This is a genomic window from Rhodococcus sp. 05-2254-5 (genome assembly GCF_002258575.1).
Taxonomy (GTDB): Bacteria; Actinomycetota; Actinomycetes; order Mycobacteriales; family Mycobacteriaceae; genus Rhodococcoides; species Rhodococcoides fascians.
Map to the genome: position 1 here is coordinate 57,672 of NZ_NOZG01000026.1, position 114,696 is coordinate 172,367.

Annotated in this window: 112 protein-coding genes, 2 tRNA genes, 1 other RNA gene and 1 pseudogene (2 of these 116 running past the window's edge); 73 read left to right on the forward strand and 43 right to left on the reverse strand. The window is 65.1% G+C overall.

Features of this window, described 5'->3' with window-relative positions; all coding sequences use genetic code 11:
• Positions 1 to 214: the 3' end of a fatty acid desaturase family protein gene (locus tag CH278_RS16075; protein WP_032370715.1), read on the forward strand. Its footprint begins 1,037 nt before the window's first position; only the last 214 of its 1,251 coding nucleotides appear in the window; its start codon lies off the left edge, out of view; its stop codon occupies positions 212 to 214.
• 48 nt (positions 215 to 262) lie between these two features.
• Here the strand turns inward: CH278_RS16075 and rsgA are convergent, their stop codons facing one another.
• From rsgA to ybaK, 3 genes are read right to left on the reverse strand one after another with little or no spacing between them, the layout of a single operon-like run.
• Positions 263 to 1,297 (reverse strand): ribosome small subunit-dependent GTPase A, encoded by a 1,035-nt coding sequence (gene rsgA / locus CH278_RS16080; protein ID WP_027496518.1) that lies wholly within the window; start codon positions 1,295 to 1,297, stop codon positions 263 to 265.
• Positions 1,249 to 2,565, reverse strand: a complete 1,317-nt coding sequence (aroA, locus tag CH278_RS16085; protein ID WP_094622380.1) for a 3-phosphoshikimate 1-carboxyvinyltransferase — start codon at positions 2,563 to 2,565, stop codon at positions 1,249 to 1,251. Before aroA ends, rsgA begins: the two co-directional genes overlap by 49 nt.
• 6 nt (positions 2,566 to 2,571) lie before the next feature.
• A complete protein-coding gene (gene ybaK / locus CH278_RS16090) occupies positions 2,572 to 3,063 on the reverse strand; it encodes a Cys-tRNA(Pro) deacylase (RefSeq protein WP_094622381.1) in 492 nt (163 codons plus the stop codon).
• 91 nt (positions 3,064 to 3,154) lie between these two features.
• Between ybaK and CH278_RS16095 the strand changes: the two genes are divergently transcribed.
• Together CH278_RS16095 and rsrA are read left to right on the forward strand one after the other, a co-directional pair.
• Entirely contained in the window at positions 3,155 to 3,931 is a 777-nt protein-coding gene (locus tag CH278_RS16095) for a sigma-70 family RNA polymerase sigma factor (RefSeq protein WP_256991856.1), read from the forward strand.
• Between the two features lie 44 nt (positions 3,932 to 3,975).
• Entirely contained in the window at positions 3,976 to 4,263 is a 288-nt protein-coding gene (rsrA, locus tag CH278_RS16100) for a mycothiol system anti-sigma-R factor (protein ID WP_179274452.1), read from the forward strand.
• 69 nt (positions 4,264 to 4,332) lie between these two features.
• Here the strand turns inward: rsrA and CH278_RS28250 are convergent, their stop codons facing one another.
• Positions 4,333 to 4,407 (reverse strand): 50S ribosomal protein bL37, encoded by a 75-nt coding sequence (locus CH278_RS28250; RefSeq protein ID WP_370878772.1) that lies wholly within the window; start codon positions 4,405 to 4,407, stop codon positions 4,333 to 4,335.
• 119 nt (positions 4,408 to 4,526) lie between these two features.
• Between CH278_RS28250 and CH278_RS16105 the strand changes: the two genes are divergently transcribed.
• Both CH278_RS16105 and CH278_RS16110 read left to right on the forward strand, forming a co-directional pair.
• Positions 4,527 to 4,742 carry a biotin/lipoyl-binding carrier protein gene (locus CH278_RS16105; RefSeq protein WP_027496523.1) on the forward strand — a complete coding sequence of 72 codons (216 nt, stop codon included), beginning with the start codon at positions 4,527 to 4,529 and terminating at the stop codon, positions 4,740 to 4,742.
• A gap of 21 nt (positions 4,743 to 4,763) precedes the next feature.
• Positions 4,764 to 6,242, forward strand: coding sequence for a sensor histidine kinase (locus CH278_RS16110; RefSeq protein ID WP_094622382.1), 1,479 nt, complete (start codon positions 4,764 to 4,766; stop codon positions 6,240 to 6,242).
• Positions 6,243 to 6,394: 152 nt separating this feature from the next.
• Here CH278_RS16110 and CH278_RS16115 read toward each other — a convergent pair whose 3' ends face one another.
• Together CH278_RS16115 and CH278_RS16120 are read right to left on the reverse strand one after the other, a co-directional pair.
• The gene (locus tag CH278_RS16115; RefSeq protein ID WP_032366305.1) at positions 6,395 to 6,649 is read right to left on the reverse strand and encodes a WhiB family transcriptional regulator; all 255 of its coding nucleotides are present in this window, start codon (positions 6,647 to 6,649) and stop codon (positions 6,395 to 6,397) included.
• Positions 6,650 to 6,915: 266 nt separating this feature from the next.
• Positions 6,916 to 7,869: a diacylglycerol/lipid kinase family protein gene (locus CH278_RS16120; RefSeq protein WP_032366306.1), complete on the reverse strand. Its 954-nt coding sequence runs from the start codon at positions 7,867 to 7,869 to the stop codon at positions 6,916 to 6,918.
• Between the two features lie 125 nt (positions 7,870 to 7,994).
• Here CH278_RS16120 and CH278_RS16125 point away from each other — a divergent pair, with 125 nt between their 5' ends.
• Positions 7,995 to 8,426, forward strand: coding sequence for a hypothetical protein (locus CH278_RS16125; RefSeq protein ID WP_032366307.1), 432 nt, complete (start codon positions 7,995 to 7,997; stop codon positions 8,424 to 8,426).
• On the opposite strand, the gene CH278_RS16130 is transcribed toward CH278_RS16125, so the two are convergent.
• Together CH278_RS16130 and CH278_RS16135 are read right to left on the reverse strand one after the other, a co-directional pair.
• Positions 8,423 to 8,899, reverse strand: a complete 477-nt coding sequence (locus CH278_RS16130; protein WP_094622383.1) for a GNAT family N-acetyltransferase — start codon at positions 8,897 to 8,899, stop codon at positions 8,423 to 8,425. The two genes, CH278_RS16125 and CH278_RS16130, sit on opposite strands and share 4 nt — an antisense overlap.
• Positions 8,896 to 9,555 carry an acid phosphatase gene (locus CH278_RS16135; protein WP_052053376.1) on the reverse strand — a complete coding sequence of 220 codons (660 nt, stop codon included), beginning with the start codon at positions 9,553 to 9,555 and terminating at the stop codon, positions 8,896 to 8,898. Before CH278_RS16135 ends, CH278_RS16130 begins: the two co-directional genes overlap by 4 nt.
• Positions 9,556 to 9,751: 196 nt before the next feature.
• On the opposite strand from CH278_RS16135, the gene CH278_RS16140 reads away from it, so the two are divergent.
• Positions 9,752 to 11,218: a DHA2 family efflux MFS transporter permease subunit gene (locus CH278_RS16140; RefSeq protein ID WP_032370720.1), complete on the forward strand. Its 1,467-nt coding sequence runs from the start codon at positions 9,752 to 9,754 to the stop codon at positions 11,216 to 11,218.
• 56 nt (positions 11,219 to 11,274) lie between these two features.
• Positions 11,275 to 12,069, forward strand: a complete 795-nt coding sequence (locus CH278_RS16145; protein WP_027496529.1) for a ParA family protein — start codon at positions 11,275 to 11,277, stop codon at positions 12,067 to 12,069.
• Between the two features lie 23 nt (positions 12,070 to 12,092).
• Here the strand turns inward: CH278_RS16145 and CH278_RS16150 are convergent, their stop codons facing one another.
• Together CH278_RS16150 and CH278_RS16155 are read right to left on the reverse strand one after the other, a co-directional pair.
• Positions 12,093 to 13,346 carry an Rv3212 family protein gene (locus tag CH278_RS16150; protein WP_094622384.1) on the reverse strand — a complete coding sequence of 418 codons (1,254 nt, stop codon included), beginning with the start codon at positions 13,344 to 13,346 and terminating at the stop codon, positions 12,093 to 12,095.
• A gap of 9 nt (positions 13,347 to 13,355) precedes the next feature.
• Positions 13,356 to 15,023 carry a DEAD/DEAH box helicase gene (locus tag CH278_RS16155; protein WP_027496531.1) on the reverse strand — a complete coding sequence of 556 codons (1,668 nt, stop codon included), beginning with the start codon at positions 15,021 to 15,023 and terminating at the stop codon, positions 13,356 to 13,358.
• A gap of 302 nt (positions 15,024 to 15,325) precedes the next feature.
• On the opposite strand from CH278_RS16155, the gene CH278_RS16160 reads away from it, so the two are divergent.
• Together CH278_RS16160 and CH278_RS16165 are read left to right on the forward strand one after the other, a co-directional pair.
• Positions 15,326 to 16,060, forward strand: coding sequence for a ferritin-like domain-containing protein (locus tag CH278_RS16160; RefSeq protein ID WP_256991857.1), 735 nt, complete (start codon positions 15,326 to 15,328; stop codon positions 16,058 to 16,060).
• Positions 16,061 to 16,197: 137 nt separating this feature from the next.
• Positions 16,198 to 16,425, forward strand: coding sequence for a DUF3107 domain-containing protein (locus CH278_RS16165; protein WP_027496533.1), 228 nt, complete (start codon positions 16,198 to 16,200; stop codon positions 16,423 to 16,425).
• Between the two features lie 83 nt (positions 16,426 to 16,508).
• Here the strand turns inward: CH278_RS16165 and CH278_RS16170 are convergent, their stop codons facing one another.
• On the reverse strand, positions 16,509 to 17,162 hold the full coding sequence (locus tag CH278_RS16170) for a TetR/AcrR family transcriptional regulator (protein ID WP_027496534.1): 654 nt from the start codon (positions 17,160 to 17,162) through the stop codon (positions 16,509 to 16,511).
• A 336-nt stretch (positions 17,163 to 17,498) separates the two neighbouring features.
• Here CH278_RS16170 and CH278_RS16175 point away from each other — a divergent pair, with 336 nt between their 5' ends.
• From CH278_RS16175 to CH278_RS16185, 3 genes are all read left to right on the forward strand, one after another.
• Entirely contained in the window at positions 17,499 to 18,527 is a 1,029-nt protein-coding gene (locus tag CH278_RS16175; RefSeq protein WP_370878773.1) for a DUF3152 domain-containing protein, read from the forward strand.
• A gap of 76 nt (positions 18,528 to 18,603) precedes the next feature.
• The gene (moeZ, locus tag CH278_RS16180; protein WP_027496536.1) at positions 18,604 to 19,770 is read left to right on the forward strand and encodes an adenylyltransferase/sulfurtransferase MoeZ; all 1,167 of its coding nucleotides are present in this window, start codon (positions 18,604 to 18,606) and stop codon (positions 19,768 to 19,770) included.
• Positions 19,771 to 19,838: 68 nt separating this feature from the next.
• The gene (locus CH278_RS16185; RefSeq protein ID WP_027496537.1) at positions 19,839 to 20,693 is read left to right on the forward strand and encodes a TIGR02569 family protein; all 855 of its coding nucleotides are present in this window, start codon (positions 19,839 to 19,841) and stop codon (positions 20,691 to 20,693) included.
• On the opposite strand, the gene CH278_RS16190 is transcribed toward CH278_RS16185, so the two are convergent.
• Positions 20,683 to 21,375 (reverse strand): FadR/GntR family transcriptional regulator, encoded by a 693-nt coding sequence (locus CH278_RS16190; protein ID WP_027496538.1) that lies wholly within the window; start codon positions 21,373 to 21,375, stop codon positions 20,683 to 20,685. The two genes, CH278_RS16185 and CH278_RS16190, sit on opposite strands and share 11 nt — an antisense overlap.
• A 98-nt stretch (positions 21,376 to 21,473) precedes the next feature.
• On the opposite strand from CH278_RS16190, the gene CH278_RS16195 reads away from it, so the two are divergent.
• The 6 genes from CH278_RS16195 to CH278_RS16220 all read left to right on the forward strand — a co-directional run bounded on the left by CH278_RS16195 (position 21,474) and on the right by CH278_RS16220 (position 29,337).
• Positions 21,474 to 22,715, forward strand: coding sequence for an MFS transporter (locus CH278_RS16195; protein ID WP_230074289.1), 1,242 nt, complete (start codon positions 21,474 to 21,476; stop codon positions 22,713 to 22,715).
• Positions 22,716 to 22,939: 224 nt separating this feature from the next.
• A complete protein-coding gene (locus tag CH278_RS16200; RefSeq protein WP_032391663.1) occupies positions 22,940 to 24,343 on the forward strand; it encodes a nitrate/nitrite transporter in 1,404 nt (467 codons plus the stop codon).
• A gap of 59 nt (positions 24,344 to 24,402) precedes the next feature.
• Entirely contained in the window at positions 24,403 to 26,898 is a 2,496-nt protein-coding gene (gene nirB / locus CH278_RS16205; protein WP_094622385.1) for a nitrite reductase large subunit NirB, read from the forward strand.
• Between the two features lie 128 nt (positions 26,899 to 27,026).
• Positions 27,027 to 27,404: a nitrite reductase small subunit NirD gene (gene nirD, locus CH278_RS16210; protein WP_027496542.1), complete on the forward strand. Its 378-nt coding sequence runs from the start codon at positions 27,027 to 27,029 to the stop codon at positions 27,402 to 27,404.
• 20 nt (positions 27,405 to 27,424) lie between these two features.
• The gene (locus tag CH278_RS16215; protein WP_094622502.1) at positions 27,425 to 28,606 is read left to right on the forward strand and encodes a uroporphyrinogen-III synthase; all 1,182 of its coding nucleotides are present in this window, start codon (positions 27,425 to 27,427) and stop codon (positions 28,604 to 28,606) included.
• Positions 28,603 to 29,337 (forward strand): sirohydrochlorin chelatase, encoded by a 735-nt coding sequence (locus tag CH278_RS16220; RefSeq protein WP_080729270.1) that lies wholly within the window; start codon positions 28,603 to 28,605, stop codon positions 29,335 to 29,337. The genes CH278_RS16215 and CH278_RS16220 overlap by 4 nt, the downstream gene beginning before the upstream one ends.
• Here the strand turns inward: CH278_RS16220 and CH278_RS16225 are convergent.
• From CH278_RS16225 to CH278_RS16240, 4 genes are read right to left on the reverse strand one after another with little or no spacing between them, the layout of a single operon-like run.
• Positions 29,294 to 31,075 (reverse strand): NTP transferase domain-containing protein, encoded by a 1,782-nt coding sequence (locus tag CH278_RS16225; RefSeq protein ID WP_256991858.1) that lies wholly within the window; start codon positions 31,073 to 31,075, stop codon positions 29,294 to 29,296. The two genes, CH278_RS16220 and CH278_RS16225, sit on opposite strands and share 44 nt — an antisense overlap.
• Before the next feature lie 13 nt (positions 31,076 to 31,088).
• On the reverse strand, positions 31,089 to 31,535 hold the full coding sequence (locus CH278_RS16230) for a PaaI family thioesterase (RefSeq protein ID WP_228139195.1): 447 nt from the start codon (positions 31,533 to 31,535) through the stop codon (positions 31,089 to 31,091).
• On the reverse strand, positions 31,532 to 31,873 hold the full coding sequence (locus CH278_RS16235; RefSeq protein WP_027496546.1) for an MGMT family protein: 342 nt from the start codon (positions 31,871 to 31,873) through the stop codon (positions 31,532 to 31,534). Before CH278_RS16235 ends, CH278_RS16230 begins: the two co-directional genes overlap by 4 nt.
• Positions 31,874 to 32,650, reverse strand: coding sequence for an alpha/beta hydrolase (locus CH278_RS16240; protein WP_032370927.1), 777 nt, complete (start codon positions 32,648 to 32,650; stop codon positions 31,874 to 31,876).
• 111 nt (positions 32,651 to 32,761) lie between these two features.
• Here CH278_RS16240 and CH278_RS16245 point away from each other — a divergent pair, with 111 nt between their 5' ends.
• Both CH278_RS16245 and CH278_RS16250 read left to right on the forward strand, forming a co-directional pair.
• On the forward strand, positions 32,762 to 36,088 hold the full coding sequence (locus CH278_RS16245; RefSeq protein ID WP_094622386.1) for an ATP-dependent helicase: 3,327 nt from the start codon (positions 32,762 to 32,764) through the stop codon (positions 36,086 to 36,088).
• Positions 36,085 to 39,492 (forward strand): ATP-dependent helicase, encoded by a 3,408-nt coding sequence (locus tag CH278_RS16250; protein ID WP_094622387.1) that lies wholly within the window; start codon positions 36,085 to 36,087, stop codon positions 39,490 to 39,492. The genes CH278_RS16245 and CH278_RS16250 overlap by 4 nt, the downstream gene beginning before the upstream one ends.
• On the opposite strand, the gene CH278_RS16255 is transcribed toward CH278_RS16250, so the two are convergent.
• Complete coding sequence (locus CH278_RS16255) at positions 39,455 to 39,841, reverse strand: DoxX family protein (protein WP_094622503.1); 387 nt, start codon at positions 39,839 to 39,841, stop codon at positions 39,455 to 39,457. The two genes, CH278_RS16250 and CH278_RS16255, sit on opposite strands and share 38 nt — an antisense overlap.
• A gap of 139 nt (positions 39,842 to 39,980) precedes the next feature.
• Here CH278_RS16255 and CH278_RS16260 point away from each other — a divergent pair, with 139 nt between their 5' ends.
• Together CH278_RS16260 and nudC are read left to right on the forward strand one after the other, a co-directional pair.
• The gene (locus CH278_RS16260; protein WP_027496550.1) at positions 39,981 to 41,048 is read left to right on the forward strand and encodes a potassium channel family protein; all 1,068 of its coding nucleotides are present in this window, start codon (positions 39,981 to 39,983) and stop codon (positions 41,046 to 41,048) included.
• 23 nt (positions 41,049 to 41,071) lie between these two features.
• Positions 41,072 to 41,974, forward strand: coding sequence for an NAD(+) diphosphatase (gene nudC, locus CH278_RS16265; protein ID WP_094622504.1), 903 nt, complete (start codon positions 41,072 to 41,074; stop codon positions 41,972 to 41,974).
• A 7-nt stretch (positions 41,975 to 41,981) separates the two neighbouring features.
• On the opposite strand, the gene CH278_RS16270 is transcribed toward nudC, so the two are convergent.
• Positions 41,982 to 42,251 (reverse strand): mycoredoxin, encoded by a 270-nt coding sequence (locus tag CH278_RS16270; RefSeq protein ID WP_032366324.1) that lies wholly within the window; start codon positions 42,249 to 42,251, stop codon positions 41,982 to 41,984.
• 112 nt (positions 42,252 to 42,363) lie between these two features.
• On the opposite strand from CH278_RS16270, the gene CH278_RS16275 reads away from it, so the two are divergent.
• The 3 genes from CH278_RS16275 (at position 42,364) to CH278_RS27635 (ending at position 45,407) form a co-directional block, all read left to right on the forward strand.
• Positions 42,364 to 44,478 carry an ATP-dependent DNA helicase UvrD2 gene (locus CH278_RS16275; protein WP_094622388.1) on the forward strand — a complete coding sequence of 705 codons (2,115 nt, stop codon included), beginning with the start codon at positions 42,364 to 42,366 and terminating at the stop codon, positions 44,476 to 44,478.
• Between the two features lie 143 nt (positions 44,479 to 44,621).
• Positions 44,622 to 44,933, forward strand: a complete 312-nt coding sequence (locus CH278_RS16280) for a hypothetical protein (RefSeq protein WP_094622389.1) — start codon at positions 44,622 to 44,624, stop codon at positions 44,931 to 44,933.
• Positions 44,934 to 45,086: 153 nt separating this feature from the next.
• Complete coding sequence (locus CH278_RS27635; protein WP_027496555.1) at positions 45,087 to 45,407, forward strand: WhiB family transcriptional regulator; 321 nt, start codon at positions 45,087 to 45,089, stop codon at positions 45,405 to 45,407.
• Positions 45,408 to 45,441: 34 nt separating this feature from the next.
• Here CH278_RS27635 and CH278_RS16290 read toward each other — a convergent pair whose 3' ends face one another.
• From CH278_RS16290 to CH278_RS16300, 3 genes are all read right to left on the reverse strand, one after another.
• Positions 45,442 to 46,752, reverse strand: coding sequence for an ABC1 kinase family protein (locus CH278_RS16290; protein ID WP_032366327.1), 1,311 nt, complete (start codon positions 46,750 to 46,752; stop codon positions 45,442 to 45,444).
• Positions 46,753 to 46,847: 95 nt separating this feature from the next.
• Positions 46,848 to 47,735, reverse strand: a complete 888-nt coding sequence (locus tag CH278_RS16295; RefSeq protein ID WP_032366558.1) for a hypothetical protein — start codon at positions 47,733 to 47,735, stop codon at positions 46,848 to 46,850.
• 123 nt (positions 47,736 to 47,858) lie between these two features.
• Positions 47,859 to 49,262: a zinc-dependent metalloprotease gene (locus tag CH278_RS16300; RefSeq protein ID WP_094622390.1), complete on the reverse strand. Its 1,404-nt coding sequence runs from the start codon at positions 49,260 to 49,262 to the stop codon at positions 47,859 to 47,861.
• A gap of 144 nt (positions 49,263 to 49,406) precedes the next feature.
• Between CH278_RS16300 and CH278_RS16305 the strand changes: the two genes are divergently transcribed.
• Entirely contained in the window at positions 49,407 to 50,432 is a 1,026-nt protein-coding gene (locus CH278_RS16305) for a YlbL family protein (RefSeq protein WP_032387460.1), read from the forward strand.
• Between the two features lie 15 nt (positions 50,433 to 50,447).
• Here the strand turns inward: CH278_RS16305 and CH278_RS16310 are convergent, their stop codons facing one another.
• Positions 50,448 to 51,014 carry a PPA1309 family protein gene (locus tag CH278_RS16310; protein WP_094622505.1) on the reverse strand — a complete coding sequence of 189 codons (567 nt, stop codon included), beginning with the start codon at positions 51,012 to 51,014 and terminating at the stop codon, positions 50,448 to 50,450.
• Positions 51,015 to 51,302: 288 nt separating this feature from the next.
• On the opposite strand from CH278_RS16310, the gene CH278_RS16315 reads away from it, so the two are divergent.
• On the forward strand, positions 51,303 to 54,263 hold the full coding sequence (locus CH278_RS16315) for a UPF0182 family protein (RefSeq protein WP_176457866.1): 2,961 nt from the start codon (positions 51,303 to 51,305) through the stop codon (positions 54,261 to 54,263).
• A gap of 142 nt (positions 54,264 to 54,405) precedes the next feature.
• On the opposite strand, the gene CH278_RS16320 is transcribed toward CH278_RS16315, so the two are convergent.
• Positions 54,406 to 54,975, reverse strand: coding sequence for a transglycosylase family protein (locus CH278_RS16320; protein ID WP_032366329.1), 570 nt, complete (start codon positions 54,973 to 54,975; stop codon positions 54,406 to 54,408).
• Between the two features lie 501 nt (positions 54,976 to 55,476).
• On the opposite strand from CH278_RS16320, the gene CH278_RS16325 reads away from it, so the two are divergent.
• Together CH278_RS16325 and CH278_RS16330 are read left to right on the forward strand one after the other, a co-directional pair.
• Positions 55,477 to 55,553 (forward strand) — tRNA-Met (locus CH278_RS16325).
• Positions 55,554 to 55,659: 106 nt separating this feature from the next.
• Positions 55,660 to 56,172 (forward strand): putative immunity protein, encoded by a 513-nt coding sequence (locus tag CH278_RS16330; RefSeq protein ID WP_027496562.1) that lies wholly within the window; start codon positions 55,660 to 55,662, stop codon positions 56,170 to 56,172.
• Between the two features lie 2 nt (positions 56,173 to 56,174).
• On the opposite strand, the gene CH278_RS16335 is transcribed toward CH278_RS16330, so the two are convergent.
• Positions 56,175 to 56,795 carry a hypothetical protein gene (locus CH278_RS16335; RefSeq protein WP_218828718.1) on the reverse strand — a complete coding sequence of 207 codons (621 nt, stop codon included), beginning with the start codon at positions 56,793 to 56,795 and terminating at the stop codon, positions 56,175 to 56,177.
• Between the two features lie 5 nt (positions 56,796 to 56,800).
• Positions 56,801 to 56,989 (reverse strand): hypothetical protein, encoded by a 189-nt coding sequence (locus CH278_RS16340; RefSeq protein ID WP_032366331.1) that lies wholly within the window; start codon positions 56,987 to 56,989, stop codon positions 56,801 to 56,803.
• 73 nt (positions 56,990 to 57,062) lie between these two features.
• On the opposite strand from CH278_RS16340, the gene CH278_RS16345 reads away from it, so the two are divergent.
• On the forward strand, positions 57,063 to 57,602 hold the full coding sequence (locus CH278_RS16345) for a GNAT family N-acetyltransferase (RefSeq protein ID WP_032366563.1): 540 nt from the start codon (positions 57,063 to 57,065) through the stop codon (positions 57,600 to 57,602).
• Here CH278_RS16345 and CH278_RS16350 read toward each other — a convergent pair.
• The 4 genes from CH278_RS16350 to CH278_RS16365 all read right to left on the reverse strand — a co-directional run bounded on the left by CH278_RS16350 (position 57,575) and on the right by CH278_RS16365 (position 62,075).
• Positions 57,575 to 58,855: an RNA polymerase sigma factor gene (locus CH278_RS16350; protein ID WP_256991859.1), complete on the reverse strand. Its 1,281-nt coding sequence runs from the start codon at positions 58,853 to 58,855 to the stop codon at positions 57,575 to 57,577. The genes CH278_RS16345 and CH278_RS16350 overlap by 28 nt on opposite strands.
• 16 nt (positions 58,856 to 58,871) lie before the next feature.
• Entirely contained in the window at positions 58,872 to 59,216 is a 345-nt protein-coding gene (locus CH278_RS16355) for a YciI family protein (protein ID WP_032370934.1), read from the reverse strand.
• A gap of 184 nt (positions 59,217 to 59,400) precedes the next feature.
• Positions 59,401 to 60,621, reverse strand: a complete 1,221-nt coding sequence (locus CH278_RS16360; protein ID WP_032366333.1) for an acyl-CoA dehydrogenase family protein — start codon at positions 60,619 to 60,621, stop codon at positions 59,401 to 59,403.
• 44 nt (positions 60,622 to 60,665) lie between these two features.
• Positions 60,666 to 62,075: an acyl-CoA dehydrogenase family protein gene (locus CH278_RS16365; RefSeq protein WP_032366564.1), complete on the reverse strand. Its 1,410-nt coding sequence runs from the start codon at positions 62,073 to 62,075 to the stop codon at positions 60,666 to 60,668.
• A gap of 144 nt (positions 62,076 to 62,219) precedes the next feature.
• On the opposite strand from CH278_RS16365, the gene CH278_RS16370 reads away from it, so the two are divergent.
• Positions 62,220 to 62,588 carry a DUF1304 domain-containing protein gene (locus CH278_RS16370; protein WP_027496568.1) on the forward strand — a complete coding sequence of 123 codons (369 nt, stop codon included), beginning with the start codon at positions 62,220 to 62,222 and terminating at the stop codon, positions 62,586 to 62,588.
• A gap of 45 nt (positions 62,589 to 62,633) precedes the next feature.
• Here the strand turns inward: CH278_RS16370 and CH278_RS16375 are convergent, their stop codons facing one another.
• Together CH278_RS16375 and CH278_RS16380 are read right to left on the reverse strand one after the other, a co-directional pair.
• A complete protein-coding gene (locus tag CH278_RS16375; protein ID WP_094622392.1) occupies positions 62,634 to 63,425 on the reverse strand; it encodes an inositol monophosphatase family protein in 792 nt (263 codons plus the stop codon).
• 59 nt (positions 63,426 to 63,484) lie between these two features.
• Positions 63,485 to 63,976, reverse strand: a complete 492-nt coding sequence (locus tag CH278_RS16380; protein WP_027496570.1) for a beta-class carbonic anhydrase — start codon at positions 63,974 to 63,976, stop codon at positions 63,485 to 63,487.
• 202 nt (positions 63,977 to 64,178) lie between these two features.
• Here CH278_RS16380 and prfB point away from each other — a divergent pair, with 202 nt between their 5' ends.
• The 19 genes from prfB (at position 64,179) to CH278_RS16475 (ending at position 81,922) form a co-directional block, all read left to right on the forward strand.
• The gene (gene prfB, locus CH278_RS16385; RefSeq protein ID WP_027496571.1) at positions 64,179 to 65,291 is read left to right on the forward strand and encodes a peptide chain release factor 2; all 1,113 of its coding nucleotides are present in this window, start codon (positions 64,179 to 64,181) and stop codon (positions 65,289 to 65,291) included.
• Between the two features lie 3 nt (positions 65,292 to 65,294).
• Positions 65,295 to 66,194 carry a mechanosensitive ion channel family protein gene (locus CH278_RS16390; protein WP_027496572.1) on the forward strand — a complete coding sequence of 300 codons (900 nt, stop codon included), beginning with the start codon at positions 65,295 to 65,297 and terminating at the stop codon, positions 66,192 to 66,194.
• The gene (locus tag CH278_RS16395; protein ID WP_027496573.1) at positions 66,191 to 66,640 is read left to right on the forward strand and encodes a hypothetical protein; all 450 of its coding nucleotides are present in this window, start codon (positions 66,191 to 66,193) and stop codon (positions 66,638 to 66,640) included. The genes CH278_RS16390 and CH278_RS16395 overlap by 4 nt, the downstream gene beginning before the upstream one ends.
• Before the next feature lie 86 nt (positions 66,641 to 66,726).
• On the forward strand, positions 66,727 to 67,416 hold the full coding sequence (ftsE, locus tag CH278_RS16400; protein ID WP_027496574.1) for a cell division ATP-binding protein FtsE: 690 nt from the start codon (positions 66,727 to 66,729) through the stop codon (positions 67,414 to 67,416).
• A gap of 64 nt (positions 67,417 to 67,480) precedes the next feature.
• Complete coding sequence (ftsX, locus tag CH278_RS16405) at positions 67,481 to 68,386, forward strand: permease-like cell division protein FtsX (RefSeq protein WP_032366335.1); 906 nt, start codon at positions 67,481 to 67,483, stop codon at positions 68,384 to 68,386.
• An 83-nt stretch (positions 68,387 to 68,469) separates the two neighbouring features.
• The gene (gene smpB, locus CH278_RS16410; protein WP_027496576.1) at positions 68,470 to 68,943 is read left to right on the forward strand and encodes an SsrA-binding protein SmpB; all 474 of its coding nucleotides are present in this window, start codon (positions 68,470 to 68,472) and stop codon (positions 68,941 to 68,943) included.
• An 8-nt stretch (positions 68,944 to 68,951) separates the two neighbouring features.
• Positions 68,952 to 69,806, forward strand: a complete 855-nt coding sequence (locus CH278_RS16415; RefSeq protein WP_072692108.1) for a DMT family transporter — start codon at positions 68,952 to 68,954, stop codon at positions 69,804 to 69,806.
• Positions 69,807 to 69,837: 31 nt separating this feature from the next.
• Positions 69,838 to 71,298 carry an SDR family NAD(P)-dependent oxidoreductase gene (locus tag CH278_RS16420; protein ID WP_094622393.1) on the forward strand — a complete coding sequence of 487 codons (1,461 nt, stop codon included), beginning with the start codon at positions 69,838 to 69,840 and terminating at the stop codon, positions 71,296 to 71,298.
• 65 nt (positions 71,299 to 71,363) lie between these two features.
• Positions 71,364 to 71,734, forward strand: a transfer-messenger RNA (tmRNA) gene (ssrA, locus tag CH278_RS16425).
• 173 nt (positions 71,735 to 71,907) lie between these two features.
• Positions 71,908 to 72,543, forward strand: a complete 636-nt coding sequence (locus CH278_RS16430) for an alpha/beta fold hydrolase (protein ID WP_052053373.1) — start codon at positions 71,908 to 71,910, stop codon at positions 72,541 to 72,543.
• Complete coding sequence (locus tag CH278_RS16435) at positions 72,522 to 73,808, forward strand: NAD(P)/FAD-dependent oxidoreductase (RefSeq protein WP_218828721.1); 1,287 nt, start codon at positions 72,522 to 72,524, stop codon at positions 73,806 to 73,808. Before CH278_RS16430 ends, CH278_RS16435 begins: the two co-directional genes overlap by 22 nt.
• On the forward strand, positions 73,799 to 74,578 hold the full coding sequence (locus CH278_RS16440) for a DUF1365 domain-containing protein (RefSeq protein ID WP_094622394.1): 780 nt from the start codon (positions 73,799 to 73,801) through the stop codon (positions 74,576 to 74,578). The genes CH278_RS16435 and CH278_RS16440 overlap by 10 nt, the downstream gene beginning before the upstream one ends.
• The gene (locus CH278_RS16445; RefSeq protein WP_094622395.1) at positions 74,575 to 75,876 is read left to right on the forward strand and encodes an SAM-dependent methyltransferase; all 1,302 of its coding nucleotides are present in this window, start codon (positions 74,575 to 74,577) and stop codon (positions 75,874 to 75,876) included. Before CH278_RS16440 ends, CH278_RS16445 begins: the two co-directional genes overlap by 4 nt.
• Positions 75,873 to 77,198 (forward strand): SAM-dependent methyltransferase, encoded by a 1,326-nt coding sequence (locus CH278_RS16450; protein ID WP_094622396.1) that lies wholly within the window; start codon positions 75,873 to 75,875, stop codon positions 77,196 to 77,198. The genes CH278_RS16445 and CH278_RS16450 overlap by 4 nt, the downstream gene beginning before the upstream one ends.
• Before the next feature lie 56 nt (positions 77,199 to 77,254).
• Positions 77,255 to 77,986, forward strand: a complete 732-nt coding sequence (locus tag CH278_RS16455) for a DUF1295 domain-containing protein (RefSeq protein ID WP_094622506.1) — start codon at positions 77,255 to 77,257, stop codon at positions 77,984 to 77,986.
• Positions 77,987 to 78,075: 89 nt separating this feature from the next.
• Positions 78,076 to 79,716, forward strand: a complete 1,641-nt coding sequence (gene pgm / locus CH278_RS16460; RefSeq protein ID WP_027496584.1) for a phosphoglucomutase (alpha-D-glucose-1,6-bisphosphate-dependent) — start codon at positions 78,076 to 78,078, stop codon at positions 79,714 to 79,716.
• A 77-nt stretch (positions 79,717 to 79,793) separates the two neighbouring features.
• Positions 79,794 to 80,951 (forward strand): MFS transporter, encoded by a 1,158-nt coding sequence (locus CH278_RS16465; RefSeq protein ID WP_045841964.1) that lies wholly within the window; start codon positions 79,794 to 79,796, stop codon positions 80,949 to 80,951.
• Between the two features lie 25 nt (positions 80,952 to 80,976).
• Positions 80,977 to 81,723 carry a DsbA family protein gene (locus tag CH278_RS16470; RefSeq protein ID WP_179274439.1) on the forward strand — a complete coding sequence of 249 codons (747 nt, stop codon included), beginning with the start codon at positions 80,977 to 80,979 and terminating at the stop codon, positions 81,721 to 81,723.
• A 126-nt stretch (positions 81,724 to 81,849) separates the two neighbouring features.
• Positions 81,850 to 81,922: transfer RNA gene (locus tag CH278_RS16475), tRNA-Ala, on the forward strand.
• Positions 81,923 to 82,036: 114 nt separating this feature from the next.
• Here the strand turns inward: CH278_RS16475 and CH278_RS16480 are convergent.
• Positions 82,037 to 82,381 carry a histone-like nucleoid-structuring protein Lsr2 gene (locus CH278_RS16480; RefSeq protein WP_032370939.1) on the reverse strand — a complete coding sequence of 115 codons (345 nt, stop codon included), beginning with the start codon at positions 82,379 to 82,381 and terminating at the stop codon, positions 82,037 to 82,039.
• A 549-nt stretch (positions 82,382 to 82,930) separates the two neighbouring features.
• Here CH278_RS16480 and CH278_RS16485 point away from each other — a divergent pair.
• The gene (locus CH278_RS16485) at positions 82,931 to 84,016 is read left to right on the forward strand and encodes an N-acetylmuramoyl-L-alanine amidase (protein ID WP_048320200.1); all 1,086 of its coding nucleotides are present in this window, start codon (positions 82,931 to 82,933) and stop codon (positions 84,014 to 84,016) included.
• 11 nt (positions 84,017 to 84,027) lie between these two features.
• Positions 84,028 to 85,086 carry a CobW family GTP-binding protein gene (locus tag CH278_RS16490; RefSeq protein ID WP_094622397.1) on the forward strand — a complete coding sequence of 353 codons (1,059 nt, stop codon included), beginning with the start codon at positions 84,028 to 84,030 and terminating at the stop codon, positions 85,084 to 85,086.
• Positions 85,087 to 85,091: 5 nt separating this feature from the next.
• Here CH278_RS16490 and CH278_RS16495 read toward each other — a convergent pair whose 3' ends face one another.
• Genes CH278_RS16495 through CH278_RS16505 form a run of 3 tightly spaced genes read right to left on the reverse strand, consistent with a single transcriptional unit; the run spans position 85,092 to position 87,692 of the window.
• Complete coding sequence (locus CH278_RS16495) at positions 85,092 to 85,505, reverse strand: molybdenum cofactor biosynthesis protein MoaE (RefSeq protein ID WP_027496591.1); 414 nt, start codon at positions 85,503 to 85,505, stop codon at positions 85,092 to 85,094.
• Positions 85,498 to 86,505, reverse strand: a complete 1,008-nt coding sequence (gene moaCB / locus CH278_RS16500; RefSeq protein WP_255175889.1) for a bifunctional molybdenum cofactor biosynthesis protein MoaC/MoaB — start codon at positions 86,503 to 86,505, stop codon at positions 85,498 to 85,500. The genes CH278_RS16495 and moaCB overlap by 8 nt, the downstream gene beginning before the upstream one ends.
• A complete protein-coding gene (locus CH278_RS16505; protein WP_094622399.1) occupies positions 86,502 to 87,692 on the reverse strand; it encodes a molybdopterin molybdotransferase MoeA in 1,191 nt (396 codons plus the stop codon). The genes moaCB and CH278_RS16505 overlap by 4 nt, the downstream gene beginning before the upstream one ends.
• Before the next feature lie 149 nt (positions 87,693 to 87,841).
• Between CH278_RS16505 and moaA the strand changes: the two genes are divergently transcribed.
• On the forward strand, positions 87,842 to 88,924 hold the full coding sequence (gene moaA / locus CH278_RS16510; protein ID WP_371832011.1) for a GTP 3',8-cyclase MoaA: 1,083 nt from the start codon (positions 87,842 to 87,844) through the stop codon (positions 88,922 to 88,924).
• Positions 88,925 to 88,955: 31 nt separating this feature from the next.
• Complete coding sequence (locus CH278_RS16515) at positions 88,956 to 89,201, forward strand: MoaD/ThiS family protein (RefSeq protein WP_027496595.1); 246 nt, start codon at positions 88,956 to 88,958, stop codon at positions 89,199 to 89,201.
• Between the two features lie 30 nt (positions 89,202 to 89,231).
• Here CH278_RS16515 and nadE read toward each other — a convergent pair whose 3' ends face one another.
• Positions 89,232 to 90,077, reverse strand: a complete 846-nt coding sequence (nadE, locus tag CH278_RS16520; RefSeq protein ID WP_027496596.1) for an ammonia-dependent NAD(+) synthetase — start codon at positions 90,075 to 90,077, stop codon at positions 89,232 to 89,234.
• Positions 90,078 to 90,089: 12 nt separating this feature from the next.
• Between nadE and CH278_RS16525 the strand changes: the two genes are divergently transcribed.
• The gene (locus CH278_RS16525) at positions 90,090 to 90,926 is read left to right on the forward strand and encodes a fructosamine kinase family protein (RefSeq protein ID WP_080966374.1); all 837 of its coding nucleotides are present in this window, start codon (positions 90,090 to 90,092) and stop codon (positions 90,924 to 90,926) included.
• 10 nt (positions 90,927 to 90,936) lie between these two features.
• Here CH278_RS16525 and CH278_RS16530 read toward each other — a convergent pair whose 3' ends face one another.
• Positions 90,937 to 91,536: a TetR/AcrR family transcriptional regulator gene (locus tag CH278_RS16530; protein ID WP_027496598.1), complete on the reverse strand. Its 600-nt coding sequence runs from the start codon at positions 91,534 to 91,536 to the stop codon at positions 90,937 to 90,939.
• Between the two features lie 104 nt (positions 91,537 to 91,640).
• Here CH278_RS16530 and CH278_RS16535 point away from each other — a divergent pair, with 104 nt between their 5' ends.
• The 7 genes from CH278_RS16535 (at position 91,641) to nrdF (ending at position 97,917) form a co-directional block, all read left to right on the forward strand.
• Positions 91,641 to 92,207 carry an NAD(P)H-dependent oxidoreductase gene (locus tag CH278_RS16535; RefSeq protein WP_027496599.1) on the forward strand — a complete coding sequence of 189 codons (567 nt, stop codon included), beginning with the start codon at positions 91,641 to 91,643 and terminating at the stop codon, positions 92,205 to 92,207.
• Positions 92,208 to 92,250: 43 nt separating this feature from the next.
• Positions 92,251 to 92,373: a type B 50S ribosomal protein L36 gene (ykgO, locus tag CH278_RS16540; protein ID WP_027496600.1), complete on the forward strand. Its 123-nt coding sequence runs from the start codon at positions 92,251 to 92,253 to the stop codon at positions 92,371 to 92,373.
• 401 nt (positions 92,374 to 92,774) lie between these two features.
• Positions 92,775 to 93,008, forward strand: coding sequence for a redoxin NrdH (locus CH278_RS16545; RefSeq protein WP_027496601.1), 234 nt, complete (start codon positions 92,775 to 92,777; stop codon positions 93,006 to 93,008).
• A 24-nt stretch (positions 93,009 to 93,032) separates the two neighbouring features.
• Positions 93,033 to 93,494, forward strand: a complete 462-nt coding sequence (gene nrdI / locus CH278_RS16550; RefSeq protein WP_027496602.1) for a class Ib ribonucleoside-diphosphate reductase assembly flavoprotein NrdI — start codon at positions 93,033 to 93,035, stop codon at positions 93,492 to 93,494.
• A 34-nt stretch (positions 93,495 to 93,528) separates the two neighbouring features.
• Positions 93,529 to 95,694 (forward strand): class 1b ribonucleoside-diphosphate reductase subunit alpha, encoded by a 2,166-nt coding sequence (gene nrdE, locus CH278_RS16555; RefSeq protein WP_032370748.1) that lies wholly within the window; start codon positions 93,529 to 93,531, stop codon positions 95,692 to 95,694.
• A 98-nt stretch (positions 95,695 to 95,792) separates the two neighbouring features.
• Positions 95,793 to 96,881 carry a type IV toxin-antitoxin system AbiEi family antitoxin domain-containing protein gene (locus CH278_RS16560; protein ID WP_256991860.1) on the forward strand — a complete coding sequence of 363 codons (1,089 nt, stop codon included), beginning with the start codon at positions 95,793 to 95,795 and terminating at the stop codon, positions 96,879 to 96,881.
• Positions 96,882 to 96,951: 70 nt separating this feature from the next.
• Positions 96,952 to 97,917, forward strand: a complete 966-nt coding sequence (gene nrdF, locus CH278_RS16565; RefSeq protein WP_057477537.1) for a class 1b ribonucleoside-diphosphate reductase subunit beta — start codon at positions 96,952 to 96,954, stop codon at positions 97,915 to 97,917.
• A 24-nt stretch (positions 97,918 to 97,941) separates the two neighbouring features.
• Here the strand turns inward: nrdF and CH278_RS16570 are convergent, their stop codons facing one another.
• The 4 genes from CH278_RS16570 to CH278_RS16585 form a co-directional block, all read right to left on the reverse strand.
• On the reverse strand, positions 97,942 to 98,139 hold the full coding sequence (locus CH278_RS16570) for a hypothetical protein (protein WP_032370750.1): 198 nt from the start codon (positions 98,137 to 98,139) through the stop codon (positions 97,942 to 97,944).
• Between the two features lie 3 nt (positions 98,140 to 98,142).
• Positions 98,143 to 99,060 carry an SPFH domain-containing protein gene (locus CH278_RS16575; protein WP_179274440.1) on the reverse strand — a complete coding sequence of 306 codons (918 nt, stop codon included), beginning with the start codon at positions 99,058 to 99,060 and terminating at the stop codon, positions 98,143 to 98,145.
• A 98-nt stretch (positions 99,061 to 99,158) separates the two neighbouring features.
• A complete protein-coding gene (locus CH278_RS16580; protein ID WP_094622401.1) occupies positions 99,159 to 99,632 on the reverse strand; it encodes an NUDIX hydrolase in 474 nt (157 codons plus the stop codon).
• 4 nt (positions 99,633 to 99,636) lie between these two features.
• A complete protein-coding gene (locus tag CH278_RS16585; protein WP_052067034.1) occupies positions 99,637 to 100,650 on the reverse strand; it encodes an iron-siderophore ABC transporter substrate-binding protein in 1,014 nt (337 codons plus the stop codon).
• A 373-nt stretch (positions 100,651 to 101,023) separates the two neighbouring features.
• On the opposite strand from CH278_RS16585, the gene ctaD reads away from it, so the two are divergent.
• From ctaD to yczE, 4 genes and pseudogenes are all read left to right on the forward strand, one after another.
• Positions 101,024 to 102,814, forward strand: a complete 1,791-nt coding sequence (ctaD, locus tag CH278_RS16590) for an aa3-type cytochrome oxidase subunit I (RefSeq protein WP_027496609.1) — start codon at positions 101,024 to 101,026, stop codon at positions 102,812 to 102,814.
• A 149-nt stretch (positions 102,815 to 102,963) separates the two neighbouring features.
• Positions 102,964 to 104,190: a phosphoserine phosphatase SerB gene (gene serB / locus CH278_RS16595; protein ID WP_027496610.1), complete on the forward strand. Its 1,227-nt coding sequence runs from the start codon at positions 102,964 to 102,966 to the stop codon at positions 104,188 to 104,190.
• Positions 104,187 to 104,996 carry an aminoacyl-tRNA hydrolase gene (locus CH278_RS16600; RefSeq protein WP_094622402.1) on the forward strand — a complete coding sequence of 270 codons (810 nt, stop codon included), beginning with the start codon at positions 104,187 to 104,189 and terminating at the stop codon, positions 104,994 to 104,996. The genes serB and CH278_RS16600 overlap by 4 nt, the downstream gene beginning before the upstream one ends.
• Before the next feature lie 76 nt (positions 104,997 to 105,072).
• Positions 105,073 to 105,651 (forward strand): annotated as a pseudogene (gene yczE / locus CH278_RS28300) (membrane protein YczE); the annotation flags it as partial.
• An 11-nt stretch (positions 105,652 to 105,662) separates the two neighbouring features.
• Here yczE and glgX read toward each other — a convergent pair.
• On the reverse strand, positions 105,663 to 107,819 hold the full coding sequence (gene glgX, locus CH278_RS16610) for a glycogen debranching protein GlgX (RefSeq protein ID WP_094622509.1): 2,157 nt from the start codon (positions 107,817 to 107,819) through the stop codon (positions 105,663 to 105,665).
• A 61-nt stretch (positions 107,820 to 107,880) separates the two neighbouring features.
• On the opposite strand from glgX, the gene CH278_RS16615 reads away from it, so the two are divergent.
• From CH278_RS16615 to CH278_RS16635, 5 genes are read left to right on the forward strand one after another with little or no spacing between them, the layout of a single operon-like run.
• Positions 107,881 to 108,702, forward strand: a complete 822-nt coding sequence (locus CH278_RS16615; protein ID WP_027496614.1) for an ABC transporter ATP-binding protein — start codon at positions 107,881 to 107,883, stop codon at positions 108,700 to 108,702.
• A 47-nt stretch (positions 108,703 to 108,749) separates the two neighbouring features.
• On the forward strand, positions 108,750 to 109,565 hold the full coding sequence (locus CH278_RS16620; protein ID WP_094622403.1) for an NUDIX hydrolase: 816 nt from the start codon (positions 108,750 to 108,752) through the stop codon (positions 109,563 to 109,565).
• A gap of 24 nt (positions 109,566 to 109,589) precedes the next feature.
• Positions 109,590 to 110,369, forward strand: coding sequence for an enoyl-CoA hydratase/isomerase family protein (locus CH278_RS16625; protein ID WP_094622404.1), 780 nt, complete (start codon positions 109,590 to 109,592; stop codon positions 110,367 to 110,369).
• A gap of 56 nt (positions 110,370 to 110,425) precedes the next feature.
• Positions 110,426 to 111,484 carry a class I SAM-dependent methyltransferase gene (locus tag CH278_RS16630; protein WP_094622405.1) on the forward strand — a complete coding sequence of 353 codons (1,059 nt, stop codon included), beginning with the start codon at positions 110,426 to 110,428 and terminating at the stop codon, positions 111,482 to 111,484.
• Positions 111,485 to 111,538: 54 nt separating this feature from the next.
• A complete protein-coding gene (locus CH278_RS16635; protein WP_094622406.1) occupies positions 111,539 to 112,711 on the forward strand; it encodes a THUMP-like domain-containing protein in 1,173 nt (390 codons plus the stop codon).
• On the opposite strand, the gene CH278_RS16640 is transcribed toward CH278_RS16635, so the two are convergent.
• Positions 112,699 to 114,027, reverse strand: coding sequence for an outer membrane protein assembly factor BamB family protein (locus tag CH278_RS16640; RefSeq protein ID WP_094622407.1), 1,329 nt, complete (start codon positions 114,025 to 114,027; stop codon positions 112,699 to 112,701). The two genes, CH278_RS16635 and CH278_RS16640, sit on opposite strands and share 13 nt — an antisense overlap.
• 151 nt (positions 114,028 to 114,178) lie before the next feature.
• Here CH278_RS16640 and CH278_RS16645 point away from each other — a divergent pair, with 151 nt between their 5' ends.
• Positions 114,179 to 114,696: the 5' portion of an acyltransferase gene (locus CH278_RS16645; RefSeq protein ID WP_027496620.1), read on the forward strand. The gene runs 244 nt beyond the window's last position; only the first 518 of its 762 coding nucleotides appear in the window; the start codon lies at positions 114,179 to 114,181; its stop codon lies beyond the right edge, outside the window.

Consider the following 114,696-nt stretch of genomic DNA (forward strand, 5'->3'; position numbering starts at 1 on the left):
GCGAACCATCGCCAAGCTGTCGCTTCCGAACAAGTACTTGAAGGCGACCAGCGACGACGCGCCGGAAACCGCGTCCGAGCGTAAATGGGAACAGGCGCCTGCAGGTCTGTTCGCCGTCGATCCCGACACCGGAAAGCGGCGTGGCCTTCGGACCGCGATCGCAGAAACCAAGAAGCGCAAGGGAATTCGCAGACTGGTCGGCAAAGCAGCCTGACCGCCTCCGATTCCGAGCAGCGAAGCCTGGTACAGACCCCGTGGGTCTCTACCAGGCTTCGTTCGTTCGAACCGCTTCCAGCAGGAGCCGTACGGCAGCCACCCGTCGTGCTGCATCCCCGGTGAGCGTGTCGAGAGCGCACTCGGGATCTGCCGGCGGACCCAGGTGAGTGCAGCCGCGGGGGCAGTCCTCGATGGTCTCGGCAAGGTCGGAGAATGCGGCCACGACGTTCTCCGGCGAGATGTGCGCCAATCCGAACGATCGGATGCCGGGAGTGTCGACCACCCATCCGCCGCCCGGTAGCGGCAGCGCCACCGACTGCGTCGACGTATGGCGGCCCTTGCCGACGCCCGAGACCACCCCGGTCGCGCGATAGGCGTCGGGCACCAGTCTGTTGACAAGCGTCGACTTGCCGACACCGGAGTGTCCGATGAGCGCGGTGACCTTGTTCGTCAGCATGGCGGTCAGTTCGGTCAGGTCCTCGGACTGGCCCGCCAGTACCACCGGGACGTCCAGATCGGCGAACGACGCGGTGAACTCGTCGGGTGCAGCGAGATCGCTCTTGGTCAGGCACAGCACCGGTTCGAGTCCGCCGACGTACGCCGCGACGAGAGCGCGCTCGACGAAGCCGGTGCGGGGAGGTGGATCGGCAAGCGCTGCGACGATGAGCAGTCGGTCGGCGTTGGCCACCACGACGCGTTCGAACGGGTCGGTGTCGTCCGCGGTGCGGCGCAGCACCGTTCGCCGCTCGGCCACGCGCACGATTCGGGCCAGAGTGTCGACCTTGCCCGACAGATCTCCGACGATGCCGACCTCGTCGCCCACCACGATCGGAGTTCGCCCCAGCTCGCGGGCCCGCATCGTCACGACCGGCCGAGACGGGTCACCGTCGAGTACGCAACCCCAGCGGCCGCGGTCCACGGACACCACCATGCCGGCTTCGGCGTCGTTGTGTTCGGGTCGAGTCTTGGTGCGCGGACGAGAACTCTTGCCCGGCCGGATGCGGACGTCGGACTCGTCGTAGCGGCGCGCGGTCAGGATCCGACCCCGCTGGGTGTGGAAGCGGACAACATCGTGTCCCACAGGTTCTCGAAGCCGGGGAGAGTCTTGGCGGTGGTGCCGATGTCGTCGACCTCGACGCCCGGGACGCGAAGCCCGACGATCGCGCCGGCAGTGGCCATGCGGTGGTCGGCGTAGGAGTGCCAGGTGCCGCCGTGCAGCGGCGCGGGATCGATGCGAATGCCGTCGTCGGTTTCGACCGCTCGCCCGCCGAGGCGCACTATCTCGGTCGTCAGTGCGGCCAGTCGGTCGGTCTCGTGACCGCGTAGGTGGGCGATGCCGCGCAGGATGGACGGCCCCTCGGCCAGAGTGGCGAGCGCTGCGACGGTGGGGGTCAGCTCGCCGACGTCGTGCAGATCGAAGTCGATGCCGCGTAACGTGTTCGGACCTTCTACGGTCAGCACCCCTGCGTGTAGTTCGACCACCGCGCCCATCTGCGTGAGGATCTCGCGGAACACATCACCGGGTTGAGTCGTAGACTCGGGCCAATTCGGTACTCGCACAACACCTTCGGTGACAGCGGCCGCAGCCAGGAACGGGGTGGCGTTCGAGAGATCCGGCTCGATGCTCCAATCGACGGGGGTGACCGAACCGGGATGCACGCGCCAGGTGTTCGCGTCTCCGCTCGATTCCGGGGTGTCGACTCGGACGCCCGCACGGCGCAGCATCTCCACGGTCATGTCGATGTGCGGCATGGACGGGACGGGCTTACCGATGTGATGGATCTCGATTCCCTCGTCGAACGCCGCGGCCGAGAGCATCAGACCCGAGACGAACTGCGACGACCCCGAGGCATCAGTCTCGACGGATCCACCACGCAGCGAACCGGTACCGCGCATCGTGAACGGCAGCGCGCTGCCATCGACGTCGGCGCCCACAGCGCGCAGTGCGTCGAGGATGGTGTCGAGCGGCCGTACGCGAGCCTGCTCGTCTCCGTCGAAGGACACCACGCCGTCGGCGAGCGCGGCCAGGGGCGGGACGAAACGCATGACCGTTCCGGCCAGGCCGCACTCGACGGCTCCACCGTGCAGCGTTCCCGGCGTCACACGGAGAGACGTCGGATCGTTGCGGTCGGCGGCCACCTGCACGCCCAGTGTCTCCAGAGCGTGGATCATCAAGTCGGTGTCGCGGCTGCGAAGCGCGCCGGTGACGGTTGACGGGCCGGATGCGAGCGAGGCGATGATCAGCGCGCGATTGGTGATCGACTTCGATCCGGGCAGAGTGACTGTCGCGTCGATGGGTCCATCGGCGGCGGGGGCTGTCCAAGTGCTCACCGGTCCATCTTCGCTCATCGGCGGTCAGTGTGCGGCGATGGGCGCGGTGACGGCGCGCGTGAGGCGAATCAGATCGGCCGGAGCGAGTTCGATCTCCAGGCCACGGCGACCCCCGCTGCACAGCACACGGTCGAACTCGAGTGCCGAGTCGTCGATGACGGTGGGCAGGGATCTTCGTTGGCCGAGCGGAGAAATTCCACCGAACACGTAGCCCGACGACCGTTCGGCGGCAGCTCTGTCGGCCATCGCGACCTTCCGCGTGTCCAGAGCGGCTGCTGCCGCTTTCAACGAGAGCAATCCGGTGACGGGTACCACCGCGACGGCCAGCGAACGATCGGCGCGTTCGACGACCAGGGTCTTGAACACCTGCTTCGGGTGCACGCCGAGGCGCTCGCCCAGAATCTCGGCGGCCTCGCTGCCGAACGACTGCGTGCGCGGATCGTGCTCGTAGGTGTGCACGATATGCGCCACCTTCCGTGCGGTGAGCAGCGCAAGAGCGGGAGTCGACGCAGCCATTCGTCGGACTCTATCGACTGCGGCGGGAACACCGCGGCGCGCGGCAGTGTTGTGACAGCGCAGATACGGATGCAGGCGGAAGGAATGACGAATGGCAGTGCTGACCGCGGGACGTCCCTTGGCGATCAAGGGGGTGATCTCGGCGCAGAAGCCGACTTCGGGCGCGGTAGCCTGGGTGGTGGAAGCTACCGAAGGGATCAGCGTGACAGAAGCCAGGACTCCCACCGAAGCGGACGAGAAGGCGATCGCCGAGCAGCGGGCAGCCGAGACCGGGGCCCAGCTGACCGAACGCTTCGAGCGTGACGCGCTGCCGATGCTCGACCAGCTGTACGGTGCCGCGCTGCGGATGACGCGCAATCCCGCAGATGCCGAGGACCTGGTGCAGGAGACGTTCGTGAAGGCCTACTCGGCGTTCCGGTCGTTCCGTGAGGGCACGAACCTCAAGGCGTGGCTCTACCGAATCCTGACCAACACCTACATCAACTCCTACCGCAAGAAGCAGCGTCAGCCTGCGCAGTACCCGACCGACGAGATCAGTGACTGGCAGCTCGCCGCGACCGCTGAACACACGTCCACCGGACTGCGCTCGGCCGAGGTCGAGGCGCTGGACGCACTGCCGGACGACGACATCAAGGCCGCTCTGCAGTCGTTGCCCGAGGAATTCCGGATGGCGGTGTATTACGCCGATGTCGAGGGTTTCCCGTACAAGGAAATCGCGGAGATCATGGGAACGCCCATCGGAACGGTGATGTCGCGCTTGCATCGTGGGCGTAAGCAACTTCGAGGTTTGCTGGCGGGTGTGGCCCGCGACCGTGGATTCAACCGGGACGGCGCAGTCGACCGGCACGAGCAGGAGGTAGTCCAGTGACGCGCACCGATGATTCCGGCGATGACATCATCGGCGGCGGTTCTGTGGGCGACGGCGGAGCCGACGCCGAATTCGAGCGACTGGATTGCTCGGCCGTGATCGCGGACGTATGGATCATGTTGGACAACGAGTGCGACGAGGCCAGCAGGCAACGGTTGCAGAAGCACATCGACGAGTGCGGATCGTGCTTCGAGGCGTACGGCATCGAGGAGAAGGTCAAGCGGCTGATCTCCCGTAAATGTGGCGGAGATCAAGCGCCCGCCGGGCTTCGCGAGCGACTCAGCCTGGAAATCCGACGCACGGTGCTGACCCGTAGCGTCGACTCCGAATAACCTGATCGTACCGACGACGAAGGGCCGAGAAGCAGTGCTTCTCGGCCCTTCGTGGCTGGTGGCAGAACGTCAGCTGTTGGGACGTTTGCCGTGGTTGGCCTTGTTGCCCTTACGAGCACGCTTCTTACGTCCACGCTTTCCCATGATGGGCTCCTCTCGTTTGTTCACTACAGTCTCCCACGTGTGATTGGCTTACTGTGACGGGCATGGTCTCCGGTGTGTGCCCGCCGCGGTTCGAGGTGTCGTGAGAGAGGGGTTCGCCGGTGTCCGAGGATGTTCGTGCGGAGATGGTGTCGACGGTGTTTCAGGTGGTCGTGGCCCGCGGTGATGCCGTCGAGGTCGGTGACACGTTGGTCGTGCTGGAGTCGATGAAGATGGAGATTCCCGTGCTCGCCGAGACCGCAGGCACCGTCACGTCCGTGGACGTCGCAGTGGGGGATGTCATTCAACAGGGCGATCTCATCGCTGTGGTGTCCTGACCGACGGCTGCGTGAGAACCTGTGTCGACCCTCAGTGACCTGCTGGCCGAACACACCGATCTGCCCGGTGCCGCGGTGGACCATCTGCAGCGCGTCGTAGGGGAGTGGCAGCTCCTGGCCGACCTGTCGTTCGCGGACGTATTGCTCTGGGTCGGTACCGACGATGTCTCGGACGGGTCGGCGGACGTGCTGTGTGTCGCCCAGTGCAGACCCACCACTGCGCCGACGGTGTTCACCCACGACATCGTGGGGACGACCATCTCCGAGTCCGAGCACCCCGAAGTGCTCGTCGCGTTGCAACAGCGAAAGATCGTGCAGGGTGGTGTTCTGACCCGCAGCGAGAGCATTCCCGTGCGGTGTGGAGAGCACGTCATCGCCGTGCTGACCCGCGACACCAATCCGGCCCAGCTTCGTCCGCCGAGTGCGCTCGAGGTCGCGTATCGGGAATGTGCGGACGATCTGTGCCTGATGATCAGCGAGGGAATGTTTCCGACGCCGGAAGAGCGAACCGACGTCAACTCGTCGCCGCGGGCCGGCGACGGCTTCATCCGCATCGATACCGAGGGACGGGTGGATTACGCGAGCCCCAATGCGCTGTCGGCGTACCACCGGATGGGTTTGACGACGGAACTGTCGGGCCGCGACCTCGCATCGGTGACGCGGTCTCTGGTGACCGACCCGTTCGATTCGCAAGAAGTGGCCGACCATATCCGGTCGTCACTGTCCGGCAACGTCGGACACCGAATGGAAGTGGACGCCCGCGGCGCGACGGTACTGGTGCGCACGTTGGCACTGCAGCCGCACGGTCGATCCGCGGGCGCAGCCGTACTCGTCCGAGACGTCACCGAGGTGAAGCGACGCGACCGTGCGCTGCTCAGCAAGGACGCGACCATTCGCGAAATCCATCATCGAGTGAAGAACAATCTGCAGACCGTGGCGGCTCTGCTGAGGCTGCAGTCGCGTCGGCTCGAGAACGAGGAAGCTCGTACCGCGTTGTCCGAATCCGTTCGCCGCGTGACGTCCATCGCGCTGGTGCACGAGATGCTGTCGATGTCGGTCGACGAAGAAGTGGACCTCGACGAGATAGTCGACAGGTTGGTGCCGATCATGCTCGACATCGCCACCGTCAACCCTCGGGTGCGGGTGGTCCGAGACGGCCAACTCGGTGTCTTCTCCGCCGAGCGGGCGACGCCGCTGGTGATGGTGTTGGCCGAGCTGGTGCAGAACGCGATGGAGCACGGGTTCGACGCCGGATCGGTCGGCGTGGTGCGCATCGGCGCCGATCGTTCGTCGAAATGGCTCGACGTCGTCATCCACGACGACGGCCGCGGATTGCCCGCAGGGTTCTCGTTGGAGCGTTCGGACGGACTGGGGCTGCAGATCGTACGCACTCTGGTGTCGGTCGAACTGAACGGTTCTCTGGGCCTGCATCCGGCTCCTGGAGGTGGCACCGACGCCATGCTGCGTGTGCCACTGGGCCGTCGGGTGCCGCGAGCCTGACGGGCCGCTCGTGAACAGTGCGTTACGAACGGGCCGCACTGTGACGTGAGAACGCCCGATCCGTGGAAGCGCCCGCTATGCAGTCCGACATGCAGAAGGCCCGGTATCCGCTGAGCGGATACCGGGCCTACCGAGTGTTGTGTGTCTGCGTCCTAGACGGAGCTACGTGCGCGCGTACGTGCGTTGCGTCGCTTGAGTGCACGGCGCTCGTCTTCGCTCATTGCGCCCCATACTCCTGCGTCCTGGCCGGATTCGAGTGCCCAGGACAGGCATTCTGCGGTGACGGGGCACCGAGTACAGACGACTTTGGCATCGGCGATCTGCGCGAGCGCCGGACCACTGTTTCCCACCGGGAAAAATAGTTCCGGATCTTCATCGCGACAAATTGCCTTGTGGCGCCAGTCCATCCTCTGCTCCTTACCGGGCGCCGAAGCGCCGTTTCGTTTCTCTTCTGTTTCACGAGTGGGTAACCAATGTTTCCGCACTGTTGCTTGTGAATGCTTTCACGAACTCAGGTGAAGTCAAGGGATACGCGCGTGACCGTGGTCAAGCTCACTCTGTTAGGCTCGCTTTAGCCTTCTGCGCTCCTTTGTACCCCGACTCGGCGGATATTGCTCGTGATTTCGCAGGAAATTGCCCATCGAGCATCTTCGCGCGCAGGTCACAGTGGGTCTCACGTGACGGGCGCGACAACATCCAATGCGTCGGGAGTCGAGAAGAACTCCGCCTCGGTGCGTTCACCCAGGTAGTCCCCGTCCATCTGCAGCCCCATCGGTTCTGTAGACGTAATTCGAACACTCGGGACGTCGTCGACTCGAATCAACTTGCGAGACTTCGGTTCTGCACCTTTGGCCAACAGCTGACGCGACACCCGCAGCGTGGGGAACAGTGCCGTCGAGCGCATCGCGAACACACCGAGACCCGAATCGAAAGCGGTCCCGGGATTGGTATGGACCGGACGATCGTTCAAGAAGGTCCACGGACTCGAGTTCGACACGAACGCATAGTGCACGTTCTCGAACGGATCCCGCCCGGGAACCTCCACCGTCAACTGCGCCGGACGACGCTTGTGCTTGAAGAACTCCTGCACCGAGAACCGGAGATAACGCGTCGCCGACACCGGCGTACCGTCCTTCCGGCTCGCATCGATGGCCCGACACACTTCCGCGTCCAAACCCATCCCGGCATTGAACGTGAACCACCGGTTGTCGCAATGCCCCAGACCGACCGTCCGCCGCGCCCGCGCGTCCAGTAGACCGATCAACTGATTCGTGGCCGCTACCGGATCCGCCTCGATTCCGAGAGAGCGGGCGAACACATTCGCACTACCACCGGGAACGACCGCAATAGGCGGAATCGCGCCGATCGTCACCGCCTGCATCGACGTCGGCAACGGAACCCCGAGCAGACCGTTGATGACCTCGTTCACCGTGCCGTCACCCCCGTGAACGATCACCAGGCCCACCCCGTCCTCACGGGCACCCCGAGCCAACTCCGACGCATGATCACGATGCGTCGTCTGCGCCACCGTCACGCGCAACCGACTCGACAATGCATGAGCCAACAGATCCCGAGCTGCAGCCGTCGTAGAAGTCGCATTGGGATTGACGATCAGCAGCGCACGCACAGGAACAAACACTAACCGGGTGGCTCGGCGGACTCCACCGGCACCACCCGGCTCGTTCCGCAGGCTCCATTCCCGCCACCCGGGTCGTTCCGCAGGCTCCACTCCCGGTTGCCTAGGCTGGTCCCGTGTCCACCCAACCCGAGAACCTCACCCCACCGGTCACTTTTCGATCCGCCGGGGTCCTCGTCGCAGCACAAGGTGCCGTCTCGCTGGTCGCGGCCTTCGTTCTCGTCGTGCGCGCGGTCTCCGGAGAGGGCGACAACGCTGTCGCGAACGGGTACGGCACGGCCGGGTGGTTCGGCGTGCTGGGCCTCGGCGTCGGGGCTGCAGGCGTCGCCCTGATTCTCGGCAAACGGTGGGGGAGGGCACTGGCAACCGTCGTACAGCTACTGCTGCTTCCCGTCGTGTGGTCGCTGCTCACCGGTTCACATCAGACCGTCTACGGCATCGTTCTGGGAATCGTCGTGGTTGCCGTGCTGGTGCTGCTGTTCAGTCCACCCTCGTCGCAGTGGATGGCGGCCGAGTACAGCGACGTCGACGACGAACCGCGTCTCTAGGACGCTGTCGCTGCCAGGTCCCTCAGGGCACCGTCGGTCAATCGGAATGTGGTCCACTCGTCCTGAGCCTGCGCGCCCAACGCTCGGTAGAACCCGATCGACGGGGTGTTCCAGTCCAACACCGACCAGGTCAGCCGCGTGTAGCCGTTGGCTTCGCACTCGGCCGCCAACGCTGCCAGCAGTGCGGTTCCGAACCCATGGCCGCGTGCGTCCGGCTGCACGTAGAGGTCCTCCAGATAGATTCCCTTGACCCCGTCCCAGGTGGAGAAGTTCAAGAACCACAGCGCGCACCCCACCACCACGCCGTCGTGCTCGGCGACGTGCGCGAATACCGACGGATTCTCACCGAACAGAGCCGACCGAAGGTGGTCGTCTCGGACCGTGCACAACGAGGACGCCTTCTCGTACTCCGCCAGTTCGTGGACCAACCCGCAGATGGCGGATACATCGTCTTCGGTGGCGCGGCGGATCATCGTGGACCTCCGGCCGGGTCGGTGCCGATCGAGCGATCGGTGGCTGCAGAGAGAATCGAGGGGTGAACATTGTGGGCGATGAGCTGTCGAAAGGAGTGCTCGAAACCGAGCAGTGAGTAGGCGGCCGGGGACAATGCGAAGCGCTTCCCTTCGGTGATGGACGCTTCCGTCCAGCCGGCGATCAGTGCTCTCGAGAAATGGCCGTGTCCCACCAGCACCACGTCCCGGCCTTCGAGCAGTGGAAGAACAACGGACAACACCAGTTCGACGCGAACAGCGATGTCACCGATCGACTCTCCGCCCGGGCACGGGTGCGTCCAGACGGTCCAGTGCGGCACTGTCTCGTGGATCTCCGACGACGTGATGCCCTCGTAGTCGCCGTAGTCCCACTCCGACAGCGCATCCCATGTTCGATCGACCTGGAGCCCCGCGAGATCGGCTGTTCGACGGGCCCGTTCGCGCGGGCTGCTGATGACCACCGGGTCGCGCAAATTCAGCAGAGTCAGCAGTGAGCCGGCCTCGACTGCCTGCTGCTCACCGTGCGCGGTGAGTGGAACATCGGTGTTTCCGGTGTGCTTACCCGCGAGGGCCCATTCGGTTTCCCCGTGACGGAGTAGAACGACTCGGCCGGCCTCGACGGCTCCGTGGTTGGTCATGCACACGATCATGCCTGCCGGTCGGGTGTGGGCTTCGTCATACCGAACCGGTGGATGTGTCCGAAAACGCGATTGAGTCCAGACCTACCGGACGGTTATTCTCTTCTGGATCTTCACCGTCGCAGGCAACGCAGTCCTGCCCGTCAGTGTGCTCACTGCATTGACCTCGTAGCTCTTCTCATCGATCTGGAGAACAATGACCGACTTGCAGAAGCCCGCGCCCTCCGGTGCCCCGGAGAAGCTCGACGGAGCGTTGCTGAAGATCGCCGGTGTCGTCGTTCTCGGCGCGATCATGTCGATTCTCGACGTCACCGTCGTCAGCGTGGCCCTGAGGACGTTCACTGACGTGTTCGAGACCACCTATGCCAACGCGGCCTGGACGATGACCGGTTACACCCTCGCCTTGGCCACCGTCATCCCGTTGACGGGCTGGGCAGCGGACCGTTTCGGCACCAAGCGTCTCTACATCACGGCACTGGTGCTGTTCGTACTCGGTTCGGTGCTGTGCAGTTTCGCCTGGGACATCACCTCGTTGATCGTGTTCCGCGTACTGCAGGGCCTCGGCGGAGGCATGTTGATGCCCCTGGGCATGACGATCATGACGCGTGCCGCCGGCCCCGAACGGATCGGCCGGGTGATGGCCGTGCTCGGTGTGCCGATGCTGATCGGGCCCATCGCCGGCCCCATCCTCGGCGGGTGGCTGATCGAGGCCGCGAGCTGGCATTGGATCTTCCTCATCAACTTGCCGATCGGCATTCTTGCGCTGATCGCCGCAATCGTGATCTTTCCGCGAGACAATCCGACCCCGTCGGAATCGTTCGACTTCCGCGGGATGCTGATGCTCTCGCCCGGTCTGGCCCTGTTTCTCTACGGTGCGTCGTCGGTCGTCGAAACCGAGACCGTGTTGGCCGTCAAGGTGCTGGTTCCGGTCATCGTGGGCCTGGTGCTGATCGTGTTGTTCGTCTTCCACGCTCTGCGCGTCGAGCATCCGTTGATCGACCTGAGGCTCTTCCGGAACCGCTCACTCACCGTCGCGGTCATCACGACCACCTTCTTCATGGTCGCGTTCATGGGCGCAGGGTTGCTGTTTCCCAGCTACTTCCTGCTCCGCGGCGAGTCCACACTGTCGGCCGGGCTGCTTCTCGCACCGCAGGGTATCGGCGCGATGATAGCCATGCCGATCGCCGGAGTGATCGCGGACAAGACCGGTCCAGGACGAATCGTGCTGATGGGCATGGTCCTGATCACCGCAGGCATGGCGGTGTTCACCCAGGTCGGCACCAGCACGTCGTACACGTTGTTGATCGGAGCCTTGTTCGTCATGGGGCTGGGGCTCGGCTCGACGATGATGCCCATCATGACTGCTGCGCTGCAGACGTTGACGAACGAAACAGTCGCTCGCGGTTCGACATTGATGAACATCGTCCAGCAGGCGGCCGGATCGATCGGAACCGCGCTGATGTCGGTGGTGTTGACCGCGCAGCAGAAGCCGGCGCTGACGGCCTCGAGCCAGCTCGAAGCATTCGACATCTCGGCGCGCGCGTTCGGGACCACCTTCATGGTCGCGTTGGTGCTCATCGTCATCACGTTCGTGCCCGCGTTCTTCCTGCCCCGAACCAAGCACGTTTCTCCGGAATCCGCGCCGCCGATCGTGATGCACTGACGCGCCCGGAACCGACAAACCTCGCTCGAGCGGCGAATCTAGGCAAGGATCAGGGCGTGACGACAATTCTTGCGGTAGCGAATCAGAAGGGCGGCGTGGCCAAGACCACTACGGTCGCCTCGCTGGCAGCCGCGCTGCACGCACTCGACCGACGCGTTCTGGTGGTCGATCTCGACCCGCAGGGATGCCTGACGTTCTCGCTCGGTCACAACCCGGACAAGCTCGACTCGTCGGTGCACGAGGTATTGACCGGGGACGCACAGGTCGAGGACGTACTGATCGAGACGGCGGAGGGGATCGTGCTGTTGCCCGCCACGATCGACCTCGCGGGTGCGGAGGCGCTGCTGCTCATGCGCGCCGGTCGCGAGTTCGCACTCAAGCGTGCTCTGGCACCGATTCTGCAGGATTTCGACGTGGTCGTCATCGATTGCCCACCCTCGCTCGGTGTTCTCACGCTCAACGGTCTCACTGCCGCGCAATCGGTTCTGGTCCCGCTCCAGTGTGAGACGCTCGCTCACCGCGGCGTCGGACAACTACTGCGGACGGTGTCCGAGGTGCAGCAGATCACCAACCCCGACCTCGCACTGCTGGGTGCACTGCCCACCCTGTTCGATGCCCGTACCACCCACAGCCGTGACGTGCTCGGCGATGTTTCTGACCGGTACTCGCTGCCGGTCCTCGCTCCGCCGATCCCCAGGACGGTGCGTTTCGCGGAGGCGAGTGCATCCGGCGCAACGGTGCTGTCGGGGCGAAAGAACAAGGGCGCGCAGGCGTATCGCGAGCTGGCCGAGAACTTGTTGGCCCACTGGGAGGGCACAGCAGAACTGAAGACGTACGACCCTGCGGAGTAGCTCCTCCGATCGGCCGTCCTCGATCAACCCAGCGCGACCAGGTCGGAACCGCGCTGCTCGACGACGACATCGCCGATCACGGAGGTCTGCACCGGTCCGTCGTAGTCGCCGCGATCGATCGGAATCTCGGCAATCACCGTGCCGGTGGCGAGCTCGACCACCGCGATCGCGTCGGGCACGGGAACCAGTAGCCTGCCGGCCATGACGGCACCGCTGCCGAGGGCCCCGGGCATGGACCACGCCGGAGTCAGGTCGGTGGAGTTCAGTGCCTGCACTCCGGAGCCGGTGAACCAGGTGAACACCGAACCCTGTTTCGCTGCCGGCGAGGCGGGCGGTGCGGATGTTGGGCCGAGGCCCGCGGGGAGAGCGAACTCGGAGACGGCCGTGGCGGTGTCGTCGTAGAGCGCGATGCGCGCAGGGGCACCGTTTGCGGACGGAACATACAGCGCGACAAGGCTTCCCGTCAGAGCCAGGACGCGTCCGGATGTCGGCTCCTGCTCCGAGGTGACGAGATCCGGGACCACCGAGGATCCGTACTCCTCGGGTTCGCTCGCATCCTTGGGGGCAGGGTTGAGCAGAGACAGTCGTGCGGCCGGCTCACCCGGGCACTGTTCGAGTACCGCCGTCCGCGAATTGGACGACGTGGTGGACAGGAGCGTGCATCCGGTTCTCGGCTGAGTACCCGGGTTGACCGGAGCATCGACGCGCCCGTATTCGAGTGTGCGCACCATGTCCGAGCGCCACAGTTCCATCCGAGTGTCACCTCGCGAGGTCACGTAGGTGCCGTCGGACGAGAGGTACACCGAGTCGTCTGCGTCGGACGTGCGCTGTGCTGTGCGGACGCCGGTCGATCCGTCGAGCGTGGTCACCTGCGAGCAACCGCGGTCGTCGCGGTAGACCGAGACGGCAGTGTTCCAGGAGGCGATCACCGAGCACAGGGGTAGGTCTCGCGAGTACGACCACGCCGGGTCGCCGGAACGGGGGTCGTGGCCGACGACCGAACCGCCATCGGCGGTCACGACTGCCGAACCGGTCACAACCGGAACCGGCGTATGCGCCGAATCCGTCGCCGAACTCGGTGCCCGCCACAACTCGGACAGGGCGGCGGGCACGGAGGCGGCCGCCTCGGACGGCGCGAGTGGATTGTCGGCCGTGACAGAGGTGGTGCCCCGAGCGTCACCCGTGAGCCAGGCGACGCTCGCGGCCACGACCACCGTCACCGCGATGACTGCCGCGACGACGAGATCGGTTCTCGACCTACGTTCTGGAGCCAGCACGGCTGGAGACTACTCCGACGCGCTCGCCGTCGACGGTCCGGTCTCGGCGGACGATCCGCTCGTGCGGCGACGGCGTCGGCGACGAGGAGCGGTCTTGGTCGACGCTTCCGGTGTCGACGAATCGGTCGAATCCGACTGTGCTGCAACAGGGTTCGCGGTCGATGCAGAGGCGTTGGCCGAGTCGGTCGAGGTCGAGGCCTGGTCCCCGTCCTGTCCCGCGCGGGTGCGACGGCGGCTGCGTGAGCGGCGCGGTTTGCTCGGTGCGGACGCCTCTGCCGACGGTGCTGCGGACTCGGTGTCGGGGGCCTTGTCAGCGGCCTGCTCTGCGGCTCGCGCGGGTGCCGCCTTGCGTACGGTGCCGGTCGCATCGGTGGGGATATCGAGCTCGGCGAACAGATGCGGCGAGCTCGAGTAGGTCTCGACCGGATCCGGCATACCCAGATTCAGGGCCTTGTCGATCAGCTGCCAGCGCGGGATATCGTCCCAGTCGACGAGGGTGACGGCGATACCGGTGCGCCCTGCACGGCCGGTACGGCCGATGCGGTGGACGTAGGTCTTCTCGTCCTCGGGGCACTGGTAGTTGATGACGTGGGTGACGTCGTCGATGTCGATACCTCGGGCCGCGACGTCGGTGGCGATCAGCACGTCGATCTTGCCGGTGCGGAACGCCTTGAGAGCCTTCTCGCGTTGGACCTGCCCGAGATCTCCGTGGACCGCGCCGACCGAGTAGCCACGCTCGGCGAGCTCGTCGGAGACCTTCTGCGCGGTGCGCTTGGTGCGGGTGAACACCATCGTCGCGCCGCGGCCTTCCGCCTTGAGCACCTTGGCGACCATCTCGACCTTGTCGAGTGCGTGCGCCCGGTAGACGTGCTGGGCGGTGCGATCGTGCACGGCGGAGGACTCAGCCTCTTCGGCCCGGATGTGCGTCGGCTGCGTCAGGAACGTGCGCGCCAGCGTGATGATCGGGCCGGGCATCGTCGCGGAGAACAGCATCGTCTGACGCTTGTCGGGGACCATGCCCAGGATGCGTTCGATGTCGGGAAGGAACCCGAGGTCGAGCATCTCGTCGGCCTCGTCGAGAACCAGGACGCCGACCTTGCCGAGGATCAGGTGGTTCTGCTTGGCGAGGTCGAGTAGACGGCCGGGGGTGCCGACGACGACGTCGACGCCGTTCTGGAGCGCGCTGATCTGAGCTTCGTACGGGCGGCCGCCGTAGATGGAAAGAACCTTCACCGGGCCGTTCGCGCCGCTGAGGTACTTCGATGCATTCTCGAGGTCGGAGCTGACCTGAACACACAGCTCACGGGTCGGCACGATGATCAGCGCGCGTGGCGTGCCGTCGAGCGGGGTCGTTCCGGAATTCTCCGTGGCGAGACGATGCAGAAGAGGCACACCGAAACCGAAGGTCTTGCCCATTCCGGTCCTGGCCTGCCCGATGAGGTCGTCGCCCGCGATGGCCAGCGGAAGAGTGAGCTCCTGGATGGCGAAGGTGCGCTCGATACCCATGTCGGCGAGTGCACGAACGATGTCGGCGTCGACGTTCAACTCGGCGAACGTCGGTGGCACATGCGTGTCGTCCAGTTGGGCCGACAGGGTGGTGTCGCCGGTCTCGGATTCTTGGTCTACGACTATCTTGCTCAGGGGACTGGCCTTCCTCGTGGTCGAACGTACGCACAAGGAAGGGCACAGGCCTATTGCCGGCCGAAGTCGATGCCCTCAATCCGATGTGATGTCGCCGTCAGCCTCAGCGCGGCCGCGAACTGTGACGTTCGCTGCGGCGAAGCTCTCGAGGCGACCCGGATCAGGTGCGCACACATTATCGATGATCGCCGCATCGGCTTTCGGTCCGTGTGACAGGTCCGCGAGCAACGATCGACACCATGGTAGCTTGCCCGGCCAGATTCTCCACGGTCGACGGGTCGCGGCAGGTGTGACGCGCCCCGCGACGGGGCGTCGGACACGGGTCTACGATTCGTGGAATGGGAGCCCATTCGCCGGAGTCGTCGTCGCCCGCAGTTGCATCCACCGCCCTCGTCGGGTCGAGCGATCCGGACAGAGGGGAGCCCGCGATCGCACACGATCACCCGGGCGTTCCCGACTTGTTCGCCGTGCTCGCCTACGGCGAGATCTCTGCGTTCTACCGGTTGGCTGAGGACGCTCGAATGGCTCCGTCCATGGAAGGCCGGGTGGCGCTGGCGAGTATGGCCGCCGCCGAGATGAGTCATTTCGAGACGTTGGAACAGGCTTTGTCCAACCGTGGCCTCGACGTGTATTCGTCGATGGATCCGTTCGTGCGGGCTCTGGACGAGTACCACGCCTCCACCACGCCGTCGACCTGGTTGGAGTCGTTGGTCAAGGCATACGTGGGTGACGGAATCGCCGCTGATTTCTACCGGCAGATCGCGCACAGCCTCGCCCCCGACGTCGCGGAGATCGTCCGCGACGTGTTGGCCGAGACCGGGCACTCGGAGTTCGTCGTCCACGAGGTGTCCGAACGGGTCCGGGCGAGCTCCCAGGACAAGGCACGCCTGATGTTGTGGGGGCGTCGACTGCTCGGCGAGGCGATCACGCAGGCCCAGTTCGTGCTCGCGCAGCGCGAGTCGCTGACCGATCTCGTCATCACCGCGTCGGGCGACCTCAACGGGGTCGTCGCTCTGTTCGATCGCATGCAGGAGCAGCATGCCGAGCGGATGTCCTCGCTCGGGTTGGACTGATCGGCTAGATCGGGCACCGGGCGGGGCGGGTCCCCGCCGGTGTTCGCTGACAGCACAGGCCTGGAAGCGGCTGCGGCACGCGGGCTGCACTAGCCTGGCGAGAACAGCGTCAGTTGTCGAGAGTTCGGAGGTTGACCGTGGAGGTCAAGATCGGTGTGTCGGAGAGTTCCCGTGAGCTCGTCGTGAACAGTGCGCAGTCCCCGGCCGAGGTCGAGGCGCTCGTATCGACCGCCTTCGCAGGTAAGGACGGAGTGCTGTCGTTGGAGGACGAGAAGGGACGCAAGTTCTTGATCCAGACCGCCAAGGTGTCGTACGTCGAGATCGGCCCGTCCGATCCTCGCAAGGTCGGGTTCGCAACCACCTGAGACGGCCGGTAACACCACACGCCCCTCGTTCTACTCGAACGAGGGGCGTGTGGCGTATGTGGGCGGGATGCCCGACCGGCTGGTTACGGAGACTGCAGCGGAACGTGCGACAAGCCGCCCCAGGCCAGTGAGACCGTGGTGTCGACGGCGTCTTCCTTGGAGATCGGCCGATCTGCTTCAAGCCAGTAGCGCGCGGTGAACTGGCTGGCACCGACTAGGCCGACGGCCAGCACTCGTGCTCGGTACGGATCGAGTCCGGAATCGTGGGCGACCAGGTCGAAGACGGCGTCGACGCATGCTTCGGTCGCCTGCTCCACGCGGGCGTTGACCTGAGGGTCACCCATCAGATCCGACTCGAAGACCAGACGGAAACCCTGGGTGTCGGTGTCGACGAAATCGTAGAACGCCAGAACCGCGGCGCGGACGCGTTGCTTGTTGTCCGTCGTCGAACGCAGAGCCTGACGAACCCCGGCGATGAGGGTGTCGACGTAGCTCTGCAGTACCGCCAGGTACAGCTCGAGTTTGCCGGGGAAGTGCTGGTAGAGAACCGGCTTGCTGACTCCGGCGCATTCGGCGATCTCGTCCATTCCCGACGCGTGATAGCCGCGGGTCACGAAGATTTCGCTCGCAGCAGCCAGCAGTTGCGCCCGACGGGCATCACGCGGCAGCCTGGCGCTGCGGCGGTTGCCGGTGGTGGCCGGACGGTCGGAGGACCTCCGGTCGTCGAGATCTGTCATCAAATATGTTCCCATCGCGTCGACAGCTGCGCTCGTCTTGGTTCGACAACGTGCGGTCCGGCGTGAACTTTCGGCGGGTGGCCTTCGGTTCGGACCGCTCGTAGCGCAGATCACGGGCAACGATACTCGTGGCCGTCGGCACCGCTGGGATCCTGGGGGATCCTTGTCGGAAACGGGCGATCTCGAATCACATCGGATGGTTTGTTTGTACGATGTTTGTCGTACCGAGAGCCCGATAGATCCGTCCCCGGTATCGGCGTGCCGAGCGGCGAGCGAGCAGGATTGTGAGATCGTGAGCGAGTGACTGACCGAGGCGAGCCGCGAATTCGCGGCGGTGTGCAGTCCGGCGGGTTCGACGAGCGGTCGGACGATCTTCCACGAGGCGTGGGTGGTCGTGGGTCGCATCAGCCGTTGCGCGCGCAGTGGGACCCGACGCAGCGCGAGGTCAAGGACCGCAGTCGCCGCCCCGAGCGTGACGTGCGTAAACAGACCAAGCTGGGAAAGTTCGCCGCCACCTACGGCTGGCGGGCGTACGCGGTACCGATCCTGATCGCCGTCACCGCGCTCGTGGTCGTCGATGCCGTTCGGGCCGGTGACCCGGTCGTCGGCACCGCCTCTCAGGGCACCTCGCAGGACCCAGGTTTCGGCACGCTGAGCTCCGATACGTCCGGAACCGGAATCATCGGGGTCCCGCCGCAGGCCGACGGCAACTTCGCGGAAACGATCTCGTCCGGTGAGCTGCCCGACGGTGGACCGTTCGCGGTGCAGGGGGCAGGCACCTGGCACACCGTCGCCGGAAGCACCGAGCAGGTCGGCCAGGGAACCGAGCGGGTGTTCACCTACACCGTCGAGGTCGAAGACGGTGTGGACACCGTCGGTTTCGGCGGCGACGAGTCGTTCGGCCGTCTGGTGGATCAGACATTGGCCAACCCCAAGAGCTGGACCAACGACCCACGTTTCGCGTTCCGCCGTATCGATCAGGGTGACCCGGATTTCCGGATCTCCCTGACGTCGCAGATGTCCATTCGGCAGGCGTGTGGATACGACATCCAACTCGAGGTGTCCTGCTACAACCCCGGCATCGAACGGGTCGTGCTCAACGAACCCAGATGGGTACGCGGAGCGATCTCCTTCCAGGGAGACATCGGTTCGTACCGTCAGTATCAGATCAACCACGAGGTCGGACACGCCATCGGCTACCAGCAGCATCAGCCGTGCGAGACCGACGGCGGGCTGGCACCGGTGATGATGCAGCAGACGTTCGGAACGGCCAACGACGACATCGCGCGGCTCGACCCGGAAGGCGTCGTGCCCATGGACGGCAAGACCTGCCGGTTCAACCCGTGGCCCTATCCGCGCGGGTGAGCGATCGCGGATTAGATTCGAAGGCGGCGAACGCAATTGTGCGGTCGCCCCGTCGAGTCGAGGAGAGTCGCTGAGCGTGGTCCATCTACCGCCACTGGTCGAAGCCACCGGTGAACTGACCTCCGAGGAGGTTGCCAGGTACAGCCGTCACCTGATCATTCCGGACGTCGGAACGGACGGCCAGAAGCGGTTGCGGAACGCCCGCGTGCTCGTGGTCGGAGCCGGCGGACTAGGTTCGCCTGCGCTGCTGTACCTCGCGGCCGCCGGCATCGGAACTCTGGGCATCGTGGAATTCGACGACGTCGAGCTGTCCAACCTCCAGCGACAAGTCATCCATGGGCGGTCCGACGTCGGACGACCGAAGGCCGACAGCGCACGGGACTCGATCCTCGAACTCAACGACGGCGTCTCGGTGGTGCTGCACAGGGTCCGCCTCGACTCGTCCAACGCGATCGACCTCTTCGGCAATTACGATCTCGTTCTCGACGGCACCGACAACTTCGCCACCCGCTACCTCGTCAACGACGCGGCCGCACTGGTCGGTATCCCGTACGTGTGGGGTTCGATCTACCGGTTCGAGGGGCAGGTCTCGGTGTTCTGGGATGCAGCTCCGGGCGGCGTCGGGATCAACTATCGAGATCTGTACCCCGAGGCTCCGCCGCCGGGAATGGTGCCCTCCTGCGCCGAGGGCGGCGTCCTGGGCGTGCTCTGCGCCTCGATCGGGTCGGTGATGGTGACCGAAGCCATCAAGTTGATCACCGGAATCGGCGAGACGCTGCTGGGACGGCTGATGATCTACGACGCGTTGGCCATGAGCTACCGAACCGTCGGACTGGCCCGTGATCCGCACCGAACCCCGATCACGGAACTGATCGACTACGACGCCTTCTGCGGGGTGGTGCCGGCCGTCGAATCCGACGACGCCTCGATCAGCCCCGAGCAGCTACGGGCGATGTTGGATTCCGGACGCGAGGTCGCCTTGATCGACGTGCGTGAGCCGGTGGAGTGGGACATCGTCCGCATCGAGGGCGCTCGGCTGATACCACGCGGGCGAATTCTGTCCGGGGCGGCGTTGGCCGAACTGCCACAGCAGGTACCGATCGTTCTGTACTGCAAAACCGGCATCAGGTCCGCGGAGGTTCTCGACGCTCTCGTCGGTGCCGGTTTCACCGACGCAACCCATCTCGACGGCGGAATCGTGGAGTGGGCCAAGCAGATCGAGCCCGGCCTGCCCATCTACTGACGTGGCGGCTGGGCCGCATGCGCGCGTCGTCCGCAGAGCTCTGCCCGATCGACGGTACCGTGGCGTTCGTGAGCTCTGTCGAACCTCCTCAGCACGTGATCTCTACGTTCGGGCTGCGCGATGTCGAGCCTGCGCCACTGGGTGCGGACTGGGACGGAGGGTGGCGTCTGGGTGACGTCGTGCTCTCGCCCGTCGCCGATCATGCTCGCGCAGCCTGGTCTGCGAAGGTGCGAGAAACACTGACTGTGGACGGTGTTCGCCTCGCTCGACCGGTGCGCTCGACCGATGGTCGATACGTCGTGTCCGGTTGGCGTGCAGATACGTTCGTCGCGGGCGAACCCGAGCCTCGCCACGACGAAGTGGTCTCGTTGTCCATGCGGTTGCACGCAGCGACCGCGCAGTTGGAACGTCCCCGCTTCTTGGTGCAGCCACCCGTCGCCCCGTGGGCCGACGTCGACGTGTTCGTCGCGGCCGACCGGGCTGCCTGGGAGGCCGTTCCGCTACGGACCGCTCGCGGTGCGGGTGCGCCCGAGCCGTCGTCGAGTGACGGCAAGAGCAGCCTCGAATTGGTCAAACAGCTTGCGACACTGCGCAAGCCCGTCGAATCGCCGGATCAATTGGTACACGGCGACCTGTTCGGGACGGTGTTGTTCTCCGGCAGCGATGCACCGGGGATCAGCGACATCACCCCGTACTGGCGTCCGGCGTCGTGGGCTGCGGGCGTCGCTGTGGTGGACGCGCTCTCGTGGGGAGACGCCGACGACGGTCTGGTGGGCCGGTGGGACGATCTACCGGAATGGCCGCAGATGCTGTTGCGCGCGTTGATGTTTCGTCTGGCTGTGCACGCACTTCATCCGCGGTCGACGTCGGAGGCATTTCCCGGCCTCGCGCGCACGGCAGATCTGGTGCGTCTCATTCTGTAGGTTCGGGCGCGTGGCCCGGAGGGGCGGAGAGTTCGCGGAACAGCGACCGGGCGGAGGCGATTGCCCGGGCCGAATCACCGTCCACGATCGCGTCGACGAGGGCTGTGTGCTCGGCGACGTAGTCGTCGTCGTGAGCGGTGGCGTGTTCTCTGATCGTCTCGTGGATCACCGGTAGCAAGGAGTCGTAGAACTCCAGATAGATCGCGTTGTGGCTGGCGGCGACGATGCTGCGATGCAGGCGCGCGTCGATTCGCACGGCGTCGGCCAACGGCACGTCGCCGCTCGACCAGGCGACATTGCGGTTCTCGAGGGCGTCGTTCATCTCTCGGATGTCGTGCTCGTCGCGTCGATCCGCAGCCAATGCTGCTGCGGTCACCTCGAGAGTTTCCCGTAGCTCGGTGACGTCGCGATAACGGGCGTCCGAGAAGTACTTGCCCAGGGTGCCGCCGAGGTCCGAGCAGGTCATGACGAACGTTCCCGACCCCTGCCGTCGCTCGACCATGCCGGCGTGGACGAGTGCCTGAACGGCCTCACGAACCGTGTTTCGCCCGGTGCCGGTCATCTCGCACAGCTCCGGTTCGGTGGGAATTCTGCTGCCGACCGGCCATCGTTTCGACGTGATCTCGTCGCGCAGGGCTGCAGTGACCTGGGTGATCAGGCTCGATCGGTGGACCTGGCGCACGGAGGCTCCTCGTTCTGGGGGCGGTGCAGTGCTCGGGGTGCTGCGCCGACGATGATACTGCGTTGCACCCGATGATCCGGTCATCCTATGATTACGCGGTGAGTGCGCCTACCGTTTCCGAGACCACCCAGACCGGTACATCACTCGTTCGCGGCCGCCTACTGGTGTTCGCCGCCATCGTTCTCTCTGCGCTGACGCTGCGCGCCGCCGTGACGTCCATCAGCCCTCTGTTCGGCAGGATCGCAACGGATCTGCAGTTCGGGGATGCCGTGATCGGCGTCGTCGGGATGCTGCCGCCGGCGATGTTCGCCGTGTTCGGGTTGGCGACACCGTTTCTCGCCAAGCGCACCGGTCTCGAGCGCGCCGCCCTGCTCGCCATGGCGTTGACCACGATCGGGATGGCCACCCGGGCATTTGCGCCGAACACGGCGTCGTTGCTGGCGCTGTCCGCGATCGCCCTCGCCGGCATGGGTATCGGAAACGTCGTCATCCCACCCCTGGTCAAGCGGTACTTCTCGGATCGACTCGCAGTGGTCAGCACCATCTACATCTGTGCACTCCAGATCAGCACCATGATTCCGCCCCTGCTCGCGGTTCCGGTCGCCGATGCCCACGGGTGGCGGCTCTCCATCGGGGTCTGGGCGATCGTCGGTGTTGCCGCAGCATTGCCGTGGCTCGGTGTCGTGATCGCCCGACGCGGTCGCGACGAGAAGGACGTCTCGGCCGAGGCCGGTTCGGCGGCCGTGCACACCCGTTCCGGCGGCCGCATCCATCGATCCTCGCTCGCGTGGGGAATGGTGATGATGTTCGCGATGACGTCGCTGATCACGTATTCGATGTTGACGTGGCTGCCGACGCTGTTGATCGACTCGGGTATCGGCGAGGGGTTGGCCGGAGCCTCGGTCGCCGCGTTCGGAGCGATGGGCCTGGTCACGTCGCTGGCCACGCCGACCCTCTGCGCAAAATTGCGTAATCCGTTCGGGCTCGTCCTGGTCGCCGCGGTGTGCTACCTCTGTGGGTTCTCCGGCTTGCACTTCTCGCCTGCCGCCGGAACGGTGATCTGGGTGTGCCTGATCGGTCTCGGCACGATGACGTTCCCGATGTCCCTGACGCTGATCAATCTCAGGACCCGCACCGCGGTGGGCTCATCCTCGCTCTCGGGCTTCACCCAGGGGTTGGGCTACGTGGTGTCGGCCACCGGCCCGATTCTGTTCGGCTTCCTGCATACCGTGTCCGGCGGTTGGGGACTGCCGCTGACGCTGCTCACCGGATGCGTTGTGATTCTGCTGGTCGGCGGCTATCTGTGCTGTCGACCTCGGATGCTCGAAGACTCCTGGTGACCCGGCTCGTCGACGCGTTCGATCTCACGTACACGTCGACGAGCGGGTGAGAACGAGTTAATCAGCGGGTCACCGCACGCAGCGCCGCTGCAACATGGCTTTCCTATCTTGGTGTCACTCACCGAACCAGGAGGCCATACGTGACCAGCCTTTCTCGCAGCGCTTCAGCCGAAACCGGCTCTGCTGCCACCGCACCCGTTCCGCCCGGAACCGTTCCCGTCTCGGTGAATCACCGGATCGCGCATTGGAATTCCGAGGACGTGCAGGCGTGGGAAGGCGGCGGTAAGCAGATCGCCAAACGAAACCTGATCTGGTCGGTCGTCGCCGAACACGTCGGCTTCTCGATCTGGTCGATCTGGTCGGTGATGGTGTTGTTCATGCCGTTGTCGGTCTACGGCATCGATGCCGCGGGCAAGTTCTTCCTGGTGGCCGTCCCCACCCTCGTCGGTGCTGTCCTGCGCATTCCGTACACGTTCGCCACGGCGAAATTCGGCGGGCGCAACTGGACCATCTTCAGCGCTCTGGTGTTGCTGATTCCCACGCTGTTGACGATGTACTTCATGTTGAACCCGGCCTCGTACACCACGTACATCATCGTGGCGGCGTTCGCCGGAGTCGGCGGCGGTAACTTCGCCTCGTCGATGACGAACATCAACGCCTTCTATCCGCAGCGCGAAAAGGGATGGGCCCTCGGACTCAACGCCGGCGGAGGCAACATCGGCGTACCGGTCATCCAGCTCATCGGTCTGCTGGTCATCGCTACCATCGGCAACACCGCGCCCGAGATCGTCTGCGCCGTGTACCTGGTGTTCATCGCGATCGCCGCCGTCGGTGCCGCGCTGTACATGGACAACCTCGACAACCAGAAGACCAACGGCCGCTCCATGATCGACGTGTTGAAGTTCTCCGACGCATGGTGGATCGCCTTCCTCTACATCGGCACGTTCGGATCGTTCATCGGCTTCAGCTTCGCATTCGGGCAGGTACTCCAGATCAACTTCCTGGCCGGATTGACCGACGGGGCACCCGCCACGGCGGCTCAGCAGGCCCAGGCCTCTCTGCACGCTGCACAGATCGCGTTCCTCGGGCCACTGCTGGGGTCGCTGTCGCGTCCGTTCGGCGGCAAGCTCGCCGACAAGATCGGCGGCGGAAAGATCACCCTGTACACGTTCGTGGCCATGACCTTCTCCACCGGAATTCTGGTAGCGGCCAGCACCTGGGACGACTCGACGCCCGGGGCGGCCAGCGGCACTGTGATGGTCCTCTTCGTCATCGGATTCATCGCACTCTTCTTGCTCTCGGGCCTCGGCAACGGGTCGGTGTACAAGATGATTCCCGCGATCTTCGCTGCGAAATCTGTTGCACTGCAGGGCCTGACGGTCGAGGAACAGCAGCACTGGTCCCGCAAGATGTCCGGCGCACTGATCGGGATCGCCGGTGCCATCGGCGCACTCGGCGGTGTCGCCATCAACCTGGTGCTGCGGGCGTCGTACTCCGGTAGTGCGAAGTCGGCAACCACAGCGTTCTGGGTGTTCCTCGGCTTCTACGTGGTCTGCGCGATCGTCACGTGGGCGATCTACCTGCGCAGGACCGACTCCGCCGACGCCGACGCACCGGTAGCCGTCTGACGCTCGGTGCAGGCGCACTCGAAACACTCTGCACGGCAACGAAATCGGAAGGACCCGCAATGAAGAACGCGGTAGTGGTAGGGCACGGAATGGTAGGGCACAGGTTCGTCGAGGCGCTGCGGGCGCGCGACGAGGGTGCCGAGTGGAAGATCACGATCCTGTGCGAGGAGGCTCTGCCGGCGTACGACCGGGTGGGTCTGTCGTCCTACGTCGGTGCCTGGGACCACAAGGAACTTGCGTTGGCGGGCAACGACTATCCGGGCGACTCCCTGGTCGACATGCGTACCGGGGTGCGGGCCGAACGCGTCGACCGTGACCACCGAACCGTCATCACCTCGGCCGGCGACACCGTGGACTACGACGCGCTGGTCCTCGCCACCGGCTCCTACCCGTTCGTCCCGCCGATCGCCGGACACGACCTGCCCGCGTGCTTCGTCTACCGCACCCTCGACGATCTGGACAGGATCCGTGCGCGTGCCGACGAGGCCGGGCCGGGAGCCGTGGGCGTGGTCGTCGGCGGCGGCCTGCTCGGCCTCGAAGCGGCGAACGCGTTGAAGAAGATGGGCATGACGCCGCACGTCATCGAGTTCGCACCGCGATTGATGCCGCTCCAGGTGGACGAAGGCGGCGGTGCGCTACTGGCCCGCCTCGTCACCGATCTCGGATTGAACGTGCATGTGGGAGTGGGCACGTCGTCGATCACCGAGAACGACAGCGCCGGATTGACGGTCGAGCTGAGCAACGGCGACACGATCGACGCGGCGCTGCTGGTGTTCTCCGCGGGGGTACGACCGCAGGACCGGCTGGCTCGCGAGAGCGGCCTCGACGTCGGCGAGCGCGGCGGTATTCTGGTCGACATCGGCTGCACCACCTCCGATCCCGACGTCTACGCCATCGGCGAATGTGCTGCGGTCGAAGGCCGATGCTACGGACTCGTCGCGCCCGGATATTCGACGGCCGAGGTGGTGGCCGACCGATTGCTCGGCGGCGCAGCGGAATTCCCCGGAGCGGACATGTCGACCAAGCTCAAGCTCATGGGCGTCGATGTGGCGAGCTTCGGTGACGCGATGGCCGCGACTCCGGGTGCGCTCGAGGTGGTCTTCAGCGACGCGCCGAAGGGCACCTACGCCAAGCTCGTCGTCACCGACGACGCCAAGACGTTGCTCGGCGGCATCCTCGTCGGCGACGCATCGGCGTACTCGCTGCTCCGGCCGCTCGTCGGACGCGAATTGCCGGGCGATCCGGGTTCGCTGATCTCTCCGGCGGCCGAGCAGGTCGGCATCGGAGCGCTTCCCGACGACGCCGAGATCTGCTCGTGCAACGGTGTGACGAAGGGTGCGATCTGCTCGGCCATCTCCGACGGTGCGTGCGATCTGGCCGCGGTGAAGAGCTGCACCACGGCAGGCACCACCTGTGGAGGATGCTTGCCGTCGATCAAATCGCTGCTGGCGGCATCGGGAGTGGTGCTGTCGAAGTCGTTGTGCGAGCACTTCTCTCAGTCGAGGGCCGAGCTGTTCGAGATCGTGCGGGCGACGAACACCCGAACTTTCTCATCGTTGATCGCCAAGTACGGATCGGGTGCCGGCTGCGACATCTGCAAGCCCGTCGTGGCCTCGATTCTCGCGTCCACCTCGTCGGATCACATTCTCGACGGTGAACTGGCGTCGTTGCAGGACACCAACGATCACTTCCTGGCCAACATCCAGAAGAACGGCACCTATTCGGTGGTGCCTCGGATGCCAGGAGGGGAGTGCACGCCCGAGCAGTTGATCGTCATCGGTGAGGTCGCCCGGGACTTCGGGCTGTACACCAAGGTGACCGGCGGGCAACGCATCGACATGTTCGGTGCCCGCGTCGAACAGCTTCCCGAAATCTGGAAGCGGCTCGTCGACGCAGGCATGGAATCGGGTCAGGCGTACGGAAAGTCGCTGCGTACGGTCAAGAGCTGCGTCGGGTCCAGCTGGTGCCGCTACGGTGTTCAGGACTCGGTGGGAATGGCCGTCGACCTCGAGAACCGGTACCGCGGACTGCGCTCGCCGCACAAGATCAAGTTCGGAGTGTCGGGCTGCGCACGTGAGTGCGCCGAAGCCCGCGGCAAGGACGTCGGCATCATCGCCACCGAAGGTGGCTGGAATCTCTACGTCGGCGGCAACGGTGGCCAGTCGCCCAAGCACGCCCAGTTGCTCGCGTCCAACCTCGACGACGCCACACTCGTCAGCTACATCGACCGCTATCTGATGTTCTACGTCCGCACCGCGGACCGCCTGCAACGCACCGCACCGTGGCTGGAATCGCTCGATGGGGGATTGGACCACCTCAAAGCCGTCGTCTGCGAGGACAGCCTGGGCATCGGCGCAGAACTCGAGGCAGACATGGCACGCCACGTCGCCGGCTACAAGGACGAATGGGCAGGGGTGCTCGAAGACGAGGAGAAGCTCGGCCGGTTCGTGTCCTTTGTCAACGCTCCGGCCGAGGCCGATCCGACCATCGCGTTCGACGAGTCCGGCGCACGCAAGGTGCCCGTGCTGATGGGGATGCCGCGCATCGGAGCGTGACGTGCTCGAGTGACGGGTTCCTGACAACCGACAGGTCACGAACCTGAGCGCATGTGCACAGGTGGGTAATCGCCGCTTAACGGCCAAGAAACACGGGCAGCGTCAAATAGCTGACCAGGAGGTACGCCATGACTGTCATCGATTCACATACTTCGGTACCGAACGATCTTTCGCGAGACTGGACCCCGGCCTGCACCCTCGACGCTCTCATCCCGGGTCGCGGGGTGGCGGTGTTGCTGCGCGGCGGCACCCAGGCGGCACTGTTCTTGCTCGACGACGGACGACTGTTCGCGGTCGGCAACATCGATCCCTACGGCCGCGCTGCAGTGATGTCACGTGGTCTGGTCGGCGACCGCGGCGGCGAGCCCACCGTCGCGTCTCCGCTGCTCAAGCAGGTCTTCTCTCTCGTCGACGGACGTTGCCTCGACGATGCGGAGGTCTCGCTCGGCTCGTTCGAGGTCGCCACGGTCGAGGGTGTCGTGCTCGTCCGCGGCGGATCTACGTGACCGAAAATGCCGGGGCGGACATGCCTCTGGCCGGGTTCACCGTCGGGGTGACGGCGTCGCGTCGCGCCGAGGAGTTCGCGACTTTGCTCGAGCGGCGTGGGGCCAGTGTGATGCACGCGCCTGCGATCAGGATCATCCCGCTCGCCGACGACGCAGAGTTGGAACGCGTCACCGCGGCGATCATCGCTGCACCACCCGAGATCACCGTCGCCACCACCGGAATCGGTTTTCGCGGCTGGATCGAGGCCGCCGACGGCTGGGGGCGAGCCGAGGAACTCGGTCGTGCCCTGGGTGCGTCGCGACTGTTGGCGCGTGGTCCCAAGGCCACCGGTGCCATTCGAGCGGCGGATCTACGTGAAGAATGGTCGCCTGCCTCCGAGTCGTCCGCCGAAGTGCTCGAACATCTGCTCGCCGAGGGTGTCGAGGGCAAGCGCATAGCGGTCCAACTGCACGGCGCGACCACCGAATGGGAGCCGGTTCCGGATTTCTGCGAGGTATTGCGCTGCGCCGGAGCCGAAGTGGTGCCGGTGCCCGTGTATCGCTGGACGGCGCCCGACGATCAGAGTCCGATGGATCGCATGATCGAATCGGTCGTCGTCGGTGATCTCGACGCCATCAGCTTCACCTCGGCACCGGCGGTCGCGTCGATGCTGATGCGTGCCGACGAGAACGGCGTACTCGAGCCTCTGCTGCAGTCGATGCGTACGCGGGTGCTTCCGGTGTGCGTGGGGCCGGTCACCGCAGCCCCGCTCGAAGAGCTGTCGGTTGCCACCACTGCGCCTGCGCGTGCGCGCCTCGGCGCGCTCGCCCGTCACATCGCCGAGGAGCTGCCCAGGAGAACCGGTCGCCTGCACGCAGGCGGGCATGTGGTCAGTGTTCGGGGACGGTGTGTGGTGGTCGACGGGGAGGTGCGGCCCGTGTCCCCGGCCGGGATGGCGCTGATGAAGACGCTGAGTCGTAATCCGGGGCGCGTGGTCTCCCGTGAAGACCTGTTGGCCTCGTTGCCCGGAGGGGGTGGCGATACCCACGCGGTGGAGACCGCCATGACCCGACTCCGTTCCTCACTGGGGGCACCCAAGGCGATCCAGACCGTGGTCAAACGCGGCTACCGTATCGCGTTGGACTATATCGAGACCGAATCCGACTGCGATACACACGAACCCGCGGGGGCTGTTTCCGTGAGCGAGGGGAGTAAGTACTGATGGAACCCACCTTGGTGTTGGTCGCACACGGCACTCGAAACCCGCGCGGTGTGGAGATGGTCGCCGCGCTCGCCGACGCCGTCTCGAAGCAGATCGGTACTACGCGTGTCGCCTTCGTCGACGTGCTGGGACCGTCCCCGTCCGAGGTACTGCGCGACACTCCGGAATCGGCGGTCGTCGTTCCGGCATTTCTGGCATCGGGTTATCACGTCCACACCGACGTGCCGCGCGAGATCACGGACAGTGCGCACTCGTCGGTCGCCGTCACCCGTGCCCTCGGGCCCGACCCGGTGCTCGCACGAGTGATGGTCGATCGGCTCCGGGACGCCGGCTGGCGAGCCGGCCAGAGCATCGTGCTCGCGGCCGCAGGATCGTCCGATCCTCGTGCGTTGCAGGAACATCGGATCGCGGCAGCCATGCTCGCGGACGCGGCTCGGACGCCGGTGAAGATCGGATACGTGGCCACCAGTACGCCGACCGTCGCGCAGGCGGTGTCCGGGCTGCGGGAAGCCGGGCACGATCGAGTGTTCGTGGCGAGCTATCTGCTGGCTCGTGGGCTCTTCCACAATCGGTTGGCCGACGTGGGAGCCGACGGCGTCGGTGCGCCGCTCGGGGTGCATCCGGCCATCGTCGATCTCGTCGTCGAGCGGTACCACGAGGGTGTTCGGCTGCTGGCCGGTTCGGAATTCAGTACGGCAACGGAAGAATTGTCACCGGCTCGTCGTCGCTGACGTCGGCGGGTATCACGGCGAGCGCATCACGGCCGACGAGGTGCGCCAGATGAGCTGTCCGGACCTTGACGTCGGCTCGCCAGCGGGTACCGTCGGCCACCACGGGAACGATTCGAGGGATCGGGGCTCGAACCTCGGATGCATTGGACAACAACCCCGTTCGCGGTGAACGCGGAATGCGAGCGGTGAGCGCGTCGACGATCGCCGGTGCGGTCAGCAGCGCCGTGCTCACTGCCGCGAGCGGATTGCCGGGGAGGCCGAGGACAACCGTACCGTCGGGCAGGGTCGCGGTGATCTGGGATCCGCCGGGACGCACGCGCACTCGCCCGACCACGGTTTCGGCACCGAGGGCGGCGAGCGTGGAGCGTAGCTGATCGGCGGCACCTCCTCCGGTGGCTCCGACCACGACCACGAGGTCGATGTTCTCGGTACTTCCCAAGAGGTCGGCGAACGCGGTCGCCGTGTCGTCGAGCAGCAGTGCGTCCACGACGGCGATTCCACAGTGCGCCAGATACTCCGGCAGCGCCGATCCGAGTACATCCCTGGTCTCCCCGGGTGCCAGCGGACCCGATACCCGAATCTCGTTTCCGCTGATGACAATTCGTGCGCGAACCGGTCCCCGCACATCGAGTTCGGTCACCTCCGCGCTCGCGGCGAGTGACCGAACAGCAGTGTCGATTGCGGTACCCGAGGCAACCAACTCCGTTCCGGGAAGCCAGTCCTCGCCGCGGCGACGCGTGTCATCGGTCGACGTCGCCGTCGGTGCGCGTTCCACCACGCCGGCCGGTGTCGTGACCGCGTGTTCGTCGCGAACGACCGCAGTGGCACCGGGAGGAAGCGCTGCGCCGGTCGCGATGCGTACTGCGCTGCCGTCGGCGAGTCGGGCGATGCCGGACGTCCCGGCGTAGGCGATATCGGGCCTCAGCGTCCACGGAGGGGGTCCGCTCACGGCAAATCCGTCCATCGCGGAGATGTCGACCGCAGGCAGTGCCGTTGCCGCCACCAACGGTTGCGCGAGCACGGTCCCAGCCGTGTCCTGCAACGGAATTCGATGAACCTGGAGGGCGGCTACTCGCTGTCGAATTCGTTCGTGCGCGGCGTCGATGTCGAGTACGTCCTCCGATCTCGACGAGGCTGCTGCGCGCGCGGCGACCAGATCGGCAGGGGTGTCGCAGTCCTCGATATCGGCAACCGTGACGACGCGGTGCTCGTTCGGTACGAGTGCGCGCATCGGGGCACCCTCTACGGTATCGAGCGCCGCCACCGCCGAGCGCAGCGCGCTGTAGCGCCAGACTCCGAGCAGGAACTGGGTGCGACCGGTGGCGTCGGCCGCGAACACTGCGTCGGTCTCGACTCGGTGGAACTGATCGATCAGTGACTGCACCGCAGAAGCATTCAGCAGCGGTATGTCCGACGCTACGACTGCCACCAGATCGGCTGTCCCGTCGAGTGTTTCGAGTCCGGCGGCCAGAGCTGCCACCGGGCCGCCGCCGGCGGGGAACTCTCGGGTCTGCACAACCGAACCCGGTACTGCGTCGCGTGTGGGGCCCACCAGTACCGTTCGGCGACAGTCCGAGACGGCCGCCACTGCAATGTCGACCAGTCGTCGTCCGCCGACGGTGAGCGCGGGCTTGTCGACCTCTGCCGATGGCGAGCCGGCAAGGCCTGCCATTCGCGATCCGCGACCACCCGCGAGCACGATGGCGTCGCAGATCGGCTCGGTCGACGAGCCGCTCACCGGTGCGATCCCATCACGTCGGCAGCGGCACGTTCTGCAGTCGAACCTGGCCGCGCGCGATGGTCTTACCGCTGTCGGTCGCGGTGATCGTGACCAGCCAGAGTTGCTGAACGCGGCCCTGCTGCAACGGTTCCGCGAGAACATCCACCCGTCCGCCTTTGCTGGCGCGCAGGAAATCGGTTCCGTTGTGCACTCCGACCGCGAACTCGCCGCGATCCTTGACCGCCTCACTCGCACCGATGCTCGCGGCGCTTTCCACAGCGCTGGTATAGACCCCACCGTGTACGACGCCCCAGGGCGTGAAATGTTCCTCGGTCAACTCGATGTGCCCCGCTACCCGCGTGCCCGAGACCTCGTCGATCACCAGGCCGGCCGCTGCGACGAAAGTGCTCGCCTTGGACAGGGCGAACTTCGCCGTAGGGCGTGGATCGAACTGCCCGAGCCGATCTCCGATGTTCATCCTTCGAGATTAGTGGTCGACGTCGGAGGCTGGGGGAGCGCCCCGAAGTCGAAGCGAACGGACTTCAGCGACACTCGCCCGTCGCGGATCTCGACACCTTCACCGCGCAGCGTCTCGAGTTGTCTCGTCGCCAGATGCGCCGCAGGCTTTCCGCTTGCACCCAGGACACGGTGCCACGGCAGATCGGCGGAGTCGGTCCGCATGATCCACCCGACGATGCGGGGGCTGGACAGGTCGGCCGCCGCCGCGATGTCCCCGTAGGTGGCAACGGAACCGACGGGAATCGACGCGACCAACGCGCGTACCCGCTCCACCTGCGCCTCGGTGATCGGAGCCATCTACAGCAGGGATCGCACCAGCTCGGCCACGTCGGCCGGCTTGGCCTGGCCGACCATGTGATCGCAGTCGAGTTCGACGGTGCGCAGGTTCTCGCCGAGCTTGTCTCGGAGCGCGGACACGAATTCTTCGGTCACATAAGGAGGTTCGACGCGCATGGCCCGCACCACGATGGTCGGGACGCTCTCGGCGGGCACCACGATCGGACGAGCGAGCTCGCCCCACGTCGCAACGATGGCCGGAATCGACATTCGCCACGCGACCTTCCCGCCGTCGGCAGGGACCAGGTGATCGGCGACCTCACGGTCGAGCAACTCGGTGGGCACGTCGGCCCAAGCCCCGTGAATCTTCTCCGAACGCGCCTCGTCGGCGTCGGTGTAATCGGGGGACTTCGCAGTGGCCTCGGCGACCTCGAGCAGCTCCTCCGGCGGCAAGGCAATCGCAGGATCGAGCAGCACCAGCGCGCGCACCACCTCCGGGAACCGCTGTGCGAGATGCACGGCCAACGCGCCGCCGTACGAATGTCCGAGCACCACGACCGGACCGCGCGCATGGGCGTCGAGCACGGCCTTCAGTGCGGTGACCTGAGCGTCGATGTCCCACGGTGGAACGGACGGAGAACGGCCGTGGCCGATCAGATCGGGAGCCAGGATGCGGGCCTCGGGCAGGTGATTCTCGGCGAGGTCCCACCAACGGGCACCGTGGCCGGTCACACCGTGAACGGCGAGGATTTCGGGACCGTCTGCGGGTCCGAACGTATGCAGATTCAACTCGGGCACGTGAACCACTATGCCGCATCGAAGGCCCCGGTTTCGAAAGGGACGGGTCGGCTGCCGCCCCCGGGCCGCCGGATCGGGGCACGGCCCTTCGTGTCGGTGGGGCGTGATTGCATGTCCCGCATGAGCACGGACGGCAGACACGGCGCGACGGTCACCCTCGTCCGTGCACCCAGGGTGGCGCAGCCGCCCCGCCGGTGGACCGATTCCGCTGCCCGGTTGCTGGCGTGGACTCCCGATTCGGCGGCGGAGGCGGCTCAGGGCGCTCCTCGATGGAACCCCTGGCAGGTGCTCGGCGGGCCCGGCTCGGGAAAGACAGCGCTCGTGGCGGACTACGCAGTCTCCCGAATCGTGTCCGGCGATCCGGAATCGGTCCTGGTGCTCACTCAGTCGAAGCGCGCGTCCATCACGCTCCGCGAGCAGATCACCGCCGGTCTGTTCAGCGGCGATCACGCGCTGCGCGCCACGCGCGAACCGCTGGTACGTACGGTGCACTCCTATGCGTTCGCGGTACTCAGGTTGCAGGCCTCCCTCTACGGCAATCCGCCTCCTCGACTGCTGACCGGTGCCGAGCAGGACGCGGTGGTCCGCGAGATGCTGCGGGGCGACATCGAGGACGGCGCAACCGACTGGCCGGATCGATTGCGCCCGGCTCTCGGTACCGCAGGATTCGTCACCGCGGTGCGAGACATGATGCTCCGATCCGCAGAACGCGGAATCGGACCCGAGGATCTGGTCAAGCTGGGCCGCACGCACGGCAGACCCGAATGGATCGCCGTCGGCAAATTCGCGGCTCGATACGAACAAGCCATGTTGCTGCGCGGCGCAGTCGGCGTCGAAGCCGCAGGGGCCACGGCACCGGGCCTCGACGCGGCCGAGCTCATCGGCAGCGCACTGATGGCGTTCGCCACCGACCCGGATCTGCTGCGCAGTGAGCGCGCCCGCATCCGGCATCTCGTCGTCGACGATGCGCAGCACCTCGATCCGCAAGCTGCGCAGCTGATTCGGTTGATCGGCACCGATACCGAATCGACCGTGATCGCCGGGGACCCCGATCAATCCGTCTTCACGTTCCGTGGAGCGGATCCCACGTTCGTGGCCGATCTGCTCGATGCGGACTCGCCTCGACGGGTGGTCCTGACGCGGAACTTTCGATCGGTGCCTGCAGTGGCGGAACTGACCGACATCGTGGCGGGGCGACTGCCCGGGCTCGGTCGGCACCGCAGTCCCGAGCCGGTGGCCACGGCTCGGTTCGGCGAGCCGGAGGCCCGGGTACACGTCGTGTCTTCGCCTGCCAAGGAAGCCGCGATCATCTCCGACGCCATGCGACGCGCGCACCTGATCGACGGAATGCCCTGGTCCGAGATGGCGATCGTCGTGCGGTCGGTCCCGCGTACCGTCGCGCCGCTGCGTCGCGCTCTGCACGCGGCCGGTGTCCCCATGATCACCCCGGCTTCGGAGTTGCCGTTGCATCGCCAGCACGGAGCGGTTGGCTTGCTGCTGGTGCTGCGGGCGATCTCCGACCCGTCGTTCGACGGAGAAGATGCGCTGGCTCTGCTGTCCGGCCCGATCGGGGGTGCCGATCCGGTAGGTCTGCGGCGGCTGCGCCGAGGTGTCCGCAGACTCGAACTGGCCTCGGGCGGCGAGCGCGATTCGGCCGAACTGCTCAGAGTCGTTCTCACCGGCGAGACGCGAGAGAAGTTCGGGTGGATCACTGGTCTGTCGGACGTGGAAGCGGCACCGCTGCGACGAGCACTGAGCGTCGTTCGTAAGGCGCGAGCGGTGGCTCGGGAGGGCCGCGGAGTCGAGGACGTGCTGTGGGCTGCGTGGCAGGCGTCCGGACTCGAGCGGCGTTGGGCCGCCGCGTCCGCGTGGGGTGGGTCCGCGGGTGCTCAGGCCGATCGAGACCTCGACGCGGTGGTCGCACTCTTCGACGCCGCGGCGGCCTACGTCGACAGGCTGCCGCGCGCGCAGCTGGGCGGATTCCTCGATTACATTGCGCAGCAACAGATTCCTACCTCGAGCTCGAATCGTTCGACTGCGCCGGCCGATGCGGTGACGCTGCTCAGCGCGCACTCGGCAGCCGGTCGCGAATGGGAACTGGTGGCGGTCGCCGGGGTTCAGGAGGGGCTGTGGCCGGGTCTGCGAGCGCGCGGCAGCCTCCTCGGAACCGACACGCTCGTCGATCTGGTGTCCGGCAAGGTCGACGCGGCTGCGGCCCTCGACGGACGACTGTCGAAAGCTGCACCGCTACTCGCCGAGGAACGCAAGCTCTTCCTCGTGGCGTGCAGTCGCGCGCGCTCCACTCTGCTCGTCACCGCCGTGGACTCGAGCACGGGCGATACCGATCTGGTCCGCTCCCGATTCGTCGACGAACTCCGGGGAGTCGACGGCGACGCAGATCCCGTCCCGCTGCCCGAAGGTTCCGAGCCGCCGACCCCGCACCGGGTGTTGGCATTACCGATGTTGGTCGCCGAGCTTCGCGGGGTCGTCTGTGATCCCGTTGTCGCCGAACATGATCCGGACAAGCGAGCGCGCGCCGCGCGGCACCTGGCCACACTCGCCGAGGCCGGCGTCCGAGGCGCACATCCCGACGAGTGGTTCGGAATTGCGGGCCTCAGCACCAGCGAGCCCCTGTGGCACCTCGGCGATGGGCCGGTCCCGCTCTCGCCATCGACGGTGGAACAGCTCACCACGTGCCCGCTGCGCTGGATGCTCGAACGTCACGGAGGAAACGACGGCACCAACACTCACGCCGTCACCGGAACCCTCGTGCACACTCTGGTGCAGGCGGTGGCAGGCCGGATTCCACCGGACCAGCTCAGGCGGTCACTCGAGACGGCGTGGGATGCAGTCGATCTCGGATCACAGTGGTTCTCGCGTCACGAGCTCGATCGAACCGGGGCGATGCTCGACACGTTCGAGAATTGGCTGCAGGGCACCCGAGGCGAGCTCACCGAGGCGGGCGTCGAGGTACAGGTCGACGGCATTCTGGCCGCCCGATCCGAGGACGAGCCTGCGGTCGCCCTGCGCGGCCGGATCGATCGGCTCGAACACGATCCGGACGGCCGCCCGGTCGTCATCGACGTCAAGACGGCCAAAACGGTGATGTCCAAGGAAGACGCGCGCAATCACCATCAATTGGCTACGTATCAGGTCGCCGCTGCCGCGGGCGCAATCGAGGGAGAGCCCGCGGGCGAACCCGGGGGTGCCCGGTTGGTGTTCGTGGCCAAACCGCACAACAAGGACGGCGCAACGCAGCGGATCCAGGAGGTGCCGACACCGGAGAAACTCGAGGAATGGCGAGACACCGTCCACCGGGCGGCCTCGGCGACGCAGGGTCCCGTCTTCGAAGCCAGAGTCAACGACGGGTGCAGACATTGCCCCGTCAAATCCAGTTGCCCGGCCCACGAGACAGGACGGCAGGTGACCGAGCAGTGACCGCCTCGGCGACGCGCAGCGCAACCGTGCGGGTCTCACCCGTCGAACTGTCCCGCGCCCTCGGGCAGAAGCACCCACCCACCGACGAGCAGGCGGCGGTGATCGCCGCCCCACCCGGTCCGACGCTCGTCGTGGCAGGCGCAGGGGCTGGGAAGACCGAGACGATGGCCGCGCGAGTGGTGTGGATGGTGGCCAACGGGTTCGTCGATCCGGATCAGGTACTCGGACTGACCTTCACCCGCAAGGCTGCGCAGCAACTGACGTCCCGAATCCGCGCTCGGCTGGCGCGGCTCGCCGGGTCGGATCTGGTGCGCGCGCTGGATCCGAGTCTGGCACTGCGCGAACGGATTCTCGCCGCCGAGCCGGAGGTGAGCACCTACCACTCGTATGCCGGGCGACTGCTCACCGAGCACGGCCTGTTGCTGCCCATCGAGCCCTCCGCGACGCTGCTGTCGGAGACCGAACTGTGGCAGCTCGCGCATCGTGTGGTCAGCACGTGGGACGGCGATCTCGACACCGACCGAAATCCCACGTCGGTGACCGAGGCGGTACTCGCCCTCTCCGGTCAGCTGGCCGAGCATCTGGTGGACCCCGACCAGCTGCGCGAGGCGCACGTGGAACTCGAGAAATTGGTGCACACACTCGGCCCCGGTCCGCGTCAACGTGGTGGGCCGACCAAGGAGCTGCTCAACATCCTCGATGCCCAACATCAACGAATCACGTTGCTGCCGTTGGTGGAACGACTCGCGCAGACGCTTCGGCACGAAGGGGCACTGGATTTCGGTTCGCAGATGTCGATGGCGGCGCGGGTCGCGGCCGAACATCGCGAAGTGGGAATCGCAGAGCGGCAACGCTTTCGGCTCGTTCTGCTCGACGAATACCAGGACACCGGTCATGCCCAGCGGGTGCTGCTGTCCTCACTGTTCGGATCCGGTAGCGATGCCACCCTGGCGCTGACAGCCGTGGGCGATCCGATGCAGTCGATCTACGGGTGGCGAGGGGCGTCGGCGGCGAACCTGCCGCGGTTCGCCACCGATTTCCCGCAGGCGGACGGCAGTCCGGCACCGCGGCTCGAACTCCTCACCAGCTGGCGCAACCCGCCCGAGGCACTCGCTCTCGCCAATCTGATCACCGACCCCCTGCGCCGCGTCGGTGTACCGGTGCCGACCCTGCGGGCCCGGCCGGGCGCGGTGCCCGGCGATGTACGGCTGGCCGTCACCGACACCGTCCTCGACGAACGGGAATGGATCGCCGACCGAATAGCCGAGCACTACCGCGACGCCCTCGAACTGGACCGGCCTCCGCCCAGTGCCGCGGTACTCGTGCGGCGCAACGCCGATGCCGAGCCGATCGCCGAGGTGCTGCGTAGCCGTGGCCTACCCGTCGAGGTGGTCGGGCTCGGCGGATTGCTGCATGTGCCGGAGGTCGCCGACATCACCGCGATGCTGCGTCTGGTGGCCGATCCGACTGCGGGCAGCTCGGCCATGCGTATCCTCACGGGCTCCCGATGGCAGATCGGGGCCGCCGATCTGCGGGCGCTCGCTCAGCGCGCCAAGGAGCTCGAGATTCGGGGCGGCTACGGCACCGCGGGCCGTGTCGACGACCCACAGGCGCTCGACGCCGCGCTCGGAAGTGCCCTGCCGGGGGAACAGTCGGAGCAGGCCGGTCTGGCCGACGCCATCGCCGATCCAGGTTCGGCCGAACGATATTCGGAGGCCGGGCACCGACGCATCACTGCGCTCGCCGGAGAACTACATCTGTTGCGCGACCGTATCGGGCAGCCGCTGACGGAACTGGTCGCCGACATCGAACGCATCATGGGCATCGGCGTCGAAGCGCAGGCGCGGACACCGTTCGGTGTGGATGGGGCAGTCGGGCGCGAGCATCTCGACGAATTCGCCCATGTGGTGGCCGATTACGCCGACAACCCAACGGCCACGGTCACCGGATTCCTGTCGTTCCTCGCGGCGGCAGAGACTGTCGAGGACGGGTTGGCTCCGGGCGAGGTCGAGGTAGCCCCGCATCGAGTACAGGTGCTGACGGTGCATTCGGCGAAGGGCCTCGAATGGGAGGTCGTGGCCGTACCGCACGTGGCGACCGGAGTGTTCCCGTCCTCGAACGCCTCGTCGACCTGGCTCGGGGCGATGGCCGAACTGCCGCCGTCCCTGCGCGGCGACCGCGCTCTCGACGGTGAGGGTTCCGAGGGGGTACCGGTACTCGAGCTCGAGGACCTCTACAACCGAAAGGACCTCGAGGACGCCGTCAAGCTGCACAAGGATGCGCTCGCTCGGCGTCGGCTCGCGGAGGACCGTCGACTGTTCTACGTTGCACTCACCAGAACCGAACGGGTGCTGCTGGTCTCGGCGCATCAGTGGGACGAGACGTCCACGAAGCCTCGTGGCCCGTCCGAGTTTCTCGACGAGCTCCACCGGTACACCTCGACGGCCGAGGACGCCGTCGCGGTGGTCGAGCAGTGGGCACCGGCCCCCGAAGCCGGAGCCGTCAACCCGTTGGGGGCCGAGCCGCATACGGCATCCTGGCCGCGAGATCCGCTCGGGCCGCGGCGAGGCGCGATCGAGAGTGGTGCGGCCGAAGTCCTGCGGGCCTTGGCCGACAGGGCCGGCTCCCACCATGATTCGGACGAAGACGAGGACGAGGACGAGCCGGAGAAGTGGGGCTTCGACGTCCGGACCTTGCTGGCCGAGCGCTCGGCGCGGGCCGTTGCCGGGGTCGATGTCGCACTACCCGAAAACCTGTCGGTGACTCAGCTGGTCGACTTGGCGGCAGATCCGGATGCGCTCGCCTCGCGACTGCGCCGGCCACTTCCGTTTCCCCCGAATCCGTTGGCGCGCCGGGGAACAGCGTTTCACGCGTGGATCGAGCGCCGGTTCGGCGCGACCCGACTGCTCGATCTCGACGAACTGCCGGGCTCCGCCGATACCGGTGCTTCTGCCGATGTGGACCTGGACACTCTTCAGCGGGCGTTCGAGGCCTCCGATTGGGCTCTGCGCAGCCCGGTGGAGGTAGAGGTGCCGTTCGAGACATCGGTGGCAGGAACGGTGCTGCGCGGTCGGATCGACGCGGTGTTCGCCGACCCGGACGGCGGCTGGACCGTCGTCGACTGGAAGACCGGAGCCGAGCCGTCGGCGTCCGAGCAACAGGCGGTGGCGATGCAGCTGGCGGCGTACCGGCTGGCGTGGGCGGAGCTGATGTCCGTCGGTCGTGCCGAGCCGGTACCGCTCGATCGCGTCCGTGCAGCGTTTCACTACGTCCGCAGCGGCCGTACCATCTCGCCCGAAAATCTGCCTGACGCAACAGCTTTGGCGGCGTTGCTCGAAGGTCGACCCGTCGTGGACGACATCGACACTACGGTGCCAGTCGACGAGCTTTCAGAGCCTCGGTGACCAGTGGGATCTGCAGGGGGAGACGAGCGATCATGGCGGCCTTCAAGGCCGGTGACGTCTTGGAGCTGCGTACGTACTTCCATGCGAGGTTGATGTTGGCGGGGAAGACCGCGACGAACAGGCCCGCTGCCAACGCACCGCCCACTCGACGGGTGCGGGGTGCGGCCAACGTGGCAGCCGCAGCGAGCTCGGCTACTCCCGATACCTGGGTGTACGTCCGCGCCGAACCTGGCAGGGCGGTCGGTACCTGCGCATCGAAGAATTGGGGAGTGACGAAATGGAGTACTCCGGCGCCGGCGAGCAATCCCGCGAGACGCAGCGCTGCGGCCTGACTCGGTCTCTGTGTCATGCACACACCGTGCCACACGGTGCTGCATCCGCCCATCCGGTCCGCTCGAAGCGGTCGGTTGTCGACGCGGAAGCGCGGCATGGGGTTACGCTGCGTGCCGTGAATGATCTCGACTTCGGTGAGCACCTCGGTGGGCGACGTGGGAGGTAGGTTGCGCACGCGCCTGGGGGACAGCGGCGCGTTGACCGACAAGCCCGATTTCGCGCTGGTAGGTGTGCTGCGGGTTCCGGAAATCGAATCCAGCCCGTGGAGCGCGATCTACAAGCGGGTTCTGATGGCGTTGGGAATCCTCTTTCTCGCGGCGTTCGTCGTCTACCTCGATCGCGACGGCTACAGCGACAATCAGAACGGCGAGCTGTCGTTCCTCGACGCGTTCTATTACGCGACGGTGTCGCTGTCGACCACCGGATACGGTGACATCGCGCCGATGAGTCCGTCTGCGCGGCTGGTCAACATTCTGGTCATCACCCCCTTACGAGTCCTGTTCCTCATTCTGTTGGTCGGCACCACGCTGTCGGTTCTCACCGAGCGGTCTCGACAGGCATTCAAAATTCAGCGATGGAGACGCAGCGTGCGCAATCACACCGTGGTCATCGGTTTCGGTACCAAGGGCCGAACCGCAGTCGACGCGATGCTCGGCGATGGAGTGTCGGCCTCGGACATCGTCGTGGTCGACACCGACCAGACCGTGCTCGACGCGGCCTCGGCGATGGGTCTGGTCACCGTCCACGGCTCGGCCACCAAGTCCGATGTGCTTCGGCTCACGGGCGCTCAACATGCCGCGGCCATCATCGTGGCGACCAATCGCGACGACACGGCGGTCCTGGTGACGCTGACGGCCAGAGAAATCGCTCCGAAGGCCAAGATCGTCGCGGCGATCCGAGAGGCCGAGAACACGCACCTGGTGCGCCAATCCGGCGCGGACTCGGTGGTCGTCTCGTCCGAAACTGCGGGTCGGCTGCTCGGAATTGCCACGTCCACACCGTCCGTCGTGGAGATGATCGAGGATCTTCTCACCCCGGAGGCAGGCTTCGCCGTCGCAGAGCGAGAGGTGGAGCGGGACGAGGTGGGCGGTTCACCGCGTCACCTGGCCGACATCGTGTTGGGAGTGGTTCGGGGCGGCAAGCTGTTCCGGGTCGGATCACCCGAGGTCGACGCGATCGAGGCAACCGACCGACTGCTGTACATCCGTCGCGTGGCCGACTGAGCAGGCCCAGTAGGGTCGTGAGCGTGCCGAATTTTCAGCTCGTCCATCCACCTCGACTGTCTCGATCACCGCTCGACCGGGCCGAGGAATTGCGCCGCGACACAGCGGCACTGGCCGCCGGTTGGTCCACGGCTCGCATACTCGACGTGGACGGTCGCGGCAGATTCGCAGTGGACGACGGTGGTCTGGTCTTCGTCGACGCCGCAGACGTGGCCACGGAACCGACCGAGGACGTGGTCTTCCTCGGGATTCATGAAGATCGTCACCTGTGGACCCGGCGCGTAGAACTCGTCCAGGGCACGTTGGGAGATCTGCGCACCGACGGTGAGCGCCTCGACAGTGTGTCGCTGTCGATGGTCACCGGGGCTCTGGCCATCCTCAATTGGCACGCCAGTGCGCGGTTCAGCTCGCTCGACGGCGCTCCGTCCGTTCCGTCGGCTGCAGGCTGGTCGCGGACCAGCACGTCCTCGGGTCACGAAGAGTTTCCGCGCACCGATCCTGCGGTGATCTGCCTGGTTCACGACGGCGCGAGTCGAGTGCTGTTGGCGCGCGCACCGATGTGGCCCGAACGTCGGTTCTCGGTGTTGGCCGGATTCGTCGAGGCCGGCGAGTCGCTGGAGACCTGCGTCGCGCGGGAGATCAAGGAAGAAGTGGGGCTGGACGTGTCCGGCATCGAATATCTCGGCAGTCAGCCGTGGCCGTTTCCGCGCTCGGTGATGATCGGCTTCTCGGCCGTCGCCGACCCGGATCAGCCGCTCGCATTTCAGGACGGCGAGATCGCCGAGGCGCACTGGTTCGAGCGGACCGAGGTCGTCGCCGCCCTCGAACTGGGCGACTGGGGATCGGAGTCGACGTCTCGATTGCTGCTTCCCGGATCCATCTCGATCGCTCGCGGGATGCTGGAGGCGTGGGCAGCGACGACCTGACGCTCGATCAGAGCGACAGAGCGCGCTTGACCTCGGCGAGACTGGGGTTGGTTGCCGTCGATCCGTCCGCGAACTGCACGGTGGGCACGATGTGGTTTCCGTTGTTGACGCTGCCGACGAACTCGGCGGACTCGGGGTTCTGCTCGATGTCGATCTCGGAGTAGGCGATTCCCGCCTCGTCGAGCTGAGTCTTGAGCCGGCGGCAGTACCCGCACCAGGTGGTGGAGTAGACGGTCAGCGCGGCCGGGGTCTGTGGGGTGTTCTCGGTAGTGGTCACGGAGACAGTCAACAGCAGGGCGCAGGTGATTGTTCCGTGACGGCGGCCTCGGCGAGTCTCGGCGGCGTCGGGCCCGGACATCGCTGTCGGTAGGCACTGACACAATGGACCCATGGCTGACGACGCGATGACTGCCGGTCTCGATCCGGAGCAATCCGCGGCAGTGCTGGCTCCTCGTGGTCCGGTCTGTGTGCTCGCCGGGGCCGGAACGGGCAAGACTCGCACGATCACTCGACGCATCGCGCATCTCGTGTCCGCGGGGCACGTGTCCTCCGGCCAGGTGTTGGCGGTCACCTTCACCGCGCGGGCGGCCGGTGAGATGCGCGGCCGTCTTCGAGAACTCGGCGTCGGGGGAGAGGGACCTCCGGTGCAGGCTCGTACCTTCCACGCTGCCGCGATGCGCCAGCTCAAATATTTCTGGCCACAGGTCGTCGGCGACACCGGGTGGCAGTTGCTCGACCGTAAGTTCACCGTGGTCTCGCAGGCAGCGAACCGGGCCGGCGTCTCCACGTCCACCGACGCCATCCGCGACCTCGCGGGCGAGATCGAGTGGGCGAAAGGCTCGTTGATCGCCCCCGAGGACTACCCGCGCATAGCGGCGAGCAACCGACGCGACGTGCCCATGGACGCAGCCAAGGTCGCTGCGGTGTACGCGGGATACGAAGAACTCAAATCTCGCGGCGGCGACGGCATGTTGCTCGACTTCGACGATCTGCTGTTGCACACCGCCGCGGCGCTCGAAGAGCACTCCTCGGTGGCCGACGAATTCCGCGAACGCTATCGCTGCTTCGTCGTCGACGAGTATCAGGACGTGACGCCGCTCCAACAGCGGGTTCTCGACGCCTGGGTGGGCGATCGTGACGACCTCACCGTCGTCGGTGATGCGAATCAGACGATCTACTCGTTCACCGGAGCGTCCCCTCGCTACCTGCTCGACTTCTCTCGCAAGTATCCCGAGGCCACGGTTGTCCGTCTCGAACGTGACTACCGATCGACACCGGAGGTCGTGTCGTTGGCCAATCGCGTGATCGGTGCCGCGCGGGGTCGCATTGCGGGCACTCGGCTGCAGCTGATCGGTCAGCGTGATTCCGGTCCGGAGCCGGAGTTCTTCGAGTACGACGACGAGCCCGCCGAAGCGGACGGAGTGGCACGCGCGGTGAAGAGGTTGATCTCGAAAGGCGTCGAGCCTGCCGAGATCGCAATTCTGTACCGCATCAATGCGCAGTCCGAGGCGCACGAGCAGGCCCTGACCGAGCTGAAGATTCCCTATCAGGTTCGCGGCGGCGAGGGTTTCTTCACTCGACCCGAAGTGCGGCAGGGAGTCAATGCACTGCGCCAGGCTGCTGGCCGAGACGATCTACCCGACGGTTCTCGTGCCGGGGACGGCCTGACCGGTCTGGTTCGGGCCGTGCTGGCTCCTCTGGGGTTGACCGCTACCGAGCCGACCGGTGCGCAGGCGCGGGAGAAGTGGGCCTCCCTGGGAGGTCTCGTGCAACTCACCGAGGAATTGCTGGTGCACGACCCCGAACTGACCCTCGACTCACTTCTCGGTGAACTCGCGGCTCGCGCCGAGGCGCGACATCCACCGACGGTGCAGGGCGTGACGCTGGCCTCGCTGCATGCGGCGAAGGGGCTCGAGTGGGATGCAGTGTTCATCGTCGGGCTTGCCGACGGAACGCTGCCGATATCTCACGCGATCGGCAACGATCCCAGTGCGAACAACGAGGCCGCCGTCGAGGAAGAGCGTCGCCTTCTCTACGTGGGTGTCACCCGGGCGCGGGTCCACCTGCACCTGTCGTGGGCCCTGGCCCGTAACGAGGGTGGGCGCAAGTCGCGTCGCCGCTCCCGATTCCTCGTCGGATTGGTGCCCGAGGATTCGCCCGCGTCGCGCATCGCGGCACCCGCGGCCAAGAGGTCGGGGCCCAAGTGCAGAATCTGTGGTAAGCCGTTGATCGGCACGTCGGCCACGATGCTCGGACGATGCGATAGCTGCCCGTCCAACGTGGACATCGCCCTGCTCGACGCGTTGAAGTCGTGGCGCCTGGACAAGTCTCGTGAACTCAAGGTGCCCGCATACGTCGTGTTCAGTGACAACACGTTGACTGCTATCGCCGAACAGCAACCGCAGGACGAGCGTGGGCTCGTTGCGATACCGGGAATCGGGGCCAAGAAGCTCGAGCGCTTCGGCGAGGACGTGCTCACGGTGGTGCGGTCCTCCGTCCGGTAACCGTCCGTCGAACAGTTGCCGTAAAACTGCTGGTCAAAAATAACTTGTGCAGATCTCGGCGGGGGGCTTAGTCTGTTTCTCGTGTCGCGGGAGACCGCACACTGCCCAGTCCGCCCACGAGACCAGAACAGGAGCTGAAGAACATGATCGACACATTCGACATCGCCGGTGCAAGAGCAACCGTCGTGCTCAGCCCTGTCTGCGGTGCAACGCCCTTCGGCGATGCGCTGGTCGGTACGCCCGCTGCTGCGGCCGTATCCGCCGGCTCGGTTGCGCAGACGTGGATTCGTCCCACCGCTTTCGGCCCGATGCACCAGTCCGCATCGGAAGCCCTCGGGTCGAATTCCGCCCCCGGCGTCCTGGCGTTGGCAGCACCCGCTGTGTACACCCATCGACGTCACCGCGCACCACGCGCGTCCGTGTTCGACAGCAGATACCGACTTCACTGTAGGTAGACGCTTCGATTTGCCCACCAGGCCACGGACCCGCACTCGCGGACCGTGGCCTTTGTCGTTCAGGTAGATCCTCTACCCGAGCGTGAGGCCGACATGGTTCGCATCACCCCTCGAACCGATAACGACGCCGCACGAAAAGTAGAGGAGACCGACGTGTCAACCGCCACGATCCGGACGACATGCCGACCAGAGTCCGAAAGCACCTACGCAGCAACAAGTTTCGCCGAATCGGCGGAGCTCGAGCTGTCGGTGCCTTGCCGAGCGGCGAACCCCGACATGTGGTTCGCCGACACCCCTGCCGAATTGGAGCAGGCCAAGGCGCTGTGCGCCGAATGCCCCATCCGCCGAACCTGTCTCAGCGCCGCATTGGATCGCGCCGAGCCATGGGGCGTATGGGGTGGCGAGATCCTGGAACAGGGTGTTGTCATCGCACGCAAGCGTCCTCGCGGACGGCCACGTAAGAACGCGGCATGAAGCTCGATCCGGAGGTCCGGCTTCACCGAGTGATTCACTCGGTGAAGCCGGGCAACCATTCCGTCAGAATTGCCATGTACGGCGCATAGGCGTCGAGCTGCGCGCAGATTCCCACCAGGCCGCCCAGTACCCGGAAGATCATCACGTACTCCGGCGGCATGTTCAGCGAACGAACGGTGCGGAACTGTGCGCTGTTGAAATCGGCTGCGGTGCCTGCCGCTTTCTGCAGCCACGCCCGAGTGAAGTGAAACGACTCGGTGTGAATCGGGTCTGTGAACGGGCGAAGGTAATCGGCAATTTCCTTCTCCGTCACCGTGCGACCCGGCACCACGAAGCCACTTTCGGTGCACAGTTCGACCAGTTCGTCGAACTTGTCGTCACGAGCGAGTGCGACCATCCGGCCGAGGACCGGAGGCAGGCCGTCGGGCATCGGAGCACATGCCCCGAAATCGATGACGCCCATTCGGCCGTCGTCGAGCATCATGAAGTTTCCCGGATGTGGGTCCGCGTGCAACAACTTCGCGCGTGCGGGAGACTCGAACGCGAACCGCGCGAGTAGTTCGCCGGCTCGATTACGCTCGTCCGCAGTTCCGTGCGCGATCACATCGGCCAGGGGTCTGCCCGTCATCCATTCGCTCACAACCACTTTCGGGGCGCTGGCGACGATCTTGGGTACCGCGAACCGAGGATCGCCCGCGAATTCCTTGCTGAAGGCGCGCTGATTGGCTGCCTCGATGCGGTAGTCGAGCTCGTCCTCGGTGCGCGCCGTCAGCTCTTCGAGCACGGGCTTGACGTCCGTACCGGCGAGCACCGTGCTGAACAGATTCGCGAAACGAGACAGAGTCTTGAGGTCCGACCGCAAGGCGTCGTCCGCACCCGGATACTGGATCTTGACCGCGACGTCGCGCCCGTCCGCCCACGTGGCTCGGTGGACCTGGCCGATGCTGGCCGAGGCGATTGCGGTGTCGTCGAAACTCTCGAACCGTGATCGCCACGCCGTACCCAGTTGTTGATCGAGTACGCGATGCACTGTCTTGGCCGGCATGGGCGGGCCCTGAGCCTGCAGCTTCGTCAGTGCCTCACGGTAGGGCTCCGAATACTCCTCGGGGACGGCGGCTTCCATCACCGACAGCATCTGACCGAGCTTCATGGCCCCGCCTTTGAGCTCTCCGAGGACGGAGAAGAGTTGCTCGGCTGCTTTGGCGGCCATGTCCGCGTCGATCTCGTCGCGGTTTCCGCCGGCGAGCTTCTTTCCGAAGCCCATCGCGGCACGTCCGGCCATTCCCAGGGGAATGCTGGCTAGTTTCGCGGTACGAGTGGATCCACGGCGCGGTATGTCTGACACAGCTCCATCATGGCTGAACCTTCCGACAAATGCTCGGACCGGTGAAACCGTGGCCTCGACTGCCGAGGTGGGCGGGTGGTCGAGTGACCGTGTCGTCAGTACCAGCAATCGCAATGCGGATGTCGCGTCCACTGTCTTTTGTGCACGGACGTACCGGTTGCCGCGAAACTCAGCTCCATCGTGCAGTCGGTGGTTTCGGGCATCGTTCCGTCCGTGCGATCGATGAGGGTCTCGAGTTGCGCGAACGCGAACGCCGCCGTGGCCAACACCGTGGCGGTACTCGCCTGGCCCACCGTGCCGAGCAGATGTGCGGACAGATGCGGCCACTCCGGATCGAGATCACAGCGGGTGAGATCGGCGCAGCGCAGGCAACTCGTCTGTCCGGGCACCACGAACGGGCCGACGATTCCTTTCCCGTCCCGCAGTCGCACCTGCAGGTGCGGGATCCTTTTCCGCACCAGATCGGTCACCAGACGAGGCTCGGCGACGAGGTCGTCGGTAAGCACGACCACGTCGTACTGCCACGAGTTCACGGCGAGGTGCGGATAGCGTGTCGGGGTCAGGCTCGTTCTGGTCACCGCGACACCGGTGCGCCGCAACCCGGCGGTCAGCGCATCCGAGAGCGGCCCGCGGCCCACGAGATGCACGGAACGAATGTCGCGCAGTTCACTCGACGGAGCGTCCGCGTTGCTCGCCGCCGGGCCACTCGTGCCGTGCACGAGCAGGCCGGAATCGTCCAATTCGGCGAGCATCGACGACACTCGGTTCGCGGACAAACCTAACGTCATTGCGTGACAGACGATGTGAGGCCTGGAACGTCCTGCCGCGAGAAGCCGCAGGATCTCGAGTATCGAGCCCGGTTCCGCACCGGGAGGGGGAGTGACGACGACGCTGGTCTCGGGGCTCCACCCCAGTTGAACGGTTCCGTCCCGTCGCGGCAGGATGGCCACCGCGGGATCGAGTCGAACGGTCGATGTGATCATGAACCACACTGTGACACTCGGTCCGACGGCAAACGCCCGCTCGAAGCACGTTATCCACAGGGGAAAATGGGCTTCGAGCAGGCGTTCGACGGGGCCGACGGCATTGGTGTGCGCCGTCCGGGTTCAGGGTGTGGAAGAGCCTTTGTCCGGATGGTCGTCGCCGTCCTCCGAGGCGTCGTCCGTGCCGTGTTCCGCTCGTTCGGCGGCCTCCTTTGCCTCCATCGCCTCGAGTTGCGCGATGGGGTCGTCGAAGCTGGAGGTGCCGCCGCCGACGACTCGATCGATGAACGCCGCCGGATTGTCCAGGTCGGATGCGTCGGGCAGGAGATCCGGGTGTGCCCACACCCCGTCGCGGCCCTCCACGTCCGCGGCAGCCAGTAGTTGGCGCCACAGATCCGCGGCCTCGCGCACCTTGCGGGGACGCAACTCGAGACCGACCAACGTCGCGAACGTCTGCTCTGCCGGGCCGCCGGAGGCGCGGCGACGGCGAATGGTCTCGGCGAGGGCAACCGCGCCGGGGAGACGGTCGCCGAGTGCGGCCGTGACCACGGTCTCCACCCAGCCCTCCACCAGCGCCAGCAACGTTTCGAGACGTTCGAGAGCGTGCTTCTGCTCGGGTGTGGTCTGCGGCTCGAACGAACCCTGCTGCAGCAGCGCTTCGATCTTCGACGGATCCGTCAGCGCCGACGGGTCGAGCCCGGCAGCGGCTTCCTCGATTGCCGAGAAATCCATGCGGATGCCGCGAGCATATTCCTCGACAGTGGCGAGAACTCGCTGGCGCAGCCACGGGACATGGCTGTACAGCCGCTGGTGTGCAGCCTCGCGGGCGGCCAGGAACACCAGCACCTCACGCTCGGGCTGTTCGAGACCTTCGCTGAACGACGCGATCGCCGACGGTAGCAACGCGGCGGTGCCCGACGGGCCGAGCGGGAGACCGATGTCGGTGGAGGTGAGAACTTCCTTCGACAGTTGGCCCAGTGCCTGACCGAGTTGCGAGCCGAACGCCATTCCGCCCATCTGGGTCAGCATGCCCATCATCGGTCCGGCCATGTGCTGAGCCTCCGGCGGTAACCCGGAGGTCCACATGCCCGAAATCTGCTCGGCGACCGGATCGCACAGCCGCTTCCAGGTGTCGATGGTGTTGTCGAGCCAGTCGACCGGCGTCCACGCTGCAGTCTTGGTGGCACCGGCAGGCAATGTGGTGGCACCGTCCAGCCAGAGCTCGGCGAGGTGGGCGGCCTCGGTGATGGCCTCACGCTCCCCGGCCGACACCGGGCTGAAATCGCCCATCTGCTGTCGGGCCAATTGCTTGGCGAGGTCGTAATTGACCGGTCCGGCCGACGATCCGCCCGACCCCGCGGCACCCATGCCGCTGAGCATCTGGCCGAACTGGGTGAGCATCTGGCCCAGTTGTGCAGGGTCGAAGCCCTCGGCCCCGAACCCGAAACCGGCGGGGTTACCCGACCCGTCCGGATCCTTCTTCTTGTCCGGGTCGTCGTCGGAAGCACCGAAACCAAAATTGCTCATGGCTCAACGGTACAAGCCATGAGCACTCGGAGCGCGAAAGATCGTCACGCTGACGGCGAACAGAACGGCTTCGTCGCATCGTGCGTCGGGCTCCGGCAGGGGCGGTATCCACGCCGCCGCACGTTCGGATCTAGTGTCTACCGAGTGAACCGAAGGATCGCCACACTCGTCGCAGCGCTGGTACCGGTCGTGGTGCTGGGCGTCACCGGCTCGGTCGTCACCGTTCCGTTCGCGGCACTCGGCCCCGGGCCGACCTACAACACTCTCGGTGACGTCGACGGCGTGCCCGTAGTCCAGATCGATGGCACCGACGTCGACCCCACCGCAGGCCATCTGAACATGACGACGGTGGCCGTGCGGGATCAGCTCAATCTTTTCGAGGCTCTCGGGTTCTGGGCCAGTGGGCGTCAGGGACTGGTCCCTCGTGAGGAGGTGTACCCACCGGACAAGTCGAAAGAGGAAGTGCAGGAAGGTAATCAGGCCGATTTCGAGCAATCGGAATCCAGTGCCGAACTCGCCGCTCTGCATCACCTCGACCTCCCTGTGTCACTGTCGGTGACGAGCGTGGCCCAGGACGGCCCCGCCGCAGGCGTGCTGAACATCGGAGACACTCTGGTTGCGGTGGGCGGCACCCCCGTCTCGACGGCAGGCGCGGTTCGCGAGGCCGTCAGCGCCAAGGCACCCGGCGATTCGCTCGACATCGACTACGTGCGTGATGGTGCCCCTCGTACGGGTTCCGTTGTGCTCGGGGCCAGGCCGGACGACCCGTCCAAGGGATATCTCGGTGTGACGCCCGAGGAGCAGCCCGACGTTCCGTTCGACGTGAAGTTCAATCTCGCCGACGTCGGTGGTCCGTCCGCCGGCTTGATGTTCAGCCTCGCGGTGGTGGACAAACTGAGTCCCGGCGAGCTGAGCAACGGCGAATTCGTGGCGGGAACCGGCACGATCGACGCAGCGGGAACGGTCGGCCCCATCGGCGGTATTCCCTACAAGCTGATAGCAGCTCGCGAGGCAGGGGCCACCACGTTCCTGGTGCCCGACGCCAATTGTGGTGAGGCGCAACAGAATGTGCCCGACGGTCTGCGTTTGGTGCGAGTCGAATCGCTGGACAACGCGATCGACTCGCTCCGAGCGATCGGGTCGGGCGAAGACGTTCCGACGTGTAGCTGACCCGCTCGGTCGTATTTACTCGTCGTCGACCACATCGAACGTCGAGTACAGACCGTGGACGACGTTGGGTGCCAGGTCCTCGGCGATGCGAAGGTCGATGGGAGCGAACGGATCGGCGTCCTCGTCCGGATGCAGTTGCAACAACGTCAACGACGGCCCGTCCTTGAGCACTGCCACGATCAGCCGCGCGTCACGCTTCTCGGGATGGTTCTCGGCGGCCGATCGCGCCGCGTTGTCGGCCGCGTCGGGATCTGCGAGACGCGGCATCAGCGCATCGTCGAGTGCCGACTCCGCCGCCGGGGGGAGTACGACGATCTCCTGGACGAGTGCGCATCCCACGACGCCCTCGGGCCACGTCGACGTGGCGAGGAATTCGTCGAGGGCGGGGGAGCCGCCGGTGATGTCCTCGGGCAACGAATGCTGCTGGATCGGTGTGAGTGCAGCACCGTCGGCCAGATCGTCGAGCAGGCCGGGTTCTGCCGCGGCGAGGGCAGCGGTGGGCACCAGCGCGAACATCTGGGGCGACTGGCCCCACCCGCCCGCGTCGACGAAGTCCGCCACCTCACGCGCGCACCGAGCCAATGCCTCGGCGACGCCGGGTCCGCCCGACTCGGGGTCGAAGTCGTCTCCGAAATGTTCCTGGCCGGGCAGTCCGTCACTGTCGTTGCTCACCGCACTATCCTCGCATCCGAATGGTTCCACGAATGTCGATGCTCCTGACCTGCGGTCCGGCGGGGCCGCAGTACGGGCGTCACAGCCGTAGGATCAACGTACGTACAGTAGGGCGAAACGGACATGCGGCGCACGCGAGGTGCGCCGTGACAGTCATCTGCGGCGCCATCGGCGTCGCCCGAAGTTGGAGTGTGGCACGTGGGCATGAGGCCCCCCACCGGTATGCCGTCGTTGTCGCGGCGAAGCCGGATCTTGCTCGTATTGGCCTTGGTAGTAGCAGCTTTGCTGCTCATCGGTCCGCGGTTGATCGATATCTACACGAACTGGTTGTGGTTCGGAGAAGTCGACTTCCGCGGCGTCTACACCACCACTCTGTTGACCCGGTTGGTGATCTTCCTCGTCGTCTCGGTCGTCGTCGGGCTCATCGTCTTCGGCGCGCTGGTCGTCGCGTACCGCAATCGCCCGGTGTTCGTTCCAGTGGCCGGACCCAACGATCCGATCGCTCGATACCGCACCACGGTGATGAGCCGATTGCGGTTGTTCGGCATCGGAATCCCGGTCGTGTTCGGTTTCCTGTCCGGCATGATCGCGCAGACGAACTGGGTCACCGTGCAGCTGTTCCTGCATGGCGGCGACTTCGGCCAGACCGACCCGCAGTTCGGCCTGGACGTCGGGTTCTACTCGTTCGATCTGCCGTTCTACCGCTTCATCCTGAACTGGCTGTTCGTTGCCATCCTGGTTGCATTCTTCGCAAATCTGGTGACGCAGTACGTCTTCGGCGGCATTCGTCTCGCCGGCCGAGAAGGAGCGCTCACTCGCGCGGCGCGGATTCAGCTCGCTGTGCTGGCCGGCACCTTCGTCCTGCTCAAGGCAATCGCCTACTGGTTCGATCGATACACGTTGTTGTCGAGTAGTCGCAAGGAGCCGACGTTCACCGGTGCCAGCTTCACCGACATCAACGCGGTGCTGCCCGCGAAGCTGATTCTGTTGGCCATCGCAGTCATCTGCGCGATTGCCTTCTTTGCGGCCATCTTCCTTCGTGACCTCAGAATCCCCGCCTTGGCCACAGCCCTGTTGGTGTTGTCGTCGATCCTGATCGGTGCCGTCTGGCCGCTGGTGATGGAGCAGTTCTCGGTTCGTCCGAACGCGGCCGACAAGGAGAGCACGTACATCGAGCGCAACATCGCGGCAACGAGGTCTGCGTACGGCTTGACCGATGACGTGGTCTCGTACCGCGACTATTCGGGTGAAGCGTCGTTGAGCCCGAGCGAAGTGGCATCGGAGTCGGCCACGATGTCGAACATCCGGTTGCTCGATCCGAACATCCTTGCGCCGACATTCACTCAGCAGCGTCAGATCCGTAACTTCTACGGTTTCCCCGACACACTGGCCGTCGACCGCTACCCGGACGCGGACGGCAACCTCCGCGACTACGTCGTCGCCGCGCGTGAGATCTCACCGCAGACTCTCGACGCGAACCAGCGTGACTGGATCAACCGCCACACCGTGTTCACTCACGGAAACGGCTTCGTTGCTGCTCCTGCCAACTCCGTCGACGAGGCTGTCGCCGACGAGTCCAGCGGCGGGCGTGGTGGTTATCCCAACTACCAGGTGAACTGGATCGAGAACAACGCCGAGGGAACCGTGCGTAAGGACGGCCCAGGTGACCTCGATCAGCCGCGCATCTACTTCGGCCCGGTCATCGCGAATTCCGACGCCGACTACTCCATCGTCGGCTCGGCCGGCGAACCCCGTGAGTACGACACGGACAGCAAGAGCTACTCCTACACCGGTGCAGCGGGTGTCGACGTCGGCAACTTCTTCAACCGACTCGTGTTCGCGAGCAAGTACGCCGAGCGCAACATCCTGTTCTCGAGTGTGATCGGTGACGAATCGAAGATTCTGTTCAACCGTGATCCCCGAGACCGCGTGCAGAAGGTCGCGCCCTGGCTCACCACCGACGGTTCGACGTACCCGGCGATCGTCGACGGCAAGCTCGTCTGGATCATCGACGGCTACACAACGCTGGACAACTTCCCGTATGCCCAGCGGATGTCGCTCGAGGATGCCACTGCCGACAGCATCGAGTCGACGACGACGCGCGCACTGCCGAGCCGGGAAGTCTCGTACATCCGGAACTCGGTCAAGGCCACCGTCGACGCCTACGACGGCACTGTCAAGCTGTACGAGCAGGACGAGAACGACCCGGTGCTCAAGGCATGGGAAGGCGTGTTCCCCGGAACGGTCATCCCCAAGAGCGAGGTGTCTCCGGAATTGCGGGATCACTTCCGGTACCCGGAGGACCTGTTCAAGGTTCAGCGTGAACTGCTGACGAAATACCACGTCAACGATCCGCGAGAGTTCTTCACCAACAACGCGTTCTGGGAGGTTCCGACCGACCCGACCGCGGAGAACACTGCCGCCAAGCAGCCTCCGTACTACGTCGTCGCGTCCGATATCTCCAACGAGGAGAACCAGGCCTCGTTCCAGCTGACCAGTGCGCTGGTGGGGTATCGCCGAGAAGTGCTGGGCGCGTATGTCAGCGCGGATTCGGATCCGGAGAACTACGGCAAGATCACCGTGCTGAGGCTGCCGACCGATACGTCCACTCAGGGCCCGAATCAGGTACAGAACCAGATGACGACCACGACGGACGTCTCCGAAAGCCTCGGCATCGTGCGCCGGGAGAACACTGTCGAGTTCGGCAATCTTCTGACCCTGCCCGTGGGCAACGGCGGTCTGATCTATGTGGAGCCGGTGTACGCCTCGCGCACCAACGAGGCGTCGGCGTACCCGCAGTTGATCCGGGTGTTGGTCTCGTACGAGGGTCGTGTCGGTTACGCCGCCACGCTGCCCGAGGCCATCGAGCAGGTATTCGGGGCCGGTGCCGGACGGACCGTCACGGCGCCGGGGGAGACCGACGGCAGTACCCAGCCGGGTGCCGTACCCGAGACGACCCCGTCCGAGGGCGGTTCGACGCCGGCGAATCCGGCTCCGTCCACCGGTGGGTCGACCACCAGGGACGCCGCTGTCACCGGGTTGAACGACGCACTCTCCGCCGTGCGCACTGCACAGCAGAGCGGCAACCTGGCGCAGCTCGGCACCGCGCTGGAGAACCTGCAGACGGCTGTCGACGCGTACAACCGGGCCGGTAGCTGATCGGCACGGTTTCACCGGGCTGACAGAAACGACAGAGCCGCCTCACCGAATCGGTGAGGCGGCTCTGTCGTTGTTCGCTACACCGGATGCGCTGGGCATCGCGGCGAGCGGAACGAGGCAGTTCTAGCGAACTGCCGGTGAATCAGCGTCCGATGGGCGCGAGCACAGGAGCGTTCGCAGCAACGAAGTGCTGGAACTGGGTGCTCAGGCCGTACTGGTCGGCGAGCTTGGATGCTGCATCGAATGCGCCCTGAGCGGCCTGTGCGGCTGCTGCGGCCTCGGGTGCGACGGCAGGCGCGGGGGCAGGTGCCGGAGCCGGAGCTGCCTGGGGAGCCGGTGCCGGTGCCGCTTCGGGCTCGGCTGCCGATGTACCGGTGGTCAGCTGCTGACCGCAGACGGGCCATGCGCCCGGTCCCTGGCTCTGCAGGGTGTTCTCCGCGACGCGGATCTGCTCGGCCTTGGAGGCGTTGGCCGGGGATCCGGTTCCGCCGTTGGCCGTCCAGGTGCTCTGCGAGAACTGCAGGCCGCCGTAGTAGCCGTTTCCGGTGTTGATGCTCCAGTTGCCACCGCTCTCGCACTGTGCGACGCCGTCCCAGTTGTGGGGGGCTGCGTTGGCGGTTCCGGCAGAAACGCCGAGCGGAATGGCGACGGCTGCGCCGGCGATGGCGGCCAATCCGAGTGCGCGCTTACCGAAGTTGTTCTGAGTGGTCATGCGGGGTGAATCCTCTCCGCGCTCGACTGGCGCGACTGGCCTGCGAATCGTTACGCCGGTGGTGATGGCGATGACGACCAGGCACTTCGTATCGTCGCGGCTCTGCCCCCGTACGTATTGGGGACCACACCCGCGGGGCAGAGCGAAAGAAGCGGCGGGGTGGTGCAAGCCCAGCGGTTTAGGGCCGTCCGTGAAGGTAGTCGAGGATTCACTCACCGTCACTGAGCGGATATGGGATGCGACCCGTCCACATAGTGGGATCGGCCCCCCTGTTCGTGCAGCTCGAGCCGCATTGTGGCGGGAATGTTTCACCTTCGTGACCCGACCGTTATGTGACTCGAAACACGCAAGAAAAGAGACCCGGAGCACTATTTAGAGGGGCTGCGAACGTGCTGTTCGGGTCGGCTCGGCCGCGCGTCGAGCATGATCGACTGGACCGAGCACCCCGTGGTCACGTGATTTGCATTCGTCGTACACGCAGGGGTAACTTCGTAGATGCAACGCGGGGTGGAGCAGCTCGGTAGCTCGCTGGGCTCATAACCCAGAGGTCGCAGGTTCAAATCCTGTCCCCGCTACCACTCGAAAAAGCCCGAGACCATACGGTCTCGGGCTTTTTTGTGCTCTGATAGCCACCGTGCAATCACGTTGGACTGCCCGATGCCCGTGCGAAGAGGGCGACCGAGGATGATCCTGCCCGCTGTTCGAGATCCCCGGCTCGTCACCGCCCGGCGCGGGGGACTGCTGTCCGATGACGATCATCGGGCCCTGGCACTCTGGGCTGCTGCCTGTGCCGAACACGTGCTGCCCCTGTTCGAGAGCTCGGTTCCGTCGGACGCCAGACCGCGGGAAGCCATCGACGGGATCGGCGCGTGGGTACGCGGTGAGCTGCCGATGATGGAGACCCGCGCCCTCGGCGGACACGCGATGGGCGCAGCGCGTCCCCTTCGCGGAGCGGCTCGATTCGCCGCCTACGCCGCAGGTCAGGCCGCATGCGTGGCGCACGTGGCCGAACACGACCTCGGAGCAGCGGCATACGCCATCAAGGCAGTTCGAGCTGCGGCACCGTCGTCGAGCGCAGCCGCCGCGGCGTATGCGGAAAATGAGTGGCAGAGGGAACAGCTGCCGGACAGCGTGCGGGCTCTGGTGTTGGAGGACCAGCACAGGAGAAACAGCATCTGCTGGTACGTGTTCGAGTAGATCTACAGAACCGTGACCGTGAAGGACTGGGTGTCGACGACCAGAGCACGAAGATCGTGCGGCCTCAGCTGATCTGCGGCGAGCAGTGACGTATCGGGACGAAACCGGATCGTGGTACCGGTCCGATCCGTAGGGGCAGTCGACACCAATTCGGTGACGGGCAACCCGTGCTGGTATCGACGGGTCCACGAGCCCTCACTGCGACGGTTGGTGTGCTCGAGCACCTCCGACAGCGCTGCGACAGTCGACATTCCGCGGCGGGCATGTCCGTCCGCCAACAGCACTGGCTCCAGCCGGTCGAAGAAGCGAACATCTGCAGTGCTCACAACGGGCTTGCGAATTGCGAGTCCGCGGTCTAACCGTGTGTCGGTACCTCGTCCGAGGTCCGTTACATCGATCGTGCCGTCCGAGTCGAACGTGATGGTCGCGTGACCGCCTCCCTGATCCTCGGCTTCGTCCACCGCATACGCGAGGACTTCGAGAATTAGGTGCAGCACTCCACCCGGCGCGTACTCACCGGAGCGGCTTCTGATGTGCGAGAGGTGATCTCGATCGACGTCCATCGACCAGTCGTGCGTCGTGGTGGACCAAGTGCTCCGACCGGACACGGAGGGGTCGGGCACCGACGTCAGTCCGAGACCTGCTCCCGTGCATCGTCACTGGTGACGATGTCATCGTCGTCGGTGGTCGCAGCATCCTCCGGCTCGTCTGCGGTGAGGTCGACGGTGTCCGCGCCCTCGAGAGCCGTCAGTTCCTGTTCAGCCTCTGCGATGAGGCCCTTGGCATTCTCTTCGACCTTCTTGATCCACTCGGCCATGACTGTCACCCTTCGCTCGATCGTCTACCACCGGTCTACCAGACTCGAGCCCTCTAGGATCATCGGTGTGCGAATGAAGACCCCACGACTGGTTCTCGACGAGCCTGCAGATGCGGATCTCGACGCGCTGTACGAGATCTGCAGTGATCCGCAGTCGTGGACACACTTTCCGGGCTTGCGGCACACCGATATCGGTACGACCGAACGTATGGTGCAGAACTGGACTGCGCAATGGCGTCGAGATGGATTGAGTACGTGGATCGTTCGTGAGCACGGCAGCGACATGATCAGCGGCTACGGCGGGTGTTCCATCCGACAGAATGCCTTCTGGAATCTCGGCTACCGTCTCCATCCCGACGCGCAAGGTAAGGGGTACGCCGCAGAGATGAGTCGAACCGCAGTCGAGTGCGCGTACCGAACTCGGCCCGAAATGCCGGTCGTGGCATATCTTCTCGAACACAACCTCTCCTCCGCTCGCGTGGCAGAGCGCGCCGGCCTGAAGCTGGTATCCCGTGGACCCGATATCGGCAACCCCGATCCCGAGGCCATCCGACTGGTGTACGCAGACCGACCGCTGACGGCCGATCAGGTGGATGCTGTGCTGTCCGCCTGATCCCGTGCGTCGGCAACCTCGGCCAGTCGTCTTCTCAGCAAACGCTTCTCCGGTGCCGTTCGCGCGAAATCCAGTGCTCTCCGGTAGTGCACGGCGGCCTCGTCCATCCGGCCCAGTCGGTGCAGCAGATCGGCTTTCGCCATCGCGAACGGGTGGTACCGGCGCAGGGCCGGCTCAGCGGCGATGGCGTCCAACAACTCGAGCCCGGCCTCGGGCCCTTCGGTCATTGCGACGCCGACGGCCCGGTTGAGCGCGACCACCGGTGATGGTGTGAGTGCCATCAACACGTCGTACAGAGCCACGATCTGAGGCCAGTCCGTGCTCGCGGCGTCAGCAGCCTCGTCGTGTAATGCCGCGATGGCGGCCTGAACGGAGTACGGGCCGGCCGGCCCGCGGGTCAGGGCCTCGCTCACGAGTTCCGTTCCCTCGGCGATGAACGCGGCATTCCATACGTGCCGGTCCTGATCGGCCAACAGCACGATCTCGCCGTGTTCGTCGATCCGGGCGCGGCGTCTGGCGTCGGTCAGCAACATCAGCGCCAGCAAGCCGGTCACCTCGGACGTGCCCGGCAGAGCCGCGTGCAGAACTCTGCCCATACCGATCGCTTCGTTCGAGAGATCGACGCGTCCGACTCCATCGCCGGATGTCGCCGAGTACCCCTCGGTGAAGATGGAGTAGACGACCTCGAGCACCATGGGCACTCTTTCCGCCAGCTCGTCCGGTCCCGGAACGCGAAACGGAATGCGACCCGTGCGAATCTTGTTCTTGGCCCGCACTATTCGCTGTGCAGCCGTGGCAGGAGGGATGAGCAGTGCGCGCGCCACCTCTGCTGTGGACAGACCCGCGAGACACCTCAGCGTCAGGGCGAGTCGGTCCTGGGCAGCAAGAGCCGGGTGGGAGCACGTGAAGAACAACTGGAGGCGATCGTCGGGCACACGATCGTCGAGCGCATTCGAGCCGGACGGGTTGTCGCGGTCCGAGTCGATCTGCAGTACGGCGATTTTCGCAGCCAGTGTCTCATCGCGTCGGAGGCGGTCGACTGCCTTGCGCCGGGCTGTGGTGAGCAACCAGGCCCCTGGCTTGGCCGGTATGCCATCGATCGGCCAATGCTTCAGAGCCGCCTCGATGGCATCCGACGTCACCTCCTCGGCGAGGTCGAGGTCACGGTAGCGCTGCACCAACGACGCGAGCAGCATCGAGCGCTCGGCACGGAAGACCGATCCGATCGTTCGACTGACCTCGACCTCGCTCACCGAACGATCCCGCGCGTCAGAATTCTGCGAGCGGGCGCACGACGACGGTGCCGCCGTCCTTGGAGCCGGGGCAGCGGGCCGCCCACTCGAGCGCGGCATCGAGGTCGGGAACGTCGATGACGTCGTAACCCCCGAGTACCTCGTGCGACTCGGCATACGGGCCGTCCGTGACGGTCCGTTCGCCCGTGTTCGGATCGACGCGTACCGCGGTAGCAGTGGTCAAGTCGGCCAGCGCGTGCCCGGCAACGTAGACCCCGGCCTCCTTCAGTTCCTTCTCGTACGTCATCCAGTCCTCCACACTGCTGCAGCCGGGTGCAGCACCGGGGGAGGTGTCGGCGTTGATCAACAGGATGTACTTCATGGTGCGCTCCCTCGTTCGGTACCTCGGTGTCGCGGCGCGATTCGCCGTACACGAAGACGACGATCGAGACATCACGATATCGACACCGACCCTCGACATTTCTTCGAAGCGCACGAAAGCGGCACCGGACGCACAGTCCGGTGCCGCTTGTCGATCATGTGCCGAGTCGATGACGAGCCACTGCTTACTTCAGCTCGGCCGAGGACTTTCCGAGTACGCGACGGGCGACGATCAGCTGCTGGATCTGCTGCGTGCCCTCGAAGATGTCGAGAATCTTGGAGTCACGGCTCCACTTCTCGAGCAGCGGGCGCTCGGAGTAGCCGTAGGTACCGGCCAACTCGACTGCTTTGAGGGTGATGTCGACTGCGGAGCGTCCGGCCTTCGCCTTCGACATCGACGCCTGCAGCGAGTTGGGCTCCTTGTTGTCGGCCATCCATGCCGCGCGCAATGCGAGCAGGTGCGCGGCTTCCCAGTCTGCTTCGAGTCGCAGGAACTCTGCGGCCGCCGCGTGCTGGTTGTAGGCGGGAGTCTCGTACGAGATGTCGACTCCGGCATCGACCAGGATCGACCGCAACTCTTCCAGTGCGGCACGGGCGACGCCGATTGCCATTCCAGCAACCAGAGGGCGAGTGTTGTCGAACGTCTGCATGACGCCCGCGAAGCCCTTTTCGACGTTGACCTCGGCGGTGCCGAGCAGGTTGTCTTTCGGGATGCGGCAATCCTCGAGCAGCAGGGCTGCGGTGTCGGACGCCTTGATGCCCAGCTTGTGCTCGAGGCGGGCAACCGACAGGCCCGGGGCGTCACGCGGGACGACGAACGACTTGATGGCTGCGCGGCCGAGAGACTTGTCGACCGTTGCCCACACCACGATGTGGGTGGAACGCTCACCGGCGGTGACGTAGATCTTCTCGCCGTTGAGCACCCACTCGTCGCCGTCGAGGACAGCGGTGGTGGTGACTGCCGCGGAGTCCGAGCCGAAGCTGGGCTCGGTGATGGCCATCGAAGCCCACACCTTGCCGAAGCGCTCGAGCTGCTCGTCGGTGGAGACCGCGGCGATAGCGGAGTTGCCGAGTCCCTGGTACGGGATCGACAGCGTGAGGCCGACGTCGCCCCAGCAGGTTTCGATGACGTTCACCAGAGCGGACATGTTGCCGCCGTTGGAGTTGGCGGTCTTGCTGGGCTTGGCCGACTCGCTGTCCTTCTCGCGGCCACCGGCCGCTCCGCCGATTTCGCCACCGGCGTCGGACATGCCTTCGACCATGGACGCCATGGTGTCGAGCTCCACCGGGTACTCGTGCTCGGCGAGGTCGTACTTGCGAGAGATGGGGCGGAAGATCTCGGCAGCGACCTGGTGGGCCTGATTCGCCTGCGCCCGAAGCTTCTTGGGAAGTTCAAGATTGATCATCGTGTGTGTCCTTGGGTGAGTGCCATGGAATTCGGGTCGGCGAGCTAGATGAGAACGATGCCTTCGGCGACGCCGACGGACCGTAGATCGCGGTACCAGCGCTCGACCGGGTGTTCCTTGGTGAAGCCGTGTCCACCGAGCAACTGCACACCGTCGGAGCCGATCTGCATTCCCTTCTCGGACGCCAGGCGGCGTGCGAGGGCCGATTCACGAGTGAACGACAGTCCCTGCTCGGCGCGAGACGCGCCACGCAGCGTGACCAACCGCATGCCGTCGAGCTCGATGGCGATGTTGGCGACCATGAAGGCCACGGCCTGGCGGTTACTGATCGGCTCGCCGAACGCAACGCGCTCGTTGACGTACGGAACGACGTAGTCGAGTACGGCCTGGCTCGTACCGACGGCCAAGGAGGCCCAGCCCAGACGGGCCAAACCGATGGCGGCGCTGTACTCGGCGGCGCGCTGGTCGGCGTCACCATCACCGAGCAGAGCCGACTCGGGCACTGCCACGTCGGTGAGGATCAGGCGACCCAGGCCCGCGGCGCGCAGACCCATGCTCGGATCCGCTTCGACGACGAGGCCCTTGGAGTCGGACTCGACGATGAAGAAAGTCGGGCGACCTTCGAGTTCCGCCGCGATGACGAACAGCTCCGAGCTGCCGGCCGCGGGTACGAGGCTCTTGACTCCGTTGAGCTTGTATCCGCTGGGCGAGCGCACCGCCTTGGTCTGCAGCGCGTACGGATCGAACAGTGCGCGGGGCTCGTTGACGACCACTGCTGCGTTCGGCACCTTCTCGCCGACGAATGCCGGAAGGTACGTCTTCTGCTGCGCATCCGTTCCCCACTGAGTGAGGGCGACAGCGACACCGCTGGGCGCGAGGATAGGCAGGGCCAGGCCCATATCGCCGTGGGCGAGAGCCTCGGCGACGAGGGAGTTGGTGACCGCACCGCGCTCGCTGGCGGCACCGTCGAGCTCCTCGGGGACGTTGATCAGCGTGATGCCGAGTTCGGCGGATCGGCGGACCAGGTCCTCGGGCGAGGAGGCGTTGTGATCGGCCTCGAAGGCGGCCGGCCGGAGGATCTCCTCGGCGAACTCCTTGACCGTTTCGACGATCATGCGCTGCTCGTCGTCGGGGGTCAGGTCGAAGTAGCTCAGGTTCTTCGCGGCACCGTCGTCGAGACGCTTGGGCTTGCCGCCTCCGGTGACCTTGGCGAACGTACGGTTGGCAGCGCCGAGAGTCTTGAAACCGGTTTTGGTGCTCTCGTACGTGACGCGGTCGATCGTCTGTCGGAGGTTGTACTTCTCCGCCAGTTCGGACCCGGTGATGGCCGTCAGAACGCGCATGGCGGTTCCGATCGCATCTCTCTTGAACGGGTTGAGGCCAACCGCAGAAGTATCGCGGGGCACCTTGGGGGCCTTCGCGTCGACCACACTGTCTTGCTTGCTCATGATCACCAGTTCCTCGGCGTCGGGCACGGACTTCACAGATCTTACTCCCGAGTAAGTTAGCTGTCTACTGTCGAGTAAGTACTGGTGGCGCACGACACCGTGGCGGGTCTTTCGTATCCTGCGTCGTACCGATGTGACAGGCTGTTTCCCGTGCATCCGATAGCTCAGGTCTTCGCCGCCCTCGCCGCGGTACTCCATGTCGCCATCTTCGTCATGGAAAGCGTGCTCTGGTCCAAGCCGGCCGTGTGGGCGAAGTTCGGTGTCGCCAGTCAGAACGACGCAGACATCACCAAACCGATGGCCTTCAATCAGGGGTTCTACAACCTGTTTCTCGGCATCGGCATCGTGGTCGGCCTCATCGTGGGCGGTTCGGCCGGCGACGCGATCGTCTACTTCGCATGCGCCAGCATCGTCGGCGCGGCTCTGGTGCTCGCCACCGGCGGAGCGAAGTACTTCCGGCCCGCGTTCGTGCAGGGAATCACTCCGCTCCTGGCCCTGGTTCTGGCCGCAGTCCTCTGACGCCTCGCTGTTCTCACCGTCCGTCTCCGGTGAGTGCCGACCGATTCACGCAGCGGGGGAGAGGCGGCCGAGGACGTCCTGGTGCAGCAGCCCGTTCGTGGCTACCGCGCTCCCGCCGTGCGGCCCGACGCGTCCATCGAGCGAGGTGAAGGTCCCGCCCGCCTCGCGCACCAGAACATCGAGTGCCGCCAGATCCCACAGGGAGACCTCCGGCTCGGCGGCGATGTCGAGGGCTCCTTCGGCGAGCAGGCAGTAGGAGAAGAAGTCGCCGTAGGCGCGGACTCGCCACACGTCATCGGTCAGTCCGATGAAGCGGTCTCTCGTTCCGAGGTCGGCCCAGCCGGACAGGCTGGAGAAGCTCAGACTCGACGCGGAAAGTGAGTCGACTTTCGACACGTTGATTCGACGGGCGGTTTCGTCGCCGACGCTCGTCCACGATCCCAGCTGGTCGGCGGCCCACCATCGGCGATGCAGCGCCGGGGCGCTGACCACTCCGACTGCGGGGACGCCGTCCTCGAGCAGCGCGATCAGCGTTGCCCACACGGGTACGCCGCGCACGAAGTTCTTGGTGCCGTCGATCGGATCGACGACCCATTGGCGGCCGCTGAACGTAGCCGTGCCACCGAACTCCTCGCCGAGCAGAGCATCGTCGGGACGCTCCGAACCGAGCTCCGCCCGAATCATCGTTTCCACGGCCAGGTCTGCGTCGCTGACCGGTGTGAGATCCGGCTTCGAGTCCACCGTCAGGTCCATGGCGAGGAATCGTCCACGAGTGATGACGTCGGCTTCGTCGGCGAGCCGGAGGGCGAGATGCAGATCGGCAGAGTAGTCGGTCACCGCAGAAGACTATCGCCGCGCACGGGCCTGCTCGTACGCGGCAATATGGGTGGCCGGGCCTATCCGGTGACTTCGTTCAACTTTCCGGTGGCAACATCGAAGACGAACCCGCGCAGCGACTCGTGCTTCGTGACGAACGGGCTGAGCTCGATGCGCGCCAAGGACTGCCGAACGTCGCGGTTCAGATCCGGGAACGACTCGGCAGCCCAGTTGGGCTTCAGACCGGTCTCCTCCTGGAGGTCGTTCTTGAACTCGTCGTCGGTGAACGTGAGCATGCCGCAATCGGTGTGGTGGATCAGGATGATCTCCTTGGTGCCGAGCAGCCGCTGGCTGATGGCCAGTGAACGAATCTCGTCGTCGGTGATCACCCCACCTGCATTGCGGATCACGTGTGCTTCCCCGTCTGCCAGGCCGAGAATCCGGTAGACGTCGAGCCGGGCGTCCATGCACGCGACCACCGCGACGTGCTTCGACGGCGGCAGCGGTAGAGGGCCGTCGAACTGGGCGGCGTATGCCTTGTTGTTCTCGAGGTACTGGTCGGTGACGGTCATACGAGACTCCTGTGTCCATCGAATGTCGCTGGCACCGTGCGGCGGCAGTGATGTCGACGTGCGCATATGTCGACGCGTCGAAAGCTAACAGCGGACGAGGTGCCCGAACAGGGTTCGAATCAGCACGGTTCGAACCCCTGGATGAGCATGCGTCTTCGGGGGCGGTCGGGGACGGGTTCGTGTGCCGGTAACCTTGACTCTCGTGCATCCCGACGTTTCTGCAGACCTCGCCGAGCTCGACACCACTCTGTCCACAGTCGAGTCCGTTCTCGACGTCGAGGAGCTGCGGCGACGCATCGACGAGCTGGAACATCAGGCCGCCTCACCCGACCTGTGGAACGACCAGGAACACGCTCAGCAGGTGACCAGTCAGCTCTCCCATGCGCAGGCCGAACTGCGCCGCGTCGAGGAGCTCCGGCAGCGGCTCGAGGACATGCCGGTTCTGTACGAGTTGGCCGAGGGCGAAGAGGGCGAGGCCGCCGCGTCCGCCACCGCTGACGCCGACGCCGAACGCGCCTCGCTCCGAGAGGACATCGCTGCCATGGAAGTTCGAACTCTGCTGTCCGGTGAGTACGACGCCCGCGACGCCCTTGTGAACATTCGCTCCGGTGCCGGCGGAATCGACGCCGCCGACTGGGCGGAAATGCTCATGCGCATGTACATCCGCTGGGCGGAGAAGCACGGGTACGGCGTCGAGGTCTACGACACGTCCTACGCCGAAGAGGCCGGAATCAAGAGCGCGACGTTCGCCGTCAAGGCCCCGTACACCTACGGAACGTTGTCGGTCGAGCAAGGCACGCACCGGCTCGTCCGGATCAGCCCGTTCGACAACCAGGGTCGACGCCAGACGTCGTTCGCGGAGGTCGAGGTGCTTCCGGTCGTCGAGACCACCGACCACATCGAAATCCCCGAGAACGACATTCGGGTCGACGTCTATCGCTCGTCCGGGCCAGGTGGGCAGTCGGTCAACACCACCGACTCCGCCGTCCGGTTGACGCATATTCCGACCGGAATCGTCGTGACCTGCCAGAACGAGAAGTCGCAGCTGCAGAACAAGGTGTCGGCCATGCGCGTGCTGCAGGCCAAGCTGCTCGAGGTCAAGCGCAAGGAAGAGCGGGCCGAGATGGACGCGCTCAAGGGTGACGGCGGCAGCTCCTGGGGTAATCAGATGCGCTCGTACGTGCTGCACCCGTACCAGATGGTCAAAGATTTGCGTACCGAGTACGAGGTCAACAATCCGTCTACTGTTCTCGATGGAGACATCGACGGCTTCCTGGAATCGGGAATTCGCTGGCGAATGCGAGGGGAGCAGTAACCGATGACGGCCTGGCTCAACGTGACGCCCGAGGTCAAGCTCAACGGCCTCGGAATCGTGCTGTACATCCTCGGTGGGCTACTGGCCGCGCGGTTCGTCACGTGGACCGGATCTCGAATCACTGCCCGCATCGACCAGAACTACCAGCACAGCGACGCGCTCGTCCGGTCGGAGGCCGCCAAACACCGTCATGCTCTGGCTCAGGTCATCACCTGGGTGCTGGTCACGCTCATCTACATCCTGGTCACCATCGAGGTGCTGCGCCGGTTCGGCTTCGGGGTCGGTGGACTCGTGGCACCCGCGACTGTCATCGGTGCAGCCCTCGGCTTCGGTGCTCAGCGCGTGGTGCAAGACATCCTGGCCGGCTTCTTCATCATCACCGAGCGCCAGTACGGCTTTGGTGACGTGGTGCAGATCGCCGTCAACGGCTCCGCCGAGGATGCCGAGGGCACCGTCGAGGACGTCACGCTCCGAGTGACGCGGGTCCGTAGCGTCGACGGCGAGGTCATCACCGTGCCGAACGGGCAGATCGTCAAGGCGATCAACCTGTCCAAGGATTGGGCTCGCGCCGTCGTCGACGTTCCGGTCCCCAGTACCGCCGATCTGACTCAGGTGAATGCGCTTCTGCGTGCGGTCGGCCGCGATGCGTTCGCAGATTCACACTTGCGTCCGCTCCTACTCGACGAACCGACCGTGATGGGTGTGGAGAGCATCGAGGTGGGGCAGGTCAACGTGCGCTTGGTCGCGCGGACGCTGCCGGGCAAGCAATTCCAGGTGGGACGAGAGCTGCGTGTGAGAGTCGCCGCTGCGCTGCAGCCCGAGGGCATCAACGTTGCCCCCGACGTCAGCACGGCCGGAGTTGCACCGGAATCATCGGGACGAGATCGAACGGAAGACCAGTGAGTACACCCGATACCGGAACCGAACGCTCGCAACGAAACTGGCGGCAGTGGCGCATTCCGGCCAAGATCTACGGCCGCGTCCGAACCTCCACCGTGGCGTTCGGAATCTGCTTCGTGCTCACCGCTCTGCTGTACGGGCAGGTCAGCGCAGATATCGCCGAGAGGAACGGGGAAGCGGTTCAGGGGCCGGTTGCGGTGAGCCCGGACGAGCTCACGCAACCGAGCGAATCGCAGACGTACGTACCGACCCCCTCACGTCTGTCGACCACCACCACACCCAGCACGACCACCGACCCGGAGTCGTCGACGAGCGCCGACGACACCGGTACCCAGTCGACGACGACCACCGCCCCGCCGACCACGACGACCGCCCCGTTCGGCGTGCCCATCCCGCCGGCGATTCAGTCGCTCATCCCGTCCCGGCCTGCACCGACCTCGTCGCGCTGAGGCACTCTTTACCGGCTCTCGGGACTCGCCGCGGCACCCGCTCGCTTCCGGCGGTTACCGACGGGTAAGGGCTACACTGGCGACCCGTGATCAGCACCTCGAATGTGTCCAAGTCCTACAAGACCTCGACCAGGCCCGCTCTGGACAAGGTGACGGTCTCCATCGACAAAGGCGAGTTCGTGTTTCTGATCGGGCCCTCGGGGTCTGGTAAGTCGACATTCATGCGCTTGTTGCTCAAGGAAGAGACGCCGACGTCCGGCGATATCCACGTAGCGGATTTTCACGTCAACCGGCTCGCTGCTCGTCGCGTCCCGCGGCTACGACAGAGCATGGGGTGCGTGTTCCAGGACTTCCGACTGCTGCAGCAGAAGACCGTGGTGGAAAACGTCGCGTTCGCGCTCGAGGTGATCGGCAAGCCTCGATCGATGATCAAGCGCACTGTTCCCGAGGTGCTGGATCTGGTGGGACTCGGCGGCAAGTCCGACCGTCTGCCCAACGAGTTGTCCGGTGGTGAGCAGCAGCGTGTGGCGATCGCCAGGGCGTTCGTCAATCGACCGCTGGTGCTGCTCGCCGACGAGCCGACCGGAAACCTCGATCCGGACACCAGTCAGGACATCATGCTGCTGCTCGAGCGCATCAATCGCACCGGAACCACCGTGCTGATGGCGACCCACGACAACCACATCGTCGATTCCATGCGTCGACGCGTCGTGGAACTGGACAACGGACGAGTCGTTCGTGACGAGGCCCGAGGGGTCTACGGCGTCGGCCGCTGACGCCGACCACCGAACTCGACCGCTCACTTCTCGACCGAACGAATCGAAGGGCTCGGATTCCGCGATGCGCGCAAGTTTCATCTTCAGTGAGGTCTTCACCGGGCTTCGCCGCAACATCACCATGACGATCGCCATGATCTTGACGACCGCTATTTCCCTCGGTCTGTTCGGCGGCGGATTGCTCGTGGTGCAGATGGCAGGAAAGACCCAGCAGATCTTCCTCGACCGGGTGGAGGTGCAGATCTTCCTCACCGACGACATCTCTGCCACCGACGCAGACTGTGCCCAGGAGACGTGCGCTACGTTGCGCTCGGATCTCGAGAACACACCCTCCGTGGTCTCGGTGCAGTACCTCAACCGCGAGGACGCGGTGAAGGATGCGACCGAGCGAGTGTTCAAGGACCAACCCGAACTGGCCGAGTTGGTCAGTGCCGACAGTTTCCCGGCCTCGTTCAAGGTGCGTCTGAGCGACCCGGAGCGATTCGGAGTGATCAACGACAACTTCGAGAACCGTCCGGGTGTGCAGAGCGTGCTCAACCAGCGAGACCTGGTGGAGCGATTGTTCAGCGTCCTGAACGGAGTACGCAACGCAGCGTTCGCGATTGCCACCGTGCAGGCGATCGCTGCGATCCTCCTGATCGCCAACATGGTCCAGATCGCTGCGTTCACCAGACGAACCGAGGTCGGAATCATGCGGCTGGTCGGCGCCACCCGGTGGTACACCCAGCTGCCGTTCCTCCTCGAAGCCGTGGTCGCAGCTCTGGTCGGTTCGGCGCTGGCGATTGCCGGGCTGTTCACCGCGAAGAACATGTTCATCGACGACGTCCTCTCCGACGTCTATCAAGCCAATATTCTGGCCCGGATATCGAACAGTGACGTGCTGTTGGTCTCGCCGTTCCTGGCACTCGTCGGAGTGGGAATGGCGGCGGTCACCGCCTACATCACATTGCGCCTCTACGTGCGCGAATAAATTCGGTTGCCGATCGGTTCTATGCTGGAGCGGTTGCCGATGAGGCGGCGTCACGCATCGAACGCTCGAGAAAGGGCCCTGCAGTGAGAGAGAAGGGCCGCAAGGCCATTGCGACCAATCGCAAGGCACGGCACAACTACTCCATACTCGACGTCGTCGAGGCCGGAGTCGCGCTCGTCGGCACCGAGGTCAAGAGCCTGCGCGACGGCAAGGCCTCCCTCGTCGACGCCTTCGCGACCGTCGACGACGGCGAGATCTGGCTGCGCGGGCTGCACATCGCGGAATACACACTCGGAAGCTGGACCAACCACGCGCCGCGTCGAAACCGCAAACTTCTTCTCCATCGTCGCGAGATCGACCGCCTGGCCGGCAAGGTCAAAGAGGGAAACCTGACGTTGGTGCCGCTGTCGATGTACTTCTCGGACGGCAAGGTCAAGGTCGAACTGGCGTTGGCCAAAGGCAAGCAGGACTACGACAAGAGACAGTCGTTGGCCAAGCGCACCGCCGAACGCGAAGTCACTCGTGAGCTCGGGCGTCGAGTGAAGGGCATGCGCTGACCGCTGTCCTGCTCGCTCTGGTAGCTGCTGTGGGCTACGGGGTGAGCGATTTCGTCGGCGGTGTCGCGTCCCGTCGAGTCGCAGCCCTGCGGGTGGTCATCGTGTCCTATCCGCTGTCACTCGTCATCGTGCTGCTCGTCGCTCCGTTCGTCGGCGGCACCATCGAACTCCCCGCGATGCTGTGGGGCCTGGCGTCGGGTGTGGCGGGCGGCGTCGCCGTGTGGTGGTTCTATCTCGCGCTCGCGGCCGGGCCGATGGCTGTGGTGTCCCCGGTGACGGCTGTGTTGGTCGCCGGGATTCCCGTTCTGGTCGGGTTGTCGATGGGTGAGCGTCCCGGCGTCATCGCCTTCGTGGGCATCGCCGTTGCCCTGGTGGCCGTCGTGCTGGTCAGCAAGGAGTCACCGGACGAGGTGACCGGCGAGGTCGCGGGCGGCCGCGACATGAAGTTCACCCGCACCGTGGCCTGGCTGACGGTCGGGTCGGGTGTGACGTTCGCCTTCGCCTTCATCTTCCTGCATCAGATCGGTGACGGCAGTGGGCTGTGGCCCCTCGCGGCGTCCCGCGCATCGGCCACCGCGGTGGTCTGGGCAGTCGCGTTGGCATCGGGGCATTTCGCACCGCCACACGGCAGCGTGCTCAAACTTGCCGCGTTCGTCAGCGTGCTCGACGTGGTCGCCAACGCCGCGATGATCTACGCGTACGAGGGCGGTCTGCTGTCGTTGGTGAGCGTCATCGCTTCGCTGTATCCGGCTGCGACGGTGTTGCTGGCGATGGTGATGCTCGGCGAACGGGTCGGCGCACTGCAGAAGGTGGGAATGGCGTTGGCGCTCGGGGCAATCGCGATGATCGCGCTCGCGGGTTGAACTTGCCCGCGCACGGGTAATGAACCCGTTTATGACTGCTTCCGGTTCTACCTCCGATGTCCCCACGTCCGAGAACGCGTCGTCTCGGCCGCGTGTGCTGGTCACCGGTGCCACGGGATATCTGGGCGGTCGTCTGGCACCGCGTCTGCTCGACGAGGGCTACCGGGTCCGTGTGTTGGCTCGGACCCCGAGCAAGCTCGACAACGTTCCGTGGGCGGCGGACGTCGAGATCGTCCAGGGTGACCTCAGTGATCGGGAGTCACTGAAGGAGGCGCTGAGCGACGTCGACGTCATGTACTACCTGGTGCACTCGATGGGCACCGCGGGCCATTCCGATTTTGCCGACACCGAACGCGACAGCGCCGAGAACGTGGCCACCGTCGCTGCGGATTGCGGCGTCGGCCGCATCGTGTACCTCGGTGGCCTGCACCCGCCGACGGGAGAGCTGTCGCCACACCTGAAGTCACGCGCAGAGGTCGGTCGAATTCTGATCGAGTCGGGTGTCCCGACGATCGTGCTGCAGGCAGGCGTCGTCATCGGTTCCGGTTCGGCCTCGTTCGAGATGATTCGCCACCTGACCAATCGGTTGCCGGTGATGACCACCCCGCGGTGGGTACACAACCGTATTCAGCCGATTGCCGTACGCGACGTGCTGCACTATCTCATCGGGGCCGCGAGTGCTCCGGTCACCGAATCCCGCACGTACGACATCGGCGGGCCGGACGTCATGCAGTACGGCGAGATGATGAACATCTACGCCGACGTGGCCGGTCTGCGCCAGCGTCGCATCATCGTGCTGCCGGTGTTGACGCCTCGCCTGGCCGGTCACTGGATCGGGTTGGTGACGCCGATTCCGCGCGGATTGGCGATGCCGCTCATCGAATCGTTGCAGTACGACGCCGTCGGTCACGAAATGGATATCGACGCCGTCGTTCCACGTCCGGCCGAAGGCTTGACGGGCTACCGAGATTCGGTGCGGCTGGCTCTACGCAAGATCGACGACGGCGAAGTCGAGACACGGTGGACCGACGCCACCGGAACTGCGGCCCCGTCGGATCCGCTTCCCTCCGACCCTGATTGGGCTGGAGAGGTCGTCTACACCGATACCCGGGTGGCCCGAAGCGGCGCGCGTTCGAGCGCCATTCGGCCCGCGCTCGAACGATTGGCCGACGCCGAGGTGCTCACCGGTTGGCACCGTGACGCCACGGGGCCGGATGCGTCCGCCTCGGGAACCGAGCACACCACCCGGCTGAAGTCGTCACGACGGCTGCCTGGTGAGGCGTGGTTGGATCTCACGGTCGGTGGCACCGCCAAGCAGCCGACGATCGAACAGCGACTCGTGTTCTTTCCTCGCGGATTGGCCGGGCGTGCCGTGTGGTATGCGTCGTTGCCCGTACGCAGGGCCGTTGCTCGTCGAATGCTGCGGACAGTAGTGGATCGAGTCGAGTCCGACGCCGGTGCAGCCGGGGCGCAGGGACCTGCCGGCCGTTAACGGGATGAATATGGCCGATCGACGCGTTACACTGAACAGCCCGGACACGGTGTCCGGGAACATACGGGGCTGAACGGTTTCGACTTTGTATGTTGAGTCAGGGGAAGCGTGTCGGTGCAGGCGAGAGACCACCGTAAGCGTCATCGCAACCTTATAAGCGCCGATTCCAATCAGCGCGACTACGCACTCGCTGCCTAAGTAGCGACTGCGTGTCTGTCAGTCCGGGCTTGCCCTCGGCCCGGGTACTGGCATCAGCTAGAGGGCTCACCGATTCATCCGGCCGCGGGATGATGAGGAACATCAAACAGTGGCTGGGATCGTCATCCTGACTTGTTCGCGAGATCGGGAGATCCAAGTAGAGGCATAGCGGACTGCACACGGAGAAGCCCTGGCAATGCAGCAGAGGACCCGGGTTCGATTCCCGGCAGCTCCACTGTGAAGGCCGGGCCGAGAGACTTTCTCTCGGCCCGGTCTTTTTTTGTGTCGGACACCTCACAAACACTGCTGTCGACCCGGTCCCACCCGCAGGGGGCTCGGTGCCGAATAGAGAGCATGAGCAACCAGCGGACCCCAGTTCTATACACGGGGAAGCGGCTGTCGTCGCCGTCGATGGTGGTATTGGTTCTGAGCGGTGGCAAGGACGTGAGTCGCGCGCGCAGCAGGCCGTGGCACCTGGCGGGGTTGAGAATGTGGCCCTTCACCTGGATGCTTCGGCGGGCCGGACGTAGCCGCGACATCTCGGTCCAACAACTGCGATATCGATTCCGCGGCTGGAACGCCCCCGAACGGACGCCGGTAGAGGACGCGGGGTGGGCGCTGCGCCGCATTCGTGACCGCAATCCCGGAGTTCCTGTGGTCGTGGTGGGGCACTCGATGGGCGGGCGCACAGCTGCTGCGCTGATCGACGACCCGTCGATCGCGGGTGTCGTTGCGCTTGCTCCGTGGTGGCCGCAGGGTACGGAGGCCGACGGATTCGACGAGAAGCGCACGCTGCTCGTGGTGCACGGAACTGCCGACCGGTGGACCGACCCGCGAACCTCCCGTCGCGCGACCGAACGCGCGATGGCGAACGGTGCCGACGCCGAATATCTCTCGGTGCCTGGAGGCCATTTCATGCTGCGTGATCCGCGCGTGTGGTCGCGCGTCACTCGTGACTTCGTTCTCCGTATCGCCGACGAGTCAAGAGTGCGAACCGATTCGAGCGAATCCGGTGCGTCGACGGGCTGCAGGGGAGAATCGTCGTGACCCGCCGTGTTGCCGTCGTGGGCAGCGGGGTGGCCGGCCTCACGGCGGCATACGCGCTGTCCAAGAACTCGTCGGTGACGTTGTACGAGGCCGACTCTCGGCTCGGCGGCCATGCGGACACCCACTTCGTGGATGGCCCCGGTGGTCCGGTGGGCGTCGACACCGGGTTCATCGTGCACAACGACCGCACGTATCCGACGCTGCTCCGTCTGTTCGACGAGCTCGACGTGCCGACGCAGGATTCGGACATGAGCATGTCCGTTCGGTGCGACGGCTGCGGGCTCGAATACTCGGGCGGACAGGGAATGCGGGGCATTCTCGCGCAGCGGACCGCGGTCCTGCGGCCTCGCTTCGTCTCGATGCTGCTCGACGTCAAGCGTTTTCATCGTCTGGCGACCGAGCTACTCGAGCGTGAGGACGCCGCGGACACCGAGACGACGCTCGCTCAATTCTTGGAGCAGCACTCGTTCTCCGCATACTTCGAATCCCACTTCATGACACCGTTGGTGTCCGCGGTGTGGTCGTGCGATCCGGACACTGCTCTCGCCTACCCGGCTCGCTACCTGTTCACTTTTCTCCGCCACCACGGAATGCTCACCGTCACAGGATCTCCCACCTGGCGTACCGTCACCGGCGGGTCGATCGAATACGTTCGTCGGGTTGCGGAGCACATCGACGAGGTGTTGCTCGACAATCCGGTACATGCTGTCTACCGGTCCGGGGATTCGGTGCAGATCCGGGACGGCCACGACGACCTGCGCACGTTCGACGCCACCGTGATCGCAGTCCATCCCGGTGCCGCGCTGAAGATGCTCGCGGAGCCGACTGCGCTCGAACACAGCGTTCTCGGAGCTATGCCGTATTCGGTCAATCACACTGCACTGCACACCGACTCGTCGGTGCTGCCACGAAACATCAGAGCGAGAGCGTCGTGGAACTACCACCTCCCGTCCTGTAGCGCCAAACCCGATCGAGTTCTGGTCAGCTACGACCTGACGAGGTTGCAGCGATTGGGTGACAGCGATCGAAGGATGCTGGTCACCCTCGGGGGAGCAGATCGCATCGACCCGAACACGGTGCTCGACGAGATGACCTACGAGCACCCGCAGTACACCCCCGAATCCGTCGCAGCGCAGCGACGGCTGCCCGAATTGGACACCGATACGGTGTCGTTCGCCGGGGCGTACCACGGGTGGGGATTCCATGAGGACGGTGCGTTGTCCGGAGCGCGCGCCGCGCAACGGGTGGGGGCCTCGTGGCTCTGACGTCGGTTCTGCCGAACACCCGGGCGCACGGGGCGGCGCTGTATCTCACTCGGATCGATCACGTCCGACGAGCACCGATACGAAATACGTTCTCGTACAAGAGCTACAGCTGGTTCGTCGACCTCGACGCACTTCCCGAACTGCCGCGGATCCTGCGGCCACTCGCATCATTCGATTCCCGCGACCACATGGGTGACCCTGGTGCCACCATTCGCCAGAACGTCGATGCCTTCTTGGCAGAGAGCGGAATCGATCTCGGCGGCGGTCGCATCACGATGTTGGCCAGCGCGCGGGTGTTCGGGCACACGTTCAACCCATTGACTGTGTACTGGTGTCACGACCGCGACGGAGACCTCCGCTGCGTGGTGGCCGAGGTGCACAACACCCACGGGGAGCGATACCGGTACCTGTTGGACACCGGTCGCCACGGTGAGGCACGGACTTCCAAAGAGTTCTACGTCTCACCGTTCAACGACGTCGACGGCGAGTACTCCATGCAGCTGCCCGAGCCGGACGCCACACTCCGGCTGTCGATCGTGCTCGAACGTCTCGGTCACCCTCCGTTCGTGGCGACCGTCGTCGGCCGTCGCCGCCAGGTGACGACGCGATCGATTCTTCGTACCGCACTCGAGATCCCGATGGCACCGCTGCGAGTGGTGATACAGATTCGCTGGCAAGGCATTCGGCTCTGGGCGCGGGGTCTGAAGATCGTGCAGAAACCTGCCCCTCCGGGGGCGCGGAGAGTTCAGAAGGAAGGAGCTCACAGATGACGACGGTGTCTCGAACCGATTCCGTGTCGCACCCGTCCGGTCCCGGGCCGCGCCCGCTGGTCGATCCTCGGGTCTGGCCCCAGATCGCCCACGTTCCCGGTGGCGTGAAAGTTGCGGTCGCCGCGCCCGTTGCCGACTTTCTCTTCCGTCGTGCGGTCGCGGGATTGCAGGTCCGAGTCGCGATGCCGGACGGCACAGTGATCGGGGCCGGATCGTCCGACGCACCGTTGATGACGGTCTATCGGCCACACGACTTCGCCGCGCGCGTCGGCGACAGCGGCCTCATCGGATTCGGTGAGGCATACATGGCCGGAGACTGGGATGCCGAGGATCTCACCGCTGTGCTCGAGGTCTTCGCTCGTCGAATGGCGTCGCTGATTCCCAATTCCTTGCAGCGACTCCGTGGGCTCTACGTCCCGAAACCTCCACGGAGTGAACGCAATACGACGAAGAACACTCGATCCAACATTTCGCGTCACTACGATCTGTCGAACGAGCTGTTCGAGCTCTTCCTCGACGAGACCATGACCTACTCGAGTGCGTTGTTCGCCGGATCGGGACCCGACGACAGCATGGAGCTCGCCGACGCCCAGCGCCGAAAGATCGACCGGCTACTCGATCGCGCAGGCGTCGGCGAAGGAACCAGGGTCCTCGAGATCGGCACCGGATGGGGCGAGCTGGCCATTCGCGCGGCCGCTCGCGGCGCGACGGTCCGGTCGGTGACACTGTCGGTGGAGCAGCAGGAGCTCGCGCGTAAGCGTTGCGCGGCAGCGGGATACAGCGATCGAGTACAGATCGATCTCCTCGACTACCGGTTGGTGGACGGCCGATACGACGCCATCGTGTCGGTCGAGATGATCGAGGCCGTCGGTCATCAGTACTGGGCAACCTATTTCGAGACGATCGATGCACATCTGGCACCGGGCGGACGCGTGGCGATCCAGGCCATCACCATGCCGCACGACCGGATGCTGGCCACCCGCAATACGTACACGTGGGTGCACAAGTACATCTTTCCCGGCGGGTTCCTGCCGTCGGTGCGGGCCATCGAGGAGGTGACCGAGCAGCACACCTCGCTTCGGGTTCGGGAGCGCCTGTCCATGGGTGATCACTACGCGCGAACCCTGGCCCTGTGGGACAGTCGCTTCCGTGAATATCGCAGCGAGGCACAGGATCTCGGGTTCGACGATGTATTCGCGCGAATGTGGCACTTCTACCTCTGCTATTCGGAGGCCGGATTTCGATCCGGGTACCTCGATGTTCAGCAGATCGTGCTCGATCGAAGGGACGACCGATGACCACCTCGACAAGTACCGTGGACCGGACCGATCGCAGCGTCGGTGTTGCACACCGAATTGCCGAGTTGATGGAACCCCTGGTGGGTGGCCCGCTTCCCGTCCGGCTGCAGGCGTGGGACGGATCCGTTGCCGGCGACGCCCTGGCACCGAAAGTGATGTTGCGGAGCCCCAGCGCTCTTCGTCGATTGCTGTGGAGCCCCGGTGAACTCGGTGCTGCACAGGCGTACGTCACCGGGGAGTTGGACGTCGACGGCGATCTTGCCGCGGCTCTCGATCATGTCTGGGGTGTGGTCCGTGAGCGCCGGCTCTCGGCAGTACGACCGGGGCCGGCATCGTTGCTGCGGCTGGCGCGGCTGGCCAAGGATCTCGGCGTGTTCGGCCGCCCACTACCGCCACCCGCGTCGCAGGCCTCGGTGAAGGGGCGGCTGCACTCGTTGCTTCGCGACCGCGCTGCGATCAGCCACCATTACGACCTGTCGAACGACTTCTACGAACTGGTCCTCGATTCGCGCATGGCGTACTCGTCGGCGTACTGGACCTCGAATTCGCCGGATTACACCCTCGATGATGCCCAGCGCGACAAGCTCGACCTCGTGTGCCGAAAGATCGGGCTCGACAAACGATCCGGGCAACGGTTCCTCGACGTCGGCTGTGGCTGGGGGTCTCTCAGCCTGCATGCGGCACAGGAATACGGAGCGCAGGTAGTCGGAGTGACCATCTCGCGCGAGCAGAAAGCCTTCATCGACAAACGAATCGCCGACCGAGGTTTGCAGGACAACGTCGAGATCCGGATCCAGGATTATCGGGAGATTCCGGACGGGCCCTTCGACGCGGTGGCGTCGATCGAGATGGGTGAGCATGTGGGGGAGGCCAATTACCCGACCTACGCCGCCGCACTGCATACCAACGTCAAGCCGGGTGGGCGAGTGCTGATCCAGCAGATGTCGCGAAGAGAGGGCGACAACCCCGGCGGCGGGGCATTCATCGAATCGTTCATCGCGCCCGACATGTTCATGCGTCCGGTCGGGCGGACCGTGGCCATGATCGAGAAGGCCGGACTCGAGGTTCGGGACGTCCATGCGCTTCGGGAGCATTACGTGCGGACCGTCGACGTCTGGACCGAGCGATTCGAGTCGCGGTACGGCGACGTGGTGGCCATGGTCGGGGAGGAGGTCGCTCGCGTGTGGCGGCTGTACCTGATCGGCGGGGGAATGGCATTCCGGGACAACAGGATGGGCGTCGACCAGATCTTGTCCGTTCGCCCGGTCGAGGGGTCGTCCGGGATGGAACCGGTCCGCCCGGTGTGGGTGGCCGCGCGGTGAATTGGTCCGACTTCTTCACCGTGTCACTGGCGAGTCTCGGCGGTACTGCTGTCCTGATGATCATCACCGCCCTCGTCGGTGCCCGTATCGGACGACACAATGTCGTGGATGTGACGTGGGGTGGCGGCTTCGTTCTGATCGCGCTGATCTCGGCTGCGACCGGAACCGGTGATCTGTGGCGACGACTCCTGCTGGTCGTGCTCGTCGGAGTGTGGGGGCTTCGTCTTGCGCTGCACATGGTGCAGCGCTCACGCGGACACGGTGAGGATCCGCGGTACACCGAGCTGCTGTCCAAGGCCACCGGCAACAGAACCTGGTACGCCCTGCGGAAAATCTATCTGACGCAGGCGGTTGCGCTGTGGTTCGTGTCCCTTCCACTGCAGGTTTCCGCCGTTTCACACGGATCGGTTCTACCCGTCGTCGTACTCGGCGTAGTGGTCTGGCTACTCGGATGGACGTTCGAGGCAGTGGGCGACGCGCAATTGAAGGCGTTCAAGGCGGACGCGTCGAACAAGGGCAAGATCATGGACCGAGGTCTGTGGTCCTGGACGCGGCATCCCAATTACTTCGGCGACTCGGCAGTGTGGTGGGGACTGTTCCTCGTCTCGGCCTCGGCGTGGCCTGGGGTGTTCACGATTCTGTCGCCTGTCGCGATGACGTACTTCTTGGTGTTCGCCACCGGGGCTCGGCTGTTGGAAAGGAGCATGGAGAAGCGTCCGGGGTATCGCGAATATCAGCAGCGAACCAGCTATTTTCTGCCACGGCCACCGAAACGGCAGAGCAAGTAGCTCGCGGGTGGGGCAGCGGCGTTAGGGTTGAACGAGAAATTCGGTTCGTCGACCGGATTCGGTTCGTTCGAGGATTGAGGAGGCGCATCGTGGCGCACGAGAGAGCTGGAACCACTGCACTGCCGGAGGATCTGGTCGATCTCTCGCAACTCGTCACGGCGTACTACTCGCGCATTCCGGACGTGTCGGAGCCGAGTCAGCAGGTCGTGTTCGGGACCTCGGGTCATCGAGGTTCGAGCCTGGATTCGGCGTTCAACGAGGCGCACATCGTCGCGACCACGCAGGCCATCGTGGAATATCGTTCCGCGCAAGGCATCACCGGGCCACTGTTCATCGGTCGAGACACCCATGCATTGTCCGAGCCCGCGTGGACGACGGCTCTGGAGGTGTTGGCAGCCAACGACGTCGACGTTCTGGTGGACTCTGGGGATCGCTACACTCCGACGCCCGCCGTCAGTCATGCCATTCTCCGGTACAACGAGTCGGGGCCGACCGCGAAAGCCGACGGCATCGTGGTCACACCGTCCCACAATCCGCCGCGTGACGGCGGGTTCAAGTACAACCCTCCGCACGGTGGACCGGCCGACAGCGATGCGACGTCGGTGATCGCTGCCCGCGCCAACGAGCTTCTCCGCGAGGGCATTACCGGTATCAAGCGTGTGACTCTCGCGCAGGCGTTCGCGGGAAGCGTCTCGCGGTACGACTTCCTCGGCACCTACGTGGACGACCTCCCGAATGTGCTCGATCTCGATGCGATCCGCGCCGCCGGAGTTCGCATCGGTGCGGATCCGCTCGGCGGTGCCAGTGTCGACTACTGGGATGCGATCGCCGAACGACACAACCTCGATCTGACCGTCGTCAATCCGTTGGTCGACGGCACGTTCCGCTTCATGACGTTGGACACGGACGGCAAGATCAGAATGGACTGCTCGTCGCCGAACGCGATGGCATCACTGATCGCAGCCCGGGATCGATTCGACATCGCCACGGGCAACGACGCCGACTCCGATCGACACGGCATCGTCACTCCCGACAGTGGTCTGATGAACCCCAATCACTACCTCGCGGTCGCGATCGACTATCTGTTCACCCACCGACCCGGGTGGTCACCGACCGCGGCAGTCGGCAAGACGCTGGTGAGTTCCTCCATGATCGATCGCGTCGTCGCCGGTCTCGGACGAAAGCTGCTCGAGGTCCCGGTCGGGTTCAAGTGGTTCGTGCCGGGGCTGCTGGACGGCGAGCTCGGCTTCGGCGGCGAGGAGAGCGCCGGTGCCTCGTTCCTGCGGCACGACGGGCGAGTGTGGACCACGGACAAGGACGGAATCATTCTGGCGCTGTTGGCCTCGGAGATCACCGCGGTCACCGGATCGACACCGTCGCAACGCTACGCAGAATTCACAGCCGAGTACGGCGACCCGTCGTACGCCCGCGTCGACGCTCCGGCAACCAGGGAGCAGAAGGCTGTGCTCGCGAAGTTGTCGCCCGACCAGATCACAGCCACCGAATTGGCGGGGGAGCCGATCACCGCGACGCTGACCGAGGCTCCCGGAAACGGGGCCGCACTGGGTGGGCTGAAGGTGACAACGGAGAGCGCCTGGTTCGCAGCTCGTCCGTCGGGAACCGAGGACGTCTACAAGATCTACGCGGAGTCGTTCCAGGGCAAGGAACACCTCGCCGAGGTCCAGGCTGCCGCACGTGAATTGGTCTCGTCCGCTCTCGAGAGCTCGTGACCGACTCACCGACACCCGACCACGACAGCTCGGCCCCCGAGCCGGCATTCCAACCCGGAGGCAAACTCCCTCCGGAGATCTGGGTACTGGTCTCGGCAGCGTTCGTCATCGCCCTCGGATTCGGCATCGTCGCGCCTGCCCTGCCGCAGTTCGCTCGAGAATTCGGCGTCGGATACACGGCCGCATCGGCAGTGATCAGTGCCTTCGCCCTCATGCGGTTGCTGTTCGCACCGGCGAGCGGTGCTCTGGTTCAGCGCCTCGGCGAACGACCCGTCTACCTGATCGGACTGTTGATCGTGGCGGTCTCCACCGGTGCGTGCGCTCTGGCTCAGACGTACTGGCAGCTGCTGGTGTTTCGCGGACTCGGCGGAATCGGGTCGACGATGTTCTCGGTGTCTGCTCTCGGACTGCTGATCAGAATCAGTCCACCTACCAGTAGAGGCCGCATCTCCGGGCTGTACGCGACCGCTTTCTTGCTGGGAACCATCGGTGGTCCGCTCGTCGGCGGCGCGCTCGTCGGTTTCGGTCTGCGGGTGCCGTTCGTCATCTATGCCGTGGCTCTGGTGATCGCCGCTGCCGTCGTGTACTTCACCCTCGGCAATTCCGATCTGGTCAAGCCGGAGAAGGGAACTGCGCCGCCGACGATGTCGTTGCTCGCTGCTCTGCGAATCCCGTCCTATCGGGCCGCGCTGGCGTCGAACTTCGCGAACGGATGGGCCGTGTTCGGTGTCCGGGTGGCGCTGGTGCCGTTGTTCGTCGTCGAGGCAATGCAGCGGTCCGAGGTGTTCGTCGGGATTGCTCTCACGGTGTTCGCAGTGGGTAATGCCCTGGTTCTCACCACTGCCGGTCGCCTGTCCGACGTACGCGGACGCAAACCGTTCATGCTGGGCGGTTTGGCGGTCTGCGGCCTGGGAACGGTCGTGATGGGCTATGTCCACGATCCGGTGTTGTTCCTCGCGGTGTCGTTGATCGCCGGAATCGGATCGGGCCTGATGAGTCCTGCCCAGCAGGCCTCGGTCGCGGACGTGATCGGCTCCAAGGCCCGTGGAGGACCCGTGCTGGCTGCCTTCCAGATGGCGTCCGACGTGGGCGCGGTGATCGGCCCGATCGTGGCCGGAATGATCGTGGAACGGGTCTCGTTCGGTCCGGCTTTCGCCGTGACGGGCGCACTGCTTCTACTGGCGGGGTTGTGGTGGTCGCGCGTTCCGGACACCCTCGAGCGCGAGCGCAGCTGACGGATACGTCCGTAGTATTCGCTCTGTGAGCGAGAAGAAGACATCCAGCACGAAACACACTCCGCAGGCCTCGTCGAATACCGTGACGTACATTCTGGGCGGTATTGCATTCCTCGTGGTGGTCGCGGTCGTCGTGGTAGCGATCCTGTGGCAGCGAGGCAGCGACGCGCCCCGGAACGACGGGTACGGATCGGTCAAGAATCCCGAGGTCGAATTGTCGTTGCCGGGAGACGGTGTCGTCGTATTGGCTCGTCCGGGCGCGCAGCGCGTCATCGATATCTACGAGGACCCGATGTGCCCATTCTGCAGTGATCTCGAGGTGAAGCACGGCCAGGAATTGGCTCAGAAAATCGACGACGGCGTTGTCTCGGTCAACTACCACCTGATCAATTTCCTCGATGCGAGCTCGGCCTCGGGTGACTATTCGACGCGGGCCGTTGCGGCGTCGCACTGCGTGGCCGCAACCGAGAATGCGCGGGTCTACTCGGGTTTCCACGCCGCACTGTTCGACCCGGAATTCCAGCCGGAGGAAGGAAGCGAGTCCGACCGAACCGATGCCGAACTGGCGGAGCTGGCAACGTCGAACGGAGCGAGCGATCTTGCGGTGGAGTGCATCACCACGGGCGCGCAGCGTGACGCAGCGGTGGCGGACGCGACGACCGGTCGGGACGCCTTGGCCGCATCGGGCGCACGCGGAACTCCGGGTGTTCTGGTGGATGGACAGGTGGTCGACGCGCTGGGCGACTCGGAATGGCTGGCTACGGTCGGCTGATCGGGGTCGAGCGCGGGGGCCCGTACCGGAGCATCGAGTAGGGGCCGCACCAGCTGATTTGTTGCTGCCGCGAGCGATGGTGTAACTTCGTTCGAGCAACCGCATGAGCGGGAGCACGCAGTACTCGGGGCTATGGCGCAGCTGGTAGCGCACCACACTGGCAGTGTGGGGGTCAGGGGTTCGAGTCCCCTTAGCTCCACCGAGAAAGCAAAAGCGCCGCCCATCGGGCGGCGCTTTTGTTGTGTCTATGGCTTCGGCCACCGAATCGGCGTCTGCAGCGTGAGTCCTGAGACGCCGATTCGGAAGGCGGGGGTCAGTGAGCTGCGTCGAACGCCTGCTCCACTTCGGCGGGTATTCTTCCGCGCGCAGAAATGTTGTGGCCGTTCGCCTTCGCCCATTCTCTGATGGCTTTGGTCTGATTGGCGTCGCGCTTCGCCCCGGTGGCCGGGGAACTCGACTTCTTCTGTCGCTTTCCGCCCACCTTCGTCGAGTGCTCGATGTAATAGTCGAGCTTGCGGTGGAATTCTTTGGCGTTCTTGTCGCTCAGATCGATTTCGTAGCTGACTCCGTTGACCGAATAGGTTATGTGTTCGCCACCGGATTCGATCGGTTTTTCGTCGATGTCATCGACTAGTTGCACATAGACTTTTCTGGCCATGCTGAAGCTCTCCAATGGTGCAGGGAATGATGCGGGGGGATGTCCAGATCGAACTGTGTCGACTATACGGCCGAACAATGTGTATATCCATGCTGGCCGATCGATTGTTACCGGTTTCGCAGCATTGCCACAGAATCTGCAGATGTATTCGTCGAAACCGACGTGGCGCAGGCATTAAGTGTGTGCGCAGTGCGAGGGATCGCTGTTGCGGTGAACAAAGACAAACTGTCCGGTATTCATAGGAAATTCGTTCTCGGGGTCGGTTCGAGCCGGCGGCCGGTTTCGGAGTTTCGCGGCACTTGTGTCGCCGTCGTGGGAAACATGAGAAGGCTGGGCAGATCGCAACGGATCGATCACGAAATGCAATCCTTTGGCTAACGAAATTCGATCAGGGACTCGAATGGATCGATCTCTGGTTCACTCGAGCAGCAAGTGTCTGTTGTGACGCACGGTAGCTCCTGATGCCAATGGGAACCGCGTGGCTCGACGGCGTCCGAGGTGCCGAGAGGGGAGTGGCGCGACCGGCTCCACCGGAGCGCCCACGAGTCGATGAAATCTTCACGAACAGCCGGGTCGGCTGCGGTGACGCTGATGTGCGCAGGTCTACTGAGTGCTGGAGCGCTCGTCGGCGCACCGGTATCGGCCGACCCGTCCGCGCCCGCCACTGCGCCGTCGGCGACACCCGGCACGGAATCGGCCGGACAAGAGTTGACGGGAAAGACGGTCTTCCTCGATCCGGGTCACCAGGGCACAGCTCACTCGGAGAATCTGCAACGGCAGGTCGACGACGGGCGCGGCGGTACCAAGGATTGCCAGACCACGGGCATGACCACGGTGGACGGGGTGCCGGAGCACACCATCAACTGGAAGGTCTCGGAGCTGGTTCGGTCCAGTCTGGAGAGTCTCGGTGCGACGGTGAAGACCAGCCGCGTCGACGACACCGGGTGGGGCGGGTGCGTCGACGATCGGGCTCGCGCTGCCAGCGCGTCCGGAGCCGATGTGGCCGTCAGCATTCATGCGGACTCGACGAGCACGACGACCGACACCGACAAGCACGGATTCCATCTGATCGTGCCGACACTGCCGATTCCGAATGCGGCGGCCGATGCGGCTCAGTCGGAGGGCGGGCGCTCGGCCTCGAAGCTGATGAGAGATTCCTACGTTCGCGCCGGGTTCGATCCCGCCAATTACTCGGGCGTCGTCGACGGGATCCAGGAACGATCCGACGTCGCGGGGCCCGCACTGACGACTGTTCCGTTGGTGTTCGTCGAGATGGGCAATGGTTCCAACCCGGACGACGCGGCGGTGCTGGAGAGCTCGGACGGTCAGGTGAAGCATGCGATCGCCATCTCCACCGGCATCATCGACTATCTCCTCGGAGCCGAGGCTGCCTCGTCGCCGGACGTCGCAGTTCCCACCGCCTCTGCGCCGACACCGACGAGCGCGACTGTCCCCGCAGCTACGTCGACGTCCGTAGCGGGTCGTAGTGCCTTGTCTCGACTGCTCGAAAGCGTCTCGCCGTATGTCGAATCGTTCGGTGTCGACGGATTGAAGGGATTGGTGACCGACGAGAACGTCAGCAGCGTCTCCACCTTCGCTCGAGGCCTCCTGAATCGAATTGTCGCCGCCCGGTAGTCTCGACCGGCGTGGCGCGTCGACGAATTCCGGTGGTGATCGTTGCCGGCTTTCTGGGTGCCGGCAAGACCACTCTGCTCAATCATCTGTTGCGCAACGATGCGGGAATTCGGATCGGCGTCGTGGTCAACGATTTCGGTGCGATCAACATCGATTCCATGCTCGTTGCAGGACAGGTCGATTCGATGGTGTCACTGGGCAACGGATGCATCTGCTGTGCGGTGGACATCACTGACATGGACGCGATGTTCGATGCGCTGGCTCACCGCCGTTCGGCCATAGACGTGATCGTGGTGGAGGCCAGCGGATTGGCGGAGCCACGGAATCTCATTCGAATGGTGCGCGGCAGCGAGAACGAGTTCATCGTGTACGGCGGATTGGTGGGAGTCGTCGACGCAGTCGAATTCGCGGATACCCGCACCCTGCATCCCGAAATCGATCAGCATCTGCAATTGGCGGATCTGGTGGTACTGAACAAGTCCGACGCCGTCGAGGATTCGGAGCGCTCTGCGGTGGTATCGACGGTTCGGTCCATTGTCGGCGACGTCCCTGTCGCAGCTGTGTCGTTCGGACGCGTCGATCCTCTGTTGTTGTTCGACCGGCCCCAGAACGGGCCGGTCGAATCCGCACTACCCGTGCAATTGTCCTTCGACGAACTTCTCCGCGAGCACCTCGACGACGACAGCTGCCACGAGCACGGACACCACCGACACCTGCATGCGCAGTACTCGCATACCGAGTTCGTCAGCACTGCAGCGATGGAGCCGCGTCGGCTGATCGCATTTCTCGAGAACCCGACCGGAAACCTCTACCGCATCAAGGGTGTCGTGCATTTCGACCTGCCGGGACACCAGCAGAAGTTCATCGTGCAGACGGTGGGGCGACACATTCGGTTCGAGAGTGCAGCGTGGTCACGGGATGAAGCCCAGCAAACATCACTGGTGCTGATCGGCACCGAACTCGATGCGGACGCGGTCGAACATCGACTGCGGGCCTGCGTGCGCGGCCCTGACGACGCAGTCGACGCCTCGGCCATGTTGCCGGTCCATCGATACCTCGAGCCTGCGTAGGTCTTCTACAGTCCGACCCATTCGGTGCGCCCGCCTTCGAAGCCCTGCCGTTTCCAGATGGGTACCTCGGCCTTGATGCGTTCGACCAGTCGGGCGCACGCCTCGAACGCCTCGGCGCGATGAGCCGATCCGACTGCGGCCACAAGTGCGAGATCGCCGACCCGCAAGTCCCCGACGCGATGCACGGCAGCGACCGCAAGACCGGTTTCGGACGAGACCTCCGAGCAGCATCGGCTCAAGAAGCGTTCCGCATCGGGGTGGGCGCGGTATTCGAGAGTTTCCACGGCGTGGCCACCGTCGTGGTCACGAACGATTCCGCTGAACAGCACCACGGCGCCGTGGTGCGAATCCTGTACCGCGGCTTCTACTTCGGCGGTCGTCAGCGGCTCGTTCGAGATGCGGGCGACGAGTTCAGTCATCGTGGGGTCCTCCTCCTGAGATCTGGGCGAGTACATGATCGAGGAGCGGATCGAGAACGGCCAAGCCGTCTTTCACGCCTCCCGGTGATCCGGGCAAGTTGACGACGAGGGTACGTCCGATCAACCCGGACACTCCGCGACTCAGCACCGCGTGAGGCGTCGCGGAGGTTCCCTTGGTGCGGATCTGGTCTGCTATTCCTGGCATCTCGATGTCGAGCAGTGCCGCCGTGGCCTCCGGAGTTGCATCGGTAGGGGAGACGCCGGTTCCGCCGGTCGAGATGATCAGCGACGGCTCGCCGCGTAGCGAGTCGCGCAGCCCGGCCTCGATGTCGGCATCGGCGTACACCAGCGGGCCACGCACCGCGAAGCCCCGATCGGTCAGCCAGGACGCGATGGACGGGCCGGTGGTGTCCGGGCGGGTCCCGCGAGCACCGCCGGTGGAGGCCACGAGCACGACCGCCGACTTCGTCCCCTCCGACGGCCGAGCGTCGTCGTCGGGGCCGGTCGCCTTCGCATCACGCTGCCAATGCCCGTGCTTACCACCGTCTTTGGTGATCAGCCGGACGCCGTTCATCGTCGCACCCGGGTCGACCGCCTTGACCATGTCGTGCAGAGTCAACCCGGCAACCGCGACGGCGGTGAGGGCTTCCATCTCGACGCCGGTCCTACCGGTCGTGCGCGCGGTGGCCTCGACCGTGATGGAGGTGTCGGTGAATCCGAAGGAGATCTTGACCGACGAGAGCGCGAGCTGATGGCACAGCGGAATCAGATCGGAGGTGCGCTTGGCAGCCGAGATACCGGCGATCCGAGCGGTCGCCAGGACATCGGCCTTCGGCATGCCGTCCGCCTGCACCAACCCGATGACCTCGGGCGTGGTGACGAACTCGCCTGCCGCCACAGCCGTTCGGGAGGTCTCTTTCTTGTGCGCCACATCGACCATGCGGGCACGGCCCTCGTCGTCCAGGTGAGACAGGGGGTTCTGCGGGACTTCGGTGGTCACAGCGGCCATACCTCCACGGGCGATCCTGCGGCGAGTTCGGTTGTCTCGGCGGCGATGTCGAGGAGCACGTCGGCCCACGCCAGTGCGGCCACCAGGTGGGACCCCGGTCCGGCGACCAGTTCGACCCGGCCGTCGTCACGCAATTTTCCGCGGAGCAGTTGACGCCTGCCCGGCGGCGAGGTGATCGACTGGAACAGAGTCGCAGGGCCCGACAGGACCGGTGGCAGGCCGGCCGATCGCCGAACGATGTTGCGCGCGAACATGATGTACGACACCACGGTGCTGACGGGGTTGCCGGGGAAACTCAGGACCGGGGTGCCGTCGAACATCGTGATGCCCTGCGGTCCACCCGGTTGCATCCGAACCGATCCGAACTGTCCACCCAGCGGCGCGAGAACGTCCTTGACCACCTCGAAGTCGCCCATCGACACTCCACCGGAGGTGATGATGAGCTCCGCCGATGCGGCTGCGGAGGTGAGGATGCTTCGGAAGCGTTCCGGATCGTCGGTGCTGCGTGCGACGGTGACCACGTCGGCACCGCTCGCGCGCAGGTGCGCGGCAAGAGTGATGCCGTTCGAGTCGAAGATCTGACCGGGCGAGAGCGTCTCGCCTGCGTCGGCCAACTCTGCTCCGGTGGTCACCACGGCCACACGAGGACGCGACCGTACGTCGACGGTGGCCAGTCCGACGGCCGCGAGAACCGAGATGTGCCGGGGCTCGAGCACTCTGCCCGCGTCGATCAGGATCGTTCCCGCGCGTACGTCGCTACCCTGTTCGCGCACGAATTCGCCTGCGACGCGGGCTCGTTCGACGGTCACCGCACCTGCGGTGGTCACTGTGGTGTCCTCCACGGGGACGATGGCGTCCGCTCCGTCGGGTATCGGTGCACCGGTCATGATCTTGGCTGCGCTACCGGGCGTGAGCGTCGAGGGTCGGGTGGGTCCGGCAGCGATGATCGTCGATACCGGAAGCGTCACGGGCGCAGACTGCACCGAGCGAGAATCGACCGCATAACCGTCCATCTGCGAATTCCGGAACAGAGGTAGATCGACGGGGGAGGTCACGTCGTGGAATGCCACCCGCCCCAGTGCGTCGGTCAGCGGCACTCGTTGGGCTGCTCGGGTGCCCAAGTCTGCGAGCAGCGACTCGATCGCTGCTGCGTGCTCCTCGACGGATACGGCGCTCACAGTGCGGGTCCGGTGATCGCTCGAGTGTGCTCAGCCGTCATGGCTGCCAATCCTAGGCACGCCGACACGACGGGCGCGTGTGGGCTGCGGCATACTGGGTAGACAAGCCGATGTGAGACATGCAGGAACAGACGGATTCGAGGTGTGAGGTGACGGTGGACAGTGTCACGTCCCTCGGGATCCCGCGTATCGGTGCAGCTTCCTCGGGGTCGTCGTTCGGCCCGGTGGACGATCGTCCCGACGTGCCGCATCTGATCGATCGATTCGGGCGGGTGGCACGCGATCTGCGCATCTCGATCACCGAGAAGTGCTCGCTGCGGTGCACGTACTGCATGCCGGAGGAGGGGCTGCCGGCAATTCCCACAGCCGACCTGCTGACCGCTGGCGAGATCGCTCGGGTCGTCTCGGTTGCCGTGCGCCTGTTGGGAATACGCGACGTGCGTTTCACCGGCGGCGAGCCTCTGATGCGTCGAGATCTGGACGAGATCCTTCGTTCGTGCTCCGCTGTGGCGGACGGCGTGCCGTTGTCCATGACCACCAATGCCGTCGGTCTCGAACATCGTGCGCAGGCCCTCGCCGAGGCCGGTCTGACGCGCGTCAACGTGTCGTTGGACTCGGTCGATCGCGAACAGTTCGCGCGCTTGACTCGACGCGATCGTCTGCCGTCGGTGCTGGCCGGCATCCGGGCGGCCAAGAAGGCGGGCATCGGTCCGGTGAAGGTCAATGCCGTACTGATGCGAGATACCCTCTCCGGGTCCGTGGATCTGCTCCGATGGTGTCTGGACGAGGGGGTCGCGCTTCGATTCATCGAGCAAATGCCACTCGACGCCGATCACGAATGGGCCCGCAACAACATGATCGACGCCCAGACGTTGCTCGACGAGCTGTCCACTGCTTTCGATCTACGTGAAGTGGGTCGCGCCGATCCGTCCGCTCCCGCCGAAGAATGGAGCGTGGACGGCACGGAGGCGACCGTGGGAATCATCGCGTCCGTCACGCGCTCGTTCTGCGGCGACTGTGATCGAACGAGGCTCACTGCCGAGGGGACCATCAGGTCCTGCCTGTTCAGCGACGACGAGACGGATCTTCGCGCGGCGCTGCGGGGCGGTGCCACCGATGACGAGTTGGCAGCAGTATGGCGCGGAGCCATGTGGAACAAATGGGCCGGGCACGGCATCGACGCCGAGGGCTTCGTGCCACCGACCCGCAGTATGGGAGCAATCGGTGGTTGAGACACAGCCCAGCACGACCGGTAGTCGAACGATGCAAGTGGAGGTGCGGTACTTCGCAGCCGCCGTCGACGCGTCCGGCTGCGAGTCCGAACACCTCACTCTGCCGGCCGGTGCGACGCTGGGAGAATTGCGCGAGGCCATCCGTTCTCGGTACGGAGCCCCGATGGAACCGATTCTGCGGGTGTCGGCGTATCTGGTCGGAGACGAGTTGACCCGCGATCTGGGTCGGTCCGTAGGCAGCAGAGTCGACGTACTGCCGCCGTTCGCCGGCGGCTGATCGTCACCGATCGCCGCCGACGAAGGTCGGTCAGTGACCGTTCTTCCACCAATCGTCGAACGGTGTCACCGGAACGGTTCGCTTGTGCCGCGTCGCGGCGAACATCTTCTCGAGTTTGTCGGCCACTTCCTCGGTGACATCTTTGCCTTCGAGGTAGTCGTCGATCTGCTCGTATGTGACGCCGAGTGCTTCCTCGTCGGGCAGCGCCGGTCGGTCGTCTTCGAGATCCGCGGTGGGGACTTTGCGCCAGGTACTTTCGGGCGCACCGAGCTCGCGCAGCAGCGCAGCACCTTGTCGCTTGGTCAGGCCGGTCAGTGGCGTCAGATCCACCCCGCCGTCCCCGAACTTGGTGAAGAAGCCGGTCACCGCCTCGGCTGCGTGGTCGGTGCCGACCACCACATAGCCGAGTTCGCCGGCGATCGCGTACTGGGCGACCATGCGTTGACGAGCTTTGATGTTGCCGCGCACGAAATCTCGGACCTCGCCGGTTCCCAGAGCCTCGGCGGTCGCAGCGGCTGCGGCATCGGAGGCCTCCTTGATGTTCACCGTCACCGTGCGGTCGGGATCGATGAACTTCAGTGCGATCGCCGCGTCGTCCTCGTCGGCCTGCACACCGTAGGGGAGCCGTACGGCGACGAATTCGGCCTCGTGCCCGTCGGTTCGTAGTTCGGTCACCGCCCGCTGTGCGAGCTTGCCGGTGAGCGTGCTGTCCTGTCCGCCGCTGATCCCGAGTACGAAACCGGAGGCCGGGGTCGACGCGAGGTAGTCCTTGAGGAAGTCCACGCGCCTGCGGACCTCCGTCACCGGATCGATGGTCGACTGTACCGCCAGCTCACGCATGATTCCGGAGCGCAATTCCGAGTTGATGTGTCCCATCCGATCATCCTAATGACGAGTGCGGGTACGCGTTCGGGTCGAGAAGGATGCGTAGTGTCGTTCGACGTGAGCGGATCCACCGATACCTTCGTCAAGCGAGATACCCGCGCGCACCCGGACTTCTTCGAGGCCGAGGCGACGGGACTCGCGTGGCTCGGTGAGACAGGGGTGCCTGTCGTCGGTGTTCTCGATCGCGGACCGACGTTCATCGAACTCGAGCGGTTGACGGCCGCGCGTCCCACCGAGATCGCGGCCCGTCGATTCGGGCGCGCACTGGCCCGGATGCACGACGGCGGCGCGGCCGGATTCGGGGCTCCGCCGAATCGCCCGGACGGCACACCGTTTCCCGGGCAGTTGTTCATCGGCTCGCGGCCCATGACCAACACTGTCCACGCCACGTGGGGTTCGTTCTACGCCGCCGAGCGAGTGCTGCCGTTTCTGCGGATCGCGGTCGACGCCGGAAACGTGACGCAGTCCGAGGCGGCGACCGTCGAGGCGGCGTGCGAGCGGGTGGCGGACGGCGAGTTCGACGATGATGAACCGCCCAGTCGAATCCACGGAGACCTGTGGAACGGCAACGTCTTCTGGACCGATGCGGGTGTCGTGCTCATCGATCCCGCGGCACACGGCGGCCATCGCGAAACGGATCTGGCGATGGCGGCACTGTTCGGCTGTCCTCATCTGGACGCCATGGTCGACGGCTACGAGTCCGTGCACCCGCTGCGGACGGGGTGGCGCGACCGAACCGCCCTCCACCAGTTGCATCCTCTGGCCGTGCATGCGGCCGGACACGGCCGTTCGTACGGAACTGCCTTGCATTCGGCAGCACTGTCGACCCTCGCGACGTGACCGACAACCGCTATGGGACGCGAGTTGCTCTGCGCACCAGATCTTCCCACCCGTCGGCCAGACGATCCATCGTCATTCCGAGGTCTCGGTACTGGTGCAGCACCAACGTGGCTTCCAGGGGGGTGAGCAGCCAGTAGGTGAGAAGTTCCAGGTCTCCCTCCACGCCGGCTGCACGGAGCAAAGACAGAACGTGTGTGAAATTGACCATGTGCGCCGGAGCCGAATACCGAGCGTCGGCCGAGCTTTCCGCGGCCCGCAGCACCTCGCCCTGAACCCTGACGAATTCCAGCCGTGCCCGACCGAACGCGACGAGGCGGTCGATGGGATCGGCACCGGGCCCGAGCGGCGGTTCGCCGAACATGAACGAGCTCTGCAACATCTTCTCGGTGTGATCCAACAGGGCTCGCATCAACCCGGCGCGGTTGCCGAAGCGCCGGAACACGGTGCCTTTGCCGACGCCGGCCCTCGTTGCCACGGCTTCCATGGTGACGGCGTCGGCACCGAGGGTCGCCACCAGCTCCGTCGCGGCGTCGAGGAGCAGCCGGCGGTTGCGGGCAGCGTCACAGCGTTCGGAGTCTTCGCCTACTACGGGCAGCATCGGACCGGTCACCTGTTCAGGGTACCTCGCTGAGGAATACAAGTGGACCGCGGTCCGTTTGGATGGTATGAATTGACACGACGATCACGTCATCCGAACTTTCGAAGGAAGATTTCATGTCAGACGCACACGTACTCGTTCTCGTCGGAAGCCTGCGCGCCGAATCGGTGAACAAGCAGATTGCCGAGACTGCAGTCACCGTCGCACCGGCCGATGCCGAGATCGTGGTCTACGACGGGCTGGGCGACGTTCCCTTCTACAACGAGGACATCGACGTCGACGGCTCCGTGCCTGCGGCCGCCCTCGCACTGCGCGCCGCTGCCGAGAAGGCTTCTGCGCTGCTGTTGGTCACGCCCGAATACAACGGCACCATTCCGGCCGTGCTGAAGAACGCCATCGACTGGCTCTCACGTCCCTACGGTGCCGGTGCCATGGTGGGCAAGCCGGTCGTGGTCATCAGCGCATCGCCGAGCGGCAACGGGGCCAAGTGGGCCCACGAGGACACGAGCAAGGCCGTCCGCATCGCCGGCGGATCCGTACTCGAGGACGTCCAGCTCTCCATCGGCGGCACCATCGACAAGTTCGGGGCCGCCCACCCGCGTGAGAACGCCGAGGTGTCCGGTGAGATCGGCCATGTCGTGGCCGAGTTGGTCAAGGCGTCGAAGGAACTCATCAGCGCGTGACCGCTTGATGGTATCGGGAATCGTTTTCATGTAGCCTGGTCTCATGAAGGTGAGAAATTCTCTGAAATCGCTCAAGAACAAGCCCGGCGCCCAGGTGGTTCGCCGCCATGGGGTCGTGTTCGTGATCAACAAGAAGGAGCCGCGGTTCAAGGCGCGTCAACGCTGACACTCGCGTGATCCACGTGACGGCCCCTCGGAGCAACTCCGGGGGGCCGTCGTCGTGCGCGGGTGTCTTCGGTGATCGTCACTGTCGGGGCGACGGTCGGTAGTGACGAAAGACACCTCGTTTTGTGACGTCCGACACGCCGATGTGGGGTGGACGAGCGTCGGTCGCACGGCCTGACCAGCGAATACCACGCATGTTGTTCGCAACATCTCGTGTTCTAGGCAGATGGGGGACACTAGGTGTAGTGTTTGACCCGCCGAGAGACCACAACTCGAAGAGCCCGAACGACGTGGGTTCGAGCAGGTCGCAGTCGCCCTGAGCGGGAGATGTTCTCGGTGCCACACGCAGAGCACATCGTCGCCATCGGTGCACCCGACGGCGACAACGGAAAGAGGGACACCATGAGCATCACCGTTTACACCAAGCCCGCCTGCGTCCAGTGCAATGCCACCTACCGCGCCCTCGACAAAGCGGGTATCGAGTACTCCGTCATCGACATCTCGCAGGACCCCGAGGCACGTGACTACGTCATGGCGCTCGGTTACCTGCAGGCCCCCGTCGTCGTCGCCGGTGACGACCACTGGTCCGGTTTCCGCCCGGATCGCATCAAGACCCTCGCGACGAACGCTGCTTGAACAGATCGAGAAAGTGAGTGAGCGGTGAGTTCACAACAGCAGTCCTCGAACTCACTCGTCTACTTCTCCAGCGCGTCGGAGAACACGCACCGTTTCGTGTCGAAGTTGGATATCCCCGCGACGCGCATTCCCTTACGAGATCCGGACGGCACGTTTCGCGTCGACTCTCCCTACGTCCTGATCGTGCCGACGTACGGCGGAGGAACGACGTACGCCGGCCGCGACACCAACTACGTCCCCAAGCGTGTGATCAAGTTTCTCAACGACAAGCACAATCGATCGTTGATCAGAGCCGTCATCGCTGCCGGAAACACCAATTTCGGTGACTCCTTCTGCTTTGCCGGAGACGTCATCTCGCAGAAATGCGCGGTTCCGTATCTCTACCGCTTCGAATTGATGGGCACCCCCGAGGACGTAGTGCGAGTCCGCGAGGGACTCGAAGACTTCTGGGAACGGGAAGTCCGTCGCGCTGCCCACACGCACTGAGCATCAACCACCACAGACCAGTAGGAGCACCGCCGTGGCACCGACCATCACCGACGCAGCACCCGCACCCGCGACCGTTCGCAGCGACGGTGACATGGACTATCACGCGCTCAACGCGATGCTCAATCTCTACGGGCCCAACGGTGAGATCCAGTTCGAGAAGGACCGCGAAGCTGCCAATCAGTACTTCCTGCAGCACGTCAACCAGAACACCGTGTTCTTCCACGACCTGGACGAGAAGCTGGACTACCTGGTCGAGGAGAACTACTACGAGCCCGAGGTTCTGGACCAGTATTCACGTGAGTTCGTGAAGTTCCTGATCAACCACGCGTACTCGAAGAAGTTTCGATTCCCGACCTTCCTCGGCGCGTTCAAGTACTACACCTCCTACACGCTCAAGACGTTCGACGGTAAGCGCTACCTCGAACGCTTCGAGGACCGTGTGTGCATGGTGGCATTGACGCTGGCGGCCGGTGACGAAGCCCTGGCCACCGATCTCGTGGACGAGATCATCGCCGGCCGATTCCAGCCCGCGACGCCCACCTTCCTCAACTCGGGCAAGAAGCAGCGCGGCGAGCCCGTCTCGTGCTTCCTGCTCCGCATCGAAGACAACATGGAGTCCATCGGACGATCCATCAACTCCGCGTTGCAGCTGTCCAAGCGCGGCGGCGGAGTTGCATTGCTGCTGAGCAACATTCGCGAAGCAGGTGCGCCGATCAAGCGGATCGAGAACCAGTCGTCCGGTGTCATCCCGATCATGAAGCTGCTCGAGGATTCGTTCTCGTACGCCAACCAGCTCGGGGCACGCCAGGGCGCGGGCGCGGTGTACCTGCACGCGCACCACCCCGATGTGTACAAGTTCCTCGACACCAAGCGTGAGAACGCCGACGAAAAGATCCGCATCAAGACGCTGTCCCTCGGAATCGTCATCCCGGACATCACGTTCGAGCTGGCGAAGAAGAACGAGGACATGTACCTGTTCTCGCCGTACGACGTCGAGCGCATCTACGGAGTGCCGTTCGCCGACATCAATGTCTCGGAGAAGTACTACGAGATGGTCGACGACAAGAGGATTCGCAAGACCAAGATCAAGTCGCGTGAATTCTTCCAGACTCTCGCCGAGCTGCAGTTCGAGTCCGGCTACCCGTACATCATGTACGAGGACACCGTCAATCGTGCGAACCCGGTGAAGGGCAAGATCACTCACTCCAACCTGTGCTCGGAGATTCTCCAGGTCTCGACGCCGTCAACGTTCAACGACGACCTCTCGTACAGCCATGTGGGCAAGGACATCTCGTGCAACCTGGGCTCGCTGAACATTGCCAAGACGATGGATTCGCCCGATTTCGGTAAGACCATCGCGGTGGCGATCCGTGGTCTGACTGCGGTGTCGGATCAGACCCACATCTTCTCGGTACCGTCGATCGAGCAGGGCAACAACGACTCTCACGCGATCGGCCTGGGTCAGATGAACCTGCACGGCTACCTCGCCCGCGAGCGCATTCACTACGGCTCGACCGAGGGAATCGACTTCACCAACATCTACTTCTACACGGTGCTGTTCCACGCCATCCAGGCCTCGAACCAGCTGGCCAAGGCTCGCGGCCAGTACTTCAAGGGTTTCCCGGATTCCAAGTACGCGTCGGGAGAGTTCTTCGACAAGTACACCGACCAGGTGTGGGAGCCTGCGACACCGAAGGTCGCGAAGTTGTTCGCCGACTCCGACGTCGCCATCCCGACCCAGGCCGACTGGGCCGCGCTGAAGGCGTCGGTGCAGGAGTACGGAATCTACAACCAGAACCTGCAGGCCGTTCCGCCGACCGGCTCGATCTCGTACATCAACAACTCGACCTCGTCGATTCACCCGGTGGCGTCGAAGATCGAGATCCGCAAGGAAGGCAAGATCGGCCGCGTCTACTACCCGGCACCGTATCTCGACAACGACAACCTGGATTACTACCAGGACGCGTACGAGATCGGCTACGAGAAGATCATCGATACCTACGCTGCCGCAACGCAACACGTCGATCAGGGCCTGTCCTTGACGCTGTTCTTCAAGGACACGGCCACCACCCGCGACATCAACCGCGCGCAGATCTACGCATGGCGCAAGGGCATCAAGACGCTGTACTACATCCGTCTGCGTCAGATGGCCCTCGAGGGCACCGAGGTCGAGGGCTGCGTTTCCTGCATGCTGTAGGGCTTCGCCGTCGTGCGCGTTTTGCGTACCTGGAGGGGCGCAAAACGCGCACGACGGAAGTTGTCGTACCCACTGGGCAGGATGGCCGGCCATGGAACATGGTCGGGGGGGACGGTCGAGAACTTCAGGTTCTGATCGACACGCAGTGGGGGCTGTTCACGCAGTCGCAGGTCACGAAGTTGGGGTACAGCCGAAATCGAGTCCGCAAGCTAGTGGAGAGTGGCGCGTGGATCGTTGTTCTGCGCGGCGTCTACTCGATCTTCACCGGGCCGTTGACTCGGGATCGGATCCTGATGGCAGCGCTTCTGTACGGAGGTGGGCACGCAATGCTGAGCCACCGCTCCGCAGCCGAAGAATGGGGATTGCGACGGCCCGATCCCGATTCGGCCGTCCACGTCACCGTGCCGTACGGAAAGTCTGCATGCAATCAGCGCCCGACGCTGCGCTCGGTCCCCAGGGTCGGAACGAGGCTGGTGGCGGGCATCGGACTATCGCTGCATCCCGGAGTGGTGGTGCACCGATCTCGTGCGCACCGGCACATCGGCGTAACAGGGGATATGCCGCGAACGACGCTGGTGGACACTGCACTCGATCTGGCGGTGTCGGAACCTACGCCGAGGCAGGCTTTCCACAGCTTGGTGTCGTCGGTGACTCAGCGGCGAATTCGATTGACGGACGTTCGGAAGCAGATCGCTGTCCGCAGGCCGTACCGGTATCTCACAGCGCTGACCGAAGCCGTCGACTTGCTCGCGAACGGCGTTCAGTCTGTTCTCGAACTCGAATATGCGACCAACGTCGAAGAGGCTCACGGGCTCCCTGCTGCCGAACGGCAGAGCGAGATAAAGGTCGACGGGCGGACACTCTACGAGGACGTCGTGTACCGAGTTGGATCTCGTACGCTGACCGTGCGCCTGGACGGTCGTCGGTTCCATTCGATGCAAGGGGTCGCATTCCGCGATCGGCGACGTGACAATGCTTCGGAACTCGCCGGGCGTGCGCGACTCGTTTTCGGGTACGAGGAGGTCAGCAGCGATCCGTGCGGCGTCGCAGGAGACGTGGCGCAGGTTCTTCGACGTGAGGGCTGGGAGGGCGAACTCACGTCGTGCGCGTTGTGCGCCCCTCCAGGTACGCAAAACGCGCACGACACAGATCTTGTGTTAGCTATTGATGTCGGACACAACGGGTAGTGTTCGTGTCAGCGACTTTTCACGTAGCTCCGTCCTCACTTCTCGCTCATCGACCTGTAGGTAGGCACCCATGGTGAAGCTCATCGATCGTGTCACCGCGATCAACTGGAATCGGGTCCAGGACGACAAGGACTCCGAAGTCTGGGAGCGTCTCACCAGTAATTTCTGGCTGCCCGAGAAGGTGCCGGTGTCCAACGACATCCCGTCGTGGGCCACTCTGACCGCCGTCGAGAAGCAGCTGACGATGCGCGTGTTCACCGGACTGACCCTGCTGGACACGATTCAGGGGACGGTCGGTGCCGTCAGCCTCATTCCCGACGCCATCACTCCGCACGAGGAGGCGGTGTACACCAACATCGCGTTCATGGAGTCGGTGCACGCGAAGAGCTACAGCTCCATCTTCTCCACCCTCAGCTCCACCCGCGACATCGACGATGCGTTCCGCTGGTCCGAGGAGAACGTCAACCTTCAGCGCAAGGCCGAGATCGTGCTGAACTTCTATCACGGTGACGACCCGCTCAAGCGCAAGGTGGCGTCGACGCTCCTCGAGTCGTTCCTGTTCTACTCCGGGTTCTACCTGCCGATGTACTGGTCCTCGCGCGCCAAGCTGACCAACACGGCAGACCTCATCCGGCTGATCATTCGTGACGAGGCCGTGCACGGGTACTACATCGGATATAAGTACCAGAAGGGCCTCGAGAAGGTCAGCGAGGAGCGGCGCGAAGAGCTCAAGAATTACACGTTCGAGCTGCTGTTCGAGTTGTACGACAACGAGGTCGAGTACACCCAGGATCTGTACGACGAGATCGGTCTGACCGAGGACGTCAAGAAGTTCCTGCGCTACAACGCCAACAAGGCACTGAACAACCTCGGCTACGAGGGCCTGTTCCCCAAGGACGAGACGGATGTGAACCCGGCAATTCTGTCGGCTCTCTCACCCAACGCCGACGAGAACCACGACTTCTTCTCCGGGTCGGGCTCCTCGTACGTCATCGGAAAGGCCGTCAACACCGAAGACGAGGACTGGGACTTCTAGAAACCCATCCTCGCGCCGGGCCGCTCACTCCTTCGGTGGGCGGCCCGGCGCGCGAATGTCTCTGGCCTCCTTCGGCATTCGGCCCTGCTCGCTCAGTGCTCGACGCAGTAGGAACTCGATCTGAGCGTTGGTGCTTCGAAGCTCGTCGGAGGCCCACCGGGCAAGAGCGTCGTGCACCGCTGGGTCCAGCCGAAGCAGAATTTTCTTACGCTCGACGGCCATGGCTCACTGGTACAGCGATCCGGTGTTGACGACGGGCTGGGTATCGCGATCGCTGCACAACACCACGAGCAGGTTCGACACCATCGCCGCTTTCCGCTCCTCGTCGAGTTCCACGACGTGCTTCTCCTCGAGCTTCGAGAGTGCCATCTCCACCATTCCCACCGCACCTTCGACGATCTGCTGACGCGCCGCGATGACAGCTCCGGCCTGCTGGCGTCGCAGCATGGCCTGCGCGATCTCCGGAGCATAGGCAAGACGGTTGATGCGGGTCTCGATCACCTCGACGCCTGCCGATCTCACCCGCGCGTGTACCTCCTCCGACATGGCGGCGGTGATCTCGTCGGCGTTCTCGCGCAACGACATTCGTCCTTCGGCGTCGTACGGGTAGCTACCGGCGATATGCCGAACGGCAGATTCGGTCTGAACGGCCACGAACTCCTCGTAGTCGTCGACCTGGAACGACGCCAGGGCGGTATCGGCAACCTGCCAGACGACGATGGCGGAGATCTCGATCGGATTGCCGTCGGCGTCGTTGACCTTCGACTGGCCGGTCTCGTGGTTGCGGATGCGCGTCGAGATGGCCCTGCGGTACGTCAACGGATTGGTCCAGCGTAGCCCCGGTGTGCGCAGCGTTCCGCTGTACGAACTGCCGAGTAGCTGCAGAACACGAGCTTGATTCGGTTGCACCAGAGTCAATCCCATGAGTGCCGGCAACGACAGCACGAACAGCGCGACTCCGACGGCCATGAGCGCCACGACGGAGAAGACGAGTCCGAGAACGAACGTGGCGATTCCGCCGAGGAACAACACGAGACCGATGCCGAGCATCGACCAGCCGGGTAGATCCCAGCCGGTGCGCTCGGCGATGGTGGTGTTCGGAGTACCCGTCGGCTTCTCGGCGACGGTAGTGGGTACGGACATCGGAACCTCCCTCTCGTGAGTGATACTAAAGTGATATCACATTATCGACCGAGTGGGGGACGGTTCGATGGAGCTGCGGTCTCGGGGCGGTGGGGGAGTCAGCGTCGGAACCACGCCGACGGGTCGTCGGCGATGGCCTTCTCGATCCGCAATCGTGACGTGGCCGTGAGGTTTTCGGGTAGGCCATCGAGCTCGAACCAGGCCACATCGAGGTTCTCGTCGTCGGCGACATGAGGAATGCCGCCGGTGTAGCGAGCGAGGAACGTGATGTCCAGATACTGCGCGACGTCGCCGTTGGGGTACGTGATGGGCTCCGTCACGTCGACGCTCGTCAGGCGCACGATCGTGGCGTCCACACCGGTCTCCTCACCGATCTCACGCAGCGCGGCGGGTGCAGGTTCCTCGCCGGGTTCGAGGATTCCGGACACCACGGCCCAGGTGTTGTTGTCTGCCCGCAGAGTCAGCAGCACGCGCCGATCGTCGTCGAGAACGACTGCGCTGACGCCGGACAGCCACAGCGGGGACGTGCCGACGACGCTGCGCAGCGCCTGAACGAAGTCCGGGATAGGCATCGCGTCAGGACACGTAGGCGTTCAGAGAAGCGGACAGGTCGGCCAGAACGGCCCGCGCCGCGACGACCCCGCTGCCCGACCAGACCGTGTCGTTCACCGCGAACACCCGCCCGTCGGTGACCGAGCCGAGAGCGTGCCACGCGTCGCCGTCCATCACCTCACGGCCGAAGGTCTCGCCGTCCGGACCCGCGAATCGCACGTAGACGATGTCGCCCTCGACGGGCTCCAGGTTGCCGGGCTCGACCGAGAAACCGGTGTCACGCTGATTCTGTGGCCGTGCCACGCCGACCTCGGCGAGCACCTGGCCGGCGAACGAATCCTGGCCGTCGACCTCGACGGAATCGGCATCGAATCGGATGACCGACGCCTGCGTCTGGGTTGCATCGATCTCGCGACCGACGCGTTCGGCATCCGCGGAGAACGACGCGAGCTGGTCGAATCCTGCCTGGCCTCGACCCAAGGCGGCTGCGGACTGCAGAAAAGTGTCTTTCCATCCCTGTCCGGTCGCGGTGAACACGGTCGGCGCGATGGCAGTCAGCGAATCGTAGGTATCGGATCCGAGAGAATCGGCCCCCAGGATCAGGTCCGGGGCGAGGGCGGCGATCGCATCGAGGTCGGGGGCACCGACCGGGCCGACCGACGGAACCGACGCCAGGCCGGTACCCAGGTACAGCGGCTGGTCTCCGTCTCCCCGGAAGTCGGGGTCGAGCGTGGCCGCGCCGACGACGCGTTCCCAGATCCCGACCGCGCAGCTGGCGTCGAGGCCTGCAGCGTCGAGGACGACGATGCGCTGTGGATCGGCCGGGATGGCACTGATGCCCTCGGCGTGCCCGACGGGGCGCGTATCGCCCTCGACTCCAGTCGGGTCGAGTGGGGCAAGTGCGGGACACAGTCCGACGGTGTCCCGGTTGTTACCGACCACCCCCGCTCCGGCAATGTTCGTCGTACTGCGAACGATGGTGGATGCGTCGTCCTCGGTCGCGGAGTCGGAGCATCCGGTCAACGCCACGGCTGCCATCAGACAGACAGCGGCCGCCGTGCCCGTGGTGTGTGGCGAAAACCGGCGGGGGAGTCGTGGTCGAAGTGGCAACGCGGAACTTCTTTCTGCGGGTCGGGTGGTCTCACACAGTAACGGAAATCGCCTCGCGCAGAGCACTGCCGCGGACCCTTCTCGGCCATCTGCTCGCACGGTGTTCCGGGGTGTGTCGGAGGGCTCGTAAAGGCCGACGGCGCAGGCAGATCGCACCCCGAACCATGGTTCGATCGAATCCAATACGACACACGGTAGGACCGGTTCGGCAAGCGTCGGTCCGACGGTCTACGATTCGAGTAGCGCACGACTAGTGACGTCGCCTCGTGATTCGGGGTCGGACGCGCAATCAGGAGGATCTGTGACTGCCCTAGCGCCTAGGCCCGCTCCCGCGGTGGATGCTGCTCGGCCTTTCCCGCCGCGGATGGGACCGAAGGGTTCGTTCATCCACAAGGCGGTGACCACAACCGATCCCAAGGTTCTCGGGATCATGTACATCGCGACGTCGTTCGCCTTCTTCCTCGTCGGTGGACTGATGGCGCTGTTGATGCGCGCCGAGTTGGCCGTGCCGGGGATGCAGTTCCTGTCCAACGAGCAGTACAACCAGCTGTTCACGATGCACGGCACCATCATGTTGCTGCTGTACGCAACGCCGATCGTGTTCGGCTTTGCCAACTACATTCTTCCGCTGCAGATCGGTGCGCCGGACGTGGCGTTCCCGCGTCTCAACGCGTTCTCCTACTGGCTGTACCTGTTCGGTGCGCTGATCACCACGGCCGGCTTCATCACCCCGGGTGGCGCAGCCGACTTCGGATGGACGGCGTACACGCCGCTCACCTCTGCTCTGCACTCGCCCGGTGTCGGTGCCGACCTGTGGATCATGGGCCTCGCCGTCGCCGGTCTGGGAACCATCCTCGGTGGCGTCAACATGATCACCACGGTGATCTGCCTCCGCGCCCCCGGTATGACGATGTTCCGGATGCCCATCTTCACCTGGAACATCCTGGTCACGTCGATTCTGATCCTGCTGGCGTTCCCGCTGCTGACCGCCGCACTGCTCGGCCTTGCCGCCGACCGCCACCTGGGCGCGCATCTCTTCGACCCGGCAACGGGCGGAGTGCTGCTGTGGCAGCACCTGTTCTGGTTCTTTGGGCACCCCGAGGTCTACATCATCGCGTTGCCGTTCTTCGGAATCGTGTCCGAGGTGTTCCCGGTGTTCTCCCGCAAGCCGATCTTCGGTTACTCGGGTCTGATCTACGCGACGATCGCCATCGCTGCACTGTCGATCGCCGTGTGGGCCCACCACATGTACGCCACCGGCGCGGTACTGCTGCCGTTCTTCTCGTTCATGACATTCCTCATCGCTGTTCCGACCGGTGTGAAGATCTTCAACTGGGTCGGCACGATGTGGCGCGGACAGGTCACGCTCGAAACGCCCATGCTGTTCTCGATCGGCTTCCTGATCACGTTCGTGTTCGGCGGACTGACCGGTGTGCTGTTGGCTTCGCCTCCCATCGACTTCCAGGTCACCGACACGTACTTCGTCGTCGCCCACTTCCACTACGTGGTGTTCGGCACCGTGGTGTTCGCGACCTACGCAGGAATCTACTTCTGGTTCCCGAAGATGACGGGCCGGATGATGGACGAGGCTCTGGGCAAGTGGCACTTCTGGCTGACGTTCTTCGGATTCCATGCGACGTTCCTGGTGCAGCACTGGCTCGGTAACGAAGGCATGCCGCGTCGCTACGCCGACTACCTGCCGTCCGACGGCTTCACCGAACTGAACATCATCTCGACCATCGGTGCGTTCATCCTCGGTGCCTCGACGCTGCCGTTCGTCTGGAACGTGTTCAAGTCGTACCGATACGGTGAGGTCGTCACCGTCGACGATCCGTGGGGTTACGGAAACTCGTTGGAGTGGGCCACCTCGTGCCCGCCCCCGAGGCACAACTTCACCGAGCTGCCCCGGATTCGTTCCGAGCGTCCGGCGTTCGAGCTGCACTACCCGCACATGGTCGAGCGGATGCGGTCCGAAGCGCACGTCGGTCCTGGTGCTCACGGTGGCAAGACCACCGCGGTACTCGAACAGGCCCGCCGGGCTCCGATCGCCACCAGCGATCACGAAGGTTCGGGCGACCCGGATCCCCGGTAGTCCACAGCACAGCGAGAGCCCCTCCCGGCTACCGGGCGGGGCTCTTCGCTTGCGACAATCTTTCCTGCGCGTCCGGCCCGTTCGGCGGCAGTCGCGGGACACGAGCAGGGCACACCAGTAATGGGGGGACAGTGCGAAAGGGAGATTCGGTGAGATCGAGCGACACTGCGGTGTTGGTAACGGTGACGGGACCCGACAAACCAGGTGTCACATCGGTGCTGTTCGCGGCCCTGTCGCGGCACGACGTCAGCCTGCTCGACGTGGAGCAGGTGGTCATCCGCAACAGGCTGACCCTCGGGGTGTTGCTGACCTGTCCACGCGATCCCGAGGCGCTCCAGGAAGAACTCGAAGACGCGATGGCCACCGTGGGCGTCCATGTCGATGTCGAAATCGACGCGGCACAGAACGGTGGACGCACGCTGGCCACGCATGTCGTCGTCGTGCTCGGCCGTCCGGTCACCGCGCGAGCGTTCAGCACCATCTCGAGGGAATTGGCCCGGCAGGGGACCAATATCGATTCCATCCGTGGGATCGCGGACTACCCGGTGACGGGCCTCGAACTTCAGGTCACCGCCACCGACACCTCGCCTGAGGCAGACCTCCAGCTACGCACCGGCCTCGCCGCGATCGCAGCGGGAATCGGCGTCGACATCGCAGTGGAACGAGCTGGCATCGCACGGAGGTCGAAACGACTCATCGTGTTCGACGTGGACTCGACGTTGGTCCAGGGCGAGGTCATCGAGATGCTTGCCGCCCGGGCCGGGCGCGAAGACGAGGTACGTGCCGTCACCGAGGCTGCGATGCGCGGGGAGATCGACTTCGCCGAGTCGTTGGAACAGCGTGTCGCCGCGCTGGCCGGCCTCGACGCATCCGTCATCGACGACGTCGCCGACAGCTTGGAGCTGACGGCAGGGGCTCGAACGACCATTCGGACGCTTCGGCGTCTCGGATTCGCCTGCGGTGTCGTATCGGGTGGATTCCGCCAGGTGATCGAGGGATTGGCTCACGAACTCGAACTCGACTATGTGAAGGCCAACACACTCGAGATCGTCGACGGGAAGTTGACCGGTCGCGTCATCGGCGACGTCGTCGACCGTGCTGCGAAGGCGACCGCACTGCGGGAGTTCGCCGCCCAAGCCGGAGTGCCGATGGAGCAGACGGTCGCGGTCGGCGACGGTGCCAACGACATCGACATGCTCACCGCGGCCGGGCTCGGCGTTGCGTTCAACGCCAAGCCCGCGCTACGCGAAATCGCCGATACTGCGATCTCACACCCGTACTTGGACGCCGTCCTGTTCATTCTCGGGGTCACCCGAAACGAGATCGAAGCCGCGGATGCCGTCGACGGGGGAGTCCGCCGCGTCCCGATCCCATGACCGACGCCCCCGCCGTCGGCGACTCCGTCGATCGGGACCGTGCCGGGTCGACGTCCGATACGGCTGAACCCGAGCAGTTCTCGGACGCCAACACGTTCGCCTCGCGTCACGCCGAATTGGCCCGCGGCTACGGCGGTGCCGAGGATCCCGAGGACCCGTCGGAGGTTCTGGCGATGCCCATGGTGCTGCACATACCCAAGGCCGATCCGCCGGTGCGCAACGACCTACTCGAAGCCGCCGCCCGCGCCGTCGTGGCGCTGTGCCTCGACCCACGGGTCGGTGTCGACGCCTCGTGGCACGAGCCTTTCGTCGCGTGGACCTCGGCGCGGATCAGGAAGGTGGCCCGCCGTGCCCGCGGCGCGCAATGGACTGCGGCGCAGGAAGTCCCGGGTGTCACGGTCGAAGTCGGGAACGCTTCGGCCCGTGCTTTCGTGCCGGGCCGCGTCGGCGATCTGGATCCGCGCATCAAGCGTCTTCAGATCGGCGGCACCGACGTACCGGCCGAAGAAGAGTCACCGCCGAGCGCCGGTCCGGTGCTGTGGATCGACGCGTCCCTGTCGATGACGGTGGGCAAGGCCGCGGCGCAGGTGGGTCATGCGTCGATGTTGCTGGCCGGTGCGATGAGCCTCGACGACTGTCGAGCCTGGGCCGATTCCGGTTTCGCCTGTTCGGTTCGATCGGCGGATCCGGAGCAGTGGGCGCACGCGCTGGACGAGGTCCGCGCGGGTCGCGCCGTCGCAGTCCGAGATGCTGGTTTCACCGAAGTGGCTCCCGGTTCGACGACCGTGATCGCTGTCCGGACGTAACGCAGCATCGGCCGGGGGGTCCACTGTCGCGCAACTGGCTATCGAACGAGGTATCCAGTGGCCGGACACTGACACCATGCCTTTCTCACCGCTACGCGTCGCCGGCCGTCGTCTCCCGTCTCGCCTGACGGCGCTCTACGTCGGCCTGTGGCTGTACGGCGCGTCCATGTCGCTGATGATCGCCGGTGGGCTCGGCGTCAACCCCTGGGATGTGTTCCACCAAGGTCTGTCGCGGCACCTGTCGCTCAGCTTCGGAACCATCACTGCCATCACCGGCGTGGCGGTGCTCCTGATGTGGATACCGCTGCGGCAGCGTCCGGGTTTGGGGACCGTGAGCAACGTGATCGTCATCGCTGTCGCCGTGGATACGACGTCGGCGATCCTGCCCCATCTGGACGGGCCGATCGTTCGGATACTGGCGATGGTGTCGGGCATCGTCGTCAATGCCTTCGCCACGGCGCTCTACATCGGTGCGGGAATGGGCCCGGGCCCCCGGGACGGTTTGATGACCGGGTTGGTGGCGCGCACCGGATGGTCGATTCGCCTCACTCGCACGGGAATCGAACTGACAGTGGTACTCACCGGCTGGCTGCTCGGCGGAACTCTCGGTGTGGGTACGGTGCTCTACGCGCTCGGGGTAGGACCGCTCGTGCAGCTGTTCATGACTCACCTACCGGCGCTGCGGAACACGAGAACGGTCGAGCCGGTCACCGAAATCTTCGAACCTGCCTCCAGTGCAGTGGTATCGGGTGGGACGCCGTCCACGCGAGAGGAATCGAGGACGGGCACGAATCGAGACGACGACCAACTGGGGCAGGCCAGCGTGATCTCGGCGGGACCGCCGGAATGCAAGATCAGCAACGAACTCGCGTCGTCCACCTGCCCGCCGTCGGAGGCGTAGGAACGCACGTCGGACCCGTCGACCCAGGCGGAGATCGTGCGCACCGAATCGTCGTTCCATCTGTCGTGATCGAATTCGATTCCGGCGGAATCGAACCAGACGAGGTCCGGTCGACCGGTCGGCGTCGCCCGGCCGGTGAAGAACTCCTGCTGACGCAGTGTCGGGGCGCTCGCACGTACGCGCAGCAGGCGCGCCACGAATCGAATCATGTTCTGATCCGCGCTGTCCCAGTCGACTGCCCAGGCGTCGGATGCCGGTGCATCGTGAGATACGCAGTACGCGTTGTTGTTTCCGCCCTGGCTGTGGCCGAGTTCGTCACCTGCGAGCAGCATCGGTGTTCCGGTCGACAGCGTCAGGGTGGCAAGCAGAGCACGGACGTGTCGCCCACGGTCGTCGAGGACGGAGGGATCGTCGGTCGGACCCTCGACGCCGTAGTTGACCGAGGAGTTGTTGTCGGTGCCGTCTCTGTTCTCTTCGCCGTTGGCTTCGTTGTGCTTTCGTTCGTACGAGACCAGATCGTGTGCGGTGAATCCGTCGTGTGCGGTGACGAAATTGATCGACGCCCACGGCAGTCGACCGCTGCCGGCATAGAGGTCCTCGGAACCGGCTAGGCGGGAAGCCAATTCGCGCACTCCGTGATGGCCGGCCCAGAATCCTCGCACGGTATCTCGGTAGCGGTCGTTCCACTCGGACCACATGACCCCGAAGTTGCCCACCTGATATCCGGCACCGGTCGCATCCCAGGGTTCGGCGATCAACTTGACGCCCGACAGCACCGGATCGGTACCGATCGCCGTCAACAGCGGTGCACGAGAATCGAATCGCCAACCGCCCGGTCGGCCGAGCGTACTGGCCAGGTCGAATCGGAATCCGTCCACGCCCATGTCCTGCACCCAGTACCGCAGGCTGTCGCACACCATGCGGACCACGGCGGGAGACGCCGAATCGAGTGTGTTGCCGCAACCGGTCAGGTCGACGTCGGATCCGCGACCGTCGAGCAGGTAGTACCCCGGCGCGTCGAGACCCCGCCAACTGATCGACGGCCCGTCGACCGCGGATTCGCACGTGTGGTTGTAGACCACGTCGAGGATCACTTCGATCCCTGCGCTGTGCAACGCGTCGACCATCGTCCGGAACTCGTCCACTTCGTTGCCTCGTACGGCGGCGAAACGCGGATCGGGAGCGAAATACGCGCCCGTGGAGTAGCCCCAATGGTTTCGCATCCCTCGAGCGCGTACCCCGGGTTCGGTGAACGTGGTGTGGACCGGCAGCAATTCGACCGACGTGATGCCCGTTCGAGCCAGGTGTTCGAGTACGGCCGGTTGCGCGAGCCCGAGGTAGGTGCCACGGAGGTGTTCGGGTACGCCGTTGTGGCGCGCGGTGAACGACCCGACGTGCAATTCGTAGAGCACGGTTCTGTCCCAGGGAACGGCAGGCCTCACCGGCCGGTCGCCGTTGTCCGACGGTCCGCGGACGACGCCGAGCGGGAGGTGGCCGAGGGAATCGCGACTGCTGGGGGCTCCGAACGGGTCGTCCTCGTAGGCCAACAGGGCCGCGGGATCCCCGAAGTCACCGGACACCTGGCGGGCGGACGGGTCGAGCAGGATCTTGGCCCCGTTGAATCGTCGGCCCGAGTGGGGATCCCAGGTGCCGTGCGCGCGAAAGCCGTACCGCACGCCTGGCCCGACGTCAGGGACGAAGGCATGTCTGATGCCGAAAGTCCGGTTGGTCAACTCCACGCGCCGCTCGCCGCCGTCCGGGTCGATCAGACATACCTCGACGCCATCCGCACCGGGAGCGTGGACTGCGAATTGCGTACCAGTGGGATGTGCAGTGGCACCCAGAGGGAACGGCTGCCCGGGCGGGTTCACGCGAGTGACCCCGTCGACGGGACGGCGGGAGGTGCGAGGTACATCGTCAATGGGCGACACGCGTGCACATCCTGCCGTGTCTGCGCGGGGAGTGTGCGGGAGGATAGGAGCCGTGTCTGAACCGGATCCCGACCTGCTCGTAGATTTCACCGATGTCGTAGTCCGCCGAGGTGGCGTGACGTTGGTGGGTCCCGTCACCTGGAAGGTGGAACTGGACGAACGGTGGGTCGTGCTCGGGCCCAACGGTGCAGGTAAGACGTCGCTGCTCCGTATCGCTGCCGCCGAGATCCATCCCACGTCCGGTGTCGCTCACGTCCTCGGTGAGGTGATGGGCAGAACCGATGTCTCGGAACTGCGTCCTCGAATCGGCTTGTCGTCGTCCTCGTTGGCGCACCGAATCCCTGCCGACGAACTGGTCTCCGATCTGGTCGTGTCCGCCGGCTACTCCGTGTTGGGGCGCTGGCGGGAGAAGTACGACGCGATCGACACCGAACGGGCCGTCGAGATGCTTGAGAGCCTCGGGGCCGAACATCTGGCGACGCGGACCTACGGCACCCTGTCGGAGGGTGAGCGCAAGCGTGTACTGATCGCCCGTGCCCTGATGACCGACCCCGAACTGCTGTTGCTGGACGAGCCCGCTGCCGGCCTCGATCTCGGTGGCCGCGAGGAACTGGTAGCCCGGTTGGCCGATCTGGCCGCCGACCCCGACGCTCCCGCGACCGTGCTGATCACCCACCACGTGGAAGAAATCCCGCCCGGCTTCAGCCACGCACTACTCCTCAAGGAGGGCGGCGTGGTTGCGCAAGGCCTGGTCGACGACGTCATCACGGCGGAGAACCTGACCGAGGCATTCAGCCAGTCGATCACCCTCGATCGCGTCGACGGTCGCTACTTCGCGCGGCGCACGCGCGCTGCCGGGGCGCACCGCCGCTAGAGCGGACCCCGTGCCCGGGCGCACCGGCTCAGCGGTACGTTGCGGAGATGAGCTCGAGCACCGCCGCGGATCCCGTTCCAGCACGTGATGCGTCGACCGTCATCCTGATCCGTGACGGCCGATCTCAACCCGGCATCGAGGTGTTCCTTCTCGAACGCGTCGGCGGGATGGCGTTCGCGGGCGGCATGACGGTATTTCCCGGTGGCGGCGTGGATCCGTCGGATGCGGCCGCGGACATCGAGTGGGCAGGTCCGCCGCCGTCGTGGTGGGCCGACCGGTTCGGCACCGACGAGTGGAAGGCGCAGGCGCTGGTGTGCGCAGCGGCACGCGAGACGTTCGAGGAGTGCGGCGTGTTGTTGGCCGGTCCGACGGCGGATTCGGTGGTCGCCGACACCGCCCCGTTCTCTGCGGAACGCGGTCGACTGGAACGCCGGGAGCTGTCGTTCGCCCAGTTTCTCACCGACCACGATCTGGTTCTGCGAGCAGATCTGCTGCGGCCGTGGTCGCACTGGATCACCCCGATCGGTGAATCCCGACGGTACGACACGAGGTTCTTCGTTGCCGTGCTCCCCGAGGGTCAGAACGCCGACGGTGAGACCAGCGAGGCCGCGTCGGTGAGCTGGCGTTCGGCCGAGGACGCGTTGACGGACTGGCGTTCGGGGACCACCGTCCTGCTGCCACCGACGTGGAGCCAGCTCGATGCGCTCGGCCGATTCGACACGGTGGCCGACGTTCTCGATCACGAGCAGACGATCGCGGCGGTCCTGCCCGTCCTGACCCGGGAGAACGGCACCGTCCGAGTGGAGTTCGACGGCGAGGACGCGTACTACGCGGGCACGGTCCATCCCTGGTCGGATCGCTGAACTCGGGCGCGGTAGCCTTCGGCCATGGCTGAGTTCGTGACTCTCGACGTATCCGACGGTATCGGCACCATTCGCTTGGATCGCCCACCGATGAACGCGCTCAATCGTCAGGTGCAGGAGGAGATCCGGGCTGCGGCACGCGAGGCCACCGTGAACTCCGACGTCAGAGCGGTCATCGTCTACGGCGGCGAAAAGGTGTTCGCGGCCGGTGCCGACATCAAGGAAATGGCGGCAATGTCCGTCATCGAGATGACCGATATCGCGGCGGAACTGCAGTCCGCCCTCGGCTCGCTCAGCACGATTCCCAAACCGGTCGTGGCCGCAGTGACCGGATACGCACTGGGCGGTGGACTCGAGGTCGCGCTCGGCGCGGACCGACGCATCGCCGGAGACAATGCCAAGCTCGGCGTTCCCGAGGTGCTGCTCGGAGTCATTCCCGGGGGCGGCGGCACGCAGCGCCTGGCCCGTCTGATCGGGCCCAGTCGCGCCAAGGACATGGTCTTCACCGGCCGTTTCGTCGGAGCCGAGGAGGCCCTGCGCATCGGTTTGGTGGACGAGGTGGTTGCGCCGGACGAGGTGTACAACGCGGCACGCGCATGGGCGGGGCAGTTCACGACCGGAGCGTCACGCGCTCTGGCTGCGGCCAAGGCGTCCATAGATCAGGGGTTGGACGTCGACCTGACCAACGGACTGCGCGTCGAGGCACAGCAGTTCGCGGCTCTGTTCGCCACCGAGGACCGCACCGTCGGGATGGAATCCTTCATCGCGAACGGACCGGGAAAGGCCGCTTTCACCGGGCGTTGAGCATCGAGGTCGGTGGACGAACTTGTTCCATGGCTACCGGATAGTAGGCTCGCCTCATGACTGCAAGCCCCCACGACGGTGCGAATCGACCGACTGCTTCTGTGACGCCTCTCGTCTCGGCCGAGGCGCGAGACCGCGAGGTCGATCCGGCACCGAATCCGCACGCCACGGCCGAGCAGGTCGAGGCAGCGCGGTCGGACACCAAACTGGCGCAGGTGCTCTACCACGACTGGGAAGCCGAGACCTACGACGACAAGTGGTCGATCTCCTACGACGAGCGCTGCATCGATTACGCCCGAGGCAGGTTCGATCAGGCGGTGTCCGGTGACGCGTCGGCTCGAGCGGATCTGCCGTACGGTCGTGCGCTCGAATTGGGTTGTGGCACAGGTTTCTTCTTGCTCAACCTGATGCAGGCCGGGATTGCCGACAAGGGCTCGGTCACCGACCTCTCACCCGGAATGGTCAAGGTCGCGCTGCGCAACGCCGAGCACCTCGGACTCGATGTGGACGGCCGGGTGGCCGACGCAGAAACGATTCCGTACGACGACGACACCTTCGACCTGGTGGTCGGTCACGCCGTGCTCCACCACATCCCGGACGTCGAGCAGTCTCTTCGAGAAGTTCTGCGCGTTCTCAAGCCCGGTGGACGCTTCGTCTTCGCAGGCGAGCCGACCACGGTGGGCAACTTCTACGCTCGCTGGCTGGGCCGTATCACCTGGGAAGCGACCACTCGTGCCACCAAGCTGCCGTTCCTGGCGGACTGGCGCAAACCACAGGAAGAACTCGACGAGTCCTCGCGAGCTGCAGCACTCGAGGCCGTCGTGGACCTGCACACGTTCGATCCGACCGACCTCGAGAACATCGCGTTGTCGGCAGGTGCCGAGGCCGTTCAGGCGAACACCGAAGAATTCGCTGCCGCTCTGCTCGGGTGGCCGGTGCGCACGTTCGAGGCTGCCGTTCCGGCAGGCAAGCTCGGCTGGAACTGGGCCAAGTTCGCGTTCAACGGGTGGAAGACGTTGAGCTGGGTCGACGAGAAGGTCTTGCAGCACGTGGTACCGCGAGGCATGTTCTACAACGTGATGATCACCGGAACCAAGCCCGCGCCCCGCGCTTGAATCGTTCCACCACCGTCGGCCGTACGGCCGACGCTGCATCGATCGGTCCCAACCGTGGGCTATGACTTCACCGGCACCGACCTCGACTTTCTGCGAAGCGAGGCCGGTGCCGAGGCACTCGGTGCAGTCGACCGACTCGAGCTCGATGCGCGAACTTCGCTGCGCGATATCGCCTCGGTACGTGCCCGCTACCCCGAGCACGTTGCGGCCCTCGTCGAGACGGTGACGGTGCGGCGGAAAGCACGGGCGAAGCTGCTGGGGTCCGACGGCTGGCTCGTCACCGACGACGCGGTGCAGCAGGCGACGCCGACGACCGTCGCCCGCAGGCGCGCGGACCGCCTGGCCGGACGGCGGGTGCACGATGTCACCTGTTCCATCGGCAGCGAGCTGGCGGCGTTGGTCGACACGACCGAACTTGCGGTGGGAAGTGACCTGGACCCGATTCGGGTGCGCATGGCTGCCCACAACGTGCCCTCCGCGACGGTGCTGCGCGCCGACGCACTGACCCCGACGACACGGGGGACCGTGATCGTGGCCGATCCCGGACGACGCGTCGGTGGTCGTCGACGGCACGATCCCGCGGCGCTCGAACCTCCGTTGCCGGATCTCCTCGACGCGTATCGGGGGCGAGATCTGGTCGTCAAATGCGCTCCCGGGCTGGATTTCGATGCCCTCGATTGGCCCGGTGAGATCGAGGTGGTCTCCCTCGACGGGGGAGTACGCGAGGCGTGCCTATGGTCGGAAGGTCTCGGCGACAGCGGAATTCGGCGTCGTGCCGCGGTCCTGCGATCCGACGGAAGTGCGCTCGAGATCACCGACGCCGAGTCGGACGAGATTCCCGTTCGGCCGCCCGGTGAATACATCGTGGATCCGGACGGTGCGGTCGTGCGGGCCGGACTGGTGCGGCACTACGGTGCCAAATTCGGCCTCTGGCAATTGGATCCGAGGATCGCGTACCTGACGGGCGACGCCGTACCAGTCGGAGTGCGTGGTTTCCGAATCCTCGAACAGTCGAAATTCTCGGAGAAAGTGCTTCGGCAGCAACTGAATCGACTGGGGTGTGGCGCGGTGGAGATCCTGGTGCGCGGAGTCGATGTGGATCCCGCGTTGCTCAGGCCCAAACTCAAGCTGCGGGGCCGGGTCTCGCTGTCGGTCGTCATCACTCGCATCGAGCGCTCGGCCGTGGCGTTCGTCTGCGAGCCGGGCGCGGTCCGTCAGCCGGTGTAGGTGAAGATCTCGCCCAGGTAGCTCGCCGTGACGACCTGCCCGTCGGGACCGATGGACGTGCCCACGGTGGTGCCGACGACATCGGGTAGGGGCTGCGAATCGATGCTGTCGCCCGTCGCCGCGTCGAACGTGAGCAGAGCCAGTCCGTCGCCGTCGCGAACGACGGTGTGTCCGCGCCCGTCCGCGGATTGTGCTGCTGCCCCGGCTTGTTCGACGTCGTCGCGAACCCACACGCGCTCGGCCGAGTCGCCGTTGTCTCGAAGTCCCATCAGGGTGCCGTCGCCGCCGGCCGGGACGATGGTGCCGTCCGAGGCGATCGATGGACTGCCTCCGATTCCGAGTCCCGTGCCCTCGGTCCACTTCTGTTTTCCGTCCGAGGTGTCGAATGCGGTCAGTCGCCCGTCGACGTCGGCGATGTAGACCGTCGATCCGTCCTCGGAGAGCACCGGGCTCGATGCGACGCCGGCAGGGAGGAGGTCCGAGGACCACCGTTCGACGAGGCCAGGTGCGCCGTCGCGGGAGTACTGCAGCGAGACGAGTTGCGGCGCAATCGAACCCGGTCGCCACAGGGTCAGGTAGATGGCGTCGCTGTCGCGGTCCACCGCGGGCGCGGCAGGCACAGCGCATTCGGATTCACCCGCACTGCACTGGGCGAGTCCGGTGTCCATCGGCTCGAAGTCCGCATCGGGGTCGGTCAAGAAGTCCGGGGCCGGAACGAGATCGAGAATGGGTACTCGCAGTTGGCCGTTCTGGGAATCGAGGACACTGACCTGACCCATCTGGGTGATCGACAGCACGCTGCCGTCGCCCAAGAACTGGGCGGATTTCGGAACACCGTATACCGGTGTACGCCAACGTAATTGCCCGTGATCGTTGTACGAGTTCAGCCCGCCTTCGTCGCCGATGTAGACGTTGATCGCAGAATCGACGGTGGGGGTGGCGGTCACCACGGAAGGGCCGATCCGGTTGCACCAGCGTTTGCGGGCGGACTCGATCTCGAACGAGAACAGATTGCAACCCGATTCGGTTGCGGCAGTGACGAACAGCTGACCGTTCGAGCCGATCGATACCGGTGATGTCACGGTGCCGCCGGTGGGTCGAGTCCAGTCCAGCGTCAGTGGAGCACCGACCGATACGTCCGTCGAGCCACTGTTGCGGAGGTTCGCGTGCGCCGCGGGCCAGGAGTCGGGCGAGAGCGGTTCGATGGCAGCAGGTTCCGTGCTGCACCCGGCGAGGGTCAACAGGACCGTCGCAGCCACTGCAGTCAGACCCTTGCCTGCTCCGGACGTCGAACCTGCACCGAACCCGACACGCATTCGAGCACTCCCCATGATGTCCGTTGTGCCCTTTCGATCGGCGGTCGCTCGGCCTGCTGCGCCGATGCCCGGGCATCGGTCGAGAGACAACACTAGCCCGCTGACGGGTGCCGGCAGAGAGCGGGCGAGCGAGAAACTAGGGTGAACGTCCATGACGAGTATGTGGAACGCGCCGCTGCGAACACGCTGGCGCGGGTCGAGACGACGCGACAGCGAGCAGGCGCGGTTTCTCACGCGGGCGTCCCTCGACTGGGTGCTCGCCAACAAGGCCTACACCCCCTGGTACCTGGTTCGGTACTACCGTCTGGCCAAGTTCAAGCTCGCGAACCCGCACGTGATCCTGCGGGGCATGGTCTTCCTCGGCAAGAACGTCGAGATTCACTCCACCCCTGAACTGTCTCGCCTCGAGATCGGTCGGTGGGTCCACATCGGCGACGGCAATGCCATCCGGTGCCACGAGGGTTCGCTCCGCATCGGAGACAAAGTGGTGTTCGGCAAGGACAACGTCGTCAACACCTACCTCGACATCGAGATCGGCGCGTCGACGCTCGTCGCCGACTGGTGCTACATCTGCGATTTCGACCACCGGATGGACGACGTGAACATGCCCATCAAGGACCAGGGCATCGTCAAGGGCCCGGTACGAATCGGACCCGACACCTGGATCGC

What these genes read in the sequence shown, in the direction of transcription:
- CH278_RS16430 (WP_052053373.1), top strand. Translation starts at nt 71,908, where the DNA reads ATGGTGGTATTGGTTCTGAGCGGTGGCAAGGACGTGAGTCGCGCGCGC.
- CH278_RS16130 (WP_094622383.1), bottom strand. Translation starts at nt 8,899, where the DNA reads ATGATCCGCCGCGCCACCGAAGACGATGTATCCGCCATCTGCGGGTTG.
- CH278_RS16450 (WP_094622396.1), top strand. Translation starts at nt 75,873, where the DNA reads ATGACCACCTCGACAAGTACCGTGGACCGGACCGATCGCAGCGTCGGT.
- CH278_RS16620 (WP_094622403.1), top strand. Translation starts at nt 108,750, where the DNA reads ATGAGCTCGAGCACCGCCGCGGATCCCGTTCCAGCACGTGATGCGTCG.
- aroA (WP_094622380.1), bottom strand. Translation starts at nt 2,565, where the DNA reads ATGAGCGAAGATGGACCGGTGAGCACTTGGACAGCCCCCGCCGCCGAT.
- CH278_RS16630 (WP_094622405.1), top strand. Translation starts at nt 110,426, where the DNA reads ATGACTGCAAGCCCCCACGACGGTGCGAATCGACCGACTGCTTCTGTG.
- CH278_RS16280 (WP_094622389.1), top strand. Translation starts at nt 44,622, where the DNA reads ATGATCGACACATTCGACATCGCCGGTGCAAGAGCAACCGTCGTGCTC.
- CH278_RS16420 (WP_094622393.1), top strand. Translation starts at nt 69,838, where the DNA reads ATGACTGCTTCCGGTTCTACCTCCGATGTCCCCACGTCCGAGAACGCG.
- CH278_RS16525 (WP_080966374.1), top strand. Translation starts at nt 90,090, where the DNA reads ATGACGAGTGCGGGTACGCGTTCGGGTCGAGAAGGATGCGTAGTGTCG.
- CH278_RS16345 (WP_032366563.1), top strand. Translation starts at nt 57,063, where the DNA reads ATGAAGACCCCACGACTGGTTCTCGACGAGCCTGCAGATGCGGATCTC.
- nadE (WP_027496596.1), bottom strand. Translation starts at nt 90,077, where the DNA reads ATGGGACACATCAACTCGGAATTGCGCTCCGGAATCATGCGTGAGCTG.
- CH278_RS16275 (WP_094622388.1), top strand. Translation starts at nt 42,364, where the DNA reads ATGGCTGACGACGCGATGACTGCCGGTCTCGATCCGGAGCAATCCGCG.
- nirB (WP_094622385.1), top strand. Translation starts at nt 24,403, where the DNA reads ATGAAGAACGCGGTAGTGGTAGGGCACGGAATGGTAGGGCACAGGTTC.
- CH278_RS16235 (WP_027496546.1), bottom strand. Translation starts at nt 31,873, where the DNA reads ATGGCTCCGATCACCGAGGCGCAGGTGGAGCGGGTACGCGCGTTGGTC.
- CH278_RS16330 (WP_027496562.1), top strand. Translation starts at nt 55,660, where the DNA reads ATGATCCTGCCCGCTGTTCGAGATCCCCGGCTCGTCACCGCCCGGCGC.
- CH278_RS16115 (WP_032366305.1), bottom strand. Translation starts at nt 6,649, where the DNA reads ATGGACTGGCGCCACAAGGCAATTTGTCGCGATGAAGATCCGGAACTA.
- CH278_RS16095 (WP_256991856.1), top strand. Translation starts at nt 3,155, where the DNA reads ATGGCAGTGCTGACCGCGGGACGTCCCTTGGCGATCAAGGGGGTGATC.
- CH278_RS16570 (WP_032370750.1), bottom strand. Translation starts at nt 98,139, where the DNA reads ATGGCCGTCGAGCGTAAGAAAATTCTGCTTCGGCTGGACCCAGCGGTG.
- ybaK (WP_094622381.1), bottom strand. Translation starts at nt 3,063, where the DNA reads ATGGCTGCGTCGACTCCCGCTCTTGCGCTGCTCACCGCACGGAAGGTG.
- CH278_RS16245 (WP_094622386.1), top strand. Translation starts at nt 32,762, where the DNA reads ATGTCCCGCATGAGCACGGACGGCAGACACGGCGCGACGGTCACCCTC.
- CH278_RS16135 (WP_052053376.1), bottom strand. Translation starts at nt 9,555, where the DNA reads ATGACCAACCACGGAGCCGTCGAGGCCGGCCGAGTCGTTCTACTCCGT.
- CH278_RS16380 (WP_027496570.1), bottom strand. Translation starts at nt 63,976, where the DNA reads ATGACCGTCACCGACCAGTACCTCGAGAACAACAAGGCATACGCCGCC.
- CH278_RS16580 (WP_094622401.1), bottom strand. Translation starts at nt 99,632, where the DNA reads ATGCCTATCCCGGACTTCGTTCAGGCGCTGCGCAGCGTCGTCGGCACG.
- CH278_RS16295 (WP_032366558.1), bottom strand. Translation starts at nt 47,735, where the DNA reads ATGATCACATCGACCGTTCGACTCGATCCCGCGGTGGCCATCCTGCCG.
- CH278_RS16320 (WP_032366329.1), bottom strand. Translation starts at nt 54,975, where the DNA reads ATGACCACTCAGAACAACTTCGGTAAGCGCGCACTCGGATTGGCCGCC.
- ykgO (WP_027496600.1), top strand. Translation starts at nt 92,251, where the DNA reads ATGAAGGTGAGAAATTCTCTGAAATCGCTCAAGAACAAGCCCGGCGCC.
- CH278_RS16625 (WP_094622404.1), top strand. Translation starts at nt 109,590, where the DNA reads ATGGCTGAGTTCGTGACTCTCGACGTATCCGACGGTATCGGCACCATT.
- CH278_RS16535 (WP_027496599.1), top strand. Translation starts at nt 91,641, where the DNA reads ATGTCAGACGCACACGTACTCGTTCTCGTCGGAAGCCTGCGCGCCGAA.
- CH278_RS16255 (WP_094622503.1), bottom strand. Translation starts at nt 39,841, where the DNA reads ATGACACAGAGACCGAGTCAGGCCGCAGCGCTGCGTCTCGCGGGATTG.
- CH278_RS16600 (WP_094622402.1), top strand. Translation starts at nt 104,187, where the DNA reads ATGACCGACGCCCCCGCCGTCGGCGACTCCGTCGATCGGGACCGTGCC.
- CH278_RS16355 (WP_032370934.1), bottom strand. Translation starts at nt 59,216, where the DNA reads ATGAAGTACATCCTGTTGATCAACGCCGACACCTCCCCCGGTGCTGCA.
- CH278_RS16575 (WP_179274440.1), bottom strand. Translation starts at nt 99,060, where the DNA reads ATGTCCGTACCCACTACCGTCGCCGAGAAGCCGACGGGTACTCCGAAC.
- CH278_RS16585 (WP_052067034.1), bottom strand. Translation starts at nt 100,650, where the DNA reads ATGGCAGCCGTGGCGTTGACCGGATGCTCCGACTCCGCGACCGAGGAC.
- CH278_RS16515 (WP_027496595.1), top strand. Translation starts at nt 88,956, where the DNA reads ATGCAAGTGGAGGTGCGGTACTTCGCAGCCGCCGTCGACGCGTCCGGC.
- CH278_RS16230 (WP_228139195.1), bottom strand. Translation starts at nt 31,535, where the DNA reads ATGAACATCGGAGATCGGCTCGGGCAGTTCGATCCACGCCCTACGGCG.
- CH278_RS16140 (WP_032370720.1), top strand. Translation starts at nt 9,752, where the DNA reads ATGACCGACTTGCAGAAGCCCGCGCCCTCCGGTGCCCCGGAGAAGCTC.
- CH278_RS16485 (WP_048320200.1), top strand. Translation starts at nt 82,931, where the DNA reads ATGAAATCTTCACGAACAGCCGGGTCGGCTGCGGTGACGCTGATGTGC.
- nrdF (WP_057477537.1), top strand. Translation starts at nt 96,952, where the DNA reads ATGGTGAAGCTCATCGATCGTGTCACCGCGATCAACTGGAATCGGGTC.
- CH278_RS16480 (WP_032370939.1), bottom strand. Translation starts at nt 82,381, where the DNA reads ATGGCCAGAAAAGTCTATGTGCAACTAGTCGATGACATCGACGAAAAA.
- CH278_RS16170 (WP_027496534.1), bottom strand. Translation starts at nt 17,162, where the DNA reads ATGACAGATCTCGACGACCGGAGGTCCTCCGACCGTCCGGCCACCACC.
- ftsX (WP_032366335.1), top strand. Translation starts at nt 67,481, where the DNA reads ATGCGCGCAAGTTTCATCTTCAGTGAGGTCTTCACCGGGCTTCGCCGC.
- CH278_RS16360 (WP_032366333.1), bottom strand. Translation starts at nt 60,621, where the DNA reads ATGATCAATCTTGAACTTCCCAAGAAGCTTCGGGCGCAGGCGAATCAG.
- CH278_RS16445 (WP_094622395.1), top strand. Translation starts at nt 74,575, where the DNA reads ATGACGACGGTGTCTCGAACCGATTCCGTGTCGCACCCGTCCGGTCCC.
- CH278_RS16340 (WP_032366331.1), bottom strand. Translation starts at nt 56,989, where the DNA reads ATGGCCGAGTGGATCAAGAAGGTCGAAGAGAATGCCAAGGGCCTCATC.
- CH278_RS16390 (WP_027496572.1), top strand. Translation starts at nt 65,295, where the DNA reads ATGACGGCCTGGCTCAACGTGACGCCCGAGGTCAAGCTCAACGGCCTC.
- CH278_RS16215 (WP_094622502.1), top strand. Translation starts at nt 27,425, where the DNA reads ATGCCTCTGGCCGGGTTCACCGTCGGGGTGACGGCGTCGCGTCGCGCC.
- nirD (WP_027496542.1), top strand. Translation starts at nt 27,027, where the DNA reads ATGACTGTCATCGATTCACATACTTCGGTACCGAACGATCTTTCGCGA.
- CH278_RS16545 (WP_027496601.1), top strand. Translation starts at nt 92,775, where the DNA reads ATGAGCATCACCGTTTACACCAAGCCCGCCTGCGTCCAGTGCAATGCC.
- CH278_RS16160 (WP_256991857.1), top strand. Translation starts at nt 15,326, where the DNA reads ATGGGAGCCCATTCGCCGGAGTCGTCGTCGCCCGCAGTTGCATCCACC.
- CH278_RS16560 (WP_256991860.1), top strand. Translation starts at nt 95,793, where the DNA reads ATGGTCGGGGGGGACGGTCGAGAACTTCAGGTTCTGATCGACACGCAG.
- CH278_RS16495 (WP_027496591.1), bottom strand. Translation starts at nt 85,505, where the DNA reads ATGACTGAACTCGTCGCCCGCATCTCGAACGAGCCGCTGACGACCGCC.
- CH278_RS16455 (WP_094622506.1), top strand. Translation starts at nt 77,255, where the DNA reads ATGATCATCACCGCCCTCGTCGGTGCCCGTATCGGACGACACAATGTC.
- CH278_RS16640 (WP_094622407.1), bottom strand. Translation starts at nt 114,027, where the DNA reads ATGCGTGTCGGGTTCGGTGCAGGTTCGACGTCCGGAGCAGGCAAGGGT.
- CH278_RS16300 (WP_094622390.1), bottom strand. Translation starts at nt 49,262, where the DNA reads ATGAGCAATTTTGGTTTCGGTGCTTCCGACGACGACCCGGACAAGAAG.